This is a genomic window from Flavobacterium sp. PL02 (assembly GCF_035013205.1).
Classification (GTDB): domain Bacteria; phylum Bacteroidota; class Bacteroidia; order Flavobacteriales; family Flavobacteriaceae; genus Flavobacterium.
Window position 1 is genome coordinate 1 of the sequence record NZ_JAYGJP010000003.1, and the last position, 115343, is coordinate 115343.

The window sequence follows — 115343 nt, forward strand, 5'->3', positions numbered from 1 at the left end:
CACCCGTGCGCCGGTCTCTGCTCCCGAAGAAGCATACCCCTCGACTTGCATGTGTTAAGCCTGCCGCTAGCGTTCATCCTGAGCCAGGATCAAACTCTTCATCGTATATTTTAATATTATATTCGACTAATGATTCTATCGGTTTTATTCAAATCTATCGATTCTATTACTCTTATTTTGTTGTTTTAAGATCTCTCTTAAAACGGCTGTCAATTCAATATGTCTAGGAACGTGTTCTTCTTTTTTTAATATCGCTTGTTTCTCAAAGCGGGTGCAAAAATAGAAAAGTCTTTTCTAACTGGCAAGAAATTTGTGAAGTTTTTTTTGGAAAATTTTCATCTTCGTTTTCTTCTTTCTTATCAATCTTTCAAGGAACTTTCCGTTGTTTTGCGGGGTGCAAATGTAACATCCGTTTTCCATTCTCACAAGCTTTTCTAAATCTTTTTTTTAGAATTTTATTTCTAATTCGATTCGTCTTGCTTGTCAGTATTTAAAGGAACGTTTGTCGTTGTTGCGGGTGCAAAACTACCACCTTTATCTAGATAAACAATACCTTTTATGGAGTATTTTTGGTTTATTTTTTATTCTTTTCTTAACACTCTGATAACACACTCCTTACGGTCTGTTATTTTTTATTGTTTTCTACATACTTTAGGCACTTTACGGCGTTTGCCCCGTTTTTCCCTTGGTTTTGCTGGATTTCTTGGGGTTTCTCGCATTCTTGTTTCTCGCAGATTTAGCTGATTGAGCAGATTTTGAGCTACCTATCCCTGATAGCCACGAAGCATCGGGGAAAATCCTTGGCCTTTTTCCTTTAAAAGGACAACACTGGAGCGTCCCGAAGCTTCGAGAGCAGGAAACAGCTCCTAAAAAAGCTTCTCCTATATAGTATAGCATAAACTCTCTCTTATATATAAGGTAAAACACTCCTTATATATAGGTACATAAAAAGAAGAAGCCCTCTCATAATTATGAGCGGGCTTCTTCTTAGGTTTTTGAGAAATAGAATTCTTAATTCGTTTTCATTGGTGGCAAATCGAATGCTTTTGAATCGTGTTCGAAGTTGTTACGATGTGAACCGTCACAAAAAGGTTTGTTGACAGATAATCCACAACGACAAAGCCCTAATGCAGCTCTTCCTTGTAATCCGTAAACTGTTCCTTCTGAATCCAATATTTCGAAATCACCTTCTATCTTGATAGATCCGTTTTTATTAATTATTAGTTTAGTCTTACTCATAATGTTCTTTTCTTTTTTTTTGCATCAAAGATTGCAAAATATATTCCGAACGATTTGCATTAGATTGTGGTTTTTATGGATTGAAGGCTTAGTTTAAATTAATTCTACTTTATGAGGTAAGCTATTACACGAAGTCTCACAAAGGCTACACAGAGATTCACAAAGGTTTTTTAAATAATTCTTCGCAATGCTTTGAGATAATTTGAGGAAAAGCTATTACACAAAGTCTCACAAAGGCTACACAGAGGTTCGCAAAGGTTTTTTATTCGCATTGCTTTAGGGTTCTCTTTGTGACTCTTTGCGGGACTTCGACTCTACTCGGTCTGACAATCCTATGAGCAAATTGTGCCTCAGAACCTCTCCTTTTTTGCTGCTATATTTTACAAAACTTCTCCTCTGCATCTTTGCCCTATAAATAACAAAATGTGATGATTTCTAGCCCAGATAGGAACGGCATCCTTTGCTTGCCTTCTTTAGGCAAGTAAAGATAAAGTGGATAGCTGGAAATAGCTCCTGATAAAAAAGAATATCCCGAAGCGTCGGGACTCAATTCTATTGCTTATTTTTGCACAGAATTTATCATAATAAAACCTAAAGTCGGCTTATATTACGGCTTTATCAGAAAAATAAAAATCAATTTTATGTTACAAAATCCTAAGAGATATACCATTACTGCTGCTTTACCTTATACGAACGGACCGATACACATTGGCCATTTGGCGGGCGTTTACGTGCCATCGGACATTTATTCTCGCTACTTACGTATGCAGGGGAAAGATGTGGCTTTTATTTGCGGAAGCGATGAGCACGGTGTGGCGATTTCTATGAAAGCTAAAAAGGAAGGTATTACTCCGCAAGAGGTTATTAACAAATATGACGGAATTATCCGTAAATCTTTTATCGATTTCGGAATTTCTTTTGATAATTATTCTAGAACTTCGGCTAAAATTCATCATGATACGGCTTCGGAATTTTTTAGAACGTTGTATGATAAAGGTGATTTTATTGAAGAAGTAACGGAACAATTATATGATGCTAAAGCGAATCAGTTTCTTGCTGATCGTTTTGTGGTTGGGACTTGTCCTAAATGTGGCAATGAGGAAGCATATGGTGATCAGTGCGAAAAATGTGGATCTACGCTTAATGCTACTGATTTAATCAACCCGAAATCGACTATTACTGGTGAAACTCCTATTTTAAAATCGACTAAACACTGGTTTTTACCTCTAGACAGATATACTGATTTTTTGACGGAATGGATTTTGGTCGGTCATAAAAATGACTGGAAACCTAATGTTTATGGTCAGGTAAAATCGTGGGTTGATGGCGGACTTGAACCTCGTGCTGTAACGCGTGACCTTGATTGGGGTATTGATGTTCCTGTGGAAGGTGCTGAAGGAAAGAAATTATATGTTTGGTTTGATGCTCCTATCGGTTACATCTCATCGACTAAAGAATGGGCTGCACGCGAAGGTAAAGATTGGGAACCGTACTGGAAGGATGAAGATACTAAACTGGTACATTTTATTGGGAAAGACAATATTGTTTTTCACTGTATTATTTTCCCTGCAATGCTTAAAGCTGAAGGAAGTTATATTTTGCCAGACAATGTTCCTGCAAATGAGTTTTTGAATTTGGAAGGAAACAAACTTTCGACTTCTAAGAACTGGGCGGTTTGGTTACACGAATATTTAGAAGATTTTCCTGAGAAGCAAGATGTTTTGCGTTATGCACTGACAGCTAATGCTCCGGAAACTAAAGATAATGATTTTACCTGGAAAGATTTTCAGGCTAGAAACAACAATGAATTGGTTGCCGTTTTTGGTAACTTTATTAATCGTGTTGTGGTTTTAACTAATAAATATTACGACGGTTTTATTCCTACTCCAAATGAATTAACGGAGATTGACGAAGCTACTCTAGCTGAATTAAAAGCATATCCTGCTGTTATTTCTAGTTCGGTAGAACGTTACAGATTCCGTGAAGCTTTGGGCGAATTAATGAATGTTGCTCGTTTGGGTAATAAATATCTTGCTGATGAAGAGCCTTGGAAAGTTATGAAAGACAATCCGGAGCGTGTAAAAACTCAGATGTATGTAGCTTTACAAATTGCTGCTGCGTTGAGCATTTTATCTGAACCGTTCTTACCTTTTACTGCTACTAAATTATCGAGAATATTAAAGAATGAAGGCAAACTAAAATGGAGTGACATCGCTGAAACTTCGGATTTAATTCCTGCTGGACACCAGATTGGTGAAGCTGAATTACTTTTTGCTAAGATTGAAGATGAAGAAATTCAGAAACAAATAGATAAACTAGAAGCTACAAAAACTGCTAATCTAGCTGAAAACAAGCAACCTGAACCTCAGAAAGATTTGATTCAGTTTGAGGATTTTGCCAAAATGGATTTGCGTGTAGGAACTATCCTTGAAGCGGAAAAGATGCCGAAAGCTAATAAACTTTTGATTCTGAAAGTTGATACTGGAATTGATGTTCGTACAATTGTTTCGGGAATTGCTGAGAGTTTTTCGCCAGAAGAAATAGTTGGAAAACGTGTAACTGTGCTAGCAAACTTAGCTCCAAGAGCATTACGTGGCGTTGAAAGTCAAGGTATGATCTTAATGACTACAAATGCTGAAGGAAAATTGGTTTTTGTAAATCCTGATGCCGAGGCTGCAAATGGAGAAACGATAAATTAAGGAATTTATTAAATCCTTCTGAGTACACTAAAACCAAACTCAAAAAGTATGAATTTAAAAACTAGTGCAAAATATTTATTAATTTATTTATTATTAAACACAATAGGTTTTTTATTAGCTTTTAGAGTTTGGTGGGGTGACTCTTTGATTCTTTCAGAGTTAAATTTGTCTACCATAATATTATTGTTTTCTATTGGAATATCTTGGTTTGGTATTTTATCTATTAGCGTGATGATAAGTAGAAAACTAATTTTACAAACTGATACTTCTGAATTTATTTCTCTTTTAGGATTGGTAAATAGCGAGTACTTATCTTCAGAAATTGGAATAGATAAAGCTAAAAAATTAAAATCTACAATTAGTTTAATTGCTTTCCCTCTTTTACTACTTACAATTATCTCTTTTATTTTTTCAATGAAACTTTATGAAAACAATCAATTGAAAAACTATGGTGTTATTGAAAGTGTTAATGTGAAAGAAATTCATTACGACATCAAACAGAATCCATATATATATTTTGAGTATCAAAATAAAAATCACAATACAAACCTTCCTGCTCATACATTAAAAGTAAATGACATTACAAAAATTATATATTCTTCAAGAAATCCAAAAATTATAAAATATTTTGATGAATATAAAAATGAATAATTGTGATCTTGAAAACATTAAAAAATAAAAATCACAAAAAGATTAGCATTAGTGTTGATATTTAAAACACTCTTGTTTCCATTTTCCTTATTATTGGATAAAATTTTAAAGATGTGCAAATGCACATCTTTTTTTTGTGCTATCAATTTATAGTTGTACGTTTACTTTTGCAAAACATACCCGGGGAGTATTTCTAATAACTTATTCATAAGTTACAAAAACCAACCCTATGAAAATAGAAAATCAAAAACTATCACATCATGATGTAATGCCATCCGTGGCAAACTTCCTTTCTGCCCTTTGGCTTGAAGGTGAATTTAGAAACCAACCCGAATATTTAACTGAAATATTCGGGTTGATTCTAGAATCTGAAATTGGGAATAATCTCGATATCAGAACTAAAATGATTGGTTGCATAAAAACTAGTCGGATGCTCGCCAAATCACTTGAGCCTTTTTCGGATAAACAAATAGAAAGAGCCTGTAATAAAATGGTTAATGTCTGAGATTAAAATAATAAAACGCGTGAATTTCTTAATTGATTCACGCGTTTTTTACTTTAAAAAAAACTTTTCTTAACTAATTATATTTAAGAGAAAAACAAGATATTAGCCAGACAAAAATCACCCCTCAAATAAATTAAAAATGCTTAAAAAATTACTCCTTACCTATTTGTTTTTAAATAGTTTGGCTTCTTTCTCGCAAGAAATCGTAAGCTCTACAACTGTTGATTTAAAGAAGAACCGTGATGTTTTTCAGACTATAAATGATGATAAAAAAGAAGTTACATTATTTGTTAGTGATAAAGTAAAGGTAAAAGCCATTCGCCTTAACGAAAAAATGCAAATTATAGACAGTATTTCTACTGAAAGACCAAACACTAAGATGTACTCTAATATGATTGGTAACAATATTAGTAATGATAATACAAGATTATTTTGGGCATCAAACGATTATGAAGATATTTTTACTCAATTGTATGACTTTAATAGTCGAAAAATAATAACGCAACAATATACCCTTCTTTTTAAAAATGAAAAGATTTTGCAAAAATTTAGTGGAAATGAAAATTTCTATATTTTAAGCGTTATCAAAAAAAGTAATAATTTCAAACTTCATATTTTTGACAAAGAAGGTAATCATAAAGAACAAATAATCAATTTAGATGGATTTCGTTTTTTTAGATATGGTTATACCAGAACAGATTTGTATGGTGTTTTTGAAGAAAACCTACTTCCTTTTGAAATTCCTTTTACATTGCAAAATATCAATGTTAAGAATCCAACTTCTTTAACCGATGCTGCAAAAAAGAGAAAATGCTATTTTGATAATAAACAAATCGTAATAACTCTTGATTCCAATATTGATTACACTCAAGTTATTCGTATTGATTTAGAACGTTTTATTGCTACTGAAAGAATGGTAAAAAAACATTCAATTGGAGCGAGTGAACGCTATTATCTGAATTCAAACTCTTTCTTTTTTAACAATAAATTATATCAGGTAAAAACCTCTTCTGAATTGTTTTATTTTACAATAAAAGATTTAGACGATAATATAATAAAAGAATACTTCGCCAATGCAGCTAATCCGATCGACTTTAAAAATTCTGAAATTTATCAGGAAGGTGGAGCTTTTGGAGGAAAAAGAACTCTAGATAACAGCTCTCAATTTATACGAAAAATAAACAATTTAAACACTGCTATTTCTTGTTACCATATGGGAGAAAGCACTTTGATAACATTTGGAGGCGTCTCTGCAGGACAGCAATCTGGCGGTCAAGCGGCAATGAATCAATTTGGACTTATTGGTGCAATAGCTGGAGCTGTGTTTTTTAGCCCGACAATGGAAAGCTTTAATTCCTATTCTAACAAAAAAGTAGTTAAAGTTGAAGGTCTATTCGACAATGAAGGAAATCACATAAAAGGAGATTTACAACCGTTAGCATTTGATAAGATTCGAACTTTTTTTGATGACAATAATGATGTATCCTCACAAACACTATTTAAAACTGATTCTTATTATTTGGGCTATTATGATAATAAGACTAAAGAATATATTATAAGAAAATTTGTAGACTAAAATCTATCTCTGTTCTTACTTTTTAATTTCGAATACTAACCGCGTGAATTTCTTAATTGATTCACGCGTTTTTTACTTTTAAACACATCGCAAATAATTTTAATTTGCTGTATTTTTGCCAAAAAAAGACTTCCCGTAAGGCATAATTTAAAAGCTTAATTAAGTATATTGTACTAAGCTTGAAAAACTTTAAAAATGAAAATTACAAAACCAAGATTAGCATTAATCTGTGGAATACTCTGCATATCTATTTTCCCTATATTGGTTAAATTGAAACTAGCACCTGGATTAATTTCGGCTTTTTATCGCATGACGTTTGCTATAATATTGCTTTTACCTTATGTGCTTATCACAAAAAGTTTTAAACTTCCAAAAACAAAATTCGTGCTTTTAGCTGCACTTTGTGGCATATTATTCTCGTCTGATGTTGCTGTTTGGAATATTGCCATTCAGGATTCAAGTGCAACACAAGCTTCGTTGCTAACAAATTTGTCCCCGCTTTGGGTTGGGATTGGTTCTTTTTTCTTTTTGAAAGTAAGACCTGCAACTAATTTCTGGATTGGAACTGTTGTAGCATTATTTGGAATGATTACTTTAGTTGGTTTTAGTTTTTTCCTGGAATTGAATTTTGATCAGGCTTTTCTGTTAGCTGTTTTATCAGGGATTTTATATTCGATTTATCTTTTGGTGAGCAAAAATGTCCTTACAGAAGTTGATGTTTTATCGTTTATGACTATTAGTTTATTGACTTCAAGTCTTTATTTGGGGATTCTTTGCTATGCCTTAAACGAACCTTTTACTGGATTTTCAAATACCGGATGGTTTGTATTAGTGCTTCAGGCTGTAATTTGTCAGTTGTGCGCTTGGCTTTCTATAAGTTATGCTACCCAACATATGCGAGCTACAAGAGTTTCGTTAAGTTTATTAAGTCAGGCGGTACTAACTTCGATATTGGCTTGGTTATTCTTAGAAGAAAAAATAACTTTACAGATGATTTTCGGTGGAATTATTTTGTTATTCGGAATTCGGATTACATTTTACGATAAAACTATTTCAATTAAGAAACTGCTTTCTAAGAATTAGAACTGGGATGCGAAAATAGAGCGCAGATTAAACAGATTCGCTAAAGCGAAAACACAGATAAAAACGGATTTTTTAATTTTTAACGATAAAGTTTCTCGCAGATTTGGTAGATTGATCAGATTATTTTTTAATTCTTTGAAATCCATTTAATCTGTGGCAAAAAAATAGAGCGCGGATTAAACAGATTCGCTAAAGCGAAAACACGAATAAAAACGGATTTTTTAATTTTTAACGATAAAGTTTCTCGCAGATTTGGCAGATTAAGCAGATTATTTTTTAATTCTTTGAAATCCATTTAATCTGTGGCAAAAAAATAGAACGCGGATGTCGCAGATTCGCTAAAGCGAAAACACGAATAAAAACGGATTTTTAATTTTTAAAAGAAAAGTTTCACGCAGATTTGGCAGATTGAGCAGATTATTTTTTAATTCTTTGAAATCCATTTAATCTGTGGCAAAAAAACAGAACGCGGATGTCGCAGATTCGCTAAAGCGAAAACACGAATAAAAACGGATTTTTAATTTTTAACGATAAAGTTTCTCGCAGATTTGGCAGATTGAGCAGATTATTTTTTAATTTTTTAAAATCCATTTAATCTGTGGCAAAAAATAGAACGCGGATGTCGGAGATTTGTTAAAGCGAAAACGCAGATAAAAACGGCTTTTTAATTTTTAACGATAAAGTTTCTCGCAGATTTGGCAGATTGAGCAGATTATTTTTTAATTCTTTGAAATCCATTTAATCTGTGGCAAAAGAATTTAAACGAAGAAAACTTCAACCTTTAAACAAAATTTTTAAATGTTACATAAAGACAAAATATCAAAACTTAAAGTAATCGCATTTGATGCCGATGATACTTTATTTGTAAACGAACCTTATTTTCAGGAAACGGAACAAAAATTTTGTGTGTTGATGGAAGATTATCTTTCGCATCAAGGTTTATCACAGGAATTATTTAAAACCGAAATTCAGAATCTATCTTTATATGGTTACGGAATTAAAGGATATATTCTTTCGATGATTGAAGCAGCAATACAAATTTCGAATAATACGATTTCTATCGAGGTTATTGGAAAAATCATTGAGTATGGAAAAGAATTACTCGAGAAACCAATCGATTTGCTAGATGGTGTTGAAGAAACTCTAAAAGCACTTCATGGCAAGTACAAACTTGTTGTTGCTACAAAAGGTGACTTAAAAGATCAACATAGTAAATTACATCGTTCTGGTTTAGGTCACTATTTTCACCATATCGAAGTAATGTCTGACAAGCAAGAAATTGATTATGAAAAACTATTAAAGCGTTTGGATATTAAAGCTGATGAATTCTTAATGATTGGAAATTCATTAAAATCGGATGTTTTACCTGTTTTAGGAATTGGAGGATATGCGGTACATATTCCGTTTCATACAACTTGGGAACATGAGAAGATTAGTCATAAAGTAGAACACGAAAACTTCTTCGCTTTTGAAAAAATAACCGACGTAGTAAATAAATTAATATAATGAAAACCCTTTTGGATCTGGAAACTTGGAACAGAAAAGAACATTTTCTGTTTTTCAAGCAAATGGATGAGCCTTTTTTTGGAGTAACAGTCGAGATTGATTGTACGATTGCTTATACGAATGCGAAGAAATTAAATTCTTCTTTTTTTATTTATTATCTGCATAAAACATTAGTTGCTATAAATGCAATTGAACCTTTTAAGTATCGTATTGTCGAAGATCGGGTTTATATACACGATAGCATTAATGGTTCAGCAACAATTGGTCGTGAAGATGGTACTTTTGGATTTTCTTTAATTGAGTTTAATCCGGATTTTAAAATCTTTGAGCAAATTGCATTATCTGAAATCGAGCGTATACAAAATACAACGGGACTTTTTACCCGAACATTTAGTGAGGATAATCTCATTCATTTTTCCGCAATTCCCTGGATCAATTTCACTTCTCTATCTCATGCCAGAAGTTATACTTTTCCAGATAGTTGCCCAAAAATTTCCTTTGGAAAAATGATGATTTCTGAAACTGGAAAAAGAACTATTTCTATGTCTATTCATGTACATCATGGCTTAATGGATGCCTTACATGTAGGACTGTTTATAGATTATTTTCAAGAATTAATGAACACATAATCGAATAAAATCACCATAACATCTAAAAGTCAGCCATATAGCTGACTTTTTTATTTAATTACAGATTCTTGTTTTTGTCTTATCTTATTACTTTTATACCTTCTTTAGGATACGGAATTTTCTGATAATTTTGTTTGTTTGAACAAATTTAAAATTCCAAATTAAAATGAAAAAAATTACAATCATTCTGGCTTTTGCAATAGGTGCATCAAACTTACATGCACAGACAAAAACAGAAAAAACAACTGAAAATAATTACAATAAATGGTCTATAGAATTTGATGGTGGTTTTAACAAACCACAACGTCCATTTACTTCAGGTTATTCAACTTCTACAATAAGTCCGTTTACAGTTGATTTAGGAGCTCGATACATGTTTAATAACAAATTTGGTTTAAAAGCTGATTTGGGATATAACAGTTTTGAAGATGGTAAACACTCTCTAGACTTTAGTTCTAAATATTACAGATTCGGTTTACAAGGTGTTGCAAACTTAGGTAGGATCATGAATTTTGAATCTTGGACTAATACAATTGGTTTATTAGGACACGTAGGTGCTGGCGTAGGTCGATTTGAAAACGACAAATTAACTGATCAAGACTGGGTAGGTAATTTTATGGCTGGTATTACTGGTCAGATTAAATTATCTAACAGAGTTGCTTTAACAGGTGATTTCACTACTTTTCTTTTGGCTGAACAAGATGCTACATTTGATGGTACAAGAAACAGAAATATGAGAGGTTTTTCTGGACTTCTTTTTACTGGTACAGTAGGTTTAAACATTTACTTAGGCAAAAACGAAAAACATGCTGACTGGGTTATACTTGCACAAGATGCTGATGTTTCTGCATTAGAAAACAAATTAGCTGATCTTCAAACTCAAGTAAATAAAATTCCTGAGAAACAAGTAATTGTAGAAAAAGCAGTAATTGCTCCAATAGCACCTGAAAAAGATCTTGTTAAAGAAATGATCAACGATAAATATTACAGTGTTTATTTTGATTTTAACAAATCGACTCCAATAGAAAATTCTACTGCAGCTATTGATGTTGTTTTAACTTATTTAAGAAAAAATCCATCAACTACTCTTGATATTATTGGTTATGCTGATCAAGTTGGTAAATCAGATTATAACGATAAATTATCAAACTTAAGAGCTAATAACGTAAAAACTATTTTCGAAAAAGCTGGTATTTCATCTTCAAGATTAAATGTAGTTGGTAAAGGTGCTGATACATCTATTGAGAAAAACTCAGAAGAAGCTAGAAGATTGGCAAGAAGAGTTACTTTCCAAGTAAAATAAATTCTTTTTAATAAACTCTCAAGCCCTAAAAGATTTGTCTTTTAGGGCTTTTTTTATGCCACAAGAATTTTATTTAATCATGATCCACTCTCTATCTTACTATAGTTCTATAAGACTCATTATGAGCAATAACGAAACGATGTTGTATTTAGTCTGAATCTGAATTGTTTCTAATAAAGATTAAGGTTTCCTTGGATTGCTTAATTTTTTTTAACTTTACAAAAAACTCACGATTATGTTATCAAAAAATATAGAAACAGCGCTAAACAAGCAAATTCGCATAGAAGCAGAATCTTCTCAAACTTACTTATCTATGGCTTGTTGGGCAGAAGCTCACGGACTGGAAGGAATTGCAGAATTTATGTATACACAATCTGACGAAGAGCGTGCACATATGCTAAAACTAGTTCGTTATGTTAACGAGCGTGGAGGAGCAACAACAATTACAGATCTTAAAGCTCCTAAGACTAGTTACGCTACTTTTAAAGAAATGTTTGAAGAATTATACAAACATGAATTATTTGTTTCGGAATCTATCAACGAATTAGTACATATTACTTTCTCTGAGAAAGATTATGCTACTCATAACTTCTTACAATGGTACGTTTCTGAACAAATTGAAGAAGAAGCTACTGCAAAATCTATCTTAGATAAAATTAACTTAATTGGCGATGATAAAGGTGGTTTATACTTATTCGACCGTGACATCAAGCAACTAACTGTTACAAGTTCTATCGCAATTAATCCAAAATAGTTAAAGTTTATTTAGAATATATAAAAATAACTTATATTTGCATCAGTTTTTTAATTCACAGGAAAATTGGGCAAGAAAGATAAGGTTAAAGACAAGGACAAAAAAAAGGATAAAAAGAAAAAGAAGAAAAAAGATATCCTTGATAAAATTAAACGTGCTGAAAATTGCAAGTCGAGTTGTTGCGAAAAATACAAAAAAAGCGAAAACAAGCGTTGTAGTCGTTGCCCGATGTTTGATTTAATCAAAAAAGTTGCTTAACACTATTTTATAGATATATAAAATGCTCTCTTAATCGAGGGCATTTTTTTTATAACAAATTTCATTTCCCCCAGATAATTATTAGCCGATACAATTAACTCAATATTCCTTATGAGAAACAAACATATACACTTTATAGAACGACTAGATTTTTTTATCACACTAATAAGTCTAGGTTTATTAATTGTTTCCGGAATATTTATCCGCATCTTCGGATCTGAAATGTCTAATTATGATAAAGTATATTACCCTATTCTTATACCATTATTAATTTCATGTTTATTCTTTTCTCTAGCATTGTATAGCTTCATAAAAGCATATAAAAGAGCAATTATTTTTATAAATGAAATTCAAATAAACAACAAAAGCATAATCCTTAAAGGCTTAAGATATAATACAACTTGGGAGAAAACACTCGTGATTAAGAATATCGACATTAGTTTGAAAGAACAGGTAAACAGAAGACCGTATGTCTATTATTTAGAATTCATCGATGAAGACAACGCCAGATATTCTATCAATACCTCTTTCTATTGGAGTTATCCAGAAATATTAGCTATATATAAAGACATTAAAACTGCTGAAAATAAAAATCGGTAATAATATAAATTCTAAAACTTCCTTTTTTGATAAGGTGTTCCTTCACCATCTTCGCAGTAACTTTTTAGACTTAACAAAAACATCGCCCAATTATAATTACACCATTGATAAAATTCGGTCAGTTCGCGCCAATCAAAATGTTTAAGAACAACCGATGTTACTCCATTTTTTTCAGTTAAGTCAAATGAAATCTTTGTCCCGACCCACTCCGGATCTGACGCTACACATTCCCATAGTATTCTTTGGTTTGGAACTAATTCTAACACTTTCATTTTTGTGTTATCGTTATCTCCAAAATCAAACTCATTGATAAAACCCAATTCTGGCTTAACAATTAATTCTTCTGTCCAGACAGCACCAAGACCTTCTTGTGTTGTTAATGCCTTATAAACATCCGCAATGGGTGATTTGATATAATTGATGTGCTCGATTTTTTCCATTTTAATAACTAGTTATATTTTGCAAATACAAAGTTAAAAAGTTTTGTATATCTCTGACAAAGAACCTATTTAAAATAAAACTGGATTTAAACAGGGTAAATTAAATCTATAATATGGACTTTAAAAAACTCGAAAAAGATGAAATTAGCTTTATCAAAAACTGTCTAAAACCAAAAAAACCTCTTCTTTCGAAGAGGTTTTTGTACCCTTTACAGTTGAATTGTCGAACTTATTTGTTGAAGATTTGAAGAAATTATCTTATGCTTATTTAAAATTAACAAATAATAAAAAATAATTCGCAAGTGATGTTTTTTTAGAAATCGTTTTCCTCATGAGTCAAGAAAAATATCGTAAAAGGTTATTTTTTCTTTCAATTAGATAACTTGCAAATGAGGTTTATGTCAGTAAATCCAATCGGCATGACTTATTGGTAATTTGTTCAGTTCTGTTTTTAATTGTCTCCAATTTGGCAAATGAGTATCCATGAAATAAAGAAAATTGTCGTTATGGTGCCTTTCTAATAAATGCACCATTTCATGAAATATAATGTATTCTAAACAATGTTCAGGTTTCTTTGCTAATTCAAGATTTATCCAAATTCTTTTCTTCTCAATATTGCAAGAACCCCACTTGGTTTTCATTTGCTTTACTTGCCAATCGTCAACTTTTACATTTAATACTTTTTCCCATTTTTTAATAATAATTGGAATTTGCTTTTTTAGTTGAACACGATACCATTCTGTTAAAATCTCGTGTCGCTTCATTGTTGGTGTTTCGGGTTTAATGTGTACTTCAATGAACTTCTTGTTTTTCAAAACAATTTTAGGTGCTCCTGTGGTCTCAATTATTGTCATTAAATATCTTCTACCTTGGAAGTAATGACTTTCTCTCTGTTTATATTCTCTTTGTGAAATACGAACTTGTTCTTCAAACTTTCTTTGGTTGTTCTTTATCCACCCAAGTTTTGAAATAGCAAATAATCTGATTGTATCTTCATTTACATTTAATGGTGCAGCAATGCGAACCCTTCCAGTTGGTGGATAAACAGCAAGATGTATGTTCTTTATGTCTTTACGAACTACATCAATTTTAATATTGCTGATTGTAATTTGTTCCATTAATATTCTCGCTGATTTTTTACTACGTCAAAAATTCTATGAATTTCGTTTTCGTCTGTGATGTTATAATTGTTTAATACTTCAGTGATTGCATTTCTAACTGCTTTTGATTTTTGAATATTATCTCTCCAACCATCTTTCTTTGTTGTCAGAATTTTGTTATCCAAATCAATTGCCATATTCTCATTTCGACCTAAGTTGTCAAACAAGGCTCGTTTAGTGTTGGTGTTTATTGAAGTTGGGTAATCGGTTGTTGTGTTTGTTTTTTTAACTTTTCCCGAAAGTGAAATGATTTCATTTAAATACTTTTCGTATTCCAATGTTGCTTCTTTTCTCATTTTGATAAGCTCGTCCAAAAGGACACTCATCTTTTCATAATACATTGGGTTGGTCGGACTTTCCTCGATTATTACTTTTCTTAAATTGTTTTCTATGGCTTCTGCCATTGCTTCGGGATTGTCTATAATGCTTTTAGGTAAACTATCTAATGCATCTCTTCCTTTTTCTGCTAAGAGTTCAACTAAACTCATGTCGTTAAAATTAGCAAGCATTTGGCTTTCCTCAGCTCCTATGTAGCTGTCAATCAAATGCCGCATGGCTGGTTCGTATTGTTTTAAATCGATATAATCTCCACTTGCCAATTGAATTTCCTTGCGAACATTTTCAAAATGCTTAATATCTACTTTTATTTCTTGAATTTCCTTTTCATTGTAGCCAGCTTCTTTCATTTCATCAGCTATGTTGGCATAAGCCCGAATGAGAGAAATAGTAAATTTGTAAAGTGCAACTCTTCTAGGTTCTGTGTCTTTTAATTCATCAGGGTTTTCAGTGTCCTTACCACAGAAATAACGAATATGTTCAATAGTTTCTTTTGGTGGTTCAACTGGTTCAACCAATGCTTTTATGGCTTCTAACGCTTCATTCAATCGTTCCTTACCTTTTTGTAAGCGGTCTTTTAATAGTCCTTCAATATCTGATTTTTCATAACTGCTGAATGCTTCAGTTGTGTAATCATTAAATGCTACTTCCAAACTCTTGAACAAGTCCATGTAATCAATGATATAGCCGTAATCTTTATCGTCGCCATCCAAACGGTTTACACGGCAAACGGCTTGAAATAAATTGTGGTCTCTTAGTTTTTTGTCAATGTATAGGTAAGTTGCACTTGGTGCATCAAAACCAGTAAGCAATTTATTAACCACAATCAGCAATTTCATTTGTGCAGGTTCTTCCACAAATTTCTTTTTTACTTCTGTTTCAAATTGTTCTACTTTACTTAAGGCTGTTTCAGCATTTTCGTTGAAATAGTTTGCAAGCATCTTTCTGTAAATTTCGAAACGTTGTAATTTCTCTGTATAGTTGTCGCCTTCTCCTTTTATATCGGTTGCATTGGGAACAAATGACGTAATAATTGCACAATTTTTTAACCCTGCATTTTGAAACAGTTCATAATATCTGCAAGCATTGTAAATACTATCTGAAACCAAAATTGCATTTCCTCTACCGTTTTGCAATCGTTCTTTTTTCTCCATGTCCATTACAATGTCCAAGACAATTTTTTCTAATCTTGATTTTGAACTGAATACTTTTTTAAGCGTTCCCCAACGTTGTTTTAATTCGGCTTTGGCAAAGTCCGTCAGTCCTCTAGTTTTTAGTTCAAACCATTCATCAATCTTATCAGGTGAAGAAATGTTTTGTTCTATGTCTCTTGCTTCATATCTTAAATCTAACACCACTTTATCAAATACAGCTTCATTAAATTTGTATGTGTGAATATATCTACCGAAGACCTCTAAACTTGTCTGCTTGTCATTTTTAAGTAATGGTGTTCCAGTGAAACCTATGAATAGTGCATCAGGAATAAACTGTTTCATGGCATCATGTAGTTTGCCAGATTGTGTTCTATGACATTCGTCTACAAAAACATAAATATCTCCTTTGGCTTTAAAATCACTTGGAATGTTGCTTCGTAATTCTTTTAAATATTTTTCCACATCTTCGTCGGTGGCTCCTTCTGGATTGTCTTTTCCACCAAACTTATGAATGAGTGAACATATCAACCAAGGCGAAGTGTTGTTGAGTTGATACAATAAATCTTTTCCGCTTTTAGTTCGGTATATATCTTCTTGAACACCTTTGTAAACCTTTTCAATTTGCTCGTCCAGTTCTTCACGGTCGGTTATAATCAGCACTCTTGCGTTATCGTTAAATTCTCTTATCCATTTGGTAAGCCACACCATCGTTAAACTCTTTCCACTACCCTGCGTATGCCAGATAATGCCACCTTCTTTACGTTTTACAAAGTCCTGTGCTGATTTGATACCAAAATACTGGTTAGGTCTCGAATGCTTTTTAATACCTCTGTCATAAACAATAAAATCATGGAGTAATTCAATGAAACGTTCTTTGTGCAGAAGTTCAATAACATTCTTGTCCAATGGATAGTTATACTTAGCTGTACGTTCTCGAATAGGTTTTGTGAGTTCTAATAAATATGGATGCTCTTTATTGATTTCTTCATTTACTTCTTTCCATTTCAAAAAGTATTTTTCTTTGGTCTCTATAGCTCCATAAGCTAAACCTTCAATATCATTTCCTGCCATTACATATTGAATGGTGCTAAAAAAAGGCTTAATAAAAATATGTTTTTGATTATCTAGGTTTTGGCGAATACCTTCAGTAATGGAAACGGTGCTTCTTTTCAATTCTATCACGCCTAGTGCAATTCCGTTAACATACAATACAATGTCGGGGCGTTTTTTATGAATGCCTCTTATGGTTACTTCTTCAGCAATGGCAAAATCATTATTTATTGGATTATTCCAGTCAATTAGCCAAACTGTTTTTTTGTTTTGTCCAATTTCAGGTTGAACTGTTACACCATAACGAAGCAGTGCATACACTTCTTTGTTTACATCATAAAGAGATTTGCTTTGGTCGTTGGTAGCTTTGGTAAATTCGTAAATGGCTTTAGTTACTAAATTTTGGTCGTATTTATTCAATAACCAAGTCGATAAGATTTCTTCTTCTACATTGCTGTTGTTGTCTTTTTCTTCCCAATTGCCGAGATAACGATACTTCAATTCGTTTTGTATAAGAGCCACCACACGGTTTTGGGTTTCTCTTTCCAGTTTGCCAACTTTAGATTGAGTTGAACCTCCCATCATTCTATTTATTATTTCTTTTTTGAGTGATACAGCCAACTCATTTTCATGGTGTATCAGCATCAAGCCATCATCAGGTAACAAATCATCGCTGAATACACCTTGATACAGGTCGGCATAAAATTCATTCTTTTTGTATTTACCTAAATAAAAGTTGGTTTCCTGATTATTGTAAATGGGTTTTAAATCCATTTGACCTTCCAAGAAAAGGCTTACATCTTCTACGCTTACTTTCTTTCCAATGTATTCCAATGTTTCATCATCGAGCAAAGCAAAAAGATAATTGCTCTGTCTTTCGTCCTGACAAAAAATTAGTGTAGGAACTTCGTAATAGTATAATATTTTGATGTAAACTAACTTCATATTTCTATTTCTTGTATAGTTATGGCAGCAACATTAAATCCTTGTGAACGCCACCATGAATGATGATTTTTCCCAAAGGTTTGTTTGAGCAAACCATCCTTGTCGCTAAGTTTTAATACTGCAATTTTTTTTGACTTCTTTTTTCCTGACTGAATTTTGAATACCGCATTTATAAGCATATCCAAATCATCGAAAACTGAAAGTGACTTTTGAATGCATGCATCAGCTCTATCAATTAGTGTCTCATTAAACGGTGGAGCAATAAAACTATCTTCTATTGCATTGTTCCCTTTTAATTTTCTGAAATAAACCTTTTCACCATCAGGCACAAAAGCATTTTCATGAGGACAATTGCAGCCCACATTCAAATCCTCAAAATAAGTTGTTAAACTTTCTTCCATACTCTATACTAATCTAATTTTTCCAGTCAATAAACTTTGCATCATGCCCTGTTTTAGCATTTTGTATTTCTCTAATTTTCTTTCCAGTTCTTGTATTTCAGTGTCCATATCAAAAAGAATTTTTGCTATTTCTTTCTGCTCGTCAATTGTTTTAGGCTGAAGAAATTTGAAGGTTACAAAATCCTTTTGGTATAGGTGACTGATTGTAGAGCCAGCACTTAACTGGGAAAGAAAAATTGAAAACACTTCGGATAACAAAAGGTAGTAAAAGAATTCAGGATGAAAAGAATTAGCAATAGGTCTAATAACAAATACACCGCTATTCAAAGTTGCAGGTTGCGGAACCGACTTTATCAATGCTATTTTTCCAATCGTTCCGTCTTTTGTAACTAATACATCATGCTTTTTTACTTGAATATTTTTGTCTTGTTTGTATCGTTCTTCATTAACATAAAAGCAACTTTCCCAATCTATAAAACCGTTTTTAAACTCTGTTCCAGTTATTAGAAAGTAATTTCCAGTTTTCCTATATTCAGCAGTTGTAAGACCTTGCCAACCAATTCTTGCTTTTAATGTTGCAACTTTTCCAAGAATTTGTTCTTTCCAATCTTCTTTTGGTTTAAGCAACTCCTGCATTGCACCAGTTTTGATATTTCGCTTTTTGGTAAGAAGTTTTTCTAACTGCCCTATGAGTGCATCTGTGTTTTTTATAGTTGTTGCAATTGCTGTTTGTTCGTCTTTGGTGGGGGGAAGCGGGATAGGAAGATTTTTTAACTGTGTTCCAGTAATTAGCGGTTGACCAGAACCAAAAATCAGTTTATTGAGATTTGAATATTTAAGAAAGAAAAAAGCATAGTTTATGTCAATTTCTTTCTTTAACTGAATCATTAGTGTGTTATCCGAAACACAATATTCCCCTTCAACTTGATTGACTGTTCCCGCATTTGCACCAACTCTTGCTACTAAAATTCTTTTACCTTCATAATCGGGTTTTGAACTATGTCCTATAATTCCTGTAGAACCATAAATAAAATATTTACCCCCAATTGAAGATTGAGTTTTAGATTTTCCCGAAGCAATCGATGTTGTAATAGTTCCCAAGGTTTTATCATTCCAATCATTTGGAATAATTCCTGCATCTGTATTTTTAAAATCTTCTACCATTTGAAATTCATTTGTTTTAGATGGTTTTCAACTTTAACTGTCAAGAGATTTACATCTTCCGTTAGTTTTGGAATTGGCGTTTGATATCGGTCTGCCAATTCTTTTATCCGTTGTGTCAATCGGTGGCTGATGTTGTCCATTTCGGTGCGTATGCGTTGCTCCATGTTAGCCATCCATTTTTTCTCAACCACAAGTGTTTTTATTTCTTTAATGGTTAGTTTTGGATATTGTAGAATTACTTTCTCTTCCAGTTCTTCTAATGCTTTTTTTAGTTTGGCTTTATTTTCTGCTTCTGCTTCCAATAAGCTAATAAATTTCTGAATAATAATTATTTCTTTGATGTAGTCAGCTTCTGGAGTTACTTTTATGTTTCGTTCCAGTTTTTTCATTACAGTATCAACTAAATCATTCATCTTTTTTGCTGCTTTGGCGTTATTCTTTAGCGTTTCTACAAAAGTTTCAATAACTTTTTTCTCGTCAGCATCGGATGTAATTTTCAGTTTGTCAGTTAATCCCTTTTGAGTGATTTTGCCTTTGCCGTTTTTAAGTGCATCAATATTAGGGTTGCTATATTGATTTTTGAAAAAGGCATTGTATTTTGCTACCTCTTGTTCATGTTTAGAATACAACTTAAATTCACTCGAATAATATTCTTCCATGGCATGAATAGCGTAATCATTCAAAGCAATTTCTGCTTCCTTTTTGGTTGTTACACCTTGTAATGCAGATTCTTCACCTCCATATTCTTCTTGTAGTTCAGTCTTTTCACTAACAGCAGTTTCAACTTTTATTTCTAAATCTTCAATTTTCTTTTTTTCTGTTGAGAAATATTCTTGAATAATCAGATGGGGTGGAATTAAACGACCTTCTAAACCTTCAATTCCTTTTAATGTAACTGTTATTTCTTCCTCACCTTTTTTCTTCTTTTTTTCTTTATACTTTACCTCTTTACCTGCTTCCCAACCATCAGCAGCAATTTCATAAAAATCATCTTGCATTGCAGCATCATTGTTATTTTGCGGAGACCAATAATTCATCATGTGCTGATACATGGAGTATTTGTCTGTGAGTTGTTTTTTGTCGTAATGTTTAAGTAGGTTTTCAGAAATGATGCCTATTTCATGTTTTGGTCGCAAACCTTTGTCCAATGCCTTTGTGTAGGCAATGGTTTCGTTTTTCCATTTTGTAAATACTTCGTCCATCTTTTTGCCAAAGGCAGTAAATTCAGGATGATTGAAGATGGTGTTTTTAATTTCTTCGTTGGCAATATTTAGTTCGTAAAAGTCTGGTCGTTTGTCAATGGTTTTATACAAAGTGCTTTTCAGCGTTGGATAAACTTTCCAGTAATTTTCTAATGCTTCAATATCTCTTTTTGGAATACCACCTACCAAATGAGCTTCTATGTCTTGAATGTCCTCCGCCTCTTGACTGTCAATGTATCTAGGAATGTGTAAGTTGAAATCGTTTTTAGAGTCTTCAATTTCAGAAATAGGAATAAGTCTTGAAAACTTTGGTATTTTGCTTTGGTTGTTGAAGGTGTCCACAATTTTGTGAATGTCTTGTTCGCGAAGGCGGTTTTTGTTTCCATCTTTTATAAAACCTTTGCTGGCATCAATCATGAAAATGCTGTCTCTTTTGTCAGCATCTTCCTTGTCAATGATAATAAGCGAAGCAGCAATACCAGTTCCATAAAACAAGTTGGGCGGTAAACCAACTATTGCTTTTATATAACCTTTTTTAATTATTTTTTTGCGAATGTCTGCTTCGGCATTTCCTCTAAACAAAACGCCTAAAGGTAAAACAATGCAAGCCTTTCCTTTTGATTTTAGTGATTTAAATAAATGCAATAAAAAAGCATAATCACCATTCTTTTTTGGCGGAATAGCGTCATAACCTTCAAAACGTTTGTAAATATCACTCTTCGGGTCAAGTCCATTCATCCATTTTTTATAACTGAAGGGTGGATTTGCTACTGCATAATCAAATTGTTTTAGTTCGCCTGTTTCTTCATTCTTAAATTCAGGCGTTGACATGGTGTTGCCTTGTTTGATGTCTGCATCAGAAAAATTGTGCAACCACATGTTCATTACGGCTAATGCTCTTGTAGCATTGTCGTTTTCTTGTCCATAAATTGTAATACCATGTGGGGCGACATCAGCAGCTTTTAACAATAATGAGCCAGAACCGCAAGCTGGGTCATAAATGGTTTCGTCTTGGCTTTTTGATTTATTAATTCCAATTACTTGAGCCATTATCCTTGAAACTTCCGAAGGTGTGTAGAATTGTCCTTTGCTTTTTCCGCTTTCTGTTGCGAAATGTCGCATAAGGTACTCGTATGCATCCCCCAACAAGTCGTCTCCGTCTGCTCGGTTTTTACTAAAATCAAGTTCAGGTTTGTTGAAGATGTTAAGTAAGTTAGTGAGCAAATCAATTTTATCTTTACCACTTCCTAATTTTGCATTGTCCTCGAAGTCTGCTTCTGTAATTATACCAGTTAGTCCATTATTTTTTGCAAATTCTCCAATTATCGTGTTAATTTTATCGCCAATTTCTGGTTTGCCCCTATATGCAAGCATGTCGTAAAAAGTCGTTCCTTCTTTTAGTTCTACCAATGGGTCTCTCTTGTCGGAAACGTATTTCATAAACAATAGTACCAATACATAGTCCTTGTATTGACTTGCGTCCATGCTACCTCTAAGTTCGTCACAGCTTGCCCAAAGTGAGCTATATAGTTCAGATTTTTTTATTGCCATTATTCTTGTTGTATTCTATTAATTTATTATAAGTTTTCGAGTCAGTAAATATACTTTTAATATATCCGAAATAGTCATTTATGAAGTGGTTAAAAAGAAATATTTGGTATTTAATCTATAGCTAATTAATTGAAGAAACATTTCCTTAATAGTTATATCTTAACAATAAGATTTTTTTGACATAGAATATTTTTTGATTTGAATCTCAAAAAATTATTACAAATGTTTGAGGAGGAAATGGTTGTGAATTAGAAACTAAAATAATTAAAAAAAAACGACATTCTTGATTTTTCGTTAAAAGTTAAATCAAAAATAGGTAGAATTACGTGGTTTATTTGTTGCTTTAGCTTTTAAATTTACATTGTTTGTATTGAGGTTTTTTTACATATCTAAAACACTTTAATTAATAATAAATTTTTATCAGTCAGTTTAAAACTAATTAGAATCAGTGTATAAGGGGGTATTTCTCTATTATATCTGTTTTATTTGCAGTAAAAATAAGTCCTATTCTAGCCAGGAAATAAATAAATTTATTTCAACGCATTAGTTTGATTTAAATCTATAAATGCTGATTATTAACAAAAATAAATAAAATCAACTATGTCAATAACAAAAAGTCAAACAGAAAAAATCGGCTCAATTTTCAACGGAAATAGATTTATTATTCCAACCTATCAGCGGAAATACAGTTGGACGGACAATGAAAGAAAGGCTCTTTGGAAAGATGTTGAAGAGAGTCTAAAGGATAAAATGAATCATTTTGTTGGAACACTTTCCTTTAAAGAAAATAGGAGTGTAGGTTTGTCAACGGATACTGTTTATGAAATCATAGATGGGCAACAAAGAATTACTACAATATTCATCTTGTTAAAAGTTCTTATTGATAAATTATCTGACGCAAATATTAGAGAAAGCCAGCTATCTGCATTTATTGGAAGTAAGGATAGCCTAAAATTGCAACCACTTGGCGAAGATGGAGATTTTTTAAAGTTATTACTTTTTGAATTTGAAAAAATAGATATTAATACTGTTAATAAGAGGAGTCAACGCTTTATGTTTTCTGCCATGAAACTATTCATCGCATTTTCTAACGCTTTGACCTCTGCGGAAATCGAACAAAGAATAATTTTTATCAGAGATAATATTGAAGTTTTGGTTTTTAATGTTGAAAGTCAAGCGCAGGCAGTTAAGATGTTTTCAATTATCAACGACAGAGGTTTGCCTTTAAGAATTTTAGATAAAACAAAAAGTATTTTAATGCTGTATTCGACGTTGCATTTAAAAGAACAATTAAATGATGAAATAAATAATAGTTTTGAAAACATTTTTGATAGTTATGATGATTTATTAGTTTGTAAAGAAAACTTAGGAATACTAGGGAGGCTAGAAGAAAATACAATATTTACTCAACACTATTATTCTTCAAGAAAACTTTTTGCATCAACTTGGAACAATAGAGATGGAGCTGATACTATTTTTGATAATTTGAAAACTAAATGTGAAGAATTAAAAGAAAAACCAAGTGAGTTAGAAAGTTTTATATCACAATACTTACTGGATTTTGAAAATTTTGCTGTTAGTTATTCTAAACTTGTCAAAGAAATTGAAACAAACCCATTATTTCAAAAACCATTTAGACATTTAGAATTTACTGCTACATTATTTCCATTGCTAGTTCGACTTTATATGCAAGGAAAACTCGATTCCTTATTAACGATATTGGAAACGATTGAAGTAAGAGTTTATAAACTACGAGGTACAAATCCAATTGCGGATATTTATTGGCTGAGTTCTCAAATTGTTGAATACGATTTAACTGTAGAAGAAATTAAAAATCACTTAGTTAATTTTAGTGAAAAATTTGTAAATAACCACGTATTTGGTACTTATTTGGATGGTGCGATTTATGGTAATGGAGCTGTAAAATATATTCTTTCAGAATATAGTAATGATAATCATGATGTTATAACTTATAAGGACTTTCAGGTTGAGCACGTTTTTAGCAAAGACCCAAATTATGATGCAACCTCTTATGATTTTTCTGATGACTATGATTATGAGAAAAATCGTTTAGGTAATCTAGGATTGTTGGAAAAGAACTTAAATATTGGTCTGGGGAACTTACCTCCTATTAACAAAGTTAATGGATATTTGAACTCTCAAAACACTGAAATTAGAAACCTAGCAGGGGAAATTCAAAAAGGAAGTTTTAATAAAATGAGCGTGGATGACAGAAGAAAAAATATTATAGATTTTTGCGTAACTCGATTTAATTTAGGATAAAACATTCATATATTTTAAAAAATAATAAAATGACAGTTGAAAAAGTAAAAAATGTAATTGAGAAATTAGAAGCTATCAATCCAGAAAATGAATATGCTTACGAAAAAGCAGTTTTAGCTTATTTAACAATAGGTAGATTACCTGTTTTATTATACGATATTCCTGAAAAGTCTGTGTTTTTTAGAACAAGGACTCATGAAAAAGATGATTTATTTCAGTCCATATCAGAGATATCAATAACGCCTAACCATTTTGTAAAAAATTTTGCAAGATGTAATCGCCCTTTTCAATCTAAATTCTATTGTTCAGAAAACAGACCTACTTCATTTGCGGAATTAGTTGAATATTGGTCAGAAACAAAAGAAGTTAATGATAAAGTATACGTAACTATTGGTAGATGGCAGTTGACAAAACCTTTCAGAGGAATTATAGTGACGACACCCGATAAAGAGAATAGGGTTTCAGAGTTTGATAAAGAGCATGGAGCTGTAATGGAAACATTCATAGAGCAATCTGATTTAGAGATGAGAGATGCAATAATATTATTTTATAGATTCCTTTTTGAAAAATTCAGAAAGTCTTCAAAACATGACCCGAAAACATATATAATTACTACCGCTTATTGTAATGTTGCTCTTGCTCATTCAGAAGGTAAGGCAGACGGAATATATTATCCAAGTGTTCCTTTTGGTGGACAAGGAGTGAATTTAGCAATAAACTCAGAGTTTATAAAAAATCTTGAATTAACTCATGTTTTAAGAAATGAATTGACTGTTTCTAAAAATGGAAATGATAAGCATGAGTTTACAGAAACAGGTAAAATAGATGCATCAAGTTTTAGCTTTGCTCAAAATTTAATCCAATGGTAAATTAATTTAGTAATTATATAGCTTTCAATAAAACTAAAATCTCCAAGTATGTATGATTATTAGAGATTAGAATTGTAATAATAATTATTTTATGAGTAATAAAAATCAGGGTGGAAGTATTCTCTTGCTAGCTATTTTTGGGGCAATTGCTCTAATGATATTTGCTGGAGATTTTTTATTTCTTTTCTATATTTTAGGATTTTTCGTCGTATTTTTTATTTTTATAAATCTTTTTGGACGTCGCTAAATTACTATTTTAAATTTTAGATGATGATACCAAAAGGATTACTATCTTTATTATTCATATTTGAAGATTAGTGTAGTTTTTAAATATGAAGAAGCCACTTTTTACAGAAGTGGCTTCTTTTGTATTACTTAATACCTTAAGTTATTCATTTGGGCTTGATGCCATATTGCTATGACCAAACTAGCACATTGGTATAGAAATGTAGAGGAATCAGGTTTTAAAAACTTCAATATTCTGCTCAATACTATAACTTTTAACTACCAATCAATCTTAAATTATTTTGATAATAGAAGTACCAATGCTTCTGCCGAATCTTTTAATGCAAAAATAAAAGCATTTAGAAGCCAATTTAGAGGTGTAAGAAATATTGATTTCTTCTTGTTCAGATTATCTAATCTTTTTGCTTAATCCCCAACTTTTGAACATGATCCGTTCTGACTAGGAATATCAAGGCTTCGGAAGATATTAAAAAACGAAAAGCCGTCAATAATGACAGCTTTTCCGTTAATGTACCCGGAGCCGGAGTCGAACCGGCACGGTTTCCCACAGGTGTTTGAGACCAGCGCGTCTACCAATTCCGCCATCCGGGCTTAGCAGACGAAAAAATAATTAATAAATCAATTATTTTAACGCAATAGAACAGTTTTTATCGTTATAATAAACTCTTGTTCCTTTAACACGGTGCAAATTTATAAAAATATTTTACATTTTCTAACAAAATACTTAAAATTTTCCTTTCAGTGTTCAATAAATTTTATAAATTTGCACCTCGTTAAAACGACGCACACACAACTAACTACAAAACAACAAATTATAATGTCGCACCTAGAACCAGAAGCTAAAATTTTTGCGTGTTCAAAAAGTGTTTATCTTGCCGAAAAAATTGCAAAACAATACGGGATACCGTTAGGTAAGGTTACAATGTCAACTTATAGCGATGGCGAATTTCAGCCATCATATGAAGAGTCTATCAGAGGGTTACGTGTATTTATTGTTTGTTCGACATTTCCAACTGCAGATAATTTGATGGAATTGTTACTTATGATTGATGCAGCAAAACGCGCATCAGCCAGACATATTACAGCTGTAATACCATATTTTGGTTGGGCTAGACAAGATAGAAAAGACAAACCAAGAGTACCGATTGGAGCTAAATTAGTAGCCAATCTATTAGATGCTGCAGGAGCAACAAGAATTATGACAATGGATTTGCATGCAGATCAAATTCAAGGATTCTTCGAAAAACCAGTAGATCATCTTTTTGCTTCAACAATCTTTTTACCATACGTAGAAAGTTTAGGTTTAGAAAATTTAACAATCGCTTCTCCAGATATGGGAGGTTCAAAAAGAGCTTATGCTTATTCTAAATTTTTAGAATCAGATGTAGTGATTTGTTACAAACAAAGAAAAGTTGCCAATATAATCGACACCATGGAATTAATTGGTGAAGTAAAAGGCAGAAACGTAATATTGGTAGACGACATGATCGATACCGGTGGTACATTAGCAAAAGCAGCCGATTTAATGATCGAAAAAGGAGCATTGAGCGTTAGAGCTATTTGCACACATGCTATTCTTTCTGGGGATGCCTATGAGAAAATAGAGAATTCTAAATTAAGCGAGTTAATCGTAACAGATTCAATCCCGCTAAAAAAGGAATCAAAGAAAATAAGAGTGTTGAGTTGTGCACCTCTTTTTGCTGAAGTTATGCACATGGTGCACCACAACAATTCCATTAGTGGAAAATTTATAATGTAAAAATGCAATATGCTTTAGGCTTTAAACCGTAAGCTGTTTCATGATTACAAAAAAAAAGCTTATAAAGCCTGGCGCCTAAAGCTTATAACAATTTTGAATATTTATTAATAACTATATTTTTTTTACAATGAAATCGATTACAATTAAAGGATCAGAAAGAGAAAGCGTGGGTAAAGTGTCAACTAAAGCCTTACGTAATGCTGGATTGGTTCCTTGCGTATTATACGGAGGAAATCAGGCAGTTCATTTCTCAGCAGAAGTTATGGCATTTAAAAACTTGGTTTACACTCCAAACGCACACACAGTTGTGATTGAACTTGGAAAAGGAAAATCATTCAATGCAATTTTACAAGACATTCAAGTTCACCCAGTATCTGACAAAATCTTACACATTGACTTCTTTCAATTATTTGATGACAAAGAAATCACTATGGAAGTTCCAGTAAAAGTTGTTGGTACATCTAAAGGTGTTCTTGGTGGAGGTGTTTTACGTTTAAACACTCGTAAACTTAAAGTAAAAGCATTACCTAAAAACCTTCCGGATTTTGTTGAAGCTGACATTACTCCACTTGAAATGGGTAACAAATTATACGTTACTAAAGTTGGTGCACCAGAATACAAAATCATGCACCCAGACAACACAGTTGTTTGTCAAGTAAGAATTTCTCGTGCTGCTATGAAAGCTGCTCAAGAAGCTGCAAAAGCTGCAAAAGCTCCAGCAAAAGGAAAGAAAAAATAATTTTTTTCAAACTATTACAAAAAACATCAGTTGCAAAACTGGTGTTTTTTTTTGCCTTTTATTTTCCAGGAGCAGAAATTTCTCGATTTCAAACAACCTAAACCTCCTGCTATTCGCTATATCTTTTATTTTAAAAGAAAATAAAAGGATGCCGCTACTATCAGGGCTAACAATTACGCTTGGTTTTTCAAATGTTAAAAAAACGCGAAGACCCTGAGATTCTAACTAAAAACACCAAAATCTACATTCCCTTTTTCCTCTTACGACCTCTGCGTTAATTTTAACACACTTTGTGGTTAAAATCATTCGTTTAAATCTGCACCCTTTCCCTTTAGCACTCTTTGTGCTACAAACCCACAAAAAAGGAAGCTATCTAATTATCATATTTTCTAATTAAGCAATTGCCCGATTGTCTAATTAACCGTACTTTTGCATTTATGATAAAATGGATAACAAACCTGTTTTCATCAATAAAAACAGAAGAGAAATCAGATTATATGAAGAAATTTTTAATCGTAGGATTAGGCAACATTGGCGCAGAATACGTAAATACAAGACACAACATAGGTTTTAAAATAGTCGACTTTTTAGCACGAAAAGAAAGCATCTCTTTCGAAACCGTAAAACTAGGTTCACTTGCCGAATACAAATTTAAAGGAAGAACATTTTTACTTTTAAAACCAAATACTTACATGAACCTGAGTGGCAAAGCAGTAAAGTATTGGATGGATAAAGAAAATATTCCGTTAGAAAATATTATGGTAATTACCGATGACCTTAATCTTTCATTCGGAACAATTCGCATTAAACCAAAAGGAAGTGATGGAGGTCATAACGGTCTCAAGAATATTAACCTGGTTTTAAACACGCAACAATATACCCGTTTTAGATTTGGGATAAGCGACGAGTTTAAAAAAGGTCAACAAGTAGATTATGTATTAGGCGAATGGGATGAAACCGAAAAAGCAAAACTACCTGAGCGTCTTGAAATAGCATCCGAAATAATCAAATCCTTCGGAACTGCTGGTCTCGAAAATACAATGACAACTTATAACGGGAAGTAAGAAACCCCGAAAACATAAGTACCAAAAAATCAGATTATCAATTAATTTAATTTGATTATAGTCAAATAGTATTTTCTATTCCAAACTTAAATGTATAAATTTGGATTAAATTTAATTATAAATCGTAAAACAATAATATTATGGCTTTCGAATTACCACAATTACCTTATGCGTATGACGCATTAGAACCACATATTGATGCTCGTACAATGGAAATCCACCATACAAAACATCACAATGCTTACACAACAAATCTTAATACAGCAATTGCAGGAACAGATTTAGAAGGAAAAACAATCGAGAACATCCTAATCAATTTAGATAAAAAAAACGCTGCAGTTCGTAACAACGGTGGTGGATACTACAATCACAATTTATTCTGGACAGTAATGTCACCAAACGGGGGCGGATTACCTACAGGAGATTTATTAGCAGCTATCGAAGCTTCTTTTGGAACTTTTGAAGAGTTTAAAGCTAAGTTTGCTAAAGCTGGTGCAACACAATTCGGTTCTGGATGGGCTTGGTTATGTGTACTTAAAGGAGGAAAGTTAGACGTTTGTGGAACACCAAACCAAGACAATCCATTAATGCCAGAAGTAGGTTGCGAAGGAACTCCAATTTTAGGAATGGATGTTTGGGAGCATGCTTACTATTTAAATTACCAAAACAGAAGACCTGATTATATCGAAGCTTTTTTCAGTGTAATTAACTGGACTGAAGTTGCTAGAAGATTTGCTTTAGATAAATAGTCTTGAGATAATAGAAAGAGTAAAGAAAAAAGACGGATGGCTTAATTGCTATCCGTCTTTTTTTATGTTTAATTTTTTAAATTCTCTTTGTCTTAAATCTGCAATCTTTTTTCTATGTTCTTTATTCTTTTCTCTACTTAATATAAAATAAAAAAGGTGGAATCTCTTCCACCTTTTTTGCCCCAAATCTACCATAAACTTAACCTACTAATGTTATGGTTCTTCAAATGTATGTCGACATTGTAGCTATACCAAATATTCCTGTTGAACTACAAATAAAATCGATGATTAGACTTATTTCATCATTAGAAGACCTTTTTAAGTCCTTCTCCTTGACTTGATTCCAATAAAAAAGGTGGAATTGCTTCCACCCTTTTTGCCCCAAATCTACCATAAACTTAACCTACTAATGTTATGGTCTTTCAAAAGTATGTTAGCAGTGCATTTTTACCAAACAATCAAGATAAACGGCAAAAAAAACCGATGAAATGCACTTTTTAACCTTTTGTTATGCTTTTTAATACGCTCTAGCGTCTTTTCCTTCGTAAAAATTCATGAAAGCGCGGTTTACCACTCTATTTCCTCCCGGAGTAGGATAATCTCCTGTAAAATACCAGTCTCCTAGATTTTTAGGACAAGCAATATGTAAATCCTCTACGGTTTGGAAAATAATTTTTACTTCGGCTTTTATTTCTGGTGAACTCAACATTTCAGCAATTTTATCTGAAACCTCTTGTGGTTCAAATGGATCATAAATTGCTGTAACATAATTTACAACATCACTATCTAAATAATTTTCTTGTGCTTTACATTTAGCATATACTTCATCTACAATATGATATAGATTACGCTCTTTTAATAATTCTAATGCTGCTCTAAAAGCTACCAATCCTTCTAGTTTTGCCATGTCTATTCCATAACAATCAGGGAAACGAATTTGTGGCGCCGATGATACTATAACAATTCGTTTAGGATTTAAACGATCCATCATTTTTATGATGCTCATTTTAAGTGTAGTTCCACGAACAATACTATCATCGATAATCACCAAATTATCAGTTGGTTTTATTACACCATATGTTACATCATATACGTGAGCCACAAGATCATCACGGCTACTATCTTCTGTAATAAAGGTTCTTAATTTAGCATCTTTAATAGCTACTTTCTCTGTACGTATTTTTACAGCAAGTAATTCTTGCAACGTTTCAGCAGTAAGCGTATTTCTATTAGCTATTATATAATTGTTTTTTCTCTGATTTAAGAAATCCTGCGCTGCTTCAACCAAACCATAAAAAGAAGTTTCAGCTGTATTCGGGATATAAGAGAAAACAGTATTATCTGTATCACTATCAATTGCATTTAAAACTGCTGGCAAAATTAATCTACCTAAATTTTTACGTTCTTGATATATTTCAGCATCACTACCTCTTGAAAAGTAGATTCTTTCAAACGAACATGCTTTTTTAACTGTTGGCGTTAAAATTTCTTCCATAGAAACTTTACCACTTTTCTTAATGATTAATGCATTTCCTGGTTCAATTTCCTGAACGCTTTCAAAAGGAACATTAAAAACTGTTTGGATAACTGGTCTTTCTGAAGCTACAACTACTACTTCTTCATCTTGATAAAAATAAGCAGGACGAATTCCAGCTGGATCTCTAAAAACAAAAGCATCACCATGACCTAATAAACCAGCCATTGCATATCCTCCATCTAAATTTTTAGCTGAACGCATTAATATTTTTCCAATATCCAATCGGTCTGCAATTACTGGAGAAGCTTCTCTTTTAGAATATCCTTCTTGTTTACAATCCTGATATAAAGACATTACTTCTTTATCAAGAAAGTGACCAATTTTCTCCATCACTGTAACTGTATCCGCCATTTCTTTAGGATGTTGTCCAAGCTCTACTAAATTTTCGAAAAGTTCTTTAACATTTGTCATGTTAAAGTTACCCGCCAAAATAAGATTACGATGCATCCAGTTGCTCTGACGTAAAAATGGATGTACACTTTCGATACTATTTTTACCAAAAGTTCCGTAACGAACGTGTCCTAAAAATAACTCTCCTATATATGGAATATTTTCTTTTTGTTTTGCAACATCATTTGCGTATTCAGGATGCAAAGTCATCTCTTCATTAATACGCTCATTTATTTGTTTAAAAACATCTTGTATTGGTTGTGCGTGATTAGAACGAACCCTACTTATGTATCGTTGTCCTGGTTCAACATCCAATTTGATGCTTGAAAAACCAGCACCATCTTGTCCACGGTTATGCTGTTTCTCCATCATAAGGTACATTTTTTGTACCCCATAAAAAGCTGTTCCGTATTTTTCTTTGTAATATTCAAGCGGTTTAAGAAGTCTAACCAAAGCTATACCACATTCGTGTTTTAAAGCGTCGCTCATTGTATTTGTGTTTGTGTGTTGTTGTTGTAGTTTGTACTATTCTTTGTAATAACAAAATCAAAAAAGCCCCGTGAACGAGGCTTTAATTCTTTATAGTTCTATGTCAAACTGAGTTAGCGACTTAAATTGTTTTAATCTCGCAACTACTTCGTTTTTATCTAAGGCAACCATTCTTTCTGTCCCAAATTTCTCTACACAAAATGAAGCTAAATTTGATCCATAAATTACTGCATTTTTCATGTTCTTAAATGAAACATTTTCACTCTGAGCAATAAACCCTGCAAAACCTCCTGCAAAAGTATCTCCAGCTCCAGTTGGATCGAAAACATCTTCTAAAGGTAATGCTGGTGCAAAAAACACTTCTTTATCATGAAATAATAATGCTCCGTGTTCCCCTTTCTTGATTACCACATATTTTGGTCCAAGAGTATGAATCTTTGCAGCCGCTTTAACTAATGAATATTCACCAGAAAGTTGTCTTGCTTCTTCATCATTAATTGTAATTACATCAACACGTTTTATAACGTCTAGTAATTCTGGTAAAGCACAATCCATCCAAAAGTTCATCGTATCCAAAACTACTAATTTTGGTTTTGATTCCATTTGATCTAAAACACTGCTTTGTACAAGAGGATGTAAATTACCTAACATTACAACATCAGCATCTTTGAAGCTTTGTGGAACTTTAGGCTGAAAATCTGCCAATACATTAAGCTCTGTCGCTAATGTATCTCTTGAGTTCAGGTCGTTATGGTAAAGTCCGCTCCAAAAGAAAGTTTTCCCACCTTTTACGATTTCAAGTCCAGAAATATCAATATTTCTTGAAGTTAATAAATCTAAATGTTCTTGAGGAAAATCATCTCCAACTACAGAAACAATAGCCGATTGTAGGTTGAAAAACGATGCCGACAAACCAATATATGTCGCTGCACCACCTAATATTTTATCTGTTTTCCCAAAAGGGGTTTCAATAGCATCGAAAGCAACTGTTCCGACAATCAGTAATTTATTCATTTTATGAATTTCGAATTAAGGTGCAAAGATACTTTATAAGTTTCAGAGTTGCAACGATTGATCGTATCAAAATTTTCATAAAAAACGAAACTCAATAAATCAACCAAATACACTAAAAACCAAACACTTACACCTTACAAATGCTGGATTATTTCTTACATTTATAAGAATAAATAAATGAGAAAAACCTAAAAAACGCGATTTAGAATCTATATCTTTTATCGTAATAATTCTTCAATACTGGTATCTGAATCAAGGCCATTAAAGCTACAATTAAAACTGCATAAGATGTGTTTTTTGAAAACTGAAACAAAGGAGTCATATTATCAATTTTAGAATAAAGCAAATCACTTACAACCAAATCGTTTTGTTTCGTTTCGTTCCCACCAAAAATTACATACCCGACAAAAGCAATTAAGCATACCAGAATCACAAACCAAACAGATTTTGAAATTAGTGGTTTATACACAATGGCTTTACTTTTCTCTGCAATTAAAATTTGAGACATGATTTTTGAAGTAAAATCAGCTGAAGGCTTTTGCAAAGCACTTTCTGCCATAACTTTGTCTACTAAATTTTCGTAATATTCATCGCTCTCTTTCATAATAATCTAATATTTCAGGTTCTAATTGCTCTTTTAAAATAACTGCTAATTTTTTTCTACTCCGGAATAACTTCACTTTAACATTACTGACACTAATATCCATGATTTTAGCTATTTCATTTAAATTCTGATCGTCAAAATAGAAAAGTGTCAATAGAAAACTTTCTTCACTTGGTAACAAATTTAAACAATTCTGGATATCTTGCTTCCGTTCTTGATTTTCCAAAATACTTAAAGCATTATCAGTAGTTTTAATCAAATATCCTTTAAGCTCATCGATAACAACGTGGTTTTCATCTTTCTTATTCTTCTTCAAATAATCCAAACACGTGTTATAGGCTATTTTATAAATCCAGGTCGAAAACTTAGAATCTCCTTTAAACTTATTCAAGGAATTAAAAATCTTAATAAAGGTATCTTGAGAAACTTCCTCGGCTATTTCTCTATTTTTTACCATCTTTATAGCCATAGTAAAGATCATGTCTTTATAACGATCAACTAATACTGCAAACATATTAGTTTCCCCTAAAAGAACCTGATTGATATAATACTGATCATTTACTTTATCCATATTCCATATGACGACAACAAACTCATTAAGGTTACAACTAAGTTAAAATATTTTTTTTGACAAAATCTGTAACCTCAGTTAAACTTATCTCGTCATATGGAATATCAATCAATTAAATTATAAAAATTATGGGACCACAAATTTTAGTGCCAATTAGCCTTTTCTTAATGATATTCGGAATTGTCTATCTTATTTATTCAACCAGAAACAGAGAACGATTAGCTCTCATAGAAAAAGGTGTCGATGCCAGTATTTTCATGAAAGGAAAAAACAATAGTACACCAATATGGAAAGTCCTTATTTTAAATTTTGCCTTTTTATTAATAGGAAGCGGAATTGGAATTTTCATTGCCTTGCTAATTACAACGTACACTTCTTTGCAAGATGGTGCAGTTTATCCATCTACAATTTTTACCATGGCAGGAATTGGATTACTTGTAGGCTTCAATAAATCTAAAGATTTAGACAAAGAATAAAACAATACAATTACTTTAAAAAAAAACGTGTCAGGAAAATGTTTCCCTGACACGTTTTTTTATGCTTCTTTAGATCCTATATTTTCATAATAAGCATCTATAGAAAGTTGCTTTTGCATGGAAGCCATAACTGCCAATTCATCACAACGCTCATTTTGAGGATGATTATTATGCCCTTTTATCCATTTAAAATCAACTTGGTGTTTTCTATAAATAACCAAAAAACGTTTCCATAAGTCAGGATTTTTTCTCCCAACAAACTTTTTCTTTTCCCAACCAAAAACCCATTTTTTTAAAACAGAATCAACCACATATTTTGAATCTGAAATAACAAGAACTTTCATATTTGGTTTTTTAAGTTTTTCTAAACCTACTATTACTGCCAAAAGTTCCATCCTGTTATTTGTCGTAAGACGGAATCCTTCATAATATTCCTTTTTATGTGGTGTTCCAACCAATTCCATAACTACTCCATATCCCCCATTACCAGGATTCCCCTTAGCCGCGCCATCTGTATATATATGTACTTCGTGTTGATTCATTTTTTTTAGACTTCTTAGATATTAGATTTTTAGACTTGCTTCGCTTTTAGACTTCTTAGATTATTGAACTCGCTTCGCTCTTAGACTTGTTCGTTTTATCTCAAGCGAAACATAAACAATTTCATTCTTTTATTCCTTTTAAAACCCAGAATAAAATCGACAACTCAACAATCTAAGAAGTCTAAGCAAGTCTAATTATCTAACAATTTATAAATTACTTCTGGAAAGTGTTTTTGCTCTAATTCATGGATTTTAGCGGCCACATCTTCTGCTGTATCCGTATCAGTCAAAGCTACTTTTTCCTGAAAGATAATCGCTCCTTCATCATAATTCTCATTTACATAATGAATACTTATTCCTGTCTCTTTTTCCTTATTTTCGACTATTGCTCTGTGAATGTGCATTCCATACATTCCTTTCCCTCCATAATTAGGTAATAATGCAGGATGAATGTTAATTATTTTATTAGGATATGCCTCGATAATGTTTTTTGGGAATTGAAGTAAGAATCCAGCCAAAACGATCAAATCTGGATCAATTAATTTTACTTTTTGTAGTACATTACCGTCAATTAATTCGGTTTTGGTGAAAATTTGGGCCTCAACTTGGTAGTTTTTGGCTCTTTCAATTACTTTCGCATTAGCGTTATTGGTAAACACAGAAACCACATTTGCAATTTGTGTTTCAGCGAAATATTTTATTATGTTTTCGGCGTTACTCCCTGAACCTGAAGCAAAAACAATAATTTTTTTCATACTCGAATTGATTTATTTTTTGCAAAAAACGGAATAAAAAACCAAAATAAATAACATTCGAACCCCTTTGTTGAAATTAATTTTATAAATTAGTGTTACATTTATTAACTAAATCGTGGTTTTAAAATAAAGTTTTTTATTTTTGCCAACAAATTAAATTCTAAAATTAAAGATTATGTCAGACATTGCATCAAGAGTAAAAGCGATTATCGTAGACAAATTAGGTGTTGACGAAAACGAAGTTGTAACAGAAGCAAGCTTCACTAATGATTTAGGAGCTGACTCATTAGACACTGTTGAGCTTATTATGGAATTCGAAAAAGAATTTGATATCCAAATTCCAGACGATCAAGCAGAAAACATTGCTACTGTAGGTCAAGCTATTTCTTATATCGAAGAAGCTAAAAAATAATAAATTCCCACCCGACTCTTAAAAATTACAAAAATCAAAAGTCAAATTCCAAGATTGGAATTTGAAATTTCAAAAAATTGGAATTTTTAGAAATCGGGTGTTATTATTTTTTATAAAAATTTAAATTTTGGGTTGATTTTCAATCAAAAAAATATATTTATATTGTAATACCCATGGCTCTTTTGTAATATAATACAATCAAGAAAGCGTGGGTTTTATTTGTTTAAAGCTAATAAAACACATTATTTATGGTATTAAGGCGAGTTGTTGTAACAGGATTAGGCGCACTTACCCCTATTGGGAATAACATCCAGGATTATTGGAACGCGCTTATTAATGGAGTAAGCGGTGCTGCCCCAATAACGTATTACGATACAGAGAAACATAAAACGAAATTTGCTTGTGAAGTAAAAAACTTCAACATCGAAGATTTTATGGATCGTAAAGAATCTCGTAGACTAGATAAATTTGCACAATATGCTGTTGCCGCAAGTGACGAAGCTATAAAAGATGCTGGTCTTACTGATGACAACGTCGACAAAGAAAGAGTTGGAGTTATCTGGGGAGCTGGAATTGGTGGTTTAGAAACTTTTCAAGAAGAAGTTATTTACTATGCTAAAGGAGACGGAACACCAAAATTCAATCCGTTTTTTATTCCTAAAATGATTGCTGATATTGCCCCTGCACACATTTCTATGAGAAATGGTTATATGGGACCAAATTATACAACTGTTTCTGCTTGTGCTTCTTCTGCCAATGCACTTATTGATGCTTTTAACTACATTCGTTTAGGAATGTGTGATATTATCATCTCTGGTGGATCTGAAGCTGCTATTACAATTGCAGGAATGGGAGGCTTTAACTCTATGCATGCTTTATCAACCAGAAATGATAGTCCTGAGACTGCTTCAAGACCTTTTGATGCTACTCGTGACGGTTTTGTTTTAGGTGAAGGAGCTGGTGCATTAGTACTTGAAGATTACGAACACGCTAAAGCACGTGGAGCAAAAATATATTGCGAAATTGGCGGTGGCGGAATGTCATCTGATGCGTACCACTTAACAGCACCTCATCCAGAAGGACTTGGTGTTATTGCTGTAATGAAAAACACATTACGTGATGCTGGTATGAAACCTGAAGATGTTGATCATATTAATACGCACGGTACATCTACTCCACTTGGAGATGTTGCTGAATTAAAAGCGATTAGTGCTGTTTTTGGTGATCATGCCAAAAACATCAATATCAACTCTACAAAATCTATGACTGGACACTTACTTGGTGCTGCTGGTGCTATCGAAGCAATTGCTTCTATACTTGCTATGCAACACGGTATTGTTCCTCCAACAATCAATCATACGGTTGCTGATGAAAAAATAGATCCTTCATTAAATTTAACACTAAACAAACCTCAAAAAAGAGAAGTAAATGTTGCTATGAGTAACACTTTTGGTTTTGGAGGTCACAATGCTTGTGTTTTATTTAAAAAATTAGTTGACTAATTTTCTTATGAGTATTTTCAAAAAAATATTTTCAAAATCCCGTTCTCAAGAAGACGGGATTTTTTTTGATTCTATTCAAAAAATCCTTGGTTTTCCACCTATTTCGCTTCAATTTTATAAGAAAGCCTTTACTCATCGCTCTTCTAATCGACTGGACGAAAACGGAAATCCTATTAACTACGAACGTTTAGAATTTCTTGGAGATGCAATGCTAAGTGCTGTAATTGCAGCACATCTCTTTAATAAAGCTCCTGCTGGAGATGAAGGTTACCTTACCAAGATGCGTTCTAAAATCGTAAGTAGAGAACATTTGAACGAACTTGGAAAAGATCTTAATCTGGCTCGTTTTATAGAAAGCAAAGTGCCTTTACAACACTTTGGAGAAAACATTCATGGTAACATTTTCGAATCGCTTATTGGAGCCATTTATCTTGACAGAGGGTATTCTTTTTGTGAAAAATTTATCCAAAGTAGCGTAATCGGTCCGTACGTAGATATTACCCGACTTGAGGGAAAAGTTATAAGCTACAAAAGCTTAGTTATCGAATGGTGTCAGAAAGAGAAAAAGATATTCCATTATGATATTTTTGAGGATAATGGCATTGGTGGAGAACGTTTATTTGGCGTTAAATTAAGTATTGACGATAAAGTAGTCGCAAGAGCGCGAGCAACTTCCAAAAAGAAAGCAGAAGAAAAAGCATCACAACGTGCGTATTTTGCATTTCAAGAAAAAATGGACAAGAAATAAAACTAGTTTTCTTAAAACTACATCGTTTTCGTTTATAAATTAACAAAAACATACCAATCTTAACTATTGAACCAGCAATAGAAATAGTATATTTACAACTTATTTTTTCAGGAAATGGCTATTCATAAATTAGAATTAGGCGAATTTGATGAAATTGATTATAATTTGATTGCCATACATACTTCTATGGAAGATTATCGACTGGCTTATTTTATCAATCAAAACTTCCCGGTTCTTTTGAGTAAAAGTAAAAATGAAATCCAAATTAATGTGAAAGAAGGTGAGACTCATTTTTCACGATTTGATTATTACGATGAAGAAAAAGAACTTTATTGGGATTTAATTCAAAATAAAAACGAAGTCATTCAGAATACACCAAATGACAGTCAGGATTTATTTTCAGATACTTCGATGGAGGTCGCCACAAAAGTATATCTACTACCTGAGTTTAAAAAAGTTGATTATTTTTTAAAAATTGAAAAGAGTGAGGAAGCTTTCGATATATTAAAAATACAACAAATATTAAATACCATTGATACCATCTCAACGGTTTATATAGTTGATACAAATAAAATAAAATCAAAAAACAATTTAATTTTTTAATAGAAATGCTTACAAACAAAAAAACCAAAATTGTAGCCACACTTGGGCCTGCATGTGGAACTAGAGAGATCATCAAGGACATGATCGAAGCAGGTGTTAATGTGTTTAGAGTTAATTTTTCGCATGCAGATTACGAAGGAGTAAAAGAGAAAATCAACATTATTAGAGGACTTAACGAAGAGTTTGGTTATACCACGGCAATACTCGGAGATTTACAAGGACCTAAACTTCGTGTAGGAGTAATGGAAGAAGGAGTTGTAGTAAACGATGGTGATGTAATCACTTTTACTACTGCTGAAGATATTATAGGTACTGCAAAAAAAGTTTTCATGAAGTACCAAAACTTTCCAAATGATGTAAATCCTGGAGAGCGTATTTTATTAGATGATGGAAAACTTATCTTTGAGATCCTTACAACTGATAAAAAAACAGAAGTTACCGCTGTAGTTATTCAAGGTGGTGAATTAAAATCTAAAAAAGGTGTAAACCTTCCTAATACTAAAATATCTTTACCTGCATTGACAGAAAAAGATATTGCAGATGCAATTTTTGCTATTGAGCAAAAAGTAGACTGGTTAGCTCTTTCTTTTGTAAAAACACCACGTGACTTACAAGACTTACAAGAGTTAATTGATAAACATTCTGATTATAAAATTCCGATTGTAGCTAAAATCGAAATGCCAGAAGCATTAGAGAATATGGATAAAATCGTTGCTTATTGCGACGCTTTAATGGTTGCTCGTGGAGATTTAGGGGTTGAACTTCCTGCTCACGAAGTACCATTGGTTCAAAAAGAATTAATCCGCAGAGCAAAAACTGCTCGTATTCCTGTAATTGTGGCAACACAAATGATGGAAACTATGATTACTAGTTTAACTCCAACTCGTGCGGAAGTAAACGACGTTGCAAACTCTGTTATGGATGGTGCTGATGCTGTAATGCTATCTGGAGAAACTGCTGCAGGAAACTATCCTGTTCAGGTTATCCAAAAAATGACACAAATTATCGAAGCTGTTGAAGATTCTCCGCTAATTCATGTTCCACAAAACACACCACAAATAAAAACAAAACGTTTTATTACTAAAACAATTTGTCAGCAAGCTGCGCTTATGGCTAACGTTATTAAAGCTAAAGCAATTTGCACACTTACAAATAGTGGTTATACTGCTTTCCAAATTTCGGCTTGGAGACCATCTGCTCACATTTTAGTATTTACTTCTAACAAAAGAATCTTAACTCAATTAAGTCTTTTATGGGGAGTTAAATCATTCTATTATGACAAAGATGTAAGTACTGATGATACTGTAACTGATGTAAATCAAATCGTAAAAGATAAAGGATACGTTGTAAAAGGTGATTACTTAATTAACCTAGCTGCAATGCCTATTAAAGATAAAGGAATGGTAAACACCATGAGAGTTACTGAAGTAGAGTAATCTTATTTCTTTTCAAAATATTAAATCCGTCTTGTAGTTTCTACTTGACGGATTTTTATTTTATATCCCCCTAGATATTATTTCCCAAAGTTTCCCAAATAAAAAAACACAAAGAATCACTAAGTTTATTATTATTCCACTTCACAACTAGCATTATGCAATATTGGGAAATTACAAGAATTAGCTATAAAGCATAACTGATTTGCTTTTTTGTGCAGTTCTAATGCTAATTGAATTTTATCAGGATTAGCGATAGTAACTTTTGGATTTAATCGAACTTCAGTAAAGCGTCCGCTTCCGTCAAATTCCACTTCAAGAGTTGCTTCAGCATTATCAGAATAACCCAAAACTTCGATTCCGTTTTGACTGCATACATAAAGATATGACATCATGTGGCACGAAACCAGACTGCTTAACAACATATCTTCCGGGTTATATAACTCTGCGTCGCCTTTAAAAGCTTTTGCCGCAGAAACACTCATAACAGGCTTTCCTTCAATTATTATCTCATGATTTTTAGAAACGAAACCTTTCTCATTTTTACTTGATGACCATTTGGCTTCTGCTTTAAATAAATGTTTAAATCCCATATTTTTTTATTAGTTAAAAAATGCAACTTCAAAGTTTCCGACTATAATGAGTTACGCATGATCAGTGACGATTTGTTTTCGATGTTTTGCTTCTTTCCAGACAAAACCATCTTTGCCATAATTTTTCCCATTTCTTCAAAATTTGTCGAAATAGTTGTTATCCCGTTTTCTACCACTTTTTTTAATGGTGTTTCATTGTAAGAGATAATTCCGAAATCGTGACCAAGTTTTAGATCCTGACGCTTTGCTTTTTCGATAACCCGAACCAAATCTCTGTCATTAGGGATAATATACACTTCTCCTACTTTAATTTCTCTTTCTCTAAACTCAGTAATCACTTCATTCTCAAATAAAAAATCATTACAAAAATTTAGAAACCCAATTTTCATTCCTAAAGGTTCTCTAAATCCTGGAAAAATCATAATTAATTTGTTGTACTTATCCAGCTTAGGTTTTCCCTTAACTAATGCATCATAAATATCTTTTGGGAAATTCTGACAAACTGATGGATATGCTTTTAAAGCTTCACTCGTCTGATCCAAAATATAAACCTCATTTACTGGTAGGGTATTTATACAGGAAGCTGCATCTGCCAAATCGGTTGGCATAATTATATATTTAGTGTATGCTCCGTTATTATCATTTATTAGTTTCTTAAAAACCTTTGTATTGAAATAATAAAAAAAGATATCAACTTGTACTTCTTCTCCAATATTTCTTAAAAAGGAAATATAGATATCTTCCTTAAAATTATTAAGCTCATCAAAAAGTAAAAAAACGCGCTCTTTGATTGTGATTTCGACACTTTTAATATAATATCCCTTTCCTGGAATGGCATAAATAATCCCTCTTTTTTTTAATTCATCATAAGCCTGCAAAACAGTATCTCTTGATAAAGAAAAAGCCAAACACACTTTATTTACCGATGGCAATCTATCGCCTTTCTTTAAGTTTTTCTTATTAATACTACTCTCGATTGAAGCTATAATCTGTTTGTATTTAGGAATACCTAGATTATTCTGGATAGAAATTATATTCATAAAAGATAATATTTTCATGCAATATACAAAAAACTGGTAGGTGCTGGTATGGATTACATTAATAATATACATATTTTTGAATTTCATTTTTCACAAAAAAATAATGAAAATAAAACACAAATCACATTTTACAGATATAAACACAAAAGAATTCTTTGGTATATTACCTGACAACGAAGCTATTCATTCCTATAAATTAACCAATAAAAATGGCATGCAAGCCACTATTATCGATTATGGCGCAACGGTTATTTCCTTAATCGTACCCCTTGAAAACGGAAATCTTATAGATGTGGTTTTGGGTTTTGATACCTTAGAAAAATATTTAAAATCATACTCTTTTTCTGGTGCTCCTTATTTTGGCGCAACAATAGGACGATATGCCGGCAGAATAAACAACGGAACTTTTACCTTAAATGATAAGACTTATCTTTTAAACAAAAACAATAACAATCATGCTATACATGGCGGAAATATAGGCTTTGCTCAAAAAAAGTGGGAAGTTGAAACCATGACAGAGGGTGAAAATCAATCAATAACCATGACTCTTTTAAGTCCTGCAAATGAAGAAAATTATCCCGGAGATTTGTCCGTAAGCCTAACCTATACGCTAACTGATGACAATGAGCTACAATTAGAATATAATGCTACTACGACACAGGATACCATTATAAACTTAACGAATCACAGTTATTTTAATCTTAACGGACATGGTTCTAGCGTTACTGACCAAGAAATGATTGTAAACTCGGATAAAATATTAGAAACATCCTCTGAGAATATCCCAACAGGAAATATCTTAAATCTTTTAAACCATCCTTTCGATTTTAGAACTCCTGCAAACTGCCCTTCTATTATTGATGATTCATTTATAATAGAAACTAAAAATGATATTGCCGCTGCACTTTATAGCCCAACAAGCAGATTGCGAATGACGGTTTATACAGATCAACCAAGTGTACATGTTTTTGTAGGTGGTAATTGCTCCACCGAAATAAAAGGAAAAGAAGACGTTACTTATCATGCTTTAAGCGGTATTTGTTTTGAAACTCAAAACTATCCCGATGCGCCTAATCAATCCCGATTTCCTAATTCGATACTAAGAAAAGAAGATAAATACCATCATAAAACTGTCTATAAATTTCAGTGTATTTAAAAAAACCAATAACTATAACCACGAAATACTTTATATTAATTACCTCCTTAAACACAATTAACCATGAACCAAAACCTTGCCATCGCAGATTATGCGGTTTTTATAATCTACTTTATTGTAGTATCTACCTACGGTTATACTATATATCGCAAACGTAAAAAAGACGAAAAAGACGCCAAAGCTTATTTCCTTGCCGAAGGAAACCTGACTTGGTGGGCAATTGGAGCTTCATTAATCGCGTCAAATATTTCGGCAGAACAGTTTATCGGAATGAGCGGCGAAGGTTTCTTTTTAGGAATTGCAGTTGCGGCTTACGAATGGGTTGCTGCCATCACTTTAATAATTGTAGCCGTATGGTTTATTCCTGTTTATCTTAAAAATAAGATATACACTATGCCTCAGTTTCTAAAAACACGTTATAATGAATCAACAGCTTTGATTATGGCTGTTTTTTGGTTGTTTCTGTATGTTTTTGTAAACCTTACTTCTATTTTATACCTAGGAGCTGTAGCTATCAACGGATTGGCGGGAGGAGAATACCTTCATGTTATTATGATAGGATTGGCACTTTTTGCTTTGATAATTTCATTAGGAGGGATGAAAGTTGTTGCTTACACAGATGTTATTCAGGTTGCTGTATTAATCATAGGCGGATTAGTAACTTCTTATATTGCTTTAACAACTGTAGGACAATATTTTGGCGTGGGTCAAAATGCAATTGCCGGTTTTAAAGTTTTAATGCGAGAAGCTCCAGAACATTTTAAAATGATTATCCCAAAACCAACTGCAACTTCTTCTCAACTAGAAATAGATAAGTACTTAACTTTCCCTGGTATATTGTCTTACGTAGCTGGTATCTGGATTATCAACCTTAACTATTGGGGTTGTAACCAATACATTACTCAAAGAGCCTTGGGTGCCGATTTGCAAACTGCTCGTACAGGTATATTATTTGCTGGTTTCTTAAAATTATTAATGCCTCTAATTGTTATGTTACCTGGTATCGCCGCTTATGTTTTATATCAAAACGGACATTTACCTCAACTTGTTGGCGGAAAAGATGGAGCGTACTCTGCGGTACTAACTTTTTTACCAACAGGATTAAAAGGACTCTCAGTAGCTGCATTAACCGCAGCAATTGTAGCTTCATTGGCTGGTAAAGTAAATAGTATTTCGACTATTTATACGCTAGACATTCATAAAAAATATATCCAAAAAGAAGCTGGTGAAAAACAACAAGTAAACATCGGTCGAATTGCTGTTTTTGCTGCAATGCTTTTGGCTGTTTTATTTACTTGGAATGATATTTTAGGAATTGGTGGCGTTGGAGGTTTTACCTACATCCAAAAATACACTGGTTTTATAAGCCCTGGAGTTTTCGCCATGTTTATTCTTGGTATGTTCTGGAAAAGAACTACTGGAGCCGCAGCTATTGTAGGTGTGATTTTAGGTTTTGTATTATCTATTTTATTCAATGAATATGCTCCAATATTATTTGGTAACGATACATTGTTATATACTGCTTATCCAAACGGAAAAGGAGCTTATGAGATTCCGTTCCATATTTGTATGGGATTATCTTTCTGCTTTACTACACTTGCAATGATTCTTATAAGTTTTGCAGGTCCAAAAGTAAACCCGAAAGCATTTGAGCTAGATACTACAATGTTTAAATTAAAACCACAAACAACTGTATTAATAGTAATTACTTTATTGATTATTGCCTCTTTATATGTGAAGTTCTGGTAATACGATACAGCTTAATTAATAAAGAAAGGATACTGTAAATGGTATCCTTTCTTTATTAAATAGAATAAGTTCTTTTAAAAAGCGAACTTTAAAAATTAACAAGACAAATAACACTTTACAAATAACCTTTAATTACATTTGAGCACTAAAAAAATTAATAAACCAACCGTTTAAGCATAAACAAAAAATGAAAAAACTAATAGTTGCCTTTTTATTTCTCTCTTTCGCAATGTCTGCACAAGACATGAAAGTTGTATCTGGAGATTTTAAATTCTTGAAAGACCAAAAAGAAATTAATACCGAATTTGATTATAGCAACTTTACTATGATGAAAGAAAATAAACCAGAAGCACAATATGTTGAAGAACACAAAGTCGATTTAGACAAAAAAGCAAAAGGAAACGGAAATCTTTGGTACAAAAGATGGGTCGTTGCCAAAGAACAAATCTGGACTCCAAAATTTTTAGAAATAGGAAACATTGTATTATCTAAAGCTGGTAAAGACGTAAACTTTCAGGAAGGCTTAAATACCCCATATACTTTAATCGTACAAACGGTATGGATTTATCCGGGCTGGGATGCAGGAATTATGAAACAACCAGCAAAAGTTACTACTAATTTAAAATTTGTAGAAACAGCTAATAAATCAAATGTATTATTAGAAATAAAAAGCGAAGAAGCCCCAGGAGATCAATGGGGAAATAATTTTAATAATGAAACAAGAATTGGAGAAGGTTATGCCAAGACAGCAAAATCACTTTCTAAAATGATTCTGAAGAAAGCATACAAATAAGATTCAAAAAACAAAAACCCTAGTTTTCACTAGGGTTTTGTTTTTTCTTACTTTCCATATTTAAGAGGTAAGCCATATTTTTAATTACATTATCGTGTTTCTTCACAAATGGATTTTCTTCATCCCAAACATATCCAGCAAGCACAGCACAGATTTTACGTTTTACATCTGGGTTCTCTGGCTGATGAAAGAATAACGTTTGTAAATTTCCTGTGTACCATTCTTTCACGTAAGTGGTAAAAACATTAATTCCACGTTTCATATATTCGGTAAATTCTACTTCCCAATCTACAGGAATTCCTTGAGATTGTTTCAAATAAAGTTTTGCAGCAAGCATACCCGATTCGGTAGCAAAAGCAACTCCCGATGAAAATACAGGATCTAAAAATTCAGTACTATTTCCTGTCAAAGCAAATCCATCACCATACATTTTCTTTACCGAGCGAGAATAGTTTTCTAACTTTATTGGTTCGAATAAAAACTCTGTTCCCTGAAATCTTTTAATATAATAATCTGAAAGCTGAATAGCATTTTTTAATGCTTCGGCATTGTCTTTATTCTCAGAAAGTGAATTGATGAAATCTGTAGGGCCTACCACTCCTAAACTTGTATTTCCGTTAGAGAAAGGAATTACCCATAACCAAACTTCAGTTTCAAGAACATCAAAAGAAATCATTGTTCCCTCTACACCTTCTGGTCTGTTAATATCTTTTACATGCGTAAAAATAGAAGAATGCGGATCTAAAGCCGATGGCTTGTCCAAATCTAAAAGTCTTGGTAAAACTCTACCGTAACCACTAGAATCAATAATAAATTTGGCGTGAATCTCTTTTAAATTTCCATTTACATCTTTCACAATTGTTTTTGAATTGCTTCCTTCAAAAGAAACTTCAATAACTTCCGACTCAAATTCTAAATCAATTCCTTTTCGAATTAATTCCTGAGCCATCGTATTGTCAAAATCGGCTCTGGGAACTTGCCAGGTCCAATCCCAACCTTCAGAAAATTTATTAGAAAAATCAAAAACACAAATTTCATTTCCTCTTATAAATCTCGCTCCTAACTTTTTCTCAAAGTTCATTGCATTGAGACTATCAAATAATTCTGCTTCGGCAAAATGATCCATTACACGTGGTATTAAACTCTCACCAACAACAATTCTAGGAAATTTAGTTTTCTCAACAACCTTTATCTTACAATTATTCTTACGTAAATAAGCTGCTGATACGCATCCAGAGGGTCCCGCTCCTATTATTAAAACATCTACAAACTCCTTTAACATATACGAATTGTTATTAATTATTGCCTTACATTTGCCATCATCAAAATAACTACATTTATTTTAATAAATAAAATTAATTTAGCATAATCAAAAAGGGTTAAATGAACACAATTGGCGAATATTTAAGTTTAAAAGAATTTGAATCCATAATCTTTGGAAATAGTAAAATAGACATTAGTAAAACTGTCTTAGACCGGGTAAATGAAAGCTTTGATTTCTTAAAAGAATTCTCTGGCAACAAGGTGATCTATGGTGTAAATACTGGTTTTGGACCAATGGCTCAATACCGTATCAAAGACGAAGACCGAATTCAATTACAATACAATTTAATAAGAAGCCATTCTTCAGGAACAGGAAAACCATTAAATGCAGCTTGTGTAAAAGCAGCAATTCTAGCTCGATTAAACACACTTTCTTTAGGGAATTCCGGAGTACATCCTTCAGTAATTCATTTAATGAAAGAATTCATAAATAAAGATATTACTCCATTAATTTTTGAACATGGAGGAGTTGGAGCAAGTGGAGATTTGGTTCAGTTATCTCACTTGGCATTAACATTAATAGGTGAAGGCGAAGTTTTTTACAAAGGCGAAAGAAGACCTACAAAAGAGGTTTTTGAAATTGAGAACCTAACTCCTATTCAGGTAGAAATAAGAGAAGGTCTTGCGCTTATAAACGGAACCTCTGTAATGACAGGAATAGGTGTAGTAAATGTACATCACGCCAATAAATTATTAGATTGGTCATTAAAGTTTTCATGCGCAATTAATGAAATTGTACAGGCTTATGACGACCATTTTTCGGAAGAATTAAACCAAACAAAACGTCATAAAGGACAACGAGAAGTAGCTGCAAGAATGAGAGAAAATCTCTCGGACAGTACCTTAATCCGCAAAAGAGAAGATCACTTATATACTGGAGAAAATACTGAAGAAATCTTCAAAGAAAAAGTACAGGAATATTATTCTTTAAGATGTGTACCACAAATTCTAGGTCCAATCTTAGAAACTATCAATAATGTAGGTTCGATTCTAGAAGATGAGTTTAACTCGGCAAATGATAATCCTATTATAGATGTAAAAAACAAACATGTATATCATGGAGGTAATTTTCATGGCGATTACATTTCACTAGAAATGGACAAGCTAAAGATTGTTATTACCAAACTTACAATGCTTGCAGAACGTCAATTGAATTATTTATTAAATTCTAAAATAAACGAAATCCTTCCTCCATTTGTGAATCTTGGAACATTAGGATTTAATTTCGGAATGCAAGGCGTTCAGTTTACTGCAACCTCAACAACTGCCGAAAACCAAATGTTGTCTAACCCAATGTATATACACAGTATCCCAAACAACAATGACAATCAAGACATTGTAAGCATGGGAACAAATGCTGCTGTTATTACTGCAAAAGTGATAGAAAATTCATTTGAAGTTTTGGCTATAGAGCTGATTACTATTGTTCAGGCAATTGATTACTTAGAACAAAAAGATCAAATCTCGTCTGTGACCAAAAAAATATATGACGATATTAGAACAATTATACCTAAATTTAAAGAAGATCAGGTTATGTATCCTTTTGTTCAGAAAGTAAAAGACTACCTGATAAATAATTAATTTTTTATTTTACATTATTAATCTTGAATCTTAAAATCATGAAAAAAACACTTATTTTTTTATTGCTGTGCAGCATTCAATTTGTTAATAGTCAAGAACTGGCATTAGTTAAGAAAAACGGAAAAATTGGATATCTTACTAAAGATGGAACATTTCGTATTGAACCTCAGTACAAAACTGCAAGAAGTTTTTCTGAAGGCTTAGCTGCTGTAGAAGATAATGGAAAATGGGGGTTTATCGATACTAAAGGAGCTTGGGCAATTCCAGCCACTTTTGATAACGCCAAAGATTTTAATAGTGGGATTTGTATCGTATCTAAAGATAAAAAATGGGTTTACATCAATACCAAAGGAGAGGTACAAATTGCACCACCTTCGGATAAATTATATGATTTTGGAGATGGTGTTGCTTTTATAAAACAAGGAAACAAAATTGGATTAATCAATTCAAAAATGGCAGTTGTTTTAGAACCAAAATATGACGTTATCAAACCTTTTGAAAATGGTTTTGCAAGAGTAGAAAACAATAAAAATTGGGGAATTATAAATACTGCTGGAAAAGAGGTTATAGAACCTGCTTATGCCGAAATTGGTAATTATAATAAAAACACAGCTTGGGCCAGAAAAGACAAAATTTTTGGATTAGTATCTGGTGGGAAATTTATTCCGGTAGAAGGTGCTGATAAAATTTGGGATTTCGAATCTCAAGATTTGACTTATGCCAGAAAAGATGGAAAAATCGGATTCATTGACTTAAAAGGAAGCTGGGCAATTCTGCCAATATATGATAAAGCAAAAGCCTTTTCTAAAAATCTAGCTCCGGTTTGTATTGGATCTAAATGGGGATATATTAACCCTAAAGCAGATTTTGTTATTCCACCAACTTATAGTGATGCCGAAGTTTTTAGTACAAACGGATTAGCTCCTGTAAAAGAAAAAAACTGGGGATTTATTAATGAATCAGGAAAACTAGTAATCCCAACTCAATATACCATAACGGCAAACGGATTTGTCATTGCTCTATTTGTACAACAAGACAAAGGATTTATAGATGGCTTAGCAAGAGTAAAAAATGAAGGGAAATGGGGATTTCTTAAACCAGACGGAACTGTATTAGGCAACCAATGGTTTGAAAACGCTGAACTATTTTCGCAAACAAAAGAAAAAAATACTATAAGTGAAATCGCCTCTGATAAGCCAAAAACTGAAACAAAGTCAGAAACTAAAACAAAACCGGTTACAAAACCAGTAAGTAAAAAAAAGCGATAACATAAATCGACTATAAAAAACAAAATTTACATATATGAAATTGCGACTAATAAAAATTGTGTCACCAAGACCAATAAATAAAAAGGCGATACCATATATGACCTATAAAAAACAAAATTTACATATATGAAATGTGCATTAGTAACTGGTGGTTCACGAGGAATTGGGAGTGCTATTTGTAAAAAATTAGCTGTAGATACAGAGTACCACATTCTGATTAACTATCATTCAAACAAAATTGCTGCCGAACAAACACTTGAAGAAGTAATAAAATTAGGCGCAACTGCTGAGATTATACAATTTGATGTTTCTAATTTTGAAGAAGTTCAAAATGTATTAACCAAATGGCAGGATGCAAATCCTGAAGCCATCGTTGAGGCAATTGTAAACAACGCCGGAATTACAAAAGATGGTTTGTTTATGTGGATGTCACAAGAAGACTGGAATGGAGTTATGAACACAAGTGTAGGTGGTTTTTTTAATGTCACACAATTTTTTATTCAAAAAATGCTCCGCAATAAATACGGACGCATTGTAAATATGGTTTCAGTTTCGGGAGTAAAAGGTACGCCTGGTCAAACCAATTATTCTGCTGCAAAAGGCGCAATTGTAGCTGCTACCAAAGCATTGGCTCAAGAAGTAGCCAAAAGAAATATTACCGTAAATGCCGTTGCACCAGGGTTTATAAAAACTGACATGACGAGCCAGTTAGACGAAAAAGAATTATTAAAATTAATTCCTGTTAATCGTTTTGGCGAAGCCGAAGAAGTGGCAAATTTGGTAAGCTTTTTGATTTCAAATAAATCAAGTTATATAACTGGTGAAGTTATAAACATAAACGGTGGAATATATTCTTAAAAAATTACTATAAAAAAGAAGATGAATAGGAGAGTTGTAATTACAGGAATGGGAATTTACTCATGTATCGGAACTTCATTAAATGAAGTAAAAGAATCCTTGTACAATGGAAAATCAGGAATACAATTTGATGCAGAGAGAAAAGAATTTGGTTTTCAATCGGCCTTAACTGGCATGGTTCCAAAACCAGATTTAAAAAGTCTACTAACCCGAAGACAACGTATGAGCATTGGTGAAGAAACCGAATATGCTTATATGGCTACCATCGAAGCATTGAAAAATGCTGGAATAGATGATTCTTTTTTCGACAATAACGAAGTTGGTATTATGTACGGTAACGATAGCGTATCTAAAGCTATTATTGATGCAACCGACATTGTTCGAGAAAAAAAAGATACAGCCTTAATTGGTTCTGGAGCAATTTTTAAATCCATGAACTCTACTGTTACAATGAACCTTTCGACAATTTTTAAGTTAAGAGGTATTAATTTAACTATAAGCGCCGCTTGTGCAAGTGGATCCCACGCCATAGGTCTGGCTTATTTTTTAATAAAAAGCGGATTTCAAGATATTGTAATTTGTGGTGGAGCACAAGAAATCAACAAATATGCAATGAGCAGTTTTGATGGTTTAGGTGTTTTTGCATCCGAAGATGATGACCCTACCAAAGCATCAAGACCTTTTGATTCTGGTCGTGATGGCTTAGTGCCTAGTGGCGGAGGTGCAACTTTAATCTTAGAAAGTTATGAATCTGCGATAAAACGTGGTGCAACTATAATTGCCGAAGTTGGCGGTTACGGATTTTCATCAAATGGAGGACATATTTCGACTCCAAATGTCGAAGGTCCAGCCATAGCAATGCAAAGAGCACTTGATGATGCAAAATTAAATGCGTCGGACATTGACTACATAAATGCACATGCTACTTCTACTCCTGTTGGAGATGAAAATGAGGCCAAAGCAATCTTTGAAATCTTTGGAAAAAGCAATCCTTATGTAAGTTCCACAAAATCAATGACAGGGCATGAATGCTGGATGGCAGGTGCAAGCGAAGTCATTTATTCTATACTAATGATGCAAAATGATTTTATAGCTCCAAACATCAATTTAGAAAACCCAGACGAAGCCGCAGCTAAATTAAATTTAGTTAAAACTACGTTAAATAGAAAAATTGATATATTTTTGTCCAATTCCTTCGGATTTGGAGGAACAAATTCTGCACTCGTAGTTAAAAAGTTTAAATAGAATAATGAATAAGCAAGAGATAATAGAAAAGATTAATGGTTTTTTGGTTGATGAATTTGAAGTTGATAATGATGACATTGAACCGAACGCTAATTTAAAAGATACTTTAGGACTAGATAGTTTAGATTATGTAGACTTGGTAGTATCTATTGAATCAAATTTTGGCGTAAAATTAGTTGAAGTTGATTTCGTTGGCATTGCTACTTTTCAAAACTTTTATGACCTTATCGAAACCAAACTAAAAGCCAAAACTGCTTAATGAGCAAATGGGATGGCAAATCAAAAGGAACTGTTTTAGGATATAGAATATTCGTTTTTTTAATACAAAAAGCGGGTGTTAGATCTGCCTACTTTCTCCTGTACTTTGTCGCATCTTATTATTTCCTTTTTCTCAAAAAAAGCAATCGTGCCATCTTTTATTACTTTAATAAAAGACTAGGCTACTCCTATTTTAAATCCAAAAAAATGGTTTTCAAAAGTTACTATACTTTTGGACAAACCATAATAGATAAAGTCTCCATTTCTGCCGGAATGAGAGAACAATTTACCTATGAATTTGATGGAATCGAAACACTAAAAAAACTACTTGCCGAACAAAAAGGTGGTGTTTTAATTAGTGCCCACATTGGGAATTTTGAAATTGCAGAACATTTCTTCGGAGAAATCGATATCAATTTCCAAATCAATTTGGTTACTACCGACTTGGAACATTCGGATATAAAAAAATATTTAGAAAGTGTTACCCAAAAACCAACTGTCAAGTTTATTATCATAAAAGACGATTTGTCCCATATTTTCGAAATCAATGCTGCTCTGGGCAGAAACGAACTTATCTGTTTTACAGGAGATCGTTATTTTGAAGGAACAAAATCATTATCAGACAAACTATTAGGACAAGAAGCTAATTTCCCGGCAGGACCATTTTTAATTGCTTCCCGATTAAAAGTTCCCGTCGTTTTTGTGTATGTAATGAAAGAACCAAACTTGCATTATCACTTATATGCTCGTGAAGCTGCTGTAAAACATCGTGACGAAAAAGGGTTATTACGTGCTTACATAGAAAACGTCGAATCCATGCTTGAAAAGTACCCACTACAATGGTTCAATTATTTTGATTTTTGGAATCAATTAAAAAACACAAAATAAAACAAGCCACTGCACATATAGTAAGAATTCTTTTATACTTTAGCAAATCTTAAAATAAAGTATGAAAGAGCTTGATACTATCATAATTGGTTCAGGAGTTGGCGGCTTAGCAACAGGAATTTGTTTAGCAAGAGCTGGGCAAAAAGTCTTAATCCTTGAGCAACATTATGTTCCAGGTGGCTGGAGTCATAGCTTTACATTAAAGGGACAACGTTTTAGTCCTGGCGTACATTATGTAGGTCTTATAGATAAAGGAGCATCTACCAATGAACTTTACCGCGGTTTAGGAATTGCCAATGATATGGTGTTTTTCCGAATGAATAAAAAAGCATACGAACATTGCCTGATCGGAAACCAAACTTTTGATTTACCCGCAGGAATCGACAACCTCAAAAAAACACTTTCATCACATTTTCCTAAAGAAGAAAAAAACATAACCGAATATCTTTCCTTAGTCGAGAAAGTAAATTTTGAATTGCAACTAATGCCAAAACTAAAAGGTTTGTGGCAGAAAATAACAGTTCCATTCCGAACCAAACATTTTGGCAAGTTTGCCTTATTCCCTTTAAAAAAAGTAATTGGCTGGCATATAAAAGACCCAATGCTCAAAGCTGTCCTTAATATACAATGTGGTGATCATGGGCTTTCGCCAAATAGAGCCTGTTTCCCTGTACATTGTTCCGTGATGGGACATTATTTTGATGGAGGTTTTTATCCCATGGGCGGAGGTGGAGGAATTGTAAAAGCAATGACAAATGGAGTAAAAAAACATGGTGGAGAAGTTCGCATAAAGCAAAATGTCAAAAGAATAATTATTGAGAATAAAAAAGCAATAGGAGTTGAACTCGAAAATGGAGAAACCATTTTTGCTAAAAATATTATTTCCAATGCTGATCCCTCTATTACCTATTTAAACTTAATAGGTAAAGAACATTTAAGCAAATCACTTATTAAGAAACTACAGAAAACTAAATACTCCGTAACCTCATTAATTTTATTCCTGACATTAGATATGGATGTTACTCAATTTAATATTGATTCGGGAAATATATGGATGATGAAAGATGAAAACGACGATGAAAATTTTGAAAACCTAATGAGTAACAACATTGATTCTGGCGATTCATTTCCAGCCGTTTTTATAAGTTGCACAACCCTTAAAGATCCAGCAAGTTTTAATGGAAGGTACCACAATTTTGAAATCGTTACTTATGTAAATTATGACAATTTAAAGGATTTTAACGGATTAGAAGATTATCATAATGAAGAATATAAAGTTTTCAAAGAAAAAGTGATTGATAAACTGATGAATAATCTGGAGAAAATCATTCCAAATGCAAAACAAAATATTGTTCAAGCCGAATTAGGAACACCAAAAACAAATGAGTTTTATATCAATTCGACCAAAGGCAATGTATATGGAACCGAAAAAACATTAAATCAAGTTGGTCCATTCTCCTATAAAAACAAAACCGAGATCGAAAATTTATTTTTATGCGGAGCTTGTACACTATCACATGGTGTTGCAGGGGCAACCTATTCAGGAGTTGCTGCCGCCGCTTTGATTCTTAATTGCACATCCGACGAATTACTTATTGAAGATAAAAATCAAGAAATTCGTATTTATGATGCCGAAGATGAATCGACTTGGCCAGATTGGATTCACACAAAGCGAACCGATAAAATCAGAAAATTCGTTTCATAAAATTAATTACTTTTGCCATAACCAAAAGCCACAACCAAAATGAAAAATGTTCTTTTTATTTATTACTCTCAATCTGGACAACTCGAAAGTATAGCTCGGAATATAGCGAAACCTTTCTTGAATTCAGACGAGTTTAAAGTAACGTTTCATGAAATACAATTAGAAAAACCTTTTCCTTTCCCTTGGGATAAAGATTCTTTTTTTGATGCTTTTCCTGAGTCATTTAGGCAAATCCCAACAGCATTAAAACCAGTTCCAGAAGAAATATTAAATACAAAATTCGACTTAGTTTTATTAAACTATCAAGTTTGGTATTTATCCCCTTCTATCCCTATTAACTCCTTTTTAAAAAGTCCCGAAGCACATAAAATCTTAAATAATACTCCTGTTGTAACCATAAGTGGTTCAAGAAATATGTGGATTATGGCGCAGGAAAAAATTAAAGTTTTACTAAAAGAAGCCAATGCAAATTTGGTTGGAAACGTAGCTTTAGTAGATCGCGTTGGTAATTTAATAAGTGTGATTACTATTGTAGAATGGATGTTCTCTGGAGTTAAAAAAAAGTATTTGGGTATTTTCCCTTTACCAGGCGTATCTGAAAAAGACATTCAGGAATCCTCAAAATTTGGAGATATTATTGCTTCAAATCTAAAAGAAAATAATTTAAAAGACCTACAACCTAAACTAATCGCAAATTCAGCCGTTCGTATTAGTTCTTATTTGGTAACCGTAGATAAAACTGCTAATAAAATTTTTACCAAATGGTCAGGATTAATCTCCAGAAATGATAAAAACAGAAAGGTACTCCTTAAGGTATTTAATGTTTATTTATTCCTCGCGATTTGGTTAATATCCCCAATAGTGTATATATTGCACGTTATTACATATCCTATTAAAATAAACAAAATAAAAAAAGAAACTCAATATTACCAAGGAGTTTAGCACCCATATTATGTTTGAAGTATATATTACAAAAGCCGCAAAATATTTGCCAAATGAAGCTGTCACAAATGATGAAATGGAAAGCTATTTGGGCCTTATCAACGATGCCGTTTCCAAAGCGAGACGTATTATTTTGCGCAATAACAAGATTGTAAGTAGGTATTATGCAATAGACAAAGATGGAAAAAGCACGCATAATAATGCTGAGCTAACGCATAATGCTATCGTAAAATTATTTGATAACGATTTTACTCCACAAGATATGGAAGTCCTTTCTTGCGGAACCTCAACACCAGATCTTTTTTTACCATCCCATGCAGCTATGGTTCATGGATTACTAAAGAACAAATCGGTTGAGTTAAACTCTTCATCAGGAGTTTGCTGCGCAGGAATGAATTCGCTAAAATATGGTTTCCTTTCTATTAAATCAGGAAATTCAAAAAATGCCGTTTGTACAGGATCCGAGAAAGTTTCGTCATGGTTCTTATCTCAAAAATATAATCCAGAAGTTTCTAATTTAAAGAATCTGGAAGAACTTCCTATAATCGCTTTTAAAAAGGATTTTTTAAGATGGATGTTATCCGATGGTTCTGGTGCTTTTTTATTAGAAAATAAACCAAGAGGACCAATTTCTTTAAAAATAGAATGGATGGAAGCTTTTTCGTATGCGTATGAATTAGAGACTTGCATGTATGCCGGAGGAGATAAATTAGAATCTGGCGAGATAAAACCCTGGAGTGATTACTCTCCCGAAGAATGGTTAAACGAATCTGTATTTTCTATCAAACAAGATGTAAAATTATTAGATGAATTTATCTTGGCTAAGGGCGCAAAAAGCATGAGTGAAGCAATGGCAAAAAATGTCGTTACTGCTGATCAAATTGATTATTTTATCCCTCACGTTTCTTCTCATTTTTTTGTTGAAGGATTAAAGAAAAACCTAGAAGAAAACAATGTAGGAATAGCCGATGAAAAATGGTTTATGAATCTTGCCAATGTTGGAAACGTAGGTTCAGCATCCATTTATCTTGCTGTTGAAGAATTAATGAACTCAGGAAAATTAAAAGTAGGCGACCGCATTCTTTTATCAGTTCCCGAAAGCGGACGATTCTCATTTGCGTATGCGTATTTAACGGTTTGCTAAATCATGACAAAACCTATTCTAGATAAAGAAGCAGTCGAAAATTTATTACCGCAAAAGTTCCCTTTTGTAATGGTCGATAAAATGTTTTCATTTGATGAAAGTTCTTTGGTTGCTGGCTTAAAAATTCAAAGTGAAAATATTTTCTCAGAAAACGGGATTTTTTTAGAAGCTGGATTAATAGAACATATGGCGCAATCTGTAGCTTTACATACAGGATATGTTTTTTTCTTAAAACAAGAAAAAGCACCGACTGGATATATCGGTTCTATCAAGCAAATTGATATAAAGAAACTGCCTAATGTTAATGACGAAATTCAATCGACGATTACTATTATACAAGAATTTGCCGGAATAACATTGGTAGATATTGTTACGACTTTAAACAACGAAGAAATTGCCAACGGACAAATGAAAACCGTTTTGGCTAAATAATATAACAAATGGACACTCTAATAGACATCCGAAATTATCTCCCGCACCGTGAGCCAATGCTTATGGTAGATTTGATTCTTACGATAGATGCACAAAGTGTAGAAACCATTTTTTTAATTAAAGAAGATAATATTTTTGTCGACAAGAATATTTTTATCGAAGCTGGATTAATAGAGAATGTGGCGCAAACCTGCTCCTCTATTGTAGCACAAAAATATTTTGCTAATCCTGACAAAGAAGAAAATGTAAGTGTTATTGGTTTTATCAGTACGCTTAAAAATCTTAAAATATACGAATTACCAAAAGTGAACACGAGCATAATTACACGAGCAACTTTGGTTTCTAAATTTGCTGCAGACGATTATACATTATGTACGATGAGTTGCGAAAGCTTTCACGAAGAAACACAACTTTTAGAATGTGAAATTAATTTGTTCATTCAAAAGACAAATCCAATCATGCAATAATTTAAACATGGATTTAAAAAAGATATTGTTTCATGTTTTAATACGAATAGCAATTTTAGCATTATTGCTAGGAAGTCTTTTCCTCATTTGGAGTTTTACATATGATCCTCATAAACATTGTGACGGAGATATGCACCGACATGTTGATGGTGGTTTAGGATTATTCATTTTTGGATTCCTAATTATCCAAATGTATTGTATTGGTCTATTTGCTGAAATGATTTATTTATTTATCAAAAAAAGAAAAAAACCAGCTTTTGCAAATTTGGGCATTTTAACAATTCTTGCTTTTATAACAGCTGCTTTTATGTTCGGAATATCATAGTTTAAAGACAATATGGAAAAAGAAAAAGTACCACAAGACCAAGGGAATTTAACCAAAAACAATATGAAAGAGCTTGTATATGCAACCGACGAAAACGGTAATTATACTACAGCTCTAAGTACAGGTTGGGAACCTAAAACTATTGCACTTTCTAATTCTATCGATGAAATAAACGAACGCATCGCCGATGCAAAATTGCAAGTCAGAAACGGAGAAGTAAGCCCTATTTGCTATTTTATGGAATTGAACCGAATGGATTTATTAATCCTTTCCAATTATGTTGGTCTGTGGAAATGGCGCGTAAAAAGGCATTTTAAACCCGCTATCTTTGCAAAACTAAATGACCGGATTTTACAAAAATATGCTGATGCTTTTTCAATCACAGTATCCGAATTAAAAAATTTTAAAACAGATTAATGCAAACTACTTTTACACATCATCAATCGGCGCATTGCGAAAATGGAGTAGCTTCAAATTTGCTAAAAAACAGTGGTTTAAATTTAAGTGAACCTATGGTTTTTGGTATTGGCTCAGGACTCTTTTTTGTGTACCTGCCTTTTATAAAAGTTAATTATGCACCTGCAATAAGTTACAGAACCTTACCAGGACAAATTTTTAGGAGAGTTGCCAATAGATTACATTTAAAAATAAAAAGACAAAAGTTTTCATCCGTTTCCAAAGCAAGCCAAGCTTTAGATGAAAATCTAAAAAATAATATCCCAACAGGATTACAAGTTGGTGTGTACAACCTAACTTATTTTCCAGACGAATATCGCTTTCATTTCAATGCTCATAACTTAGTGGTTTACGGAAAAACCGATACCGATTATCTTATTAGCGACCCTGTAATGGAAACCGTTACCACGCTTACACATGACGACTTAGACAAAGTCCGTTTTGCCAAAGGTGCTTTTGCTCCAAAAGGGCAAATGTATTATCCGATTCATATTCCTGAGAACGTTGATTTAAAAAGTGCAATTATCAAAGGAATAAAAAATACCTGTCGCGATATGCTTGCGCCAATGCCTATTATTGGTGTTAAAGGAATAAAACTAGTTTCGGGAAAAATTCGTAAATGGCCTCTTAAACACGGAACCAAAAAAGCCAATCATTACCTGGCGCAAATGGTTCGAATGCAAGAAGAGATAGGAACTGGTGGCGGAGGTTTCCGTTTTATATATGCTGCTTTTTTACAAGAAGCTGCCGTTATTTTAAACAATGAAGATTTAAAAATCCTTTCGAAAGAAATGACCCAAATTGGAGATTTATGGCGAGATTTTGCAGTAGAAGCTTCAAGAATCTACAAAAACCGAAGTGCCAAAAACGATGCTTACAATACTATTGCCGACCAACTTTTGGACATTGCCAATAGAGAAGAAGTGTTCTTTAAGAAATTAAAAAAAGCAATTAGCTAATATATTTTGCAACCCATTATTCAAATAACATCCCTTTCTAAAAAGTACAAAAATGCAGAAATGTATTCTTTGAACGATTTAACGCTTACTATAAACGAAGGTCAGATTTTTGGTTTATTAGGTCCAAATGGAGCCGGAAAAACCACATTAATTTCTATGCTCTGTGGTTTAGTCAAGCCTACTTCGGGTTCTTTTACAATTAACGGAATGACCTATGGAACTAATGCTACCAAAATAAAAAAATTTATTGGCGTTGTTCCTCAGGAATATGCCCTATATCCTACCCTAACCGCACGAGAAAACTTGCATTATTTTGGGAGTATGTATGGTTTAAAAGGTCAGGATTTAAAAGACAAAGTAATCGAAACTTTAGACCTTTTGGGTTTACTAAAATTTGCAGACAAACGTATCGAAACCTTTTCGGGAGGAATGAAAAGAAGAATCAATCTAATTGCAGGGATATTACACAATCCTAAAATTATATTTCTGGATGAGCCAACTGTTGGTGTCGATGTACAATCTAAAAATGCTATTATTGATTACCTAAAATACCTCAACCAAAACGGAACTACTATAATCTATACTTCCCATCATTTATCTGAAGCTGAAGATTTTTGTAGCGATATTGCAATACTTGACCAAGGGAAAATTTATGCCCAAGGCACTCCGTCAGGATTAATATCGAACACACAAAATGCCCAAAACCTAGAGGACGTTTTTATTTCATTAACTGGTAAAGAACTGAGAGATGATATATAAACTATGGATGTCCGTCGTGAAAGAATTCCTTTTACTGAAAAGAGATTTAGGAGGATTAATCATTTTATTTGTGATGCCTTTGGTACTTGTTATTACCGTAACATTAATTCAGGATAGTACATTTAAAACCGTAAGCGATTCCAAAATCGAAATTCTTCTCGTTAATAACGACAACGGTTCAGTAGCCAAAACAGTTTATGATAATTTGCAAAAAAGCAACCTGTTTACTGTAGTAACTCAAATCGACAACATTCCTTTAACCGAGGCTGTTGCCAAAGAAGCTGTTTATAAAGGAAAATTCCAATTAGCAATTGTAATTCCGAAAAACTTAAGTAAAGATTTACAGGCAAAAATCGACCAGAATGTTCAAAAAATAGTGAGTAGTATTGGCTTAACCGATACACTTGCCCAGACTGAATCTCCTAAAATAATCAACCAAAAGGAGGTTAAACTATACTTTGACCCTGCGGTACAAATGAGTTTCAAGAATGCGGTTATGAACTCTATCGATAAGATGATTTCGCAAATAGAAACACATTCTATATACACTGCTTTTCAGGAACAACTAGGAGAAGGAAGCGCTAGTTTTGAACAAAAAAGTTTTATCACTTTCAAAGAAATAGTTCCTAGAGTAAACAACAAAGAAGTGTTGCCAAATTCAACACAACATAACGTTCCGGCTTGGACACTTTTTGCTATGTTCTTTATTGTGATTCCGCTTTCGATTAATATTGTAAAAGAAAAAACACAAGGAACCTTCGTTCGATTATTAACAAATCCAGTTTCAAATCGTGTTGTAATGTTGGGCAAAACAATTACGTATTCTGTAATTTGCATGATTCAGTTTTACATGATGGTTGCTGTTGCTGTATTTCTATTTCCAGAAATTGGTTTGCCACCACTTAATATCGAAGGACATTTATTTTTAATGAGCATCGTTGCGTTGTTCTCTGGATTTGCAGCTATTGGTTTCGGGATTTTATTAGGAACCGTTGCCAAGACACAAGAACAATCGGCTCCCTTTGGCGCAACAAGCGTTATTATTTTAGCTGCAATTGGAGGAGTTTGGGTTCCTGTTTTTGCAATGCCAAAAATTATGCAAATCATCGCCAAATCATCACCGATGAACTGGGGATTAAATGCCTTTTACGATGTATTATTACGTAATGCATCTATCTTAGAAATCATACCAGAAATAAGTTTATTATTTCTGTTTTTTATAATTACCACAATAATTGCCTTAGCATATGATAAGAAGAAAAGAGCAGTATAACGAAGCTATTGCATTAACAGTTACCGAAGAAGTTAGAGTTCGCTTTAACGAAACCGATGCGCTCGGAATCGTTTGGCACGGCTATTATATAACTTATTTTGAAGATGGTCGTGAGGCTTTCGGACGTAAACACAAACTTACCTATCTGGATGTTGCCGAAAGTGGCTATACAACCCCAATTGTAAAATCTATTTGCGAACATAAATTATCTTTGCGTTATGGCGATGTCATTCGGGTAGAAACAAGTATTGTAGATGCTCCTGCCGCAAAAATAATTTTTAGATTTAGAATTTTCAATACCAATGATGAGATTGTCTGCACAGGCGAAACCACTCAGGTATTTTTAAATAAAGAAGGAAACTTAATGCTTACCAATCCTCCATTTTATGAAGAATGGAAGAGAAAAGTAGGATTATTGAAGTAAAAACAAACACGAATTATCACGAAATAAAAATAATCCGTGTAAATCTGCTTAATCTGTAAAATCTGCGTGCCTTTTTAGGTAACACAAGATACAATCACAGAAAAGCTTTCCAACAAGGTTTTTTTTACCTTGTAGATATGATAATAAATACAAGATCCCTAACAGGTTTTAAAAACCTGTTAGGATAAAACAATAAAAATGACAAGAGCAGTTTACATCGCGCAAACCAATTGCATCACACCATTAGGGTTTAATGTTCCATCAAACATTGAAACTATCCTACGTGGTGAATCTGGTATTCAGTTGCATGAAGATGTATCCTTGATGCCAAATCCTTTTTATGCATCGATTATAAATGATGAGAAACTAAATACCGCTTTCGCGAAAGTTAGTTCCGAAACCAACTATTCAAGATTAGAGAAAATGATGATTTTGGCTTTAGAGCCAATTGTCAAAAACTCAAAAATAGATTTAGATTCAAAGACAGCCTTTATACTTTCAACAACTAAAGGAAATGTTACTGCATTAAAAAATGATTCGCCAGAGAGTTTTCAGAATGCACATTTACATACTTTGGCTCAAACAATAGCCGATTATTTTGGATTTAAAACCCAACCAATCGTGGTATCAAATGCTTGTGTATCTGGAATTTTAGCCGTTTCGGTTGCCAAAAGATTAATACAAAGCGAACTTTACGACAACGTTTTTATCGTTGCCGGCGATGAAGTTTCCGAATTTGTTTTGTCTGGCTTTAATGCTTTTCAGGCAATGAGCAATTTACCATGCAAACCGTATTCTTTAAACAGAACAGGTGTAAGTCTTGGCGAAGCTGCTGCTGCAGTTTTAGTTTCGGCGGAAGCCAAAAATTCAAAAATAAAAGTTACAGGAGATAGTTCTATAAACGATGCCAATCATATTTCTGGACCTTCAAGAACAGGTGAAGGTTTGTTCAGAAGTATTCAAAATGCCCTGAACGAAGCACAAATAAAACCTGAACATATCGATTATATTTCCGCACACGGAACCGCAACATCTTTTAATGACGAAATGGAAGCCATCGCTTTCAACCGATTAGAAATGGGAACAGTTCCTGTAAATAGTCTGAAAGGTTTTTATGGTCATACATTGGGCGCGTCAGGATTATTAGAAACAGTAATTGCGATTGAATCTGTGCTCCAAAACAAGCTTTTTGTTTCATTAGGTTTTGATGAATTAGGTGTAAGTCAATCGATAAATGTAATTGAGAAAAACGAAGATAAAAATATCAAGACATTCCTAAAAACAGCTTCTGGATTTGGAGGTTGTAATACGGCTGTGGTTTTTGAAAAAGTGAAACACGAATTGCACTAATTTTCACAGATTAACTGATAATAAACATGAAATCATCAACAGGTATATTTATATTCATTATTCTTCTTTCTTTTTTTGGATGTAAAAAAAAGGAAATTGAGAAAGTCGACGAACTACAATTTGAGAAAAATGTAATAAGTAACATCTTTCTTGAAATAGTTGATTCTATATATATGGATAGGAGAGTTATGCTTCCGCCACCAAGCCCCAGAATAGATTTTAAAACAAATAAAGAAGATACTATTGGTTATCATGCTGAATTAAAAAAATATAATCTTGAACAGGATAGTATCAAAAACGATAAAACTCGAATTTTAATTGGTGTTTATGATGATGTGAAAAAAATTAGTCCTCAAGAAACTGAAATGATTATCAAAGAAATTAATCTTTCCAAATACTCTTATGACATTTCAAAAGAAACAGACGAATTTAAACTTGATTTGACTCAATTTAAAAATAATAAAAAGTTCGATTTTCAAAATGTTGACAAATTTCCAAACGAAAAACACTGGGATTTGAATGATAAAAAAAGCTTAATGCCAGTTGGCACAATTGGAATTACACGAATTCAGTTTAATAAAACTAAAACTTCTGGAATCCTATCCGCCGACGCTTCTTGTGGAGGAGGAAAATGTGGGAGAGGATTTTTAATTATAATTAAAAATAAATCTGGGAAATGGAAAATTGCTAAAATTATTCAAACTTGGATTTCATAAAATAAAAGAAGTATTCAGATCTTAGTGAAATTTAAAACGCAAAAAAATTAGTGCTAATTAGTGAAATTAGTGTTTAAAATAAAATGACTCAAAACAAAACATACATACAATCCTATTGCGCAATCCAAAACAACGAAATTGTTTTGAATGGAGATTCTGTTTTTAAAACAGAACCCACTTTATTTGCTGATTTCTCAAAACAAGCATATCGCAATTTTGAGATTAATTATCCTAAGTTTTTCAAAATGGATTCTTTAAGCAAACTTGCTTTTTTAGGAGCCGAATTACTTTTGAAATCGGAAACAGAATCGCACCCGAACGATAGTGAACTGGCAAAGCAAACAGAAAACAATACCGCTTTACTTTTAGCCAATAAATCATCAAGTTTAGATACCGATGTAAAGTATCAGGAATCTATATCTGATAAAGAGAATTATTATCCAAGTCCGGCCGTTTTTGTTTATACCTTGCCAAACATTTGCTTGGGCGAAATAAGCATACGTCATCAATTAAAAAGCGAGAATTCTTTCTTTATATTTGATGCCTTCAATCCAGAATTCATGAACAGTTATGCTAATACGCTTTTGCATACCAATAAAGCGGAAAAGGTACTTTGTGGATGGGTTGAATTTTTTAATGAGGAATATAAAGCTTTTCTTTGCCTGATTGGTAAAGACGAAAACCATAAGTATCAAAACGAAACGATAGAAACATTATATAATAAATAATCATGGACGCATTAAAATTAGAATTAAAAAATAAAATTATTACTGTTTTAAACCTTGAAGACATTACCCTTGAAGATATTAATGACAATGACCCTTTGTTTGGAGATGGTTTAGGTTTAGACTCTATCGATGCTTTGGAATTAATTGTTATTCTTGATAAAGATTACGGAATTAAATTAGTTGACCCGAAAGAAGGAAAAGTAATTTTCCAATCAATCGAATCAATGGCTGCTTACATAACAGCTAATAGAACTAAATAGACTTTTTCAGACTGATTAGACTGATTAGACTGGCTTAGATTTTTAGACTACTTAGATATAAAGTATTGTCTGAAAACCCAAGAAGTCTAATAATTCAAAATAGTTTCAAAAAGCTTTTTCAAAGTTTAAAATAATAAATTGTTCGATTTTTAAATTATTCAACTATCCTCTAGTTTTTCATGAATTTTTATCTAGAAAATCTAAGAAGTCTAAGTAAGTCTAAAAATCTAAGTCGTCTAAAAAAATGGTAAAAGGAGTTGCTATAACTGGTATGGGAATAATTTCTTCAATCGGGAATTCGGTTGAGGAAAATTATATTTCATTAATAAATAACAAAGTTGCTATTACAACTATCGAAAACATTTCGACAGTTCATGCCGATGTTATTAAGGTTGGTGAAATAAAAAAAACCAATGCTGAGTTAATCGCTCAATTACAACTTGACGAAGAAAACAACTTTTCGAGAACAGCTATGCTTGGTACAATTGCTGCCAAAGAAGCTGTAGCAAATGCAGGAATTACATCAATTAATGAATATAAAACGGGATTAATTTCGGCAACAAGCGTTGGCGGAATGGATATGACCGAGAAATATTATTACGATTATTTTGATAATCCCGAGCTCGAAAAATACATTAGTTGTCATAATTGTGGCGATGTAGCCCAGAAAATTGCCGACGAACTCGGATTAATAGGAATGGTTACTACAATAAGCACCGCTTGTTCTTCGGCTGCAAATGCAATTATGCTTGGTGCACGATTGATAAAAACCGGAAAACTAGACCGAGTAATTGTTGGTGGAACCGATGCTTTGGCAAAATTTACAATCAACGGTTTTAAAACTTTAATGATATTATCTGATGGATATAATAAACCATTTGATGATGAACGCAAAGGATTAAACCTAGGCGAAGCAGCTGCGTTCTTAGTTTTAGAATCTGAAGAAATTGTAAAAAAAGAAAACAAAAAAGTTCTCGCTCGAGTTTCAGGTTATGGCAATGCCAATGATGCTTTTCATCAAACTGCTTCGTCCGAAAATGGCGATGGTGCTTATCTTGCTATGAAAAAAGCATTTGATGTTGCTGCTATAAACCCTGGCGAGATCGATTATATAAATGTTCACGGAACGGCAACTCCCAATAATGATTTATCTGAGGGAAGAGCAATTCTTAGAATTTACGACCAGAAACCTGTTCCCGATTTTAGCTCGACCAAACCTTTTACAGGACATACACTTGCGGCAGCGGCAGCAATCGAAGCGGTTTATAGCGTACTTGCTATTCAGAACAATGTGGTTTTCCCAAGTTTAAACTTTGAAACTCCAATGCAGGAATTTAATCTGACGCCACAAACAACATTAAAACATAAAAATATCGAACACGTATTATCAAATTCTTTCGGGTTTGGTGGTAATTGTTCTACTCTTATATTTTCTAAAAGCAAATGAAGAAAACATATATAAATGGTACAGGTTGTCTTTCAGCTCAAAAAACATTTGATACTGTTTTTTTAGAAGATGCTGAATGGAATAAAAATGACAACGTTTTATTTTTAAAAAAACCTGTCTACAAAGATTTCATTTCTCCAGTTGCAAGCCGAAGAATGGCTAATGGAATCAAAAACGGAATCGTAGCTTCGGCTTATGCCTTAAAAGAAGCCAATATTTCGAACATCGATGCTATTATTACCGGAACCGGAATGGGGTGCATCGAAGATTCGGAGAAATTCCTAAAAGCAATTATCGATAATAACGAGGAGTTTTTAACTCCTACTGCTTTTATACAATCAACACACAATACTGTTGGAGCACAAATAGCCCTAACATTGCAATGCAAGGGATATAACTTTACTTATGTAAATGGTGCAATCTCCTTTGAGTCGGCTCTTTTGGATGCAAAAATGCAGATTGAAGGAAACGAAGCCAACTCAGTATTAGTGGGTGGAGTTGATGAAAATGGAGATTATACTATCTCACTTTTTAAATTAGCAGGATACATAAAAGGAGAAAGAAATGAACCTTACGAACTTTTAAACGAAACCACAAAAGGATATGTTTGTGGTGAAGGAGCTAGTTTTTTTGTTTTAGAAAATGAAAAAAAAGAAACTACTTATGCTGAACTTCTAAATGTAGAAATCAAGAACAAATTGCAAGAAAGTGAAGTTGAAGCTGAAATTATTGAATTCTTAAAGTCGAATAATTTAAAAATTTCGGATATTGATGCTGTGGTTTTAGGCTTAAATGGTGATGTAGAATTCGATTCTTATTATACTAATTTAACCGAAAATGCTTTCGAAAATACACCACAGGTTTATTACAAACATCTTTGTGGAGAATACAATACTGCTTCGTCTTTTGGATTATGGGTTGGTTCTAAAATTATCAAGACACAAACAATCCCAGAACTAATTAAAGTTAATTCACTAGAGAAACCAGCATATAATACTATTTTATTGTACAATCAATTAAACGGTAAAGACCATAGTTTTACATTAATTTCAAAATGATAACGCATAAAAACACTTCTTTGTTTTTTATCATCATATTGCTTTTACTGCTTCTTTCGAAACTTTATATCGCAATCAATATTTGGTGGTTTATTATCATTGGAATAATCTGGTTGAGTATTGCTGCGATAAACTCGGCACGGATAAATTCTAATTATCATGTAAGAGCCTATTGCAATAATTCGTCGGTAACTAAAAAGAAAATTGCATTAACGTTTGATGATGGTCCAAGCGAAACTACATTAGAAATTCTGGATGTTTTAAAAAAATACGATGTAAAAGCTACCTTTTTCTGCATTGGAAAAAACATCGAGAAACATCCCGAAATTATAGAACGTATTTTATCCGAAGGACATTTGGTAGGGAATCATTCTTATAGTCATTCTGATTTTTTTGATTTTTACAATGCTAAAAAAATACTCGAAGAACTGAGGAAAACGGATGCATTACTGGAAAAATTTACTTCAAAAAAAATACAGTTTTTCAGGCCTCCGTATGGCGTAACAACACCATCTATACGAAGAGCTTTAAAAATAAGTAAACATAAAGTAATTGGTTGGAATATCCGATCCCTTGATGGCGGCATTAAAGACCAAGAAATCATTTACAATCGCATTATAAAACGAGTTTCTCCTGGCGGAATTGTACTTTTGCACGATACAGCCAAGCATTCGGTTTTGGTCTTGGAACAGTTCTTGCAGTTCTTGCAGCAAAACAATTACACCGTAATTTCGGTTGAAAAACTTTTGAATCTTAAAGCATATGAAGAAGACTAAAATATACTTATCCGTTATAATTCTGAACCTGTTCGTCTTGAACTCGTTTGCACAAGAACAAAAAATGTCTGATAGTGAAATTGCAGCTTTCAAGCAATCAGTGAATGTAGTTTCTAAAAAAATAAAAACATTAAGTACCGATTTCGTTCAGTACAAACATTTGGATTTTTTATCCAAGGATATTGAAACATCTGGAAAGATGATTTTTAAAGAACCAAGCTTATTACAATGGCAATACAAAAAACCATATAATTATAGTATTGTTTTTAAAAACGGTAAAATCCTGATTAATGACGAAGGCAAAAAAAGTGCGGTCGATATTGGAAATAGTAAAATATTTGGTCGAATCAATAAACTTATTGTAGGTAGTGTAAGTGGCGATATGTTTGATGATAAGGAATTTAGCATCAGCTATTTTAAATCAAAAAACCAGAACATTGCCAAGTTTATTCCAAAAGATGTAACTTTAAAAAAATACATCAAGCAAATAGAATTGACTTTTGATAAAGAAGACGCAACTGTTGTTCAGGTAAAATTACTTGAATCATCTGAAGATTATACTCGAATTGTACTTAAAAATAAAGTGATAAATGCAAAAATCGACGACTCCGTTTTTACTAATTAATTGCTTTCTAGTCATTTTCTTGTTTTCTTGTGGTCAAAAAATTACCAAAAATTATTCTCCAAAACCATTAGAAAAAACGACTTACGAAGCTCCTTATTTTTCTAATCCCAAAATTGATTATGTCTATAAAGCAAACATAACGGTTTATGGTCATGAACTGTCAGGAATTTTTATTGCCAAGAAAATAAATGATACTACACATCGAGTAGTATTTACAACTGAATTTGGTAACAAATTATTAGACTTTGAAATTTCGGAAACCAGTTTTAAAGTCAACTCAATTGTATCCGAATTAGACCGAAAAATTCTTATTTCGACCTTAAAAAAAGATTTTCGTTTACTTCTTAAAAAGGACTACATAATCGACAAATCATTTGAAAATCAAGAAAATACCATCTACCAAACCAAAGATGGCAAGCAATATAATTTTATATTTTTATCTAAAGAAAATAACAAACTAGAGAAGGTAGTACATGCCTCACAAACAAAAGAAAAAATAACTATTAGTTTTAGTTCAGAAAACAATATTTTTGCAGAAAAAATAGAGATTTTACATCAAAATATAAAGTTAAAAATAGAGCTGAATTATTTTAAATCAGAGTAAAAATTAAACGAATCATTAAAAATTAAATCAAAAATGAAAAAATTAATCTTAATCGCAGTTGTATTCCTTGTTGGAATCCTTAACACACAAGCTCAGGTAACTGTAAGTCCAGGAATTCGTGGGGGTTTAAATATTTCGAACTTAACCAATTTTGGATCTAGCGACGCTAAAACAGATTTTTATGTGGGTGGTTTGGTAGCCATAAGATTCAATAAATATTTTACTCTTCAGCCAGAACTAACCTACACAAGACAAGGTGCAGAAGCACGTGAATACGCATTAGGATCATTTAGATCAAGTAAAGTAACCTACGAATTAAATTATGTTTCATTAGGTGCGGTTGCTAAATTTCATTTTGCGGGAGGTGGATTTCATATATTAGGTGGTCCATCGGTAGATTTTAAAACAAGTGATAATTTCCCTTCATACGACTACAATCCAGTTGGAGTTGATGTTGCTTTCGTTGCTGGTCTTGGATATACTTTACCTAATGGTTTAACTTTTGAAGCAAGATTTAAACAAGGACTAATCGATATTTACGGATATGATGGTATTGATAACGGATATGATGATTACTATGATAACATCATCTTAAATAACGTTTTCCAAATTGGGATTAGTTATACATTTAAAGTAAAATAACCTGTTAGGTATAAATTACAGCATCTGTTCGCTCGGGTCATAAAAATTTTATTTAACGTATAAAAACATAGATTTCATACGTTAAAATTAACTACACCCAACAGGGTTGAAATAAAATGTAACTATGGTTTTAAAAGACTTTTATAAAATACTTTCATTAGAAAACACAAGTGATTCTAAATACGATGCTGTCATTTTAGTAAATGATAAACACGATGTTTTTAAAGGTCATTTTCCAGACAACCCGATAATGCCGGGAGTATGTATGATACAAATTATAAAAGAACTTTCGGAAACAATTACCAAAAGTAACCTAATGATGCAAACGCTAAGTAATGTAAAATTCATGGCGCTAATTAATCCCGAAGTTACACCCGAATTACGTTTAGAATTGGATATCATCACAACCGAAGACGGTTTGGTAAAAGTAAAAAACACGACTTATTTTAATAAAACGGTTGCTTTAAAACTAAGCAATGTTTATAAAAAGACTTAATCATGAAATTATTTTTATCCTTATTTTTATTAGTAAGTCTGGTAAGTACACCAGATCTTGCAACTATCAGGAAAATATACCCAACAGCTTCTGGTTCTGAGACAAGTGCAAAAGATTTTACTGCAAAACTAAATGACATTTCGACCACAGACGAAAATATTCTGGTAGCATATAAAGCCGCTTCTATCCTTTTGGATTCTAAATATGAGAAGAAAGTTTCGGCCAAAATGAGTCGTTTTAAAGAAGGTGCTAAATTATTAGAAAGCACTGTCGTAAAAGAGCCAAACTCGATAGAAATTAGAATGATTCGATTAAGTATTCAGGAAAATGTTCCTGGAATTACGGGTTATAAAAAAAACATCAAAGAAGACAAAAAATTTATTCTGGCACATTATAAAGATCAAAATACTGCGCTAAAAGAATATCTAAAGAACTTTATCCTACAATCTAAAAGTTTTTCTGCAGAAGAAAAGCAAACTGTAAAGTAGTTAAAGAAAAACCACAAAATGGAACCTATTTTATCTCAAGAAGAACAACTTGCCCAAACTAATTTTTGTGTTATTGTACCCACGTACAACAACCACAAAACGTTAGCAAAAGTTCTTGATTCTATTTTAACCTGCACCAAAGATGTTATTGTAGTCAATGATGGATCGACAGATAAAACAAGAGAAATTTTAGAAAATTTTCCAGAACTCATACAAATTCACCATCCCGAGAATCAAGGAAAAGGAATTGCATTACAAAACGGTTTTAATAAAGCAATTGCTTTAAATTACGAATATGCAATAACAATCGATTCCGATGGACAACATTTTGCTTCGGATATTCCTTCGTTTATTGATGCTATCCAAAAAGAACCAAATTCCTTGCTTATTGGAAGTCGTAATATGACTCAGGAAAATGTACCTAAAAAAAGTAGTTTCGGAAACAAATTTTCAAACTTCTGGTTTTGGTTTGAAACAGGAATTCGACTTCAGGACACACAATCTGGATTTCGATTATACCCTTTACGATTAATTCCCGAGAGACATTTCACGCCTAAATTTGAATTTGAAATCGAGATAATTGTACGTGCTGCCTGGAAAGGCATTCCGGTTAAAAACATTCCAGTCAAAGTTTTATACGACCCACTGGAAAGAGTTTCGCATTTTCGTCCATTCAAGGATTTTACCCGAATCAGTATCTTAAATACCGTATTGGTTTTTATTGCTCTTGTTTACATTAAACCCAGAGATTTAGTTCTTAAAATTAAAAAAAAAGGACTTAAAAAATTCCTACTAGAAGATATTCTGGAAAGCGATGAATCAAATTTTAAAAAATCGGCAGCAATTGCATTAGGAGTTTTTATTGGAATTTCACCATTTTGGGGATTCCAGACCGTATTACTTCTTTTCTCTGCCACCTTATTCAAGCTTAATAAAGTCATCGCTTTTTTGGCATCAAATGTTAGTTTCCCACCATTCATCCCATTAGTAATATATGGATCTTTAAAAATGGGAAGTCTTTTTATAACAAATACAGCTTCTTTGGTACTAAATGATTCACTATCACTTACAGATGTATCAAAGAATGTAACACAATATGTTGTTGGGAGTTTAGTATTAGCATCCGTAATGGCATTATTATTAGGATCAATAGCCTACTTACTTTTAACATTGTTTAGTACACCCAAAAATAAAACCAATAATTAAATTAAATATTTTGCCACATATTAAAGGATTAAAGAAAATTATATTCGCAACGGGAATAATCTGTGCGGATCAGTATAATCAGTGGCTAAAAAAACTATAAGCATGCATCATTATTTCTACGCCATACATCTATTTGTAAATAAGAGAAAATCGTTATCGGTTTTCTTGGCAATTGCGATGCTTTTTATATTTGGATTTTTTGCTTCAAAAATTAAATTTGAAGAAGATATCACCAAACTTATTCCAACAAACGATAAAACCGATGTTACTGCCAAAGTACTAAAGCAACTTAATTTTGCAGATAAAATTACCATTATTTTCCAAACTGAAAAAGACGGAACAGATGAAGATTTAAAAGAAATGGCAGCAGTTTTTACAGATAGTATTGCCAAAACTTGCAAACCTTATATAACAGCTGTACAAGGAAAAATCGATGAAGAAAACATTCAGGAAACTATCGATTTTGTTTACAACAATGTGCCACTTTTTCTAGACGATAAAGATTATGCAACCATACAATCAAAATTGCAACAAGATAGTATTGCGGCAACAGTGCAAGGAAATTACAAATCGATAATCTCCCCTTCGGGATTTATTACCAAAGATTTTATATTACAAGATCCATTAGGGATTTCATTTATAGCCTTAAAAAAATTACAGCAATTAAATGTTGGCGATGATTTTACCCTCGACAATGGTTTTGTAATGACCAAAGACAAAAAAAAATTATTGTTGTTTATTACTTCTAATTTGCCTTCGAGCGAAACAGAACAAAACTCCATTTTTGCAGCAAAGCTTAATACAATAAAAGACAATTTAAACAAGCAATTTAAAACAAAAGCTTCAGTAAGTTATTTTGGTTCAGCACTTATTGCTGTTGCAAATGCCAACCAGATTAAAGGCGATATTGTACTTACTACAACTATTGCAATGATTACGCTAATGCTTATTCTGATTTTGTTTTATCGCAAAGTATTTATCCCATTAATCATTTTTCTCCCAACCGTTTTTGGAGCTTTATTTGCCGTTGCATTTTTATACTTTGTCAAGGAAAGAATTTCGGCGATTTCACTTGGTATTGGTTCAATTCTTTTAGGAATCACAATAGATTATTCTATACATATCTTAACACATTACAAGCACAATAGCGATGTAAAAACATTGTACAAAGACATTACGATGCCAGTAATCATGAGTAGTTCTACAACTGCTGTTGCATTTTTATGTCTGCTTTTTGTAAAATCGGATGCATTAAACGACTTAGGAATTTTTGCTGCAGTAATTGTAATGGCTTCCGCATTTTTCTCCCTTCTCATTGTTCCGCATTTGTATAAACCAAAAGAAAACAATTTTGAACACAAGAAAAATGTGATTGATAAATTGGCGCATTTTTCATTTCATAACAATAAATTCTTAATTGGCTTTTGCGTTCTTATTACAATCATTTGTTGTTTTACTTATAACGATGTTGGTTTTAATAACGATTTATCACAACTTAATTTTGTTCCAAAAGAAATTAAAGCTGCCGAAAAAGATCTTGAAGAAAGTACAACAAGCCTAACTTCTAAAACTATTTATCTGGCATCCTACGGAAATAGTATGGAAGATGTTTTGCAAAAAAATAGCTTGCTTTTTAATGCTCTTGCAAAAGAAAAACAGGAAAACAAAATATTAAATTATAGTTCAGTAGGAGGGATTATGCTTTCGCAAAAGGAGCAAAAGCAAAAAATAGATAAATGGAATTCGTTTTGGGATACTAATAAAAAGCAACTATTAAAATCTCAATTAATAAACGAAGGTGCAAAACTTGGGTTTAAACCCACAACCTACACCGCTTTTTTTGACCATCTTGATGCCAGTTTTAAACCTATAACCTATCAGGATTATTTAAAGATAAGTGCCTTACAATTACAGGAATTTATTAGTGAGAAAAACGGCTTTTTCACCATCTCAACATTAGTAAAAGTTGCTCCCGAACAACGTGACGCATTTGTAAAATCGGCTTCCGTCAAAGATGGTTTATTGGCAATTGACCGCCAGCAAATGAATGAAACTTTCTTTAGCACACTAAAAGCCGATTTTAATTCTCTTGTAAATTATTCTTTTGTCGCCGTGATCCTTATTCTGTTCTTCTTTTTCAGAAGAGTTGAATTGGTTATTATAAGTTGCATTCCGATTGCATTAACCGGAATTGTAACTGCTGGTATCATGGGAATTTTTAATATCGAATTGAATATTTTTAGCATGATTGTATGTACTTTGATTTTTGGTCATGGTGTCGATTTTAGTATTTTCATGACAAGCGCCTTACAAAAAGAATATACAACCGGAAAGAATGAGATTGCGATATACAGAACATCAATTATACTTGCGGTAATAACAACCATACTAGGAATTGGTGCTTTGATATTTGCCAAACACCCCGCATTACAATCTATTTCATCAATTTCATTAATTGGGGTTTTTGCAGCGCTAATCATTACATTTATCTTCTACCCCATTTTATTCAAGCTATTCTTGTCTAATCGCCCTAAAAACGGAAAAGCACCATTCCAGCTTCGTTCCTTTATACATGGCGTATTATCATTTTTATACTATGGTCTTGGTGGAGTCCTAATGTCCCTTTTTTGCCTGACATTTATGAAAATTCTTCCTCTAAAAGAAGAGACAAAAATAAAAGGATTCCGATATCTGATTTCTAAATTCATGAAATCCGTTTTATATACAAATCCATTTGTAAGCAAAAAAGTAATTAATATTCATAACGAGAAATTCGAAAAACCAGCTGTAATTATTGCCAACCATTCTTCCTTTTTAGATATTTTGGCAGTTGGAATGCTAAGCCCTAAAATCATTTATCTGGTAAGCGACTGGGTTTATAATTCTCCTATTTTTGGTGCTACGGTAAGAAAAGCAGGTTTTTATCCCGTATCAGAAGGTCTTGAAGGAGGTCTTGAACATTTACGCAAAAAAATTGACGAAGGATATTCCTTAATGGTTTTCCCAGAAGGAACAAGATCTGAAAGCAATCAGGTAAAACGATTCCATAAAGGCGCATTTTATCTTGCAGAACATTTTAATCTGGATATTATTCCTATCCTGATCCACGGTACTTCAGAAGCGTTGCCAAAAGGAGATTTCATTATATATGATAGTGCAATAACCATTTCTATTCTTGAGCGAATTACTCCTGATAATCTTTCTTTTGGGAAAAATTATACCGAAAGAACAAAGCAAATAAGCACCTTCTTTAAAGCCGAATTCCATAAAGTACGAGAGCAGCTTGAAGGACCAGATTATTTCAAAAAAATAATTATCAATAGTTTTGATTATAAAGAATCAGAAATAATAAATAGTGTAAAAAAGAATCTAAAAACCAATTTAGAGACCTATTATCTATTAAATAAATACATAAAACCTAAAGCCAAAATCTTGCATCTTACCAATGATTATGGCCAACTCGATTTACTATTAACATTACAAGAACCACAACGAAAGATTGATTCTTATACAACCGATGAAGAAAAACATAAGGTTGCACAAACCAATTATATCGTTAAGAAAAGAGCCATACATTATCTGGAAAATCTAGATGTGGCATTACAAAAACAATATGATGTTGTTTTAGTTTCCGACGAAAGTTACAACTCAATTATTGAAAAAATTATTCCGACAACATCTTGTTTTATTTTAATAAATAGCACAAGTTTAAAGGACACATTGCTTAATTTTGGCTATACTTGTACAAATGAAGAAGACAAAATTATAGTCTTAAAGAAAGAATAGCATGAAAGAACGTTATGATGTTGTTATCGTAGGAAGCGGTTTAGGCGGTCTTGTTTCGGCTATTATTCTTGCCAAAGAAGGATATAGCGTTTGTGTGCTCGAAAAAAATAATCAGTTTGGTGGAAACCTCCAAACATTTGTGAGAGATAAAACCATTTTTGATACAGGAATTCACTATATCGGAGGACTGAGTGAAGGACAAAATTTGTATAAATATTTCAAATATCTAGGCATCATGGATAATTTGAAACTAAAAAAAATGGATGAAGATGGTTTTGATATCATCTCATTTGAAGATGAAAACAAAGAATATCCACATGCTCAAGGATATGATAACTTCGTTGCCCAATTATTAAAACACTTTCCAGAAGAAAAAGAAGCAATAGAAAATTATTGCACAAAAATAAAAGATACCTGCGATTCGTTCCCGTTATACAACTTGCGTTGGGAAGGGAAATACGATAGCGATATCCTGACCTTAAATGCCAAACAAACCATCGATGAGATAACCGATAATAAACAACTAAGAGCTGTGCTTGCTGGTTCTAATTTTTTATATGCTGGTATTGAAGATAAATCACCTTTTTATGTACATGCTTTATCTGTAAACTCATACATTCAGAGTTCTTGGAGATGTATAAATGGTGGAAGCCAGATTACAAAACAACTCATTAAACAATTAAAAAAATACGGGGGTGAAGTTCATAAATACAAAGAAGTCGTTCGCTTTAATGTTGAAGACAACAATGTTACCAACGTTAAAATAAAAGATGGAACCGAAGTTTCGGCAACGTACTTCATCTCTAACATTGAACCTAAAACCACTTTAAAAATGGTTGGGGAAGAAAATTTTAGAAAATCATTTTATAGCCGAATCCAAAGTCTCGAAGGTGTAATCTCAGCGTTTAGTTTGTACTTGGTTTTTAAACCAAATACATTTAAATACATCAATCATAACTACTATCATTTTAAAAATAGTAATGATGTTTGGACTGCCCATGAGTATAACGAAAACTCTTGGCCAAAAGCATATATGGCATCCATGAACGCATCTAAAAAAGAGGAAGAATGGGCGGATGGAATGACTTTTATTACCTACATGAAATTCGACGATTTATTACCTTGGGTAGATACATTTAATACGACTGCCGAAAAGAATGATCGTGGCGAAAGTTATGATGAATTTAAATCCCGTAAAGCAACCAAGTTTTTAAACGAAATCGAGATAAAATTTCCCGGAATAAAAGATTGTATCCAATCGATACACACTTCTACTCCACTTTCTTATCGTGATTATATTGGTGGACATAATGGTAATATGTATGGTTACATTAAAGATTCTAACAATCCTATGAAATCATTTATTGCTTCTAAGACCAAACTTAACAACCTGTATTTAACAGGACAAAGTATTAATATGCATGGCGTTTTGGGCGTAACTATTGGCGCCGTTGTTACTTGCTCAGAAATAGTTGGGAAAGAATATCTAGTAACCAAAATCAATCAAGCCTCTGAATAATTTTGATTATGAAAAAGCGAATTCTGATTGTATTCTTAATCGGTTTTTTGTTGGTGTTTCTCTCCTGTGGCACTTCAAAATCAATGCATCATCAGCCCAATATCGCAGATTATGATACTATTTTACCTATCGTAAAAAAACAATCCGATTCCGTATTTTCAGTTGGAAAGAACTCTCTTTTAAAAAACAAACAAGGTCTTTGGGAACTTTATGTAGAAGGCGACGCATATCAAATTGGACTTAATTCTGGAGCATTAACTGACTCTCTTTTAAAGAAGCAAGAACTCATATTTTTCTCAAAAATTAAAGATTTGGTACCTTCAAAGTTTAAGCAAAATATGCTTCGGAACTTTTTAAAATGGTACAACAGGAAATTATACCTCAATGTTCCCGAAGAATATCAAACCGAAATTTACGGCGTTTCTCAATATACATCGCATGATTATGATGCCATCGCATCGCAATATTTACGCAATTTGTATTTGCATGCAGCGCACGATATTGGGCACGCATTACAAGATTTGGCATTAGTAGGTTGTTCCTCATTTGCTGCTTGGGGAGAAAAATCTGAAGATGGGAATTTAATTCTTGGTCGCAATTTCGATTTTTATGTAAATGACGCTTTCGCGAAAGACAAAATCGTAGCCTTTATAAAACCAAAAACAGGTCATCCGTTTATGATGGTAACCTGGCCGGGAATGATTGGAGCAGTTTCAGGAATGAATCAGGAAGGATTAACAGTAACCATCAATGCAGGAAAATCGAAAATTCCACTAATTGCTAAAACTCCTATTTCTGTTCTCACCCGCCAAATATTACAATATGCAACTAACATAGATGAAGCTATTGCTATTGCAAAAAAGACAACTGTTTTTGTTTCCGAATCTATAATGGTAGGAAGTGCCAATGATAACAAAGCCGTTTTAATAGAAGTTTCTCCACACAAATTTGGAGTTTATGAAGTCTCAAACAACAATCAGCTTATTTGTTCCAATCATTTTCAGAGTGACGCTTTAAAGGATGATAAACGAAATGAGAACCAAATCCTAAACAGTCATTCGAAATATCGATACGATAGAATGGTGGAACTTTTTGAAGAAACTCCAAAAGTAAATCCTAAAAAAGCTTCCGAAATACTCAGAAACAAAGATGGTCTGGAAAATATCAAATTGGGTTATGGTAACGAAAAATCCTTAAATCAATTAATGGCGCACCATGGCATAATTTTTAAACCCGAAGAAAAATTAGTTTGGGTTTCTGCCAATCCGTATCAACTGGGAGAATTTGTTTGTTACGACTTGAATAAAATATTTAAAAACAGAGAGCAAACAGATACAATTGTATCTTTGTCCGAGAGTGAATTGAATATTGCCAAAGATCCTTTTTTGGCAACAGCCGAATTTAAAAATTATCAAAAATTCAGAATTGAAGATGAAAAAATCAATTCTTATTTAAAAAGCAAGAACGCAATTTCACCTGAATTTATTCAAGAATATCAATCCTTAAACCCTGATTACTGGGTAGTTTATTACAAAGTGGGATTGTATTTTTATCAGAAAAAAGAATATACTTTGGCACAAAATCACTTTGAAAAAGCATTGACAAAAGAAATTACCACACTTCCTGAAAAACAGAAAGTTGAAAAATATATTAAGAAAATCAAAAGAAAATTAAGATGATTCCAGAAATAGAAAAAGGTTCTTTAGAAGAAATTAAAGCTTTTCAAGAACAAAAATTAGTTGAGCTTTTGACTTACATAAGTCAGAATTCACCTTATTATAAAGACCTTTTTGAGAAAAAAAACATCGATGTTTCTACTATCAAAACACTGGAAGATCTTCAACTTTTGCCTGTTACTACCAAAGAAGATCTTCAGAATAATAACGATGATTTTCTGTGTGTACCAGTTTCTAAAATCATCGATTTTGCAACCACTTCGGGAACTTTAGGTGATCCTGTAACTTTTGGTTTAACCGATGCCGATTTAGACAGATTGGCTTACAACGAAGCTATTTCTTTTGACTGTGCCGGAATCAAAGAAGGTGATATTGTACAACTTATGACTACAATTGATCGCAAATTCATGGCTGGACTAGCTTACTTTTTAGGATTACGAAAATTAAAAGTAGGTGTAATCCGTGTTGGTGCAGGAATACCCGAATTGCAATGGGATTCTATCTTAAAATATAATCCTTCATATCTAATTACCGTTCCTTCCTTTTTGCTAAAACTGATAGAATATGCCGAAAGCCATAATATCGATTATAATAATTCGAGCATAAAAGGCGCTATTTGTATTGGAGAATCACTGAGAAATCAAGATTTTTCGATGAATATTTTATCTAAAAAAATAACAGATAAATGGGATATTAAGCTATTCTCGACTTATGCCTCAACCGAAATGAGCACAGCCTTTACCGAATGTGAACATCAAAACGGAGGACATCATCATCCTGAATTAATCATTGTAGAAGTTCTTGATGAAAATAATAATCGAGTAAAAAATGGCGAAGCTGGTGAACTTACTTTTACCACTTTAGGTATTGAAGCCATGCCTTTATTGCGTTTTAAAACTGGCGATATTGTTCAGTTGCACGATACTCCATGTGCTTGCGGAAGAAATACTTTGCGTGTTGGTCCAGTTATCGGGCGTAAAAAACAAATGATAAAATATAAAGGAACAACCCTTTATCCGCCAGCGATGAATGATGTTTTAAGTGACTTTGATGCTATCGAAAATCACATCATCGAGATATTCACCAATGATTTAGGAACAGATGAAATCCTGATTAAGATTGCTGTGAAAAGTCAGTCGAATGAATTGTTGCAAGAAATCAAAGACCACTTTAGAGCAAAATTAAGAGTAACTCCAAAAATAGAATTTACTTCAAAAGAAATATTAAATCCTTTGGTTTTTAACCCAATGAGTCGCAAGCCGATTCGTTTCTTCGATAATAGGATTTCTTAAAAAGAGGGACAAAGGTTCTGAGGTTCAAAGGGACAAAGGTTTTTCGTAGAGACGCACTCCTGTGCGTATAAAGCCACAAAGGTTTAAAGAAGGTTCTAGGGCTATGAGTAACAAAGGCTCAAAGGTTTTAAAATTGGAAATAATGCGATCCTTTTTTAAAACCTTTGAGCCTTTAATCTTTTTATAGAGATAAACTGCCGCACCTCTATAGAAAACCTTTGAACCTTTGAACCTTTGTCCCTCTGAACCTTCTCTAAGCCTTTGCACCTCTCCTCCCCCTTTGAATCTCTAAATAGCAAGGAATTAAACTAAAAGTTGTAATTTTGCAAAAAATAATGAAGATGGTCAAGATTGGCAACATAGAATTACCCGAATTTCCTTTACTACTCGCTCCTATGGAAGATGTGAGTGATCCACCGTTCCGTAGATTGTGCAAAACACACGGAGCCGATTTAATGTATTCGGAATTTATTTCTTCGGAAGGATTAATTCGTGACGCTATTAAAAGCCGAATGAAGTTGGATATTTTTGATTACGAACGTCCTGTTGGAATTCAGATTTTTGGTGGAGATGAAGAAGCGATGGCAATGTCATCAAAAATTGTTACTACCGTGAATCCTGATTTAATTGATATTAATTTTGGTTGTCCTGTAAAAAAAGTAGTTTGTAAAGGCGCTGGTGCAGGAGTTCTTAAAGATGTTGATTTAATGGTACGTTTAACCAAAGCTGTTATCGATAGTACTAATTTGCCTGTTACTGTAAAAACTCGTTTGGGTTGGGATGATAACTCGATAAACATCGATGAAGTTGCCGAACGCTTACAAGATATTGGTGTACAAGCATTAACGATTCATGCAAGAACACGTGCTCAAATGTACAAAGGTCATTCAGACTGGTCACATATTGCTCGTGTAAAAAACAATCCTAGAATTACGATGCCTATCTTCGGAAATGGCGATATCGATAGTCCTGAAAAAGCATTAAAATTTAAAAATGAATACGGTATCGACGGTATTATGATTGGTCGTGCTGCAATTGGCTATCCTTGGATTTTTAACGAAATAAAGCACTTTTTTGAAACTGGTGAGCATTTACCCGCTCCAACCGTTAGTGATCGTGTAGAAGCCGCAAGAAACCACCTTACGTGGTCGATGGAATGGAAAGGCGAACGCTTAGGAATTGTAGAAATGCGTCGTCATTATACCAATTACTTTAAAGGAATCCACTCGTTTAAAGAATACAAACAAAAACTAGTTACAATCGATGATCCTCAAGGATTATTTAATGTAATGAACGAAATCCAGGAAGTATATGCTGGATATGAATTTGTTTAAAAAATAAAAAAGTTTAAAACTTTGACAAAGATATTTTAAAATAAAAGACCGTCAATTGACGGTCTTTCTTATTTATAATCATAAATCGATTCTTCTATAATTACCACGGATTAATTTGTGGAAATTCGTGCAATTTGTGTTAGTCTTTTAAAATTACTATACCTGAGTACGTTTCCATTTTCCTTTTTTGTAAAGTACTATACTTGCCAACGTTATCGCTGTTTCGGCAACCGGAATTGCGATAAAAACTCCTGTTGGTCCCATTTTAAAATGTTTGGCTAATATATAGGCCAATGGAATCTGAAATAACCAGAAACCAAAGAAGTTTACCAATGTAGGTGTCCAGGTATCTCCAGCACCATTAAAGGTATTAATCAATACCATCCCAATTCCGTAGAAAATGTATCCAGAACTCATAATCTGTAATGCTTCGACAGCTATGTTTTGGATAAGGATATCATTGGTAAAAAATGAAACTATATATTTTGCAAAAAAGAATGTGATAAGCATAATTGTAGCCATAAAAATGACATTGTATTTTGCGGTTGTAAAAACCGATTTTTCGGCACGTTCTATTTGTTTTGCACCCAAGTTTTGCCCAACCAAAGTGGCTGCAGCATTACTTAATCCCCAAGCCGGAAGAATAAAAAACATCATGATACGTAATGCGGTTTGATATCCTGCAGAACCATGATCTCCACCTGTTGTTGCTACCAATTGTGCCAGAAAAATCCAACTACAAGATGCAATAACAAATTGTAATACTCCTGGCGCAGCAATTTTTACCAATGCCTTGATTTGCTCAAAGTCTGGAATAAAGTAAGATGAAATAATCTTTAAAACCCCACGACCATTAAACAAGTGGTACAATTGATATAATACACCAATACTTCGTCCAGAAGTTGTTGCTATAGCAGCTCCAACTAATCCAAAAGCAGGAATTGGTCCTAGTCCGTTAATTAAAATAGGACATAAAATGATATTACAAATATTGGCAATCCAAAGACTTTTCATGGCTATAGCAGCATTTCCTGCTCCACGAAATATTCCGTTGATAAGAAATAAAAGCATCACACATAAGCTTCCGCCTATCATTATTTGGGTGAATTTATAACCATATTCTGCCGCTTCTGCAGATGCACCCATAAGTAACAAGATGTCTTTGGCATAAATAAAACCAAAAATACTAATCACACTATTAATTGCAAAAGCAATAATAATGGCTTGCATTCCTGCTTTTGCTGCGGCAACAGGATCTTTTTCGCCTATACGACGAGCAACAACTGCTGTTGCAGCCATACTAATCCCGATTGCAATTGAGTAAACAATCGTAATAACCGACTCTGTAAGTCCAACTGCCTGAATAGCAAAACTACTATGCTCCAGATGTCCTACAAAATATAAATCGACCAATGCAAAAACCGATTCCATAAGCATTTCCAAGACCATTGGAATAGCAAGAAGAATTACGGCTTTTTTAATACTGCCCGAAGTGTAATCAAAAGATTCATCTCCTTTGATAGCTTGTTTTATTGTTGAGAAAATTCGAGAAAATAAACTTTTCTGTATTGTTGTTTCTGTCATGATAATTAAGGATATATGATAAAATTGTCCAGAACCAATTATTTATTGGCTGGACTTAAAAAATTTGAAGGCATCCTAATTATTCTAAAAAATAAAATAGGATTAGGCAGAAACTATCATAGCGTATTTTTTTAAGACGATAAATATAAGTAATATTTTTAATTTTAGAATAAAAATTCTAATCTAGCAATTTTTCGCTAACGCGCTTACTTGCTATAAATGAAGCTATAAATCCAAGTGAAAATATAGTTCCTAAAACAATAAATACATTTTCGAGAGTAAAAACAACAGGAAATGCTAGCGTTGCAGTAATCATGATCAGTTCAAATCGTTGTTGTAATAGGACCAAAATAACACCTAAAACAAGACCGATTAATCCTCCAAATACACTAAGCAAGGTTCCTTGTAGCAAAAATATTTTTCGCAAATCTTTGATTTCTGTTCCTAGATTAAAAAGCGTTTTTAGATTGCCTTTTTTATCCAAGATCATCATGATTAATGCTCCAATTAAATTAAAAAGAGCTACTATAATCACCAATGTAAAGATTAAATATACCGCAATATTTTCGGTATTAAGCATTTTATACAAAGACGCATTAAGTTGAGCCCTATTTTTTGTAGTGACTTTATTATTGAAAATCTTTTGCAATTGCGAATCGATATTAGATTCGTTTGCATTCGGTTTTAACTTAAACTCGATTCCCGAAATCTGATTCGGCTTATATTCTAATAATTCCTGAACCAACCCTAAATCTGCAAAAACATATTTAGAATCTAAATCCTCGCTTATCGAATATATCCCAACGGGCAATACATCGGTTTTACTAAAAGCTTCTTCAGGATTTTCGATAGCGCCCTTTCCAGGTTTTGGAGCAAATACTTGCAATGGATTTTCGAAATCCAATATTCCCATCGAAAAGTTTTTAGAAATCCCATACCCTACAACAACCTGATACGTATCGGGTTTTAGCCATTGTCCGTTAAAGAGTTTTTTTCTAATATCGTTTACAACAGGATAATTACGATCAACTCCTTTTAAGTAGGTAACTTGTTGTTTTCCATTAAAAATAAACAGAACCCGTTCTTCGATTATTTTGGTGTACGAAGCGATACCCTCAATTTTTTTAATCTGAGTTTCCTGATCTGGAGTAACCAAAAATGATTTTCCGTAGGTACTTTCAATTTTTAAATCAGGATCTATCTCATTTGTAAAAGAAAGACTGAATACTTTTAATCCGCTAAAAACGGATAAAACCACAAACAAAGCCATTGTACCAACAATAATTCCAAGGCTGGCAATACGATTTATGATATTGATAGCATTGTTTTTACTCTTGCTAAAAATATACCGTTTGGCTATGTAAAGGGGAAAGTTCAAACTATGATTTTCTTCTTTTTTCTAAAAGATCACGATTTTCTATTGGGTTATCTCTATTTGCTAATGCATTATCTATTTTCTCAATATAATCTAATGAGTCATCTATAAAGAAAACTAAGTTTGGCACTTTACGTAATTGTAAACGTACACGTTGTGATAAATCATGCTTAATCAAAGTTGAATTTGACTTAATTGCTGCCAATGTTTCTTTAGCTTTATCCTGAGGAAAAATACTTAAATATACTGTTGCCACAGATAAATCTGTAGTTACGCTAACTTTGGATACTGAAATTATCAAATTGTTAATTCCATTTTTTCTCACTTCACCTTGCAAAATATCAACCAAATCCTTTTGGATGACACCGCCTATTTTTTTCTGTCTATTTGTTTCCATAGTGCAAAAATACTATTTTTAAATTTCAATCGATACAATTTCAAATGAACAATAAGATGATTTTTCTATTCTTATCTTCATTAGTGCAAATTTCGATACTCTTTTTTAATAAAAGCCTAAAATTGGAATAATTATTCCTCCTCGATTTCATTTCTCCAATGTGATAAAAATCATGTTTTTTATCAGAAATATTTTACACCTTTAATAGAAATATAACAACACATCTATTATGAAAAAGAGAGAACCAATTAGTCATATAATGACTAAAACCGTAGTAACTGCAAATGAAAATGACGGCTTAAGAATGGTAGTCGAAAAGTTGAAAAAAAACACCATTAGACATATTCCAATCGTTCGAGGTAAAGAAGTGATTGGTATTATAAGTCGTACAGATATAAACCGATTAACATTTGGAGCTTTATTTGAAGGACAAGAAGGTGCCGATGAAGCAATCCTGGATATGCTTACCATCCCTCAAGTAATGACATCAAAACCTATGACGGTATCATCGGATTCGATTATAAGAGATTTAGCAGAAATTTTTGTGAAAGAAGAATTCCATGCTTTACCTGTAGTCGATAATGGAGAACTTAAAGGTATTGTTACAACAACCGATGTTGTAAGATACTTTTTAGAACAATACGATTAAATCAAAATATAACCATAAAAAAACGGGACTAATGTCCCGTTTTTTATTACATATTATACAACCAACTTTGCGGATTGTTGTATGTTGTGTTTTGTAGTATTAAGAATTTAATGGTTGTTTTTCCTGTTTCTCCACTAGTTCTAATCTTACCTATATTTTGTTTGATACTTACTTTATCTCCTTTACTTACAGATACAGAACTTAAATTTTGATATACTGTAAAGTAATCTCCATGTTGGATCATTACTGCCTTGTTTATTGGAGATAATACCATAACGCTAGATACAACTCCTTCAAAAACTGCTCTTGCGTTTGAACCTGCTTCTGTCGTGATTTCGACACCACTATTATGAATTACAAGAGTATTATAAATAGGATGTGGCTGATCACCATAACCCAATGATACAAATCCTTTTTCTACCGGCCAAGGTAATTTACCTCTATTAGCTTTAAAGTCAGCAGCTAGTAATTTAGCTTCGGCTGTTAATGCAATTTTTGTATCAGATACTGCAGCAACAGATTTTGTTCCAGTTTCTTTTTCTTTTTCTGCAGCAGCTTTACGGTTGGCAGCGGCAATAGCTTCACGAATTAAACGATCAATTTGTCTGTCGATTCTTTTCGATTCTTGTTGTTTACTTTTCGTATCAGCAATAATCTTATTTTTATCTTTCTTAATCGAGTTAACTAGTTTTTGCTGTTCTTTCTTTTCTTGCTCTAATGCTACTTTTTCCTTTTCATTTTCGGCAATGATTTTTTTCTTTACCTGTCTTTGTCCGTCTAATTTTGAATTATAATCAGCTAATTGAAGTGATTTTGACTGAATTTCTTCTCCTTGATTTTTTCTAAAATTAGTATATTGTTTCATATACTGTGCACGTTTATAAGCTTGCAAAAAACTCTCTGATGATAATAAGAACATCGCTCTACTTTGTTCTGAGCGACTTTTATACGATTTAAGAATCATCTTAGCATAATCAGCTTTCAATATCTCTAACTCTTTCTTAAGCTTATTAATTTTTGATTGATTAATATACATATCATTACTCAAAAGCTTCGTTTGCTTTTCGGTAGTATTGATTAGTTTTTCTTTAAGTTTTATTTTATTAGACTGAACAATAAAAACATTCACCGCAGATTTTTCTTTCTTCTTTACAGACTGCAACATTTTTTCGTTATCTCTAATTTCTTGTTGAATCTGAGCTTTACGTTGTTCCAGTTTTTCTTGTTGCGAGTCTTGCGCCCACATAAACGAAGTGGTGCAAATAAGAATTAGGCTTAGGAGAAATTTTGGCATCTTTAAAATATATTTTTGCAAACTTACTTAATTATAATTTTTTTATATCCATTTGGGACACTATAAGGAAAAGAAAGTTCTTCATTAAATGTAATTGTATTGTAATTTAAATTGATTTCTGTTTTTCCTTTTGGTTGAATCGCTTCTATTGCAATACTTGTTGGAAGTATTCCCTGATCAAAAGTTCTATTCTCACCATATGCAATTTGCATCATGATATTTTTGGAAGTTTGTGAAATTTGCTCTTTTTCCAATAAAAATTTATCTGCTTCAAAAAAGAATGATTTTTTAATATCCGTTTCTTTTGCCTCGTCCAAACGATATAATCTGTCAATTAATGTTTCAGTGTATTTTCCTTTTTTTAAGTCGTCGATTGCTTCACCTATCAAAAGGTTTTGAACTTTATTAAAATCTAAATCTGTTCCTAACCATTTGCTCAAACTACTAAAATCACCATCATAATAAGTGCTACTAATTTTTTCATAATAGCTTACCGAATTTGGTGTAATTAAAGCTTTTGCCATTGTAATTCCAAGAAAACGGATACTTACCAAAATCTGTTCGTCTTTTTTTATTTTTATCTCAGCCGTAACATTCTGATTTTGTTTATCATCCGAATATTTTGCACTAGCTTTAATATATAAAGTCGAAAACTGTAATTTATTATTATAATGTCCGTCGATAATTTTATTCGCAGAAACTGGATTTACTTCCTCTTTGCTTGTATTATTTCCTTGTACTGCACCCGATTTCGATTTGCACGAAACAATAAAAACGAGTAACAATAACATTAGATATTTCTTCATCAGAATTTATTTGTTTTGAACTTTTACCTAAAATAAAAGATTCTTATTTTTTTTGTCTTAATAATTGATTTGCCTTCGCAAAATACGCTTCTTTTTTCTTCAAATCTCCTAAACCATTATAAGCTTCTCCTAACTGAATGTTAAAATTTGCTTCTAAAGTTACATCATCTACAACATAATCAAGTCCCATTTCTAAAACGTCTTTTGCTTTTTTAAATTGTTGCAACTGATTATTAGCCAATCCCGAATAAAAATAAAACTGCGGTTGCGTTGGGAATGTTTCTATCATTACTTGCGAACGTTTTCCCATCGGTTCGTATTGTTTAGTTTCGGTGTACGCTTGAAGCAAAAGTAAATTTGTTTCTATATCTACTTGTGAAGCCGAATTTACTGACAACTCATAATATTTAGTTGCCTGATCAAATTGGTTTTTGCTATGATAAAACTTCCCTATTTCTTTTGCAACATCTACATCTGGGTCATTCTTAAAATAAGTAATCGCTTTATCCAAATCAGGACTATATTGTGGATTCTTACCTACAAAAATTAGAAATTCGTTTAATATTCTATGTTTGATTTTTGAATCTATTTTAGAATTTTTTAAAACAACATCCATTGCCTGGATTGCTTTTTCAGGTTGATTCTGATCTAAATACGTTTTAAAAGAACTTACTTGTGCCCACTCCGATGTTGGAATTGCTTTCTCTAATTGTTGCGTAATTTCCAATACCTTATTAGCATCATTATTTTTTGCATACAATGAAATCAAAGCAATATAATTAGACTCTTCTTTCGGATTTTTCTTAATCTGATCCGTAAGACTTTCTATTTCGACATTTTGATATTTTCCTTGTGACAAAATCTGTGCCTTATATAATTCTCTTTCACTTGATTTTCCAAACTTGTCATTCATTTCATTAATCAATGCAAGTGCTTTGTCCCACTGATTTGTAATCATGTACAAAGAAATCAGATCGTCTTTATATTCCTCATCAAACGGAATAATCTTCTGGATCGTTTCTATCGCCAAAGGATAATTTTTAGTCTGATAAGAAACATCATAAATACCCAACCAAAACCACTTGTTTTTTGGATTTATCTGTACCGCTTTTTCAAACGAACTTTGAGCATTTCTATAATCTTTTAAAGACAGGTAGTTTTTACCTAATTCAAAATAAACAGTTGCGTCATTAGGTTGCAATTTCTCGCATTTTTGCAAAGCTGTTATTGCTTTGTCATAATTCTCGATTCCTTTTTGCAATAATGATTCATAAAAAGAGTCCTGAAATTCATCGGTAGCCATAGCAATATCTTCTGGTTCAGTTTGAGCCATTATCGAAGCCTGATTGCCAAGCAAAGCCATAAATACAATTATTAAAACTCTTTTTTTCATTTTTATATTATTGACATTTAAAGTAAAAACGAACCCTTTTTGACTTCTTGTTTATTCTAAAACCGAATAATCTCCTATGCTAATGCTTGTAAACTTACCATCATAAACAACGTGGTTTCCTATCATTGCATTGTCTAAATTAGCGTTTTTTATTTGTGCATTAGTTTGCACCAAACTATTTTTGATTGAACTATCAATAACATGACATCCTTTTCCTAAAGATACATTAGGTCCTACAGTTGCATTTTTCAATACTACGTTTTCACCAATATAACACGGTGGAATAATAGTTGAGTTTTCTAATTTTACATCATAATCTACTAAATGTTCTCCATCATTATGCAAGAATCCTAACATTCTGGAATTAGTTTCGACAGTAACATCTTTATTACCACAATCCATCCATTCATCTACGCTACCGGTTTTAAAAACTTTTCCGTTAGCCATCATTGCTTTAATACCGTCATTAATCTGATATTCTCCACCGTTCTGGATATTATTATCCAAAACTATTTGAAGCTCATTTTTAAGAATTTCAACTTCTTTAAAATAATATATTCCTATAACAGCTAAGTCACTAACAAACTCTTTTGGTTTTTCGACCAACTCTGTAATTTCATTATTAGCATTTAACTTAACTACTCCAAATGCTTCTGGTTGCTCAACTTGTTTTACCCAAATCACAGCATCAGCTTCTGGATCTAATTCAAAATCAGCTCTAATTAAAGTATCTGCATAAGCAATTACCGCAGGTCCTGATAAAGATTCTTTGGCACACATAATAGCATGTCCTGTCCCTAAAGGTAAATCCTGACGATAAATAGATGCTTTAGCTCCTAACCCATTTGCTAACTCTTTTAAACTTGCTACGACATCATCACCAAAAAAAGCTTCATCACCTAATATAAATGCAACTTCTTCTATAGGCTCTTTAAGAATTTTAGCAATATCTTCGACTAAACGATGTACAATTGATTTTCCTGCAACCGGAATTAATGGTTTAGGTATAGTTAATGTATGTGGTCTAAGTCTTGATCCGCGACCTGCCATTGGAACGATTATTTTCATGTTTTTTTATTTCAAAATTGAATATTCCAAGTTGAATATTCAAACTTATTATTTTACTTGTTTTTACTTCTTGATGTTTCCAAACTTTTTACAAAGATTGAAATTAACTCATCATTTTCTTTTATTGCAATATTTAAATCTAATTCTTCTTTCGAATACAATTCAGCTCTCAAAATAATTTTCAGACATGAATGTGTTTCTCGAAGCTCTTTTAACACAACCGACATTTTATGAATAAAATCATTTCTAGATTCTGCACTTTGGGCTTCACTATAATTTAATGATGGCGAAGTTCCTGAACGTACAATCTGACCTGATAAATGATTTCCTGCCTTTGTTCCTTTTAAATTATCTGTTATTTTTATAATTTGAACTGCAAAATCAATTAGCCTTTCATGTAAATCAAATTTTTTCACAACTTTTTAATTTTAAAGTTGAAATTAAAAAAATTTGAATTTTCAACTTGGAATTTTGAATTTTGAAATCTCTACAAACTACTTCACCCCAGTACTACCAAAACCTCCTTCGCCTCTTGATGTTTCCGAAAGTTCTTTAACTTCAACCCATTCGGCTCTTTCATGTTTGGCAACAATAAGTTGTGCAATTCTTTCTCCATTTTCAATCACAAAAGCCTCATTGGATAAATTTACTAAAATTACTCCTATCTCACCTCTATAATCCGCGTCTACAGTTCCTGGAGAATTTAAAACGGTGATTCCTTTTTTAGCAGCCAATCCACTCCTTGGTCGCACTTGTGCTTCGTAACCAATTGGTAATTCTATAAAAAGTCCCGTTTTAACTATGGTTCTTTCTAAAGGTTTTAATGTTATTGGTTCAGATAAATTAGCACGCAAATCCATTCCTGCCGAAGCTATTGTTTCGTAGTTAGGTAAATCGTGTTGTGATTTGTTGATAATATTAATCGTCATTTTTATATTTTTAAAGCTAAATGTAAATCTTGAATTTGTTATTTTTTGCTAAGAATTCCTTTTATCGTATCCTTTTCGTTATGATAAACGAAATAAACAAACAGAAGGAACAATGGAATTCCGACAAAGTAATTTTCTCTGAATCCGTAAAAAGAAATAACCGAGAATACAATTGAAATTCCTAAATAGGCTCCAATTTTCTTCATATCATAAGGTATCGGGTAATACTTGTTTCCTAAAACATACGAAATAAGCATCATACTTCCGTAAGCCGAAATTGTTGCAATTGCTGATCCATAGTAACTATACTTCGGAATTAAAAGATAATTTAATACTAAAGTTAGTATAGCTCCAACTATCGATATGTAAGCACCAATTTTTGTTTTATCAGTTAGTTTATACCATACCGATAAATTATTATAAATTCCTAAGAAAAAGTTAGCCAGGATAATTAACGGAACTACTTTCATAGCTTCCCAATAAGATTTATTTTCTAACAGTAGTAATTTTAAAATATCTGCAAAAACAATTACTCCTAACAAAATCAATGATCCAAGAATCACAAAATATTTCGTGATTACTGCATAAGTTTGAGGTGCATTTGCATTTTTAGCGTGGCTAAAAAAGAAAGGTTCAATTCCTAATCTAAATGCTGTTGCAAATAAAACCATAAATAAACCCAATTTATAACATGCTGAATACGCTCCAACTTCTGACTTTGCTATGTTTTCCGGCAATAAATAACCTAGTAAGATTTTATCAAAATGTTCATTAACCGCAAAAGCTAATCCAGCCACCAAAATTGGCAAACCATACTTCATCATTTTTTTCCAAAGTATAGGGTCAAATTTTCGTCCAAGCGAAAGATAATTAGGAGATAACACTATAAAAGTAGCCAAACTAGCAAGCAGGTTAGCAATAAAAATATAAGCAATTTGGAAATTTTCTACATATAAATTATCCCAAACTGAATTTGGATTATCAGCCGCAAGTTTAGGTAAGTACATCAAGAAGAAAATATTCAGAACAAGATTTACTATTACATTTCCAATTTTTATTGCTGCATAAACCATTGGTCGCTGATTGGCTCTAAGCTTAGAAAAAGGTACTAAAACCAATGCATCCAAAACTAAAATCCAAACCGAATAGGTAACAAACTGCACATCGACTTCGGCAAGAGTTGCAAGTGTATTTCTAAAAATTAATGCTGCAAAAAGAAAAATAATTGATGACCAAAAAATAGAAATTGTAGAAGTCGCAATGACATTTTTCTTATCTGGTTCGGAATTATAAAACCTAAAAAAAGCAGTTTCCATTCCGTAAGAAAGTACTACGTTAAAGAAAACCATCCACGATAACACGATAGAAACCTCACCATACTCTGCTGTTGGTAAAATTCCGGTGTATAATCGTACTAATAAAAAACTCAGCATTCGTGGCAATACTGTCGCAAGCCCATAAATAGCTGTCTGTTTAAAAAGATTTTTATATAATCCCAAAATATTTGTGGTAATAAAATTTATAAAACAAAAATAACCAATTCTTTGGTTTAATATCGTTTTTATCGATTCATTAAGGAAATGTTATGCTTTTTTATATTAAGTCAACTTATTTTCATCTAATATTTTTACAAAATGAAATCCTTTAGGGCCATAACCTTGATTATAATAAAAACGATGTGCGGCAAAATTAGAAGTAAATGCGTCCAAAACAATATTAGAACATCCTAAATCAAGTGCTTTTTTCTCAATATAATCCGTCAGTAATTTCCCGATTCCTTTAGAACGATGATCTGGATGCACAACAAAATTATCTATCTCCAAATATTTTCCAGACCAAAGCTTTGTAGATGACCAACATCCTGTAATTCCTAAACAAATATCATCCTCAAAAACAGCAATTTGGGTATAATTATGAGGAACCATTTCTGATAGGTATAATTCATATTTCTCCAAATCCAGATTAGGATATAAATACTGCATGGTCGCAATTTGAGCAACCATTTCTTCAATAGTAATTAGTTCTTTAATTATAAATTGCATGTTGATATAAAAATAGAAGCCAAAATTAATCAAAAAAACTGATTAATAATTGGTGTCACTATAATCATGATTCAATTGGAGCCAATTGATGATAGGCTATTGTTTTATAATATCGATATAAATGATCATAAATTAATAGTTCATACATTCTTTGTTTGGATGTATACTGCCTATTTACCATCATGTGTATGTGACTCTTTAAAAAACTTGATAGAGAAATTTCTAGATTTTCTTTAATCTGTAAAATCACTTTATCTACTTCATTTTGTTTTTCTTGTATAAATTCAAAAACTTCAGGATAATCATTTATACTTTTATCAAATAAAAATCGATTCATTTCAGGAAATAACTCTCGATAGTGTTTATCCATTTCTTTTTTAAGATTCTTATCGGCATTAAATTCTTCTTTAAAAGATAATTGCAACTCATCCATTAGCTTTAGTTTATCTGTATCTGATAACAAAAATGAATTTAGAAAACTATCAATCGCACAAAAACTAAAAAGCAATGGTATGCTGTTATTTACAAATCCCGATTTTAAGATTAAATATTGCAAAACCATTTCACTGTCTTGGTAGAAAAGAAATTCTGAATCAATCATTGTGTTCTGGCCATACCTTTCAATTTCTCTTTTATAAGTACCCGTTTTTACTTTCCAAACAATATTTTGTTCTATCATCTCATCCAAAACAGGATAAAGCATTGCTATTATTTCAGATAATTTATCAGGTGAAGCTAGCAAAAAACGAATTCTCAAATGTTCATCAGGGTCTTTATATCGTATAAAAAACCATTTACTTATTAGATTTTTCTCTTTTAATAATGAAATAATAGGATATAGTTTTTCTACTAAAACAATATCGGTCATTTTAACTCCTGTGTATATTTTATAATACAACCATTCACTCCCTAAACAAAAATCTCTTTTCATTTTTATGTTTTTTTAACCGCAAAGATTTAACAGATTTTTATTTGTATAATTTGTAGCAAAAAAATTAACAGCAAAGTTTAAAAGAGTTTTCCCAAAGTTCGCAAAGCTTTGTGTACCCTGCGTTTCTTCTTAGCGTGCTCTGCGGTAAAGACAACAGAAAGAAAATCCGCTTTTATCCGTGTTTTCGCGATAGCGAATCCGTATCATCCGCGTCTATTGCGTCTCTATTCTCAAAGTCTATTTACTCTTTGTAAAATGACAATATAAATTGATTTGTAAAATCTTCTCCATTGGCATCTTTAACAACAGAATCACCAGTAAACAAAAATTCTTCCAGCGTAATTTTATTATAGTTTTGAACCGATTTTAAAAACATCTTCATACAAATCTCTTTTTCTAAATCAAGTAAAAGTGTATTATCTGTGTTAACCCAATTTACAAGTCGGGGTATATTGCGTTCATTCTTCCAAATTCTAAAAGCTTCAAATAAACCGCTTTCTTCCATTTTTAAAAACTGGTTTATTTCCTTTTTATCCACCATCCATTTTGCTTTCGAAAGAATAACATCTTTATATAGTACTCGTGGAAAATAATCATAATGCAAATCCAAAACACCCCAATTAAAACTATAAATAGGTTTTAAATCCTGACTTTGTAAGTCACATAAAAAATGATAAATGGGTAATGATTTATTATTAGAATAATCATGAGCATTAGATAAACAAGGAACAACTTCTTTATTGTACTTTTTAGATCGCAAAAAAATCCTATTCTCTTTAATAGAAATCATCAAATCATTTAAATCGATTGCTTTCTCTTCTGCTACACCAGGAATAGAAAGATAGGCAATTTCATAATCTCTTAAAACTGGTCTTCGTAATATATTTCCCGTTCTTGATTCAGGAATATGTACCACTTCTGCCAAGATTTTATCAGAATGATATTTTGTTTCTTTTTCAATAATTTCTTTTGTCAAATTATGAATCCGCTTGTTTCCATTACAAAAGCGTCCTAATAATTTTGCCGCACTACTATTTCCTGAAGATTCAATACTAATTTCTTCATTTTTTAAAAGTTCGATTATTACCGAAAATGTAGCTGGAGCATTATCCCAATTGGCATCAAAATCAGGAAAATCTTTTTCTGAAAGTAGAATGCTTTTCTCTTTTTTTAGAACACTCTCTTGCAATTTTTTCTCTATGATGTAGTCATAAGTACTCCAAGATTGATTCTCTATTTTCGGTTTTGAATCTTGAAAAGAGAACCGTTCTAATATGTCATGAACATCATTCATATCTGAGTCTTGAAGATAGCCAATACCAGTTTCTGTATCCAAAACAGTGGTTAACGGCATCTCTCTAGATTCATATCTGTGAGTAAATGCTCTTATAAAATTGGTCTGATTTGTAAATGTCTTAGAATTTTGAATTCCGTTTAAAAAACGAATCGCTTGCATTACTTTTTCTAGAACTTTTTCGCTTAATACATTTACATAGGTAGCTGTGTTTAAATCAGTCTGAAAAAGATATTTTTCATCATAAGACAAATCCATGTTTTGGATTAATTCCTTTATTTCGGTATAACTGTTTTCAACAGGAATCAAGCTCTTGTCTAATTTTAAAAGCCCTTTTTTAAGAATTTGCAATTGTTTATTATCATGTTGTAATTTGGGAATTTTATTAAAAAGAGTAAATACACTATCCCACTCCTCTTTACCTGTTATAGTACCATCAATCTCGCTTACAAGAAACTGAAAATCGATTAATTTGGTAAATAAAAGCTAATGCGTCTTCCTTTTCAGAAGAATCATCAATAAGATGTAAAACCATTTCATCAATCCTTATTCCTGATTTTGCATGAAGTAATACTGTGTCTAGAAGTTCTGATTTTCTTAGTGCCGAAATACTATGCTCCCTTTTAGTATTTACATATTTATACTCTACATAGCGATAGAAATCGCCAAGTGCATAAACTGAAGTATTAGGATAATATTTAAGATGATTTCTAATTTCTTTTCGTTTCCCAAATTCCTGCAACATTGCTAGCCAGAACTGTCTATCAAATTGCGTAAAACGATTAAAACTAGCTAGCGATTTAAGAATACAATTTGTTTCCGAATCTATTTTTCCTGTAGTACAACCAGCAAATAACCCAAAAGGAGTACACCTTGCAGACATTCTGGCAATGTATTTTAATAAGGTAATCTCTAAACCGTTCTCTTTTTTGTTCGAATAATCAGAAGAATCATTTTTCCATTTGTCTAAAGCCAATACCAATTCTGGCGATGCGATAAAAATTGCTTCCCGAACCAATGGATTTTCAAACGCCTTTAATAACACTTCCTGAGAATAATTCTCTATTATATTTAAATAAAAAGAAATAGGAAATAAAGGCGTTCTTAAAAGATATTGGGAGAAATGATGAACTTTATAAATGTTCATTCTTTTGATTTAAACACATTATTCCTTCTTTAATTTGTAATCTGGATGCCCCAACTGCCAATAAAAAAAAGCATAAGAATCGGCAAGTTTATCATATAACTTGTCATAAGTCACATCTCCACCATGACCGTTTTCCATACCTACATTTAAAAATATAGGGTTATCTCCTGAATTATTAACTTGAAGTTTGGCTGCAAACTTAGCCGGAATCCAAGCAATTACTCGGGGATCATTCATCCCAGCAGTTATCAAGGTTGCAGGATATTTTGTTCCTTTTTTTATATGATGAAACGCATCCATTTCTAGCAATGCTTTAAACTCTTCTTCATTTTCAACAGTTCCAAATTCTTTTATATTATTTGGCCCGTTGGGTGCAATTTCAGCACGAACCGCATTTATCGATCCTACATTAATAACTGCAGCTTTAAATAAATCGGGTCTTTCTGTAATCGCTCTGGCTATCAAGATCCCACCCGCACTTGCTCCTTCTACACCCAAGTATTCTAGAGAAGTATATTTTTCCTTGATTAAATATTCGGCACTCGAAATAAAATCTTTCCACGTATTTGGTTTCGTTTTCTTAAAACCTCCTTTATGCCATGCATCGCCTTTTTCTCCACCACCTCGCACATGCGTATGTACTAAAATACCTCCATCTAAAACCCATAACAAACTATATGGATTAAAATAAGCATCGTTTGAATCCCCATAAGCACCATATCCATCCATGATTACTCTATTTTTACCATTTTTATCCAATCCTTTTTTGTGAATAATAGTTAGTGGTAAAGCTAATCCGTCATGTGTTTTTATTTCTATTTCTTCTACAACAATATCATCATATTCGGAATAATCTGACTGTTCACGATAATCTTCCGGTTTTAAGGTATCCGTTTTAATATCGTACTTGTATCTTTTTCTATCCTGAGTCCATCCAGCACAAGAAATCCAAATATCAGATACATCTTCACTTATGGTTTGCATGCGAATTTTGCCTGAAGGTGTGGGTAAATTTATTTTCTTGTAATCTTGTCCGTTATAAAAATAAAAATTGGCAACTACTCCATTTTTTACTGTTGTAAAGAAAAATCCATCTTTTGTTTTTACAACATCATCTATTATTTCATCTTTTATTTCTTTAATAATAACCTCTGGAGTTGAAAAATTCGGAGAATCAAGAGATGTTTTACATAGCTGACTTTTGTTATTGTTTTCTGAAATAAAAATCACATCATTTCCGTCTATTATAAAACTTTTAATTTTTTCTTCTTTTTTAAAAAAGGGTTTCCAAATCACTTTATCATTATAAACATCTACCACATTTGCATAAAAATAATCACTATAAGGTGTGGCTCCACCCACGCGTCCAAATATGTAATTATTAAATTTTTGAGGAATTGTTACAATAGGAAGATCTGCCTTGTCTAATTTTAATTCAGGATTATTTGATATCGAAAAAATATCTTTTATCGTATTAGGGTTACTTCCAAGTTTATAAACAACAGACTTTGTGTTCATAATAAAATCATCAGATTTCATGTCGATATTAGGAATATGAACATAAACAATTCCCGAGTTGTCTGGCAACCAACTTATTCCTCCTATTCCACTTGGCCAGGTATTGGTAATAATCTCTGGTAACATCTTATTTTTTAGTACATCAAAAATAACAACTTCGGCAATTTCTTTTCCGCCTTCGGTGAGTGCAATAACTACTTTAGAGCCGTCTTTAGCAGGTTTATAATAACTTATTACATAGTTTTTATGGCTTCCAGGTTTAAAATCCTTTGGGTCAAAAAGTAATTGTTCCTTACCATTAAGTCCTTTTTTACAATATAATTTTCGATAGGTTTCGTCATTACGCATTTTAGTATAAAAATTAGTGCCATCTGTAGTTGTATTTATAGCACCATAAAAAAATTCCGTTTTCTTATCTATGTTTAACATCCGATTTAAGAATTCATTTCTTTTAGAAATACTTTTCAAGGTTGCTTCAGTATAAGTGGTTTGATTTTTCATCCAATCAATAACAGCTGAATCTTCCAGATTTTCTAAATTTCTGTACTCATCAACAACTTCAATACCGTGATATACATCGGTTGCTGGAATTGATGGAGCCAATGCAGGAGATTGAGCCGATACAATTCCAGAAAAACTAATGACTAATAATGTTATGATTTTTTTCAATTTTTTCACTTAATGTTATTATGATATTTATTATCGTTTCTTTTTGCTCACTTTTTCTGCCATCTGTGCTGCATTATACACATTTAAAATTTTACCCGATTTAGATAATTCTGAAAATAGAACTTTTTTATATTTTGTTATTGTTTACCTTAATAAAGTATTTAGCATAAAACGTAGCTATTTAATCTTAAATTATTAATCGCATAATCTCGATGGGACCTGTAATTTATTACCTGTCTTCGTTTCATCACCCCCACCTTTAATTAAATGTAGGTTTTTTAATTTTGCTACCTTAAATTTTTCTAAATCAAATTTATTAACTTCTTTTTTTTCTCTTTTCGTTTTCATCTTTATAAATTTTATTTATTATTATGCTTACAAATATAGAACAGCTCTCTTACAAAACTACTAAACAATCACCTAGTGTATATCGAAATTCGGGAATTCCGACTTGCCATATCCTTTTAATCCATTGAAAATAAAACCTTAATCTATTTATACCACACTATCCAATTCTTTGATAAAATAAGTTGGTTTGATACCTGTTTTTTTATAAAAAGCTGTTGAAAAGGATTCCGCATTATTAAAACCAAATTCCAAAGCAAGAGCCTGAATGGTATATTTTCTTAACATCTTGTTTTCTTGTAATAGGGTAACTGCATACTCAACTCTTAAATCGTTTATGTATTGGGTAAAGGTTTTTCCCTTATACACATTTACAATTTTGGATACATATTTGCTATTAGTCTCAAATGTTGTTGATAACATTTGTACCGTAATATTCGATTCTAGGTATCCTTTTCTTTTTTCGAAATCATCCAGCTTTTCCAAAATCTGGTTTACCAATTCTTCTGCTATACCAACATCAATTTTTGTCTCCGCTATTTTAATTTCTTTTTCATTATTTAACTCTATTTCATTATCGCCTATCATGGCTGTTTCCTTCATTATTTTTTTAAATCGGGAACGATATCTCTTCTTAAGTTTATACTGATAGATGCCAAAACCACCCACACCAATGGTTATTAAAAATAAAAAAACCAAGCCCCAATATGTTTTTATTTTATCCTTGCCAAGAGATTCGATAAGAGCTTCTTTATCGGAAATTAAACGTGGGATATCATATTCTTTATGCACCAACTTATTTAATTCTTTATAATTTTTCTGTAAAGTACTGTCTATCTCCATATAGGCAGTAATATATTTTAATTGATTTTCTTTATCTCCTAAATTTTTATAATATGAAATCAAATACGGATACCCATCTATAAATTCTGTAGTTATTTCTTTTGTTACATTATTAATAGAATCTACTTTAATAAAGTTTTCAGTTGCTAATATTTTTTTACCCAAACCTTCATAAGCTTTTCCTAAATAATAATACCCTGCCAATACATTAAGTGTATTGTTATATTCAATCATTTTGGGTAATGCTTTATTAATACTATCTAATCCTACTTTGTAATTTTTTCCTACTACTTGGTTAGCCCCTTCATTTAAAACAAACAAGTATTTATACTCTTCATTTTTTGTTATATGGGATTCTCTATATCCCAATTTATTATAATAGGTAGTGGAGTCTATATTATGCAACGATTTATAACAATCTGCTATTCCAAAAATAATACTCTGATAATCCCTCGCATACTTCGAACTTCTTACATCTTTACTTTTATAATATTTGTAACATTCTTTATAAATATCAAGTGCTTCTTTAAAATCACCTAAATCTTCCGATTTCGTTGTACCTACATATTCACGAACTATATAATAGTAATCAATATTCGTTTTAAAAGCAGTTTTTTCTGCTAAATTATAATTCATTAAAGCTTCTTTAAACTTAAATTGCTTTTTAAGTAAATCTGCTTTTTCACAATAAGCACCAGCGGGAAAAAATTTATCTCCCGTATTTTGAGAATATTTAATCACACTATCCAGATACATAATCGCTTTATTGGTATCTGTTTTGTAGTATAAAAGTGCAAATTGATAATTAGCCTTGGCTTTTCGTATAGGAATGTTTTCCTTACTAGCCTTAGCCAAATAAGCTTGTGCACATTGCTCTTGTACTGTTTTATTTTTTTCATTAGCAAAATACAAATCACGCAACTCATCATAAGAAAGTTTTGCATACTCTTTTTTTGGAGTTTGTCCCAGTACGATTATTGGCAATAAAAACAATAAAACCTTTATATTCCAGATAAAGCTCTTCATTAAATTTAATTTTCTTACAAAAATACAGCAAACTTGTACAATTAAACCAACAAATAACGAATTTAACGAATGACACACAAAATACTAAAAACCATATAGTTAACCTATTTTTTAACACGAAATTCCCGAAATCTATATCGGTTTTCCCGAATCCCGATAACGACCATTTGTATTCAATATGATGTTTGACATAGTTTTGACAAAAGAAAACGAGATTGTTTTTATAGTAAGACGTTACTTTAAGAATAATATCTTTTACTAGAATTTATAATTTAGAAAAAGAATAGGATTGTTTAATTGTTTTGTAACCTTTAAAAATAAAACAAATGGGAATTCAATAAAATTAATATTAACCAATTAAATATTTATATCATGAAAAAATTAGAATTAAATCAAATGGAAATTTTATTAGGAGGTCAAATCAAACCTAAAAGATATGATGACGATAGTGGTGGTGGTAGTTCATTATCTTGTACAGATGCATTAGGTTTGGGAGCTATTGTTTTAGGAGCAACTGGATTCTCTCCATTGGGTTGGGTTGGATTTGCAGGACTAATGTTAATGTGTGACTAATAACCAATTAAAGCCTTAAGATTAATTAATTTTAAGGCTTTGAATAACTCAACTAAATGAGATTGCATATCTATAAACATAAAACTTCCACATGATAACTGAAAAAAACAAACTAATTGCTTCCTATTTATTTTTTTTATTTACAATTTCACTATGCATATTATATCAACTTGATAAAATTAGTTTTAATCCGTGGGCTCCAACTTTACTATCTCTTTTTCTGATTTTATACAAAAGCTATATATTTTTCAAAAAGAAAAAATAACTAAGGATATAGTTATCATGAACAAAAATCACTTTTTTATCCTCATTACTATTTTTACTATTATCCTTTTACTATATAATGTATTTATAGTTAAAAATGCATATTATCTAATTACGCCAATATTAGTTTTAATAGCTGCAGGTCTTATTTATTTCAATAATCGAAATAAAAAATAAGTAGTAATTCTTAAAATATTCTTTTTCTATAACTTTAATGGGCTTTGGTTAATACTAGTTATTATTAAGGTAACAACATCCTAACTTTTCAGTACTAAGTTGGATAAATAATTACGATGATAAAAAAGATTATTTACAAAAAAAGCCCAACCTTAAATAGATTAAAGATCCTTAAGGTTGTTTTATAAAAGTAAAAATTATGGACAACAATCACAAATTTCTTGTACTACTAATTATAATAATAGGCATTGCTTATCAATATCAAAAAAGCAAAAAAGTCAAAAAATAGTATGCCTATTAATGACAAAAAATTTTACTGCCTTAATTTACAATCTTATAAATATGTTTAAAAATCCATATCTAATATGCCTCTTGCTTTCAATTATTTTAATAGCATTTGGAGAAGCTACAAAAGTAGTTTTAGATTTTGACGCCTTGCAATACAATTCAATGGCAGAAAAGCTTACTTCTCAACAATTGAATCAATATTTTGAGTTTCAGAATAAATGGAAGTGGATTTCTTATTTTTTCATTCCTGTATACATTGCAATCAAAACAAGTATAATTGCCATTGTGTTGTACATAGGAACTTATTTTCTTAGCTCAAAAGAAGTCACCTATAAATCATTATGGACTATTGCTATTAAAGCAGAGTTTATTTTTTTGTTAGTTGCTATTGCTAAAATTATTTGGTTCTATTTTTTTCAAACCAAATACGATTTAGAGGATATTCAATATTTCTACCCCTTATCAGCATTAAATATAGTAGGCTACAAAGATTTAGAATCTTGGTTTATTTATCCGTTTCAAACACTCAATTTATTCGAGTTGGCATACTGGCTTATCCTTGCTTATTTTATAGGCAAAGAAACCGAAACCAATATGGATAAAGGGCTTAAAATTGTAGCTTATAGTTATGGTCCCACTTTATTATTATGGATAACTATCGTTATGTTTTTCACCCTTAATTATTCTTAACATGTCTAACACTAAAAAATTATTTCTTATTGCATGCTTTATCATGCTTTTTGCGCATATAGTAAGGTATTTCTTTTATAATGAAGATATTCTTCAAGCAGCTATGGGAACTATTGCAATGATTTGCCTTATAATGTCTCTGATTATGAATAAAGGACCAGAAAAATGAAAAAATCTCTAAAAATCATTCTTCTTATAACATTCATTGGCATTTTACTTTTTTTAGGTTACTTAATTGTGTCTAAGATAAACCATAAAAAAGAGGTTGCACAAAATATAAAAAACATTCCTGAATTTTCATACCAAGATATATCAGGAGGTATTTTCACCAATCAAAAATTAAAGAAAGAGACTGCAACAATTTTTATTTATTTTAATACAGATTGTGAATTTTGCCATGAAGAAGCTAAAATGATTAAAGAAAACATGGAGCGTTTGAGTAATTTCCAATTAATTTTCGTCTCATTTGAAAAACCGGAAAACATAAAAATATTTGCCCAAAAACATCAATTAACCACTTATGACAACGTTTATTTTTTATGTGATAACAAAGTTACTTTCGCTTCTACTTTTGATATTAAGTCATTGCCATGTTTAGTCCTTTATGATAAAGAGCAGAACCTAATTAAGAAAATAAAAGGTCAGACTAAAATCGAAGTTTTGATAAAACAAATGAATCTCGAATAAAATATAATGAAGATAAAACAAATTCAGAAAACACATACTCTACAATTGGACCAATCCGATTGTGGCGTAGCCTGTTTATTATCGATTATAAAATTATATAACGGAAATCAGTCCATCGAAAAACTTCGAGAAATAAGTGGTACAACCAAACAAGGTACTACAACACTAGGGCTTTACCAAGCTGCAAATAAATTAGGTTTTACGGCAGAAGGTTATGAGGCAGATATAAAAACGCTTATTACTCACAAACAACCTGTTATTCTTCATGTCCTTATAGACAACCAACTACAACATTATATTGTGTGTTATAAATATGATGACAGCAAAGGTTTCTTGATTGGAGATCCTGCAAAAGGCCTTTACAATTTATCAGTAGAAGAGTTAGAAACAATTTGGATTTCAAAAACTTGCTTGACCCTGGAACCAAATGAAAATTTCATAACTAAAAAGACAGATAAAAAAGCTCAGATAAAATGGTTTCTGGACGTAGTGAAGGAAGATTACAAACTTATTGGGATTTCTGTTTTACTAGGTATTTTTATCGCTAGTTTAGGAATGTCGATGGCATTATTTTCTCAAAAACTCATAGATGATATTTTACCTTCACACAATATCAAAAAGCTAATCTCAGGAATTTCTCTATTAGTCATTTTGCTTTTGGCCAAAGTAGGAATAGCTGTTTTAAGAGAATACTTCTTACTACAACAATCCAAAGATTTTAATAACCGAATAAACAATTCATTTTTTTCTTCTCTTTTACAATTGCCAAAACCTTTTTTTGATACTCGACAAATAGGAGAACTAGTAGCACGATTAAACGATGTACAACGTGTACAAGGTGTAATTAAAATGCTCACCAGTACTTTAGTTATTGATGTTTTAGTCGCTATTATTTCGTTAGTATTCCTGTTTGGTTATTCATGGAAGCTGGGCTTAATTTCCTTATTAAGTTTGCCTATATATTTTTTCATTATTTATAGTAAAAATAAAAAAATAATGGACTCTCAAAAAGAAGTTATGCAGAGTTACGCTCTTAATGAAAGTAATTATATCAATACTATTCAAGGGATTTCAACTATAAAAATTGACAATAAACAACCTCTTTTTAATAAATTAAACGAACATCTTTTTGCTAATTTTCAAGAAAAAAAATTCAATCTAGGAAAAATCAACATCACCCTGTCTTGGCAATCTGGATTGGCGAGTCTTATTTTTTCAATCAGTATTTTGATTTATACTTCTGTTCAGGTTTTTAATGATGAAATTAAAATTGGTGAATTGATGGCTATATTAGGCATTGTAGGAGCTTTGCTCCCTTCTATTGCAAATTTAGCTCTAATATCAATTCCTATAAATGAGGCTAAAATTGCTTTTAATAGAATGTATGAATTTGCATCGATAGAAAAAGAAACTGAAGATGGTTTAGAAGTTTTTGAAATTGAGAAAATTTCTATTCAAAATCTTTCTTTTCGATTTGCAGGAAGAAGTGAACTTTTCCATGATGTAAATATAGATATGGAAAAAGGTAAGTTTATAGCTGTTGTTGGAGAAAGTGGAAGCGGGAAAAGCACCTTAGGGCAAATATTACAGCGCTTTTATGATTTTGAAAACGGAAATATTATTGTAAATAATAAATACTCCCTTAAAGAAATTGGTCTTAAACACTACAGAGATTTACTGGCTGTGATTCCTCAGGAAATTACCATTTTTAAAGGAACCGTTATTGATAACATTTTACTTGGCAAAGAGGAAACACCAGAAGGTTTCATGAAATTTATAACCGAATATGGTTTTGATTTTTATTTTAGTCAATTGCCCCAAGGCTTAACAACTATTCTTGGTGAAGAAGGAATCAATTTATCAGGAGGTCAAAAACAGATTATAGCTTTGGCTAGAGCTTTATACAAAAAACCTCAATTTTTAATTCTGGATGAAGCTACCGCTGCAATGGATCGAAACACAGAACAATTTACTATAAATCTATTGCAAAAAATTAAAAAAGAATGTGCCATTTTTTTTATCTCACATCGCTTAAATATGCTAAAAAACATAGCCGACACTATTTATATTCTAGAAGACAAAACAGTTTCCATATCAGGAAGTCATTTAGAATTAATGGAAACTAAAAATTTTTATAGTGAATACTGGGAATAAAACAATTATTACTGTAATGAAACTAAATCTAACTCAAAAAATAAAATTGATTATTCTTTCTTCTATTTACTCACTCTTAATATTTTTACAGATTTTATTTACAAACACTATGGTGTTATGGTAAATAATTCTATATTTAGAGTATTATTATCTTAAAAATATATAAATGATGAAAAACGAAAACAATATTATAAATATCGACACTCTTGCTAAGATAGTCCTATCAGCAGTTATATTATGGGCTAGTCTATATTTTGCAGGATACGTAATAGGAAAAGCATATTATAATTTCATCCATTAACAACTCTTCAAACTACTAACTAATTAAACTATAAAAACATGAAAAAGTATATGAATAAAATCGCTCTTTATGCCAAAGAGGAAACCAACAATTTTATAGTATGGCTATTATGGATATTCGCTATATTAACTTACATCGGTTTTGAATTGGGCAGATTTACATATGCATTTATGAATAGATAATTTATGCTATGAATATGTAGAATTTCGGAGATTTACCAATATATACACAATACTACTTAAATTAATAGCTATGAGCTTATACATAATATTGTTGTTTTTATTATTTGATGTTGTTGTTTTAATATTTTTGGTAACAAAATACCAAAAAAAGATATGGGATTTCTCTGGTATTTTAAAAGCTTGGAAAAAAGAGTTTGAAGGATAATAATTGTATTTGATTATTTTCGGTTTTGTTTTTTTATCTATTTTGCAGCCTTTATAGCAGGAAAATAATATTACATTTTGCTTAATGACTGCTTTTTAAAATAAGAAATGATAAAAATATTAAAGTATTTAATCCTAATCCGATTTAGAAAAATATTACCAAAAGATGACTATTTAGCAATAGGATTGTTCTTGGCTTTTTACTCAGTTATTATTTATTTTCTAAATCAATTATTTCCAAAATACAATTATTACTTTTTAATAACAACTTTAGAAATAGCCTTTTATCATCAGAACAGAAAGGACATAGAGCTATTGAGGGTAAATAAAAATTATCGTCTTTTATTGTTCCTGGAATACACAATATATAGTTTTCCGTTTATAATTATTTATCTTATAAACCAACGTTGGGATATTCTTATAATACACTCTCTAATACTGTATTTCTTGATTCTACTAAATAAACTAGGGCTTAAAACCATAAAGTATCCCTTCAGATTATTTGATCCATTTTGGCATATTTGCTTTAGAAAAAATAAACTTATCCTTTTTATACCTTTGATTATTTTCCTTAATGTAATGGGAGACCAATACAATAATGATAATCTAAATCTTGCCAGCTTATTTTTAGTTTCTTTTATTGGCTGTTTACCATCCTTTAATAGAGAGAACATAATTCATATAAAAATAAGTTCTTTCGATTCTGGGAAATATCTTTTAAAGCAAATTCAAGTTGCGATATACAACACCTTACTATTGAGTACAGCTTTAATTTTATGTCTATTAATATTCAAAAAATGGGATTTACTACTGTTTGTACCATTAGTTTTTTTATTTCCAATAATTAGCATCTTGTTTAAATACACTTTTTTTAGCAATAGTTTATTACAACAGATTTTTTTCGCTTTATTTATTATAAATATCCAAATTGGAATACCTTTTTTAATTTTACCTTATTTATACTATAAGTCTATAAAAACAATAAACAATTTGAAATATGTTACAGATTAATATCAAGAAGAAAGCATTTGGAAATAAAACTGTTTTACAGGATATAAATCTTTCAATTTCAAAAAATGGAATATATGGAGTCGTTGGGAAAAATGGCGAAGGTAAAACTACATTATTTAAAATTATAACTGCACTAATAGATTTTGAAGGAACAATATCCTACATTGATTTGCCCATTAAACATAACGAAATAGCATTTTTCCCAACTGAAGTACCAGTTTACGATGAACTTACTGCTACAGAATTTTCAAATTTTTATAAAGAATTACTAAATCTAAAAACTGGAAATAAAACCAATTTGTTTGATGTCTCACAAGATAAACTCATCAAGACATTTTCGACTGGAATGAAAAAAAAGGCTTACATGAATGCCGTATTCCAAAGAGAATATCCAATTTATATTTTTGACGAACCTTTTAATGGTCTCGATTTAGAATCTAATTATCTGTTGATGAATTATATTAGAGAGTTATCTCAAAAAAGTATAGTCCTTATTTCTTCACATATTCTGGAAATTCTATATAAAGACTGCGACAAAATTTTTCTGGTAAAAAATACAGCTATCAAAGAATATGAAAAAGAAGAATTTTCAAAAATTGAAGAAGAACTTTTTTTAAAGTAAAATTTATCCCTCTCAACTTCTAAAATATAGACATAAAAAAAGAGCCAACAATTGTTGGCTCTTTTTTATATACTTAAAAATTTTTCTTATCCTTTCATTGCTTTGCAATTTTGAAGATTTGAAAAATTAAAATTTTTCCTATCCTTTCAAAGCCTCTGCTCCACCAACGATTTCTAAGATTTCGTTTGTAATTGCAGCTTGACGTGCTTTGTTATAAGTTAATTTCAATTGATTTCTTAACTCAGTTGCATTATCAGTTGCTTTGTGCATAGCAGTCATACGTGCACCATGCTCAGACGCAAATGAATCACGAATACCTTTGTATAATTGTGTTTTTAATGATTTAGGAATCAAAGTTAACACGATTTCTTCTTTTGAAGGTTCAAAGATATAATCTCCTGTCGAAACTGGTACATCTGATTTTATTGGAGCCAAAGGCAAAAACTGTTCAGTTTGAACAATTTGAGTCGCAGCATTTTTAAATTGATTATAAATCAATTCAATTTTATCATACTTTCCAGTTAAGAATTGTTGAGTTAAAATTTCAGCAATTTCAGCTACGTTATCAAAAGTCAAGTCATCAAAAACTGAACTTTTATTGTCTATTACTGAATGTGTTTTGCTTAAAACATCATTTCCTTTTTTACCTATAGCAAAAATGTCAACTTGTTTTCCGGCATAAAATTCAGAACGTACTTTTGCTTCCTTTATTACATTGGTATTAAATGCACCACATAAACCTCTATTAGATGTTATTGCTACAATTAATACTTTCTTTACTTCACGTTGTGTAGTAAAATCTCCTCCTACATCACCATCAAGTGTTGCAGAAAGGTTTTGTAATAATTCCGTTAATTTCTCGGCATAAGGACGCATCGCTGTGATTGCATCTTGTGCTTTCTTAAGCTTTGCAGCAGAAACCATTTTCATCGCCGATGTAATCTGCATCGTAGATGAAACGGAAGTAATTCTATTACGGATTTCCTTTAAATTTGCCATCTTTTCTAATTAGAAAATTTGAAAATCAGTCAATTAGATAATTAGAAAAACACTTTGATCTTTCTAATTATCTAATTATCCAATTATCTTATTAGTTATATTTTGCTGAAATTTCTTTTGCTACTTTTTCAATAACATCTGTAATGTTATCGTCTAGTTTACCTGCTTTAAGCGCATTAAGAGTGTCTTTATGCTTGCTGTTTAGGTATGCTAAGAAATCTGCTTCAAATTCTTTTACTTTATTTACAGGAACGTTTCTTAATAAGTTTTTAGAACCAGCGTAAATAATAGCAACTTGGTTTTCAACTGTATAAGGATCATTTAAACCTTGTTTCAAGATTTCAACGTTTCTTTTTCCTTTTTCAATTACGTTTAAAGTAACAGCATCTAAGTCAGAACCAAATTTAGCAAACGCTTCCAATTCACGGAATTGAGCTTGGTCTAATTTTAAAGTACCTGATACTTTTTTCATTGATTTAATTTGTGCATTACCTCCAACACGAGATACTGAGATACCTACGTTAATAGCAGGACGAACTCCAGAGTTGAACAAATCTCCATCAAGGAAAATCTGACCATCTGTAATCGAAATTACGTTTGTTGGGATATATGCAGAAACGTCACCAGCTTGAGTCTCAATAATTGGTAAAGCAGTTAATGAACCACCACCTTTTACGATAGACTTAATAGAATCTGGTAAATCGTTCATGTTTTTAGCAATTCCATTATCTGCAATTACTTTACAAGCACGCTCTAATAAACGAGAGTGTAAGTAGAAAACGTCTCCAGGATATGCCTCACGTCCCGGTGGTCTTCTTAATAAAAGAGAAACCTCACGGTAAGCAACAGCTTGTTTAGATAAATCATCATACACAATAAGTGCTGGACGACCTGAATCTCTAAAGTATTCTCCAATTGCTGCACCTGCGAAAGGAGCATAAACTTGCATTGGAGCTGGGTCAGAAGCATTTGCAGCAACAATAACTGTATAAGCCATTGCACCTTTTTCTTCTAACATTTTAGCAATTCCTGCTACAGTTGAAGCTTTTTGCCCAATTGCAACATATATACAAAATACAGGTTTTCCTGCATCGTAAAATTCTTTTTGATTTAAGATTGTATCGATACAAACAGTTGATTTACCTGTTTGACGGTCACCAATAACAAGCTCACGTTGTCCACGACCAACTGGGATCATAGCATCAACAGCTTTAATACCTGTTTGCAATGGCTCAGTTACTGGCTGACGGAAGATAACTCCAGGAGCTTTTCTTTCTAAAGGCATTTCATATAATGTTCCACCGATTGGTCCTTTTCCATCAATTGGAAAACCAAGAGTGTTCACTACACGTCCTACCATTTGCTCACCTACTTTAAGAGAAGCAATACGTTGTGTTCTTTTTGCAGTTGATCCTTCTTTGATTCCTGTTGATGGTCCTAAAAGTACCACACCAACATTGTCTTCTTCAAGGTTCAATACAATAGCTTCAAGTCCGTTTTCAAATTCAACTAACTCACCGTATTGTACATTAGATAGCCCGTAAATACGAGCAATACCATCTCCAACTTGAAGTACCGTTCCTACTTCCTCTAGCGTAGCACCAGATTCAAAACCTTCTACTTGCTTTCTTAATATTGCTGAAATTTCAGCAGGTTTGATTTCCGCCATCTTAAATTTATAATTTAGACACTTTTATGTGTAATAAAACTAATTACTTAACTCTCTTTTTAATACTTGTAATCTGTTTGCAACAGATGCATTATATTGCTTATCGCCTATTCTTAAAATAAATCCTCCAATAATTGAAGCATCTACATTATTTTCTATTGTAATTTTTTTATCTGATAATGTTGCAATTTTAGCTAATACTTTAGCTTCTAAAGCAGCATCCATAGGAATTGCTGTTGTAACCGTAGCTACTTCAACACCAATGCTTTCATCAAATAATTTATTGTACTCTAGTGCAATTGCTCCTAGAATTTCGAATCTTTTGTTTTCAAACAATAAATGAAATAACCCTTTAGTTACACCATTTACACTTGCAAAAACTTCTAAAAGAGCACTCTCTTTAACTTCAACTTTTATAGTTGGGCTTTCGATAAAGGTACTCAATTCTTCATTTGCTCCTATTGTTGAAGCAATTGATTTCATGTCGTTATTGACAGCTTCGGCAACACCTTTAGAGTTTGCTAAGTCTAGAATTGCTTTTGCATAACGAATTGCTGCTCTTGTACTTGCCATAATATTAGTTTAGCTTTACGTCATCTAACATTTTCTCAACTAATTTAGTTTGAGATTCTTTGCTAGATAATTCTTCTTTCAATAATTTTTCAGCAATGCTTAATGATAAAGTTGAAACTTGAGATTTCAATTCAGCCATAGCTGCATTTTTTTCATTTTCAATAGCTGCTTTAGCTTGAGCGATCAATTTTTGACCTTGCTCTTGAGCTTCATTTTTAGATTCAGCTATAATTTGCTCTTTCATTTCGCGAGCTTCTTTTAACATCGCATCACGTTCTGCACGAGCTTCTTTTAAGATACGCTCATTATCTGCAGTTAAATTTTGCATTTCTCTACGAGCTGCTTCAGCAGATGCTAAAGCCTCATTGATAGATTCTTCACGGCTTTTTACCGCTCCTAAAATAGGTTTCCAAGCATATTTTGCCAAAAGAATGAAGAAAACAATAAAGATAATTGTTGTCCAAAAAATTAAACTTTCTGGTGAAGTTAATTGCATAACATTATATATTTAAAAATTGTTTGTCTTTTTTAAAAAAACTTCCTGGAGCCAACCGCTACAGGAAGTTTTAAATTTTAATTATGCGTTTGTGATTAACGCAACAACTACTGCGAAAAGAGCAACACCTTCAATAAGTGCAGCAGCAATAATCATAGCAGTCTGAATTTTTCCAGCAGCTTCTGGTTGACGAGCAATAGCGTCCATTGCAGAACCACCAATTTTTCCAATACCAAGACCTGCACCAATTACAGCTAATCCAGCTCCGATTCCAGCTAATACCATAATAATAAATTTATATAGTTAATAATTAATAAAACTCTAATTAATGATGATCGTGCTCTTCAACAGCCTGACCAATAAATAATGCTGAAAGCAATGTAAATACATACGCTTGCAAAGCAGCAACCAACATTTCTAATACGCTCATGAACAATACGAATGCTCCAGCAACTGGTCCGATAGCAATACTTTTGAAAATGAAAATCAAAGAAACTAAACTCAAGATAATAATGTGACCAGCAGTGATGTTTGCAAATAAACGAATCATCAATGCAAATGGCTTAGTAAGCATTCCTATAATTTCTACAGGAATCATAATTGGAGCCAACCACACAGGAACTCCTGGTGTATTAAAAATGTGTCCCCAGTAAGTTTTATTTCCACTTAAAGTTGTAACTACGAAAGTAATAAATGCCATTACAAATGTAAAATAGATATTACCTGTTAAGTTTGAACTAAATGGGAAGAAAGGAATTAATCCGATTAAGTTATTAATCCAAATAAAGAAAAAGATAGTTAAAAGATACGGCATATATTTTGCGTATTTTTTTGGTCCAATGTTTGGAATTGCAATCTCATCTCTAACGTATGTAACTAGTGGCTCTAAAAATCCAGCCAATCCTTTTGGTGCATTTGGGTTTTTCTTGTAAGATCTTGCTACAGCAAAAAATAAGAAGAACAAAACAATTGCCGACATCAACATTGAAAAGACATTCTTTGTGATAGAGAAATCTAAAGGTCTTGCATCAAAAGCAAAAGCTCCAGTGTTTTTCTGATCAGCTGTCATTGTTTCAAATTTATCAGCGTAAAAAATTATCTCTTTATAACGAACTAATTTCTGTCCATTAATATCAACTACATGCTCACCTGAATTATCATGGTGAAATTTTGCAGATGAAAAAATTTCTAATCCATTATTAGTCCACAAAATAATTGGCAGACTCATAGAAATAGGATGACCATCCCAATCAGCGATATGAAAATCATGAGAATCTCCAATGTGCGAATTGATCAATTCGCTAGCATTAAATTCTTTTTCTATTTCGTGACCAACACTTTCTGCGTGACTTTTTCCTTCTGCTACTGCAACGTTTTCGTGTTTAACTGAAACACTGTCAACAGGAGTAGAGGCGAAATTTATCGACGAAGAAAAAGCTAATAAAGTAACTAATAAGTACTGAACTGGTTTATTTGAAAATATCATTATTAAATCTTTATCTAATTTTAGGTTCCAAAAATTTTTTGCAAAGGTACATTTTAAATTGAAAATTGAAAATTTATAGATGTAATTTTTAAAATTACATTTATTTTAGTCAATTTATCTAATAATGAAGCGATTAACTTTTATTTATTAGACGAACGGTGAAATATGTTTCAAAAAGTAAAAATAAAAAATAAGGGATAAAAAACGTACCCAAGTCTATTATTGGGTCTTTTACATGAGCTTTTATTAGCGGAATTAAAAAAATAATGGCTAACATCATTCTAAAAAAACTTGCGCCAAGGAAAGCAAAACCTGTATAAGTTGGGAAATTTTTATTGACAAAAATTAAAAACAGGTAAACTAAAAAAGTAGCCAGAATATTAAATATATAAATACTCCACGCCGAGTAAAAAAAAACTAATTTCTCTGAAAGAGATTGCATAACAAAGTATTGTGTGACAAACAATACAATCGAAAAAGGGGTAAAATACTTAAGAAAATCAATAGTTCTATTCATTATTTATTTAAATTTTTAACTTGTCGCAGGACATTATAAAGTGCTAAGAAAACCGAAAACAAAGACAAAACGATTGTCCATAAAGAACCTCCGTTTGAATATTTTTCATCTAACCAAATACCCAGATAGGAAAATAAAAATATAATTACCCCCATCTGAAATGGAATATTAATAAGCGCTATCCAGCTTTTTTCTTTTTTATGGTGAGAATTTTTACTGTCCATTTGTTTGAAATTAATTTTTAAAAAATTGTCTATTATAAAATTTATGTAAAAAATTGTATATAACCATTTCGTGTTGACGTTGTTTGGTTAAAAAAATTCTATTACAAATCATATGTACATAGCTCAAAATTAAATTATCTATGGTTAAATCGTTTTTCTGCTTGTTTATTATAGATTTAATTTGAGAAACTGGTAATCTGTTTTTTATTGAACGTTCTTTTATTAACTGATAAGCAAAAACTGTTACTTCATTTAGTTCTTTATGAATTAATAAATTTTCTATG

At 32.1% G+C, this 115343-nt stretch carries 109 protein-coding genes, 1 tRNA gene and 1 rRNA gene (1 of these 111 running past the window's edge); 68 read left to right on the forward strand and 43 right to left on the reverse strand.

All coding sequences use genetic code 11. The features are described from left to right. Positions 1-105, reverse strand: a 16S ribosomal RNA gene (locus tag SHI72_RS10985); the annotation flags it as partial. Between the two features lie 906 nt (positions 106-1011). Further along, positions 1012-1239, reverse strand: coding sequence for a CDGSH iron-sulfur domain-containing protein (locus SHI72_RS10990; protein ID WP_039116640.1), 228 nt, complete (start codon positions 1237-1239; stop codon positions 1012-1014). Positions 1240-1880: 641 nt separating this feature from the next. Here SHI72_RS10990 and metG point away from each other — a divergent pair. The 10 genes from metG (at position 1881) to SHI72_RS11040 (ending at position 12803) form a co-directional block, all read left to right on the forward strand. Beyond that, entirely contained in the window at positions 1881-3938 is a 2058-nt protein-coding gene (metG, locus tag SHI72_RS10995; protein WP_039116590.1) for a methionine--tRNA ligase, read from the forward strand. A 48-nt stretch (positions 3939-3986) separates the two neighbouring features. Then, positions 3987-4589 (forward strand): hypothetical protein, encoded by a 603-nt coding sequence (locus SHI72_RS11000; RefSeq protein ID WP_323489984.1) that lies wholly within the window; start codon positions 3987-3989, stop codon positions 4587-4589. Positions 4590-4818: 229 nt separating this feature from the next. Further along, positions 4819-5094, forward strand: coding sequence for a hypothetical protein (locus tag SHI72_RS11005; RefSeq protein ID WP_323489985.1), 276 nt, complete (start codon positions 4819-4821; stop codon positions 5092-5094). Positions 5095-5233: 139 nt separating this feature from the next. Beyond that, a complete protein-coding gene (locus SHI72_RS11010; RefSeq protein ID WP_323489986.1) occupies positions 5234-6670 on the forward strand; it encodes a hypothetical protein in 1437 nt (478 codons plus the stop codon). Positions 6671-6865: 195 nt separating this feature from the next. After that, complete coding sequence (locus SHI72_RS11015; RefSeq protein ID WP_323489987.1) at positions 6866-7753, forward strand: DMT family transporter; 888 nt, start codon at positions 6866-6868, stop codon at positions 7751-7753. Positions 7754-8551: 798 nt separating this feature from the next. Continuing rightward, positions 8552-9259 carry an HAD family hydrolase gene (locus SHI72_RS11020; RefSeq protein WP_039116599.1) on the forward strand — a complete coding sequence of 236 codons (708 nt, stop codon included), beginning with the start codon at positions 8552-8554 and terminating at the stop codon, positions 9257-9259. Continuing rightward, positions 9259-9888: a chloramphenicol acetyltransferase gene (locus SHI72_RS11025; RefSeq protein ID WP_323489988.1), complete on the forward strand. Its 630-nt coding sequence runs from the start codon at positions 9259-9261 to the stop codon at positions 9886-9888. The genes SHI72_RS11020 and SHI72_RS11025 overlap by 1 nt, the downstream gene beginning before the upstream one ends. A 166-nt stretch (positions 9889-10054) precedes the next feature. Beyond that, the gene (locus SHI72_RS11030) at positions 10055-11191 is read left to right on the forward strand and encodes an OmpA family protein (protein ID WP_323489989.1); all 1137 of its coding nucleotides are present in this window, start codon (positions 10055-10057) and stop codon (positions 11189-11191) included. Positions 11192-11426: 235 nt separating this feature from the next. Beyond that, positions 11427-11945 carry a ferritin gene (locus SHI72_RS11035; RefSeq protein WP_035620004.1) on the forward strand — a complete coding sequence of 173 codons (519 nt, stop codon included), beginning with the start codon at positions 11427-11429 and terminating at the stop codon, positions 11943-11945. 369 nt (positions 11946-12314) lie between these two features. After that, the gene (locus SHI72_RS11040) at positions 12315-12803 is read left to right on the forward strand and encodes a hypothetical protein (RefSeq protein WP_323489990.1); all 489 of its coding nucleotides are present in this window, start codon (positions 12315-12317) and stop codon (positions 12801-12803) included. A gap of 11 nt (positions 12804-12814) precedes the next feature. Here SHI72_RS11040 and SHI72_RS11045 read toward each other — a convergent pair whose 3' ends face one another. The 6 genes from SHI72_RS11045 to SHI72_RS11070 all read right to left on the reverse strand — a co-directional run bounded on the left by SHI72_RS11045 (position 12815) and on the right by SHI72_RS11070 (position 22206). Beyond that, a complete protein-coding gene (locus SHI72_RS11045) occupies positions 12815-13243 on the reverse strand; it encodes an SRPBCC domain-containing protein (RefSeq protein ID WP_323489991.1) in 429 nt (142 codons plus the stop codon). A 401-nt stretch (positions 13244-13644) separates the two neighbouring features. Beyond that, positions 13645-14361 carry a SprT family zinc-dependent metalloprotease gene (locus tag SHI72_RS11050; RefSeq protein WP_323489992.1) on the reverse strand — a complete coding sequence of 239 codons (717 nt, stop codon included), beginning with the start codon at positions 14359-14361 and terminating at the stop codon, positions 13645-13647. Then, positions 14361-17888: an HsdR family type I site-specific deoxyribonuclease gene (locus tag SHI72_RS11055; protein ID WP_323489993.1), complete on the reverse strand. Its 3528-nt coding sequence runs from the start codon at positions 17886-17888 to the stop codon at positions 14361-14363. Before SHI72_RS11055 ends, SHI72_RS11050 begins: the two co-directional genes overlap by 1 nt. Continuing rightward, positions 17885-18289 (reverse strand): hypothetical protein, encoded by a 405-nt coding sequence (locus SHI72_RS11060; protein ID WP_323489994.1) that lies wholly within the window; start codon positions 18287-18289, stop codon positions 17885-17887. The genes SHI72_RS11055 and SHI72_RS11060 overlap by 4 nt, the downstream gene beginning before the upstream one ends. Before the next feature lie 3 nt (positions 18290-18292). Beyond that, complete coding sequence (locus tag SHI72_RS11065) at positions 18293-19453, reverse strand: restriction endonuclease subunit S (protein WP_323489995.1); 1161 nt, start codon at positions 19451-19453, stop codon at positions 18293-18295. Next, positions 19447-22206 (reverse strand): type I restriction-modification system subunit M, encoded by a 2760-nt coding sequence (locus tag SHI72_RS11070; protein WP_323489996.1) that lies wholly within the window; start codon positions 22204-22206, stop codon positions 19447-19449. Before SHI72_RS11070 ends, SHI72_RS11065 begins: the two co-directional genes overlap by 7 nt. Before the next feature lie 600 nt (positions 22207-22806). On the opposite strand from SHI72_RS11070, the gene SHI72_RS11075 reads away from it, so the two are divergent. The 3 genes from SHI72_RS11075 to SHI72_RS11085 all read left to right on the forward strand — a co-directional run bounded on the left by SHI72_RS11075 (position 22807) and on the right by SHI72_RS11085 (position 26013). Beyond that, positions 22807-24489 (forward strand): DUF262 domain-containing protein, encoded by a 1683-nt coding sequence (locus SHI72_RS11075; protein WP_323489997.1) that lies wholly within the window; start codon positions 22807-22809, stop codon positions 24487-24489. A gap of 29 nt (positions 24490-24518) precedes the next feature. After that, a complete protein-coding gene (locus SHI72_RS11080) occupies positions 24519-25358 on the forward strand; it encodes an RES domain-containing protein (RefSeq protein ID WP_323489998.1) in 840 nt (279 codons plus the stop codon). Positions 25359-25776: 418 nt separating this feature from the next. Further along, positions 25777-26013, forward strand: coding sequence for a transposase (locus SHI72_RS11085; RefSeq protein WP_323489999.1), 237 nt, complete (start codon positions 25777-25779; stop codon positions 26011-26013). 102 nt (positions 26014-26115) lie between these two features. On the opposite strand, the gene SHI72_RS11090 is transcribed toward SHI72_RS11085, so the two are convergent. Further along, positions 26116-26195 (reverse strand) — tRNA-Leu (locus SHI72_RS11090). 226 nt (positions 26196-26421) lie between these two features. Here SHI72_RS11090 and SHI72_RS11095 point away from each other — a divergent pair. From SHI72_RS11095 to SHI72_RS11110, 4 genes are all read left to right on the forward strand, one after another. Next, complete coding sequence (locus tag SHI72_RS11095) at positions 26422-27363, forward strand: ribose-phosphate pyrophosphokinase (RefSeq protein WP_039116638.1); 942 nt, start codon at positions 26422-26424, stop codon at positions 27361-27363. Positions 27364-27490: 127 nt separating this feature from the next. Continuing rightward, positions 27491-28102 (forward strand): 50S ribosomal protein L25/general stress protein Ctc, encoded by a 612-nt coding sequence (locus SHI72_RS11100; RefSeq protein ID WP_039113422.1) that lies wholly within the window; start codon positions 27491-27493, stop codon positions 28100-28102. 437 nt (positions 28103-28539) lie between these two features. After that, complete coding sequence (gene pth, locus SHI72_RS11105; protein ID WP_323490000.1) at positions 28540-29166, forward strand: aminoacyl-tRNA hydrolase; 627 nt, start codon at positions 28540-28542, stop codon at positions 29164-29166. Between the two features lie 140 nt (positions 29167-29306). Next, positions 29307-29915: a superoxide dismutase gene (locus SHI72_RS11110; RefSeq protein WP_323490001.1), complete on the forward strand. Its 609-nt coding sequence runs from the start codon at positions 29307-29309 to the stop codon at positions 29913-29915. A 517-nt stretch (positions 29916-30432) separates the two neighbouring features. On the opposite strand, the gene SHI72_RS11115 is transcribed toward SHI72_RS11110, so the two are convergent. From SHI72_RS11115 to SHI72_RS11130, 4 genes are all read right to left on the reverse strand, one after another. After that, positions 30433-32331, reverse strand: a complete 1899-nt coding sequence (locus tag SHI72_RS11115) for an amidophosphoribosyltransferase (RefSeq protein ID WP_323490002.1) — start codon at positions 32329-32331, stop codon at positions 30433-30435. 90 nt (positions 32332-32421) lie between these two features. Continuing rightward, positions 32422-33345 carry a PfkB family carbohydrate kinase gene (locus SHI72_RS11120; RefSeq protein ID WP_039113413.1) on the reverse strand — a complete coding sequence of 308 codons (924 nt, stop codon included), beginning with the start codon at positions 33343-33345 and terminating at the stop codon, positions 32422-32424. Between the two features lie 202 nt (positions 33346-33547). Further along, positions 33548-33949 (reverse strand): hypothetical protein, encoded by a 402-nt coding sequence (locus SHI72_RS11125; RefSeq protein ID WP_039113412.1) that lies wholly within the window; start codon positions 33947-33949, stop codon positions 33548-33550. Further along, a complete protein-coding gene (locus tag SHI72_RS11130) occupies positions 33933-34520 on the reverse strand; it encodes an RNA polymerase sigma factor (protein ID WP_086896222.1) in 588 nt (195 codons plus the stop codon). The genes SHI72_RS11125 and SHI72_RS11130 overlap by 17 nt, the downstream gene beginning before the upstream one ends. A 128-nt stretch (positions 34521-34648) precedes the next feature. Here SHI72_RS11130 and SHI72_RS11135 point away from each other — a divergent pair, with 128 nt between their 5' ends. Further along, the gene (locus tag SHI72_RS11135) at positions 34649-34996 is read left to right on the forward strand and encodes a DUF6249 domain-containing protein (protein ID WP_039117460.1); all 348 of its coding nucleotides are present in this window, start codon (positions 34649-34651) and stop codon (positions 34994-34996) included. A 59-nt stretch (positions 34997-35055) separates the two neighbouring features. On the opposite strand, the gene rnhA is transcribed toward SHI72_RS11135, so the two are convergent. Both rnhA and purN read right to left on the reverse strand, forming a co-directional pair. Next, on the reverse strand, positions 35056-35538 hold the full coding sequence (gene rnhA / locus SHI72_RS11140; RefSeq protein ID WP_035620021.1) for a ribonuclease HI: 483 nt from the start codon (positions 35536-35538) through the stop codon (positions 35056-35058). Between the two features lie 191 nt (positions 35539-35729). Continuing rightward, positions 35730-36293, reverse strand: coding sequence for a phosphoribosylglycinamide formyltransferase (purN, locus tag SHI72_RS11145; RefSeq protein ID WP_323490003.1), 564 nt, complete (start codon positions 36291-36293; stop codon positions 35730-35732). 175 nt (positions 36294-36468) lie between these two features. On the opposite strand from purN, the gene SHI72_RS11150 reads away from it, so the two are divergent. The 5 genes from SHI72_RS11150 to pyk all read left to right on the forward strand — a co-directional run bounded on the left by SHI72_RS11150 (position 36469) and on the right by pyk (position 40994). Then, on the forward strand, positions 36469-36705 hold the full coding sequence (locus tag SHI72_RS11150) for an acyl carrier protein (protein ID WP_007137004.1): 237 nt from the start codon (positions 36469-36471) through the stop codon (positions 36703-36705). A gap of 248 nt (positions 36706-36953) precedes the next feature. Then, entirely contained in the window at positions 36954-38207 is a 1254-nt protein-coding gene (fabF, locus tag SHI72_RS11155; protein ID WP_039113407.1) for a beta-ketoacyl-ACP synthase II, read from the forward strand. A gap of 7 nt (positions 38208-38214) precedes the next feature. Continuing rightward, the gene (locus SHI72_RS11160; protein ID WP_039113406.1) at positions 38215-38955 is read left to right on the forward strand and encodes a ribonuclease III family protein; all 741 of its coding nucleotides are present in this window, start codon (positions 38215-38217) and stop codon (positions 38953-38955) included. Between the two features lie 114 nt (positions 38956-39069). Further along, positions 39070-39558 (forward strand): IPExxxVDY family protein, encoded by a 489-nt coding sequence (locus SHI72_RS11165; RefSeq protein ID WP_035620033.1) that lies wholly within the window; start codon positions 39070-39072, stop codon positions 39556-39558. Between the two features lie 5 nt (positions 39559-39563). Then, positions 39564-40994 carry a pyruvate kinase gene (gene pyk / locus SHI72_RS11170; RefSeq protein ID WP_039113404.1) on the forward strand — a complete coding sequence of 477 codons (1431 nt, stop codon included), beginning with the start codon at positions 39564-39566 and terminating at the stop codon, positions 40992-40994. A gap of 131 nt (positions 40995-41125) precedes the next feature. On the opposite strand, the gene SHI72_RS11175 is transcribed toward pyk, so the two are convergent. Then, positions 41126-41584, reverse strand: coding sequence for an OsmC family protein (locus SHI72_RS11175; RefSeq protein ID WP_323490005.1), 459 nt, complete (start codon positions 41582-41584; stop codon positions 41126-41128). A 41-nt stretch (positions 41585-41625) separates the two neighbouring features. Then, positions 41626-42624 carry a GntR family transcriptional regulator gene (locus SHI72_RS11180; RefSeq protein ID WP_039113400.1) on the reverse strand — a complete coding sequence of 333 codons (999 nt, stop codon included), beginning with the start codon at positions 42622-42624 and terminating at the stop codon, positions 41626-41628. Between the two features lie 103 nt (positions 42625-42727). Here SHI72_RS11180 and SHI72_RS11185 point away from each other — a divergent pair, with 103 nt between their 5' ends. From SHI72_RS11185 to SHI72_RS11195, 3 genes are all read left to right on the forward strand, one after another. Next, the gene (locus SHI72_RS11185; protein WP_323490006.1) at positions 42728-43780 is read left to right on the forward strand and encodes an aldose epimerase family protein; all 1053 of its coding nucleotides are present in this window, start codon (positions 42728-42730) and stop codon (positions 43778-43780) included. Between the two features lie 63 nt (positions 43781-43843). Further along, positions 43844-45529 carry a sodium/sugar symporter gene (locus tag SHI72_RS11190; RefSeq protein ID WP_039117457.1) on the forward strand — a complete coding sequence of 562 codons (1686 nt, stop codon included), beginning with the start codon at positions 43844-43846 and terminating at the stop codon, positions 45527-45529. A 187-nt stretch (positions 45530-45716) separates the two neighbouring features. Then, complete coding sequence (locus tag SHI72_RS11195) at positions 45717-46322, forward strand: hypothetical protein (RefSeq protein ID WP_039113397.1); 606 nt, start codon at positions 45717-45719, stop codon at positions 46320-46322. Positions 46323-46341: 19 nt separating this feature from the next. Here SHI72_RS11195 and SHI72_RS11200 read toward each other — a convergent pair whose 3' ends face one another. Then, entirely contained in the window at positions 46342-47604 is a 1263-nt protein-coding gene (locus SHI72_RS11200) for an NAD(P)/FAD-dependent oxidoreductase (protein ID WP_039113394.1), read from the reverse strand. A gap of 101 nt (positions 47605-47705) precedes the next feature. On the opposite strand from SHI72_RS11200, the gene SHI72_RS11205 reads away from it, so the two are divergent. From SHI72_RS11205 to dusB, 35 genes are all read left to right on the forward strand, one after another. After that, positions 47706-49226, forward strand: coding sequence for an aromatic amino acid ammonia-lyase (locus SHI72_RS11205; RefSeq protein ID WP_323490007.1), 1521 nt, complete (start codon positions 47706-47708; stop codon positions 49224-49226). Between the two features lie 38 nt (positions 49227-49264). Next, the gene (locus SHI72_RS11210; RefSeq protein ID WP_039113392.1) at positions 49265-50494 is read left to right on the forward strand and encodes a WG repeat-containing protein; all 1230 of its coding nucleotides are present in this window, start codon (positions 49265-49267) and stop codon (positions 50492-50494) included. A 126-nt stretch (positions 50495-50620) separates the two neighbouring features. Next, positions 50621-51352 (forward strand): 3-oxoacyl-ACP reductase FabG, encoded by a 732-nt coding sequence (gene fabG, locus SHI72_RS11215; RefSeq protein WP_039113391.1) that lies wholly within the window; start codon positions 50621-50623, stop codon positions 51350-51352. Positions 51353-51373: 21 nt separating this feature from the next. Continuing rightward, on the forward strand, positions 51374-52597 hold the full coding sequence (locus SHI72_RS11220) for a beta-ketoacyl-[acyl-carrier-protein] synthase family protein (RefSeq protein ID WP_039117453.1): 1224 nt from the start codon (positions 51374-51376) through the stop codon (positions 52595-52597). 4 nt (positions 52598-52601) lie between these two features. Further along, positions 52602-52856 carry an acyl carrier protein gene (locus SHI72_RS11225; protein ID WP_035620058.1) on the forward strand — a complete coding sequence of 85 codons (255 nt, stop codon included), beginning with the start codon at positions 52602-52604 and terminating at the stop codon, positions 52854-52856. Beyond that, complete coding sequence (locus SHI72_RS11230; protein ID WP_086893875.1) at positions 52856-53743, forward strand: lipid A biosynthesis acyltransferase; 888 nt, start codon at positions 52856-52858, stop codon at positions 53741-53743. The genes SHI72_RS11225 and SHI72_RS11230 overlap by 1 nt, the downstream gene beginning before the upstream one ends. Positions 53744-53804: 61 nt before the next feature. Beyond that, complete coding sequence (locus SHI72_RS11235; RefSeq protein ID WP_323490008.1) at positions 53805-55448, forward strand: NAD(P)/FAD-dependent oxidoreductase; 1644 nt, start codon at positions 53805-53807, stop codon at positions 55446-55448. 39 nt (positions 55449-55487) lie between these two features. After that, on the forward strand, positions 55488-56390 hold the full coding sequence (locus SHI72_RS11240) for a hypothetical protein (RefSeq protein WP_035620065.1): 903 nt from the start codon (positions 55488-55490) through the stop codon (positions 56388-56390). A gap of 10 nt (positions 56391-56400) precedes the next feature. Continuing rightward, positions 56401-57534: a beta-ketoacyl-ACP synthase III gene (locus SHI72_RS11245; protein WP_323490009.1), complete on the forward strand. Its 1134-nt coding sequence runs from the start codon at positions 56401-56403 to the stop codon at positions 57532-57534. Between the two features lie 3 nt (positions 57535-57537). Continuing rightward, positions 57538-57966, forward strand: a complete 429-nt coding sequence (locus SHI72_RS11250; RefSeq protein ID WP_039113384.1) for a hypothetical protein — start codon at positions 57538-57540, stop codon at positions 57964-57966. An 8-nt stretch (positions 57967-57974) separates the two neighbouring features. After that, positions 57975-58433, forward strand: a complete 459-nt coding sequence (locus SHI72_RS11255; protein ID WP_323490010.1) for an ABC transporter permease — start codon at positions 57975-57977, stop codon at positions 58431-58433. Between the two features lie 7 nt (positions 58434-58440). Further along, the gene (locus tag SHI72_RS11260) at positions 58441-58758 is read left to right on the forward strand and encodes a hypothetical protein (protein ID WP_039113381.1); all 318 of its coding nucleotides are present in this window, start codon (positions 58441-58443) and stop codon (positions 58756-58758) included. 12 nt (positions 58759-58770) lie between these two features. Next, a complete protein-coding gene (locus tag SHI72_RS11265; RefSeq protein WP_086893881.1) occupies positions 58771-59175 on the forward strand; it encodes a hypothetical protein in 405 nt (134 codons plus the stop codon). Then, the gene (locus SHI72_RS11270) at positions 59175-60173 is read left to right on the forward strand and encodes a BtrH N-terminal domain-containing protein (protein ID WP_323490011.1); all 999 of its coding nucleotides are present in this window, start codon (positions 59175-59177) and stop codon (positions 60171-60173) included. Before SHI72_RS11265 ends, SHI72_RS11270 begins: the two co-directional genes overlap by 1 nt. Positions 60174-60233: 60 nt before the next feature. After that, positions 60234-60932: an ABC transporter ATP-binding protein gene (locus tag SHI72_RS11275; RefSeq protein ID WP_039113377.1), complete on the forward strand. Its 699-nt coding sequence runs from the start codon at positions 60234-60236 to the stop codon at positions 60930-60932. Continuing rightward, the gene (locus SHI72_RS11280; RefSeq protein WP_323490012.1) at positions 60922-62205 is read left to right on the forward strand and encodes an ABC transporter permease; all 1284 of its coding nucleotides are present in this window, start codon (positions 60922-60924) and stop codon (positions 62203-62205) included. The genes SHI72_RS11275 and SHI72_RS11280 overlap by 11 nt, the downstream gene beginning before the upstream one ends. Further along, positions 62180-62629 (forward strand): acyl-CoA thioesterase, encoded by a 450-nt coding sequence (locus SHI72_RS11285; RefSeq protein ID WP_323490013.1) that lies wholly within the window; start codon positions 62180-62182, stop codon positions 62627-62629. Before SHI72_RS11280 ends, SHI72_RS11285 begins: the two co-directional genes overlap by 26 nt. A 198-nt stretch (positions 62630-62827) precedes the next feature. Continuing rightward, on the forward strand, positions 62828-63979 hold the full coding sequence (locus tag SHI72_RS11290) for a beta-ketoacyl-[acyl-carrier-protein] synthase family protein (protein ID WP_323490014.1): 1152 nt from the start codon (positions 62828-62830) through the stop codon (positions 63977-63979). Between the two features lie 26 nt (positions 63980-64005). Continuing rightward, a complete protein-coding gene (locus SHI72_RS11295; RefSeq protein ID WP_323490015.1) occupies positions 64006-64695 on the forward strand; it encodes a hypothetical protein in 690 nt (229 codons plus the stop codon). 83 nt (positions 64696-64778) lie between these two features. Further along, positions 64779-65423: a 3-oxoacyl-ACP synthase gene (locus SHI72_RS11300; RefSeq protein WP_323490016.1), complete on the forward strand. Its 645-nt coding sequence runs from the start codon at positions 64779-64781 to the stop codon at positions 65421-65423. A 2-nt stretch (positions 65424-65425) separates the two neighbouring features. Next, a complete protein-coding gene (locus SHI72_RS11305; RefSeq protein ID WP_035620100.1) occupies positions 65426-65683 on the forward strand; it encodes a phosphopantetheine-binding protein in 258 nt (85 codons plus the stop codon). Positions 65684-65927: 244 nt separating this feature from the next. Further along, complete coding sequence (locus SHI72_RS11310; protein ID WP_039113369.1) at positions 65928-67130, forward strand: beta-ketoacyl-[acyl-carrier-protein] synthase family protein; 1203 nt, start codon at positions 65928-65930, stop codon at positions 67128-67130. Continuing rightward, the gene (locus SHI72_RS11315) at positions 67127-68188 is read left to right on the forward strand and encodes a beta-ketoacyl synthase N-terminal-like domain-containing protein (protein ID WP_323490017.1); all 1062 of its coding nucleotides are present in this window, start codon (positions 67127-67129) and stop codon (positions 68186-68188) included. Before SHI72_RS11310 ends, SHI72_RS11315 begins: the two co-directional genes overlap by 4 nt. Then, positions 68185-68964, forward strand: a complete 780-nt coding sequence (locus SHI72_RS11320; protein ID WP_323490018.1) for a polysaccharide deacetylase family protein — start codon at positions 68185-68187, stop codon at positions 68962-68964. Before SHI72_RS11315 ends, SHI72_RS11320 begins: the two co-directional genes overlap by 4 nt. Continuing rightward, positions 68951-69589, forward strand: a complete 639-nt coding sequence (locus SHI72_RS11325) for a LolA family protein (protein ID WP_039117437.1) — start codon at positions 68951-68953, stop codon at positions 69587-69589. The genes SHI72_RS11320 and SHI72_RS11325 overlap by 14 nt, the downstream gene beginning before the upstream one ends. Continuing rightward, on the forward strand, positions 69555-70193 hold the full coding sequence (locus tag SHI72_RS11330) for a hypothetical protein (RefSeq protein ID WP_323490019.1): 639 nt from the start codon (positions 69555-69557) through the stop codon (positions 70191-70193). Before SHI72_RS11325 ends, SHI72_RS11330 begins: the two co-directional genes overlap by 35 nt. 33 nt (positions 70194-70226) lie before the next feature. Beyond that, a complete protein-coding gene (locus SHI72_RS11335) occupies positions 70227-70835 on the forward strand; it encodes a porin family protein (RefSeq protein ID WP_039117435.1) in 609 nt (202 codons plus the stop codon). 124 nt (positions 70836-70959) lie between these two features. Beyond that, positions 70960-71331 (forward strand): 3-hydroxyacyl-ACP dehydratase, encoded by a 372-nt coding sequence (locus SHI72_RS11340; protein WP_323490020.1) that lies wholly within the window; start codon positions 70960-70962, stop codon positions 71329-71331. Positions 71332-71333: 2 nt separating this feature from the next. Further along, complete coding sequence (locus SHI72_RS11345) at positions 71334-71819, forward strand: hypothetical protein (protein ID WP_035620114.1); 486 nt, start codon at positions 71334-71336, stop codon at positions 71817-71819. 18 nt (positions 71820-71837) lie between these two features. Continuing rightward, positions 71838-73025 carry a DUF2062 domain-containing protein gene (locus SHI72_RS11350; RefSeq protein ID WP_323490021.1) on the forward strand — a complete coding sequence of 396 codons (1188 nt, stop codon included), beginning with the start codon at positions 71838-71840 and terminating at the stop codon, positions 73023-73025. 102 nt (positions 73026-73127) lie between these two features. Next, positions 73128-76811, forward strand: a complete 3684-nt coding sequence (locus SHI72_RS11355) for a 1-acyl-sn-glycerol-3-phosphate acyltransferase (RefSeq protein ID WP_323490022.1) — start codon at positions 73128-73130, stop codon at positions 76809-76811. A 1-nt stretch (position 76812) separates the two neighbouring features. After that, entirely contained in the window at positions 76813-78330 is a 1518-nt protein-coding gene (locus SHI72_RS11360; protein WP_323490023.1) for an NAD(P)/FAD-dependent oxidoreductase, read from the forward strand. A gap of 8 nt (positions 78331-78338) precedes the next feature. Next, positions 78339-80009, forward strand: coding sequence for a C45 family peptidase (locus tag SHI72_RS11365; RefSeq protein ID WP_323490024.1), 1671 nt, complete (start codon positions 78339-78341; stop codon positions 80007-80009). Continuing rightward, on the forward strand, positions 80006-81298 hold the full coding sequence (locus SHI72_RS11370) for a phenylacetate--CoA ligase (RefSeq protein ID WP_323490025.1): 1293 nt from the start codon (positions 80006-80008) through the stop codon (positions 81296-81298). Before SHI72_RS11365 ends, SHI72_RS11370 begins: the two co-directional genes overlap by 4 nt. Before the next feature lie 341 nt (positions 81299-81639). After that, entirely contained in the window at positions 81640-82632 is a 993-nt protein-coding gene (dusB, locus tag SHI72_RS11375) for a tRNA dihydrouridine synthase DusB (protein WP_039113353.1), read from the forward strand. A 156-nt stretch (positions 82633-82788) separates the two neighbouring features. On the opposite strand, the gene SHI72_RS11380 is transcribed toward dusB, so the two are convergent. The 3 genes from SHI72_RS11380 to rbfA all read right to left on the reverse strand — a co-directional run bounded on the left by SHI72_RS11380 (position 82789) and on the right by rbfA (position 85988). Further along, positions 82789-84216, reverse strand: coding sequence for an MATE family efflux transporter (locus tag SHI72_RS11380; RefSeq protein WP_323490026.1), 1428 nt, complete (start codon positions 84214-84216; stop codon positions 82789-82791). Between the two features lie 178 nt (positions 84217-84394). Next, positions 84395-85594 carry an ABC transporter permease gene (locus SHI72_RS11385; RefSeq protein WP_086893895.1) on the reverse strand — a complete coding sequence of 400 codons (1200 nt, stop codon included), beginning with the start codon at positions 85592-85594 and terminating at the stop codon, positions 84395-84397. Between the two features lies 1 nt (position 85595). Continuing rightward, on the reverse strand, positions 85596-85988 hold the full coding sequence (gene rbfA / locus SHI72_RS11390) for a 30S ribosome-binding factor RbfA (protein ID WP_039113350.1): 393 nt from the start codon (positions 85986-85988) through the stop codon (positions 85596-85598). Positions 85989-86217: 229 nt separating this feature from the next. On the opposite strand from rbfA, the gene SHI72_RS11395 reads away from it, so the two are divergent. Continuing rightward, on the forward strand, positions 86218-86637 hold the full coding sequence (locus SHI72_RS11395; protein ID WP_039113349.1) for a CBS domain-containing protein: 420 nt from the start codon (positions 86218-86220) through the stop codon (positions 86635-86637). A gap of 46 nt (positions 86638-86683) precedes the next feature. Here the strand turns inward: SHI72_RS11395 and SHI72_RS11400 are convergent, their stop codons facing one another. From SHI72_RS11400 to SHI72_RS11465, 14 genes are all read right to left on the reverse strand, one after another. Then, positions 86684-87931, reverse strand: coding sequence for a murein hydrolase activator EnvC family protein (locus SHI72_RS11400; protein ID WP_039113347.1), 1248 nt, complete (start codon positions 87929-87931; stop codon positions 86684-86686). A gap of 23 nt (positions 87932-87954) precedes the next feature. Continuing rightward, the gene (locus SHI72_RS11405) at positions 87955-88737 is read right to left on the reverse strand and encodes a DUF4292 domain-containing protein (RefSeq protein WP_039118594.1); all 783 of its coding nucleotides are present in this window, start codon (positions 88735-88737) and stop codon (positions 87955-87957) included. Between the two features lie 43 nt (positions 88738-88780). Next, complete coding sequence (locus SHI72_RS11410) at positions 88781-90130, reverse strand: tetratricopeptide repeat protein (RefSeq protein WP_039113345.1); 1350 nt, start codon at positions 90128-90130, stop codon at positions 88781-88783. Positions 90131-90181: 51 nt separating this feature from the next. Next, on the reverse strand, positions 90182-91198 hold the full coding sequence (locus SHI72_RS11415) for a sugar phosphate nucleotidyltransferase (protein ID WP_323490027.1): 1017 nt from the start codon (positions 91196-91198) through the stop codon (positions 90182-90184). A 53-nt stretch (positions 91199-91251) separates the two neighbouring features. Further along, positions 91252-91614, reverse strand: a complete 363-nt coding sequence (locus SHI72_RS11420; protein WP_323490028.1) for a four helix bundle protein — start codon at positions 91612-91614, stop codon at positions 91252-91254. A gap of 78 nt (positions 91615-91692) precedes the next feature. After that, entirely contained in the window at positions 91693-92127 is a 435-nt protein-coding gene (gene dut, locus SHI72_RS11425) for a dUTP diphosphatase (protein ID WP_323490029.1), read from the reverse strand. 38 nt (positions 92128-92165) lie between these two features. Beyond that, a complete protein-coding gene (locus SHI72_RS11430; protein ID WP_039113340.1) occupies positions 92166-93626 on the reverse strand; it encodes a lipopolysaccharide biosynthesis protein in 1461 nt (486 codons plus the stop codon). Between the two features lie 99 nt (positions 93627-93725). Next, positions 93726-94169, reverse strand: a complete 444-nt coding sequence (locus SHI72_RS11435) for a GNAT family N-acetyltransferase (RefSeq protein WP_323490030.1) — start codon at positions 94167-94169, stop codon at positions 93726-93728. A 64-nt stretch (positions 94170-94233) separates the two neighbouring features. Continuing rightward, positions 94234-95100 (reverse strand): thiopeptide-type bacteriocin biosynthesis protein, encoded by an 867-nt coding sequence (locus SHI72_RS11440; protein ID WP_323490031.1) that lies wholly within the window; start codon positions 95098-95100, stop codon positions 94234-94236. A 241-nt stretch (positions 95101-95341) separates the two neighbouring features. Further along, complete coding sequence (locus SHI72_RS11445) at positions 95342-96862, reverse strand: lantibiotic dehydratase family protein (protein ID WP_323490259.1); 1521 nt, start codon at positions 96860-96862, stop codon at positions 95342-95344. Continuing rightward, complete coding sequence (locus tag SHI72_RS11450) at positions 96831-97541, reverse strand: lantibiotic dehydratase (RefSeq protein ID WP_323490032.1); 711 nt, start codon at positions 97539-97541, stop codon at positions 96831-96833. Before SHI72_RS11450 ends, SHI72_RS11445 begins: the two co-directional genes overlap by 32 nt. An 18-nt stretch (positions 97542-97559) precedes the next feature. Further along, positions 97560-99728 (reverse strand): prolyl oligopeptidase family serine peptidase, encoded by a 2169-nt coding sequence (locus SHI72_RS11455; RefSeq protein WP_323490033.1) that lies wholly within the window; start codon positions 99726-99728, stop codon positions 97560-97562. A gap of 195 nt (positions 99729-99923) precedes the next feature. Continuing rightward, the gene (locus SHI72_RS11460; RefSeq protein WP_323490034.1) at positions 99924-100076 is read right to left on the reverse strand and encodes a hypothetical protein; all 153 of its coding nucleotides are present in this window, start codon (positions 100074-100076) and stop codon (positions 99924-99926) included. Between the two features lie 147 nt (positions 100077-100223). Next, on the reverse strand, positions 100224-101942 hold the full coding sequence (locus SHI72_RS11465; protein ID WP_323490035.1) for an AraC family transcriptional regulator: 1719 nt from the start codon (positions 101940-101942) through the stop codon (positions 100224-100226). Between the two features lie 372 nt (positions 101943-102314). Here SHI72_RS11465 and SHI72_RS11470 point away from each other — a divergent pair, with 372 nt between their 5' ends. The 6 genes from SHI72_RS11470 (at position 102315) to SHI72_RS11495 (ending at position 109095) form a co-directional block, all read left to right on the forward strand. Beyond that, positions 102315-102515, forward strand: coding sequence for a hypothetical protein (locus SHI72_RS11470; RefSeq protein WP_323490036.1), 201 nt, complete (start codon positions 102315-102317; stop codon positions 102513-102515). Between the two features lie 741 nt (positions 102516-103256). Beyond that, positions 103257-103934, forward strand: a complete 678-nt coding sequence (locus SHI72_RS11475) for a hypothetical protein (RefSeq protein ID WP_323490037.1) — start codon at positions 103257-103259, stop codon at positions 103932-103934. A gap of 165 nt (positions 103935-104099) precedes the next feature. After that, positions 104100-104621, forward strand: coding sequence for a TlpA family protein disulfide reductase (locus SHI72_RS11480; protein WP_086895514.1), 522 nt, complete (start codon positions 104100-104102; stop codon positions 104619-104621). A gap of 6 nt (positions 104622-104627) precedes the next feature. Next, positions 104628-106775 carry a peptidase domain-containing ABC transporter gene (locus SHI72_RS11485; RefSeq protein WP_086895513.1) on the forward strand — a complete coding sequence of 716 codons (2148 nt, stop codon included), beginning with the start codon at positions 104628-104630 and terminating at the stop codon, positions 106773-106775. Positions 106776-107328: 553 nt separating this feature from the next. Beyond that, positions 107329-107463 carry a hypothetical protein gene (locus SHI72_RS11490; RefSeq protein WP_255398715.1) on the forward strand — a complete coding sequence of 45 codons (135 nt, stop codon included), beginning with the start codon at positions 107329-107331 and terminating at the stop codon, positions 107461-107463. Positions 107464-108459: 996 nt separating this feature from the next. Next, positions 108460-109095, forward strand: coding sequence for an ATP-binding cassette domain-containing protein (locus SHI72_RS11495; RefSeq protein WP_086895511.1), 636 nt, complete (start codon positions 108460-108462; stop codon positions 109093-109095). Positions 109096-109233: 138 nt separating this feature from the next. Here SHI72_RS11495 and atpG read toward each other — a convergent pair whose 3' ends face one another. The 8 genes from atpG to SHI72_RS11535 all read right to left on the reverse strand — a co-directional run. After that, complete coding sequence (gene atpG / locus SHI72_RS11500) at positions 109234-110094, reverse strand: ATP synthase F1 subunit gamma (protein WP_039113326.1); 861 nt, start codon at positions 110092-110094, stop codon at positions 109234-109236. A 91-nt stretch (positions 110095-110185) separates the two neighbouring features. Further along, positions 110186-111763, reverse strand: a complete 1578-nt coding sequence (gene atpA / locus SHI72_RS11505) for a F0F1 ATP synthase subunit alpha (RefSeq protein WP_035620159.1) — start codon at positions 111761-111763, stop codon at positions 110186-110188. Between the two features lie 39 nt (positions 111764-111802). After that, positions 111803-112336 (reverse strand): ATP synthase F1 subunit delta, encoded by a 534-nt coding sequence (atpH, locus tag SHI72_RS11510; RefSeq protein WP_039113325.1) that lies wholly within the window; start codon positions 112334-112336, stop codon positions 111803-111805. A gap of 4 nt (positions 112337-112340) precedes the next feature. Beyond that, positions 112341-112832: a F0F1 ATP synthase subunit B gene (locus SHI72_RS11515; protein WP_039113324.1), complete on the reverse strand. Its 492-nt coding sequence runs from the start codon at positions 112830-112832 to the stop codon at positions 112341-112343. Between the two features lie 81 nt (positions 112833-112913). Continuing rightward, positions 112914-113117 carry an ATP synthase F0 subunit C gene (atpE, locus tag SHI72_RS11520; RefSeq protein WP_039113322.1) on the reverse strand — a complete coding sequence of 68 codons (204 nt, stop codon included), beginning with the start codon at positions 113115-113117 and terminating at the stop codon, positions 112914-112916. Between the two features lie 40 nt (positions 113118-113157). Then, positions 113158-114318: a F0F1 ATP synthase subunit A gene (gene atpB / locus SHI72_RS11525; RefSeq protein ID WP_082001804.1), complete on the reverse strand. Its 1161-nt coding sequence runs from the start codon at positions 114316-114318 to the stop codon at positions 113158-113160. 516 nt (positions 114319-114834) lie between these two features. Continuing rightward, on the reverse strand, positions 114835-115059 hold the full coding sequence (locus SHI72_RS11530; protein ID WP_323490038.1) for an AtpZ/AtpI family protein: 225 nt from the start codon (positions 115057-115059) through the stop codon (positions 114835-114837). A 10-nt stretch (positions 115060-115069) separates the two neighbouring features. Beyond that, positions 115070-115343, reverse strand: partial view of a lantibiotic dehydratase gene (locus SHI72_RS11535; RefSeq protein WP_323490039.1) — the 3' portion only. Its footprint extends 2810 nt past the window's final position; only the last 274 of its 3084 coding nucleotides appear in the window; its start codon lies beyond the right edge, outside the window — the gene reads right to left on this strand; its stop codon occupies positions 115070-115072.

What these genes read in the sequence shown, in the direction of transcription:
- SHI72_RS11000 (WP_323489984.1), top strand. Translation starts at nt 3,987, where the DNA reads ATGAATTTAAAAACTAGTGCAAAATATTTATTAATTTATTTATTATTA.
- SHI72_RS11250 (WP_039113384.1), top strand. Translation starts at nt 57,538, where the DNA reads ATGACAAAACCTATTCTAGATAAAGAAGCAGTCGAAAATTTATTACCG.
- dusB (WP_039113353.1), top strand. Translation starts at nt 81,640, where the DNA reads ATGGTCAAGATTGGCAACATAGAATTACCCGAATTTCCTTTACTACTC.
- SHI72_RS11460 (WP_323490034.1), bottom strand. Translation starts at nt 100,076, where the DNA reads ATGAAAACGAAAAGAGAAAAAAAAGAAGTTAATAAATTTGATTTAGAA.
- rbfA (WP_039113350.1), bottom strand. Translation starts at nt 85,988, where the DNA reads ATGGAAACAAATAGACAGAAAAAAATAGGCGGTGTCATCCAAAAGGAT.
- SHI72_RS11200 (WP_039113394.1), bottom strand. Translation starts at nt 47,604, where the DNA reads ATGTTAAAGGAGTTTGTAGATGTTTTAATAATAGGAGCGGGACCCTCT.
- SHI72_RS11010 (WP_323489986.1), top strand. Translation starts at nt 5,234, where the DNA reads ATGCTTAAAAAATTACTCCTTACCTATTTGTTTTTAAATAGTTTGGCT.
- SHI72_RS11190 (WP_039117457.1), top strand. Translation starts at nt 43,844, where the DNA reads ATGAACCAAAACCTTGCCATCGCAGATTATGCGGTTTTTATAATCTAC.
- SHI72_RS11335 (WP_039117435.1), top strand. Translation starts at nt 70,227, where the DNA reads ATGAAAAAATTAATCTTAATCGCAGTTGTATTCCTTGTTGGAATCCTT.
- SHI72_RS11180 (WP_039113400.1), bottom strand. Translation starts at nt 42,624, where the DNA reads ATGAATATAATTTCTATCCAGAATAATCTAGGTATTCCTAAATACAAA.
- dut (WP_323490029.1), bottom strand. Translation starts at nt 92,127, where the DNA reads ATGACGATTAATATTATCAACAAATCACAACACGATTTACCTAACTAC.
- SHI72_RS11330 (WP_323490019.1), top strand. Translation starts at nt 69,555, where the DNA reads ATGCAAAAATCGACGACTCCGTTTTTACTAATTAATTGCTTTCTAGTC.
- rnhA (WP_035620021.1), bottom strand. Translation starts at nt 35,538, where the DNA reads ATGAATCAACACGAAGTACATATATATACAGATGGCGCGGCTAAGGGG.
- SHI72_RS11160 (WP_039113406.1), top strand. Translation starts at nt 38,215, where the DNA reads ATGAGTATTTTCAAAAAAATATTTTCAAAATCCCGTTCTCAAGAAGAC.
- SHI72_RS11515 (WP_039113324.1), bottom strand. Translation starts at nt 112,832, where the DNA reads ATGCAATTAACTTCACCAGAAAGTTTAATTTTTTGGACAACAATTATC.
- SHI72_RS11240 (WP_035620065.1), top strand. Translation starts at nt 55,488, where the DNA reads ATGAAAAATGTTCTTTTTATTTATTACTCTCAATCTGGACAACTCGAA.
- SHI72_RS11060 (WP_323489994.1), bottom strand. Translation starts at nt 18,289, where the DNA reads ATGGAAGAAAGTTTAACAACTTATTTTGAGGATTTGAATGTGGGCTGC.
- SHI72_RS11340 (WP_323490020.1), top strand. Translation starts at nt 70,960, where the DNA reads ATGGTTTTAAAAGACTTTTATAAAATACTTTCATTAGAAAACACAAGT.
- SHI72_RS11225 (WP_035620058.1), top strand. Translation starts at nt 52,602, where the DNA reads ATGAATAAGCAAGAGATAATAGAAAAGATTAATGGTTTTTTGGTTGAT.
- SHI72_RS11185 (WP_323490006.1), top strand. Translation starts at nt 42,728, where the DNA reads ATGAAAATAAAACACAAATCACATTTTACAGATATAAACACAAAAGAA.
- SHI72_RS11260 (WP_039113381.1), top strand. Translation starts at nt 58,441, where the DNA reads ATGGATTTAAAAAAGATATTGTTTCATGTTTTAATACGAATAGCAATT.
- SHI72_RS11315 (WP_323490017.1), top strand. Translation starts at nt 67,127, where the DNA reads ATGAAGAAAACATATATAAATGGTACAGGTTGTCTTTCAGCTCAAAAA.
- SHI72_RS11410 (WP_039113345.1), bottom strand. Translation starts at nt 90,130, where the DNA reads ATGAAAAAAAGAGTTTTAATAATTGTATTTATGGCTTTGCTTGGCAAT.
- SHI72_RS11295 (WP_323490015.1), top strand. Translation starts at nt 64,006, where the DNA reads ATGAAATCATCAACAGGTATATTTATATTCATTATTCTTCTTTCTTTT.
- SHI72_RS11255 (WP_323490010.1), top strand. Translation starts at nt 57,975, where the DNA reads ATGGACACTCTAATAGACATCCGAAATTATCTCCCGCACCGTGAGCCA.
- fabF (WP_039113407.1), top strand. Translation starts at nt 36,954, where the DNA reads ATGGTATTAAGGCGAGTTGTTGTAACAGGATTAGGCGCACTTACCCCT.
- SHI72_RS11490 (WP_255398715.1), top strand. Translation starts at nt 107,329, where the DNA reads ATGAGCTTATACATAATATTGTTGTTTTTATTATTTGATGTTGTTGTT.
- SHI72_RS11400 (WP_039113347.1), bottom strand. Translation starts at nt 87,931, where the DNA reads ATGCCAAAATTTCTCCTAAGCCTAATTCTTATTTGCACCACTTCGTTT.
- SHI72_RS11045 (WP_323489991.1), bottom strand. Translation starts at nt 13,243, where the DNA reads ATGGAAAAAATCGAGCACATCAATTATATCAAATCACCCATTGCGGAT.
- SHI72_RS11280 (WP_323490012.1), top strand. Translation starts at nt 60,922, where the DNA reads ATGATATATAAACTATGGATGTCCGTCGTGAAAGAATTCCTTTTACTG.
- SHI72_RS11055 (WP_323489993.1), bottom strand. Translation starts at nt 17,888, where the DNA reads ATGAAGTTAGTTTACATCAAAATATTATACTATTACGAAGTTCCTACA.
- SHI72_RS11310 (WP_039113369.1), top strand. Translation starts at nt 65,928, where the DNA reads ATGGTAAAAGGAGTTGCTATAACTGGTATGGGAATAATTTCTTCAATC.
- SHI72_RS11345 (WP_035620114.1), top strand. Translation starts at nt 71,334, where the DNA reads ATGAAATTATTTTTATCCTTATTTTTATTAGTAAGTCTGGTAAGTACA.
- SHI72_RS11020 (WP_039116599.1), top strand. Translation starts at nt 8,552, where the DNA reads ATGTTACATAAAGACAAAATATCAAAACTTAAAGTAATCGCATTTGAT.
- SHI72_RS11100 (WP_039113422.1), top strand. Translation starts at nt 27,491, where the DNA reads ATGAAATCGATTACAATTAAAGGATCAGAAAGAGAAAGCGTGGGTAAA.
- SHI72_RS11465 (WP_323490035.1), bottom strand. Translation starts at nt 101,942, where the DNA reads ATGAAGAGCTTTATCTGGAATATAAAGGTTTTATTGTTTTTATTGCCA.
- SHI72_RS11495 (WP_086895511.1), top strand. Translation starts at nt 108,460, where the DNA reads ATGTTACAGATTAATATCAAGAAGAAAGCATTTGGAAATAAAACTGTT.
- SHI72_RS11350 (WP_323490021.1), top strand. Translation starts at nt 71,838, where the DNA reads ATGGAACCTATTTTATCTCAAGAAGAACAACTTGCCCAAACTAATTTT.
- SHI72_RS11080 (WP_323489998.1), top strand. Translation starts at nt 24,519, where the DNA reads ATGACAGTTGAAAAAGTAAAAAATGTAATTGAGAAATTAGAAGCTATC.
- SHI72_RS11270 (WP_323490011.1), top strand. Translation starts at nt 59,175, where the DNA reads ATGCAAACTACTTTTACACATCATCAATCGGCGCATTGCGAAAATGGA.
- SHI72_RS11120 (WP_039113413.1), bottom strand. Translation starts at nt 33,345, where the DNA reads ATGAATAAATTACTGATTGTCGGAACAGTTGCTTTCGATGCTATTGAA.
- SHI72_RS11195 (WP_039113397.1), top strand. Translation starts at nt 45,717, where the DNA reads ATGAAAAAACTAATAGTTGCCTTTTTATTTCTCTCTTTCGCAATGTCT.
- SHI72_RS11470 (WP_323490036.1), top strand. Translation starts at nt 102,315, where the DNA reads ATGAAAAAATTAGAATTAAATCAAATGGAAATTTTATTAGGAGGTCAA.
- pyk (WP_039113404.1), top strand. Translation starts at nt 39,564, where the DNA reads ATGCTTACAAACAAAAAAACCAAAATTGTAGCCACACTTGGGCCTGCA.
- SHI72_RS11165 (WP_035620033.1), top strand. Translation starts at nt 39,070, where the DNA reads ATGGCTATTCATAAATTAGAATTAGGCGAATTTGATGAAATTGATTAT.
- SHI72_RS11395 (WP_039113349.1), top strand. Translation starts at nt 86,218, where the DNA reads ATGAAAAAGAGAGAACCAATTAGTCATATAATGACTAAAACCGTAGTA.
- SHI72_RS11275 (WP_039113377.1), top strand. Translation starts at nt 60,234, where the DNA reads ATGTATTCTTTGAACGATTTAACGCTTACTATAAACGAAGGTCAGATT.
- SHI72_RS11065 (WP_323489995.1), bottom strand. Translation starts at nt 19,453, where the DNA reads ATGGTAGAAGATTTTAAAAATACAGATGCAGGAATTATTCCAAATGAT.
- SHI72_RS11435 (WP_323490030.1), bottom strand. Translation starts at nt 94,169, where the DNA reads ATGCAATTTATAATTAAAGAACTAATTACTATTGAAGAAATGGTTGCT.
- SHI72_RS11175 (WP_323490005.1), bottom strand. Translation starts at nt 41,584, where the DNA reads ATGGGATTTAAACATTTATTTAAAGCAGAAGCCAAATGGTCATCAAGT.
- SHI72_RS11230 (WP_086893875.1), top strand. Translation starts at nt 52,856, where the DNA reads ATGAGCAAATGGGATGGCAAATCAAAAGGAACTGTTTTAGGATATAGA.
- atpB (WP_082001804.1), bottom strand. Translation starts at nt 114,318, where the DNA reads ATGATATTTTCAAATAAACCAGTTCAGTACTTATTAGTTACTTTATTA.
- SHI72_RS11210 (WP_039113392.1), top strand. Translation starts at nt 49,265, where the DNA reads ATGAAAAAAACACTTATTTTTTTATTGCTGTGCAGCATTCAATTTGTT.
- SHI72_RS11450 (WP_323490032.1), bottom strand. Translation starts at nt 97,541, where the DNA reads ATGAACATTTATAAAGTTCATCATTTCTCCCAATATCTTTTAAGAACG.
- SHI72_RS11235 (WP_323490008.1), top strand. Translation starts at nt 53,805, where the DNA reads ATGAAAGAGCTTGATACTATCATAATTGGTTCAGGAGTTGGCGGCTTA.
- SHI72_RS11110 (WP_323490001.1), top strand. Translation starts at nt 29,307, where the DNA reads ATGGCTTTCGAATTACCACAATTACCTTATGCGTATGACGCATTAGAA.
- atpA (WP_035620159.1), bottom strand. Translation starts at nt 111,763, where the DNA reads ATGGCGGAAATCAAACCTGCTGAAATTTCAGCAATATTAAGAAAGCAA.
- SHI72_RS11025 (WP_323489988.1), top strand. Translation starts at nt 9,259, where the DNA reads ATGAAAACCCTTTTGGATCTGGAAACTTGGAACAGAAAAGAACATTTT.
- SHI72_RS11355 (WP_323490022.1), top strand. Translation starts at nt 73,128, where the DNA reads ATGCATCATTATTTCTACGCCATACATCTATTTGTAAATAAGAGAAAA.
- SHI72_RS11070 (WP_323489996.1), bottom strand. Translation starts at nt 22,206, where the DNA reads ATGGCAATAAAAAAATCTGAACTATATAGCTCACTTTGGGCAAGCTGT.
- SHI72_RS11125 (WP_039113412.1), bottom strand. Translation starts at nt 33,949, where the DNA reads ATGAAAGAGAGCGATGAATATTACGAAAATTTAGTAGACAAAGTTATG.
- SHI72_RS11130 (WP_086896222.1), bottom strand. Translation starts at nt 34,520, where the DNA reads ATGGATAAAGTAAATGATCAGTATTATATCAATCAGGTTCTTTTAGGG.
- purN (WP_323490003.1), bottom strand. Translation starts at nt 36,293, where the DNA reads ATGAAAAAAATTATTGTTTTTGCTTCAGGTTCAGGGAGTAACGCCGAA.
- SHI72_RS11205 (WP_323490007.1), top strand. Translation starts at nt 47,706, where the DNA reads ATGAACACAATTGGCGAATATTTAAGTTTAAAAGAATTTGAATCCATA.
- SHI72_RS11220 (WP_039117453.1), top strand. Translation starts at nt 51,374, where the DNA reads ATGAATAGGAGAGTTGTAATTACAGGAATGGGAATTTACTCATGTATC.
- SHI72_RS10990 (WP_039116640.1), bottom strand. Translation starts at nt 1,239, where the DNA reads ATGAGTAAGACTAAACTAATAATTAATAAAAACGGATCTATCAAGATA.
- SHI72_RS11030 (WP_323489989.1), top strand. Translation starts at nt 10,055, where the DNA reads ATGAAAAAAATTACAATCATTCTGGCTTTTGCAATAGGTGCATCAAAC.
- SHI72_RS11075 (WP_323489997.1), top strand. Translation starts at nt 22,807, where the DNA reads ATGTCAATAACAAAAAGTCAAACAGAAAAAATCGGCTCAATTTTCAAC.
- SHI72_RS11040 (WP_323489990.1), top strand. Translation starts at nt 12,315, where the DNA reads ATGAGAAACAAACATATACACTTTATAGAACGACTAGATTTTTTTATC.
- SHI72_RS11050 (WP_323489992.1), bottom strand. Translation starts at nt 14,361, where the DNA reads ATGGAACAAATTACAATCAGCAATATTAAAATTGATGTAGTTCGTAAA.
- SHI72_RS11285 (WP_323490013.1), top strand. Translation starts at nt 62,180, where the DNA reads ATGATAAGAAGAAAAGAGCAGTATAACGAAGCTATTGCATTAACAGTT.
- SHI72_RS11265 (WP_086893881.1), top strand. Translation starts at nt 58,771, where the DNA reads ATGGAAAAAGAAAAAGTACCACAAGACCAAGGGAATTTAACCAAAAAC.
- SHI72_RS11370 (WP_323490025.1), top strand. Translation starts at nt 80,006, where the DNA reads ATGATTCCAGAAATAGAAAAAGGTTCTTTAGAAGAAATTAAAGCTTTT.
- SHI72_RS11475 (WP_323490037.1), top strand. Translation starts at nt 103,257, where the DNA reads ATGACAAAAAATTTTACTGCCTTAATTTACAATCTTATAAATATGTTT.
- SHI72_RS11360 (WP_323490023.1), top strand. Translation starts at nt 76,813, where the DNA reads ATGAAAGAACGTTATGATGTTGTTATCGTAGGAAGCGGTTTAGGCGGT.
- SHI72_RS11135 (WP_039117460.1), top strand. Translation starts at nt 34,649, where the DNA reads ATGGGACCACAAATTTTAGTGCCAATTAGCCTTTTCTTAATGATATTC.
- SHI72_RS11380 (WP_323490026.1), bottom strand. Translation starts at nt 84,216, where the DNA reads ATGACAGAAACAACAATACAGAAAAGTTTATTTTCTCGAATTTTCTCA.
- SHI72_RS11015 (WP_323489987.1), top strand. Translation starts at nt 6,866, where the DNA reads ATGAAAATTACAAAACCAAGATTAGCATTAATCTGTGGAATACTCTGC.
- SHI72_RS11095 (WP_039116638.1), top strand. Translation starts at nt 26,422, where the DNA reads ATGTCGCACCTAGAACCAGAAGCTAAAATTTTTGCGTGTTCAAAAAGT.
- SHI72_RS11365 (WP_323490024.1), top strand. Translation starts at nt 78,339, where the DNA reads ATGAAAAAGCGAATTCTGATTGTATTCTTAATCGGTTTTTTGTTGGTG.
- SHI72_RS11325 (WP_039117437.1), top strand. Translation starts at nt 68,951, where the DNA reads ATGAAGAAGACTAAAATATACTTATCCGTTATAATTCTGAACCTGTTC.
- SHI72_RS11085 (WP_323489999.1), top strand. Translation starts at nt 25,777, where the DNA reads ATGACCAAACTAGCACATTGGTATAGAAATGTAGAGGAATCAGGTTTT.
- SHI72_RS11530 (WP_323490038.1), bottom strand. Translation starts at nt 115,059, where the DNA reads ATGGACAGTAAAAATTCTCACCATAAAAAAGAAAAAAGCTGGATAGCG.
- SHI72_RS11115 (WP_323490002.1), bottom strand. Translation starts at nt 32,331, where the DNA reads ATGAGCGACGCTTTAAAACACGAATGTGGTATAGCTTTGGTTAGACTT.
- SHI72_RS11480 (WP_086895514.1), top strand. Translation starts at nt 104,100, where the DNA reads ATGAAAAAATCTCTAAAAATCATTCTTCTTATAACATTCATTGGCATT.
- SHI72_RS11320 (WP_323490018.1), top strand. Translation starts at nt 68,185, where the DNA reads ATGATAACGCATAAAAACACTTCTTTGTTTTTTATCATCATATTGCTT.
- SHI72_RS11405 (WP_039118594.1), bottom strand. Translation starts at nt 88,737, where the DNA reads ATGAAGAAATATCTAATGTTATTGTTACTCGTTTTTATTGTTTCGTGC.
- metG (WP_039116590.1), top strand. Translation starts at nt 1,881, where the DNA reads ATGTTACAAAATCCTAAGAGATATACCATTACTGCTGCTTTACCTTAT.
- SHI72_RS11300 (WP_323490016.1), top strand. Translation starts at nt 64,779, where the DNA reads ATGACTCAAAACAAAACATACATACAATCCTATTGCGCAATCCAAAAC.
- SHI72_RS11415 (WP_323490027.1), bottom strand. Translation starts at nt 91,198, where the DNA reads ATGAAAATAATCGTTCCAATGGCAGGTCGCGGATCAAGACTTAGACCA.
- atpG (WP_039113326.1), bottom strand. Translation starts at nt 110,094, where the DNA reads ATGGCAAATTTAAAGGAAATCCGTAATAGAATTACTTCCGTTTCATCT.
- fabG (WP_039113391.1), top strand. Translation starts at nt 50,621, where the DNA reads ATGAAATGTGCATTAGTAACTGGTGGTTCACGAGGAATTGGGAGTGCT.
- SHI72_RS11035 (WP_035620004.1), top strand. Translation starts at nt 11,427, where the DNA reads ATGTTATCAAAAAATATAGAAACAGCGCTAAACAAGCAAATTCGCATA.
- SHI72_RS11305 (WP_035620100.1), top strand. Translation starts at nt 65,426, where the DNA reads ATGGACGCATTAAAATTAGAATTAAAAAATAAAATTATTACTGTTTTA.
- atpH (WP_039113325.1), bottom strand. Translation starts at nt 112,336, where the DNA reads ATGGCAAGTACAAGAGCAGCAATTCGTTATGCAAAAGCAATTCTAGAC.
- SHI72_RS11440 (WP_323490031.1), bottom strand. Translation starts at nt 95,100, where the DNA reads ATGAAAAGAGATTTTTGTTTAGGGAGTGAATGGTTGTATTATAAAATA.
- SHI72_RS11485 (WP_086895513.1), top strand. Translation starts at nt 104,628, where the DNA reads ATGAAGATAAAACAAATTCAGAAAACACATACTCTACAATTGGACCAA.
- pth (WP_323490000.1), top strand. Translation starts at nt 28,540, where the DNA reads ATGATAAAATGGATAACAAACCTGTTTTCATCAATAAAAACAGAAGAG.
- SHI72_RS11245 (WP_323490009.1), top strand. Translation starts at nt 56,401, where the DNA reads ATGTTTGAAGTATATATTACAAAAGCCGCAAAATATTTGCCAAATGAA.
- SHI72_RS11150 (WP_007137004.1), top strand. Translation starts at nt 36,469, where the DNA reads ATGTCAGACATTGCATCAAGAGTAAAAGCGATTATCGTAGACAAATTA.
- atpE (WP_039113322.1), bottom strand. Translation starts at nt 113,117, where the DNA reads ATGGTATTAGCTGGAATCGGAGCTGGATTAGCTGTAATTGGTGCAGGT.
- SHI72_RS11005 (WP_323489985.1), top strand. Translation starts at nt 4,819, where the DNA reads ATGAAAATAGAAAATCAAAAACTATCACATCATGATGTAATGCCATCC.
- SHI72_RS11290 (WP_323490014.1), top strand. Translation starts at nt 62,828, where the DNA reads ATGACAAGAGCAGTTTACATCGCGCAAACCAATTGCATCACACCATTA.